We start from the raw sequence: 115,343 nt of genomic DNA, 5'->3' as shown, positions 1-115,343 counted from the left end.
GGCGTCGGGATCAATATTCAGGAAATTGGTTTCGTTCTCGATATCATCCAGCTGGTTATCAATCTGCTGCTTCATCGTGTCCGAGGCTTCCCGGACGCCGCCGATATCATTCAGCGTGGTCATTGTCTTATTCAGCGTCCCCTGGATCGCGTCGAGGCTCTTCTTCGTCCCGGCATTCAGGTCGTCGCCGGCGGCAATGCAGGTATCATTGATCTTGCTGAGCACGGCATGCGTTCCGCCGAGCGCGGTGGTCAGGCGGTTCATCAGCTCCTCGGTGTCGCTTAAGGAATCCAGCATCGAGGGCACATAATTGTCTACCGTGCTGATCATCATTTTCCCGTCGTCCAGCAGGTAGTTTACCTGATCCGTCGCGCCCTTGAGCTCATTGACCACATCCGCCGTGCGTCCGGCAACTGTAGCCGCATTGCCCAGGGCGGTGTTGATCTGGCTGATCGCGTCGTCCAGCTTCTCGTCCGCGTCACCCGCACTCTCCAGGATGCTGTCGACATCAGCGGTCATCTTCTGGATCTTCTGCGGATACGCAGAGTCGAGCTCCTTGAGCCGGTCCTCCGCCTGCTTCTTCGCAAGCTCCAACTCCTGCAGATCCCGCTGGGCATTTTCCGGGCCTACCAGCTCCGCGGCACTTGCCATGATCTTCTGCTGCGCCTGCTGCTTCGCGTTCTGGAACTGGAACGCTTTACTGTTCTGAAGCTGCTGGTTCAAGTCGGCGAGACGCTGCTTGACCGCTTTGTTCTGCTCCTTCCCCTTCTTGATATCCTCCTTGAGCTGTGCCTGGAGCTGGTTAATCTCATTGATGATCTCCCGGACTTCCTGGACACTCTTCTCCCGCTCGGCATCGCTCACGGTATTGGAGGAAATATTGCCGCTCGCCCGGCTCAGCGCATTGCCGAGCCTGCCCAGCTTCGGATAGAGGTCATCCAGCGAATCCTGGAGATCGCCCATCGTCGAGGACATCGTATCCGCGTCCGCGTTGATGTCCATCACGGCATCCCTTGCCGTCTCCAGGTAGGGAATCACGACATTCGTCTGATCGATCGCCGACTGCATCTCGTTGAGAGCCTCTGTCGAGAGCCCCTCGATCTCATGGCGGCTGCCATTGACCGTGTTCCGTGCGGACTGGAGATCTTGGGCACCGCTCTGGGCTACCTGGACATCACTCTTCATCGCCTCCATGGACTTCATGAGATCAGTCATGCTGTCAAAGAGGTCATCGCCGGCGTCGCGGAAACGATCCTTCGCCTCATTGAGGCTCTTGATCCGGTCCAGGTCGCTCAGCGTGCCGGGAACCATCGCGATGTAGATGCCCGAGCAGCTGAAATCATCGGTTCCCAGGCGGACGGTGAAGTTCCCGTCCTCACCGGGCAGCGCCATAAACATTACACCGGTTGTGCTTCCCATGTTCTGCGTCTGGGAACCGGGAGCGTCCACGCTGTAGCATTTGCCCATGTCAACCGGGACAATGACGGTCAGGATCATATTATTCTGATAATATTCCTTCGCCTGGGTGTTATGCACCGCGTTCACATCGATCTCAATAAGGCCGGAGGCGTGATTCAGCTTCGAGGCGTCCGCCGGCTGGCCGTTCAGCTTGTAGCTGACATCGACATTCCAGGGGAGCTGCACCGCGTTGTTGTCAATCGATCCTTCATAATAGAAGCGGTTTGTCCCCTCCGGGACATTCCAGGTGACGGTATCGCCGTTCACCTCCGGCTCCGTATTATCCGTCATGTTGGTGATCTTGGAATAATAGCCGTGATCCGTGAACTGCGTGAGGCCGTTCATGCCGACACTCTTGACGACACTTGTGCTCGTCGATACGCCATAGTAGTCCGCGTTGACATACATGGTCTCATCGACCTCCACCTGCGGCGCGTCTGCCCTGGCCGGGATGGCCATACTTCCCGCCGCAGTCACCAGCGCCATGGAAAATGCGGCCGCCCTCGCGGCCAGGCTGTGAACTCTGTTCATATCTTCTCCCTCCGATCAGCGGAATAATTCAACCATGATGTAATCCCTGCCGTCCACCGTTTTTTCGGCAATTCCGGCATAGCGGTAATAGGAAGCCCGCCTTCTGGCGTCCTTCTCATCTTCCCCGAACCGGGTCTCCAGCCTGTCCGCCGCCGAGCTTCCGTCCGAAAGCCCATGGAAATAAATTTCCAGGTGTCTCCGGCTCCTAAAGCTGCTCCCGATATTCTTCAGGTAATCCTCCACCTTTCCCTCCCCGGGAATGGCGGAAGCGGAATACCCGTTCCGGATCGCGAGATCCAGCCGGTGCTCCGCCACTTTCTGGAGCAGGCCGTCGAACTCGAAGGATTTTCTCCGATCGTAGCTATAGAGGGCATGTTCCCCGCGGTCATAGTCATTCTGGTCGCTGTCCTCGAGATCGACGTCATCGTTCGCCTCCTGGCGGAGGTTATTCAGCGCATCGGCGATCTCCTGCTGGTTATCGCTGAAAAAATCGATCCGGTAGGCGCCTCCGCCCTGGTTCTTGAGCTGCCGGACCCGGTTCAGGCTCCCGTCCGACCGGAAGCTGTAGACCGCCTCGTCCGTCGTGAGGTCAGCCCGCCGCATGGATCCGTCACCTTCCATATAATACCAGAACCCGTCCACCTCTGTCCATCCGGTGGCCATCGCCCCCGAATCCCGGAGGTAGTACCAGGTGGGATCCTGATACAGCCACCTGGTCCGCATAACGCCGTCGCTTCCAAGATAATACCAGCTGCCGTCCTTCTGCTGCCAGCCGGTGAGCCGCTCCCCGTTCTCCGTGAGAACCCAGTCATTCCCGGCTCTCTGCCACTCCGAAGCCGCCGCGGGAAATGCCATCATGAACGCGCAAGCCGCGCCGGCCAGAACCGCCCGACAAATCAGACGGTTGTGCGGATATTTTCCAGACTTCATTATCTTCCCCTCCCCGTGCGGCCGGAATTCTCCCGGATCTTGATCTGTTACCGTTCGGATCCCATATCGAACGAGCCTTTGCCTCGCTCGATGCCACAATCTGGAAACTCATCAAATAATTGACATCTGTCTATTTTTAAACTATAATGCATTATACTAATCGATGGCAATTTATTCAATAGATAATTGCCACCCGGTTGTATTAATTTTTTGAAACCCTGCCGTGCATGCCGGGAGCAGAATTGCCGCTGCGGCGTTTTTGCGCGCGATACCGGCTTTGCTCATGGCGCCGTCGGCGCTGGAAAATGGCGGGGAAGAAAGGAAGCCTTTATGCCGAACGCATCAGATTCCACCAATCGTGCGGGGCGCGCCCGCGCAAAAACGGCCAGTGTTGACCGTCGTGTCAGAAAAACGAAAAAGGCCCTGCAGGACTGTCTGATCCGGCTGCTAAAGACGAAAAAACTGCAGGATATCACCGTCCGGGAAATCTCCGAGATGGCTGACATCAACCGCGGCACCTTCTATCTTCATTATAAGGATGTCTACGACCTGGTCAGCCAGATTGAAAATGAATTTGCCGATAAATTTGATCAGATTCTCCAGCATTACAGCGCGGAGGAGCTGACCGAAAATCCCTCCCTCTTTTTCAATGAATTTTATCCCTTTATCATTGAGAACCGCGAGCTGATCACCGCGCTGTTCAGCGAGAACGGGAGCCTGAATTTTGAAAACCGGGTCAAGACCATGATCGGAAACCAGGCTCTCCACAAGTGGATGAATGCGCAGGGCAACCTGGACAATACTTTTCTCGCGCCGTTCTTCGCCTACATGGTGTCCGGCTGCGTCGGCCTTATCCATTACTGGCTGGACTCCGGCATGAAAGAAACCCCGCAGGAAATGTCCGCGATGACAAGCGCATTTATCTCCAAAGGTTTGCATGCGCTCCAGTAGAAGCGGGAAATCGAGGCCTGACGTTCCCGCAAAAGTGCATAATCTTTTTCTTCCTGTCTCCGCCTGCCTGCGCAGTTTTCTGCCCCGCTCCTGGGGGATATTGATCAAATTGCCGTATTCGCAGGCGGCTGCTCCCGGAGAAACGGTCAAAAGGCCGAATGCATGAATAATATCGATGATTTGTAAAAATCAATATATTTGCATTTCCTATAAATTGTGCTATTTTAAAGGTGTTCCAGGAAACAGAGATTTATGAATAAATCAAGAGGAATAAGGGAGGCATTTCTATGAGAAAAGATTTCAGATATAATCCGGATGCGGTAGATTACGGTGCGCTTCAGGCCCAGGCCATCGCGGAGATCGATGTCATGATCCAGAGCTTTGGCGATAAGTTCAGAAGAAACTTCCGCCGTAAAGACAGACAGGGGAAATAAAACAGGACAAGGAAACCGGATAAATTCTTCTCAAAGAGAGGGCCAGCGCCATGAGGCGCTGGCCCTTTCTTTCGCAGAGCACTTATACGATCTGATTGCCAATCGCCGCCACCCATTTCCTGGATAGCGGCGATTTTTCTCACAAAATCATCGATAACCCGATCCTGTTTTTCTCCCGGTCCACCTTGATCACCTTCACCTCGACGATATCCCCGACCTTCACGACATCGAGCGGGTGCTTCACAAACCTGCCTTTTGCCATCTGGGAAATGTGCACCAGCCCGTCATGGTGGACGCCGATATCGACAAAGGCGCCGAAATCCACGATGTTCCGGACTGTCCCGCGGAGAACCATCCCCTCCTTCAGGTCGCCGATCTCCAGGACATCGCTCCGGAGGATCGGCTCCGGCATATCCTTCCGGGGATCCCGCCCCGGCTCCTTGAGCTCGCGGAGAATATCCCGCAGCGTCGGCTCACCGATGCCCAGTTTTTCCGCGGTCTTCTTCGGGTCAGTGATCCGAAGGTCCGCTGGCGCCTGAAAAAATGCCCGCTCCGTCATCCCGGCCTCGCGGATCAATTCCTTCGCCGCGGCATAGCTCTCGGGATGAACACCGGTGCGGTCAAGCGGTTCCTTCCCGCCGGAGATCCGGAGGAAGCCTGCGCACTGTTCAAATGCCTTGGGACCAAGCTTCGGCACCTTGAGCAGCTGCCGGCGGGTGTCGAACCGGCCATTTTCCTCCCGGTAACGCACAATATTCTTCGCGATCACCGGGCTTATGCCGGAAACATAACGGAGCAGCGCCTCAGACGCGGTATTCAGGTCAACGCCGACCCGGTTCACGCAGTCCTCCACCACACTCGTTAAGGCTTCACCCAGCTTTTTCTGGTTCATGTCGTGCTGGTACTGGCCGACGCCGATGGCCTTCGGGTCAATCTTTACAAGCTCAGCCAGCGGATCCTGCACCCGCCTTGCCATGGAAGCCGCGCCCCTTCCCTCGACGTCAAGCTCCGGCAGCTCCTCCGCCGCAAGCTCACTCGCCGAGTAGACCGAGGCCCCGGCTTCATTAGTAATCACATAGGAAATCTTCTCCGGGACTTCCTTCAGGAGGTCAACAATGATCTTCTCCGATTCCCGGGAGGCAGTGCCGTTGCCGAGCGCAATCAGGGTGACGTGGTAGGTCCTGATCCAGCGCAGAACCAGCTTTTTCGCCGCCTCAAGCTTCGCCGGATTCGCTTTCCTTCCGGACGACGGGGCTGTCGGATAAACTACTGCCGTGTCCAGCACCCGGCCGGTGGGGTCAACCACCGCAAGCTTGCACCCGTTCGCGAATCCCGGATCCCAGCCGAGCACGGTATGCCCGGCAATCGGCGGCTGCATCAGGACCTGGGCAAGATTCTGCCGGAACACCCTGATCGCGCCGTCCTCCGCCTGCTCGGTCAGCGCATTCCGGATCTCCCGCTCAATCGACGGCAGAATCAGCCGTTTCAGGGCGTCCGCCGCTGCTGCCCGGAGGAAGGGCGCGCTCACCGGATTGTCCCGCCGGAGCACCCGCCGCTCCAGCCAGTCTTTCTCCTGTTCCTCATCCGCCTCGATCCGAACCGTGAGAAATTTCTCTTTCTCTCCCCGGTTGACGGCGAGAACTCGGTGGCCGGCGATCCTCTTCACCGGCTCCTGGAAATGGTAGTACATCTCATAGGCAGAGGACGCCACCGGATCCTTCGCCTCTGATTCCAGGATCCCGTGATTCCAGACAAAATCCCGGATGCCCTTGCGGTAATCCGCATTGTCCGAAATCTGCTCGGCGATAATATCCGACGCGCCGGCGAGCGCCTGCTCCGCATCGGCGACGCCTTTCTTCTCCGAGATATACGCCTTCGCGGATTCCGCGAGCGGGACATTTGTATGAGGCGCCAGGATCAGCTTCGCGAGCGGCAAAAGCCCCTTCTCCTCCGCGATCAACGCCCTCGTCCTGCGCTTCGGCCGGTAGGGCCGGTACAGATCCTCCAGTGCGACCATCGTCACCGCCCTGTCCAGATCCCGGGCAAGCTCCGGGGTCATTTTCCCCTGGGCTGTAACCGCCGCTCGGATCTGCTCCCTGCGCGCCTCCAGATTCCGGAGATAGTCCAGCCTCTCCGACAGGAGGCGCAGCTGCGTATCATCCAGCGAGCCGTGCTTTTCCTTACGGTAGCGTGCAATGAAAGGAATCGTGCATCCCTCATCGATCAGCTGGATCACCGCCTCCACCTGCCATGGCGCGATATTCATCTCCCCCGCGATTGTCTCTGCGATATTCATAGAAATAATCTCCAAAATTCTCACGATAAAAGTATGTTCCCGCTTATCTGTCTTCCCTTCTTCTCCGGAAACTGTGCCCCTTATCCTGATACATGTTGAAATCTGCCTTCGTGAGCAGCGCGTCGAAATCGGTCAGTTTTCCGCGGATGGACGCATATCCGATCGCCATGCTGATCCCGTTGTTGACCGCGCTCTCCCGCATGTGGCGGATCAGCAGGCGGATATCCCTGTCCTCCAGATCTTCGGTCACAACGACAAACTCATCCCCGCCGGTGCGGAAGACACAGTCCTTGCCCGCGCACTCCCCGAGGATCCTGGCTGTCTCGCTGATCAGCATATCACCGGCGTGATGGCCCTGGGTATCGTTCGTGTTTTTAAGCCCATTCAGGTCGATGGAAATTACCCCGAGCACGCCGTCCCCCTGCCATTCCCGGATCCGGTGCTCCAATGCCCGTCGGTTGCCGGCACCGGTCAGCTGGTCGATCATGCTCTGCCGCTCCAGTTCCCTGAGGCTGTTCCTGTTGCGGACCATCGCGGCGATAAAGTCCGTCAGGGTCAGATACAGTACGCTCAATGTCCGGAAGCTCTCCTCCGACGGATTGATAACCAGCGTAAAGCCCTCGGTCTGGTTCTGCAAAAGCAGCTGTCCGGAGACAAAGCTCCGAACCCCATGAATCCGAAGGGAAAAATACGGATATTCTTTCTGGAACGCTTCCATATCACTGACCATGACCAGCCGTTCGGCAGCAAACTTTGTATACAATACCCGGAGTTCTGTCCTCGGGATGCTCTGCAGTTCTTCTTTCAGTGGAATCACGCCAGGTGCGGTCCATTCGTAAGTCGCACTGACCGTATGGTCGTCGCGCTCCTCAAAAATCAGAAACCGCTCAGGCTTCATTTCCCTTGCAATACTCGCGACCGTCCTCTCTATCCCCTTCTCGGGATCAGCCTCAAGGATACCGCTGGATATGGCCTCATTTGCCCGCAGTTCCTGATAGAGCAGCCCATGATCCTCTGCTATAGTATCCAGATATTCATTCATATTAAAGGCAATGGTAATCTTCAGCGTGCGCTTCTCCCATACGGTCAGGAATGAGCGGACGATCTGGTTCTCCCCGGTTTTGTGGTTCATGTGCGTTCCTGAAAATGCACGATCCATCCTGAGCATCAGGTTCGGGCAGTCCCGGCAAGGCGCATCAAACCCTTCCAGATCCTGATAACAGCGACGTCCCTTAAGGCTAACGCCAGCGCCAATTCCGATATCCTTCCGTGCATGCTGGTTCAGGTAGACCAGCTCATACGTCTTCGGGTCGCTGATGATGACGCGCTCCGGGACAGAATCCAACACCTCGCGGCTGATATAAATGCGGTCTGCCGTGTAAGGCTTATCCCCATACGCCTCCTTTTCCGCGCTGCTCAGCCTCCGGATCAGAAGCTGCAGCATCTCGTCCAGGCTCATCACTTCCGAGCCGTACGCGATCGCGTGCGTCAGCACAGGGATGGTCTGGAGCCCCAGCTGCCTCCACAGAAGCGGAAGTATCCCCGCAACCGCCGCGATCTTCTCGCCGATCTTTCCCGCGTTCTCCCTCCGGCAGAAGCATAGGAAGCAGCAGAGTCCGATCCGCGCGGCCGCCCACCCGTAAGCCAGCGAAGACCTCAGCGCGGATGAAATCTTCATCAGGATTTCTTTCGCGTTCTCCTTGCTGTCCTGCAGCACCTCAGCATAAGCAGGAACATCAATCAGGAGCCCGACATAATCCACATGGTTCACGCGATACTGGTCTGCATAGAGCAAGCCTGCCTCAATCGCGCCCCGGAAGCTGAGGAAACCGGTCTCATGATCGGTAAGTCCCAGCCGGGATTCCTCATCCCTGCCTTCCGGATCATCTCTGCTCACCATGTTGAGGGTTCCCGCAATTTCCTTCTCCTGATACCAGGGGACGCGCGCAATCCGAATGTCCCGGATTCGTCCTTCCGAGAGCACCAGCTCCTCTGTCGCATCGCCAGGCTTCCCGCCGGGCACTGCTTTCGGATCAGGCGCACCTGCCTCCGCGATATTCAAGCGCCTGCCGATCTCCTCCTCCGTCTTTCCCAGGAGCTTTGTTTCCTCCTGGAATCCGCTATTCTCAAGGAACTTCCTGCTCACGCCCAGAATGCGGCCGTCCCTGTCCTTCCAGAAAAAAGAATACGGGGAATCGCTGCGGAGCGCCCGGAAGAGGCTGCTCTCCGCCAGCATTTCCGGCCGGACAGTATCTGGCCTGGATATGCCGAAAGACCGGCAAAACTCCGGAAGAAGAGTATCCCGGTCACTCTTTCGTTCCCAGAGATCTTCCTGCTCACAGAGCAGGATAGTCTTCGCTGCGCTCTTGTAGATCATGAGTGCTCTGAGCACCGTCCACCGGTAATTCCCGTCCGCTGCCCGGATGCGAATAACCTCCGTCGGCGCAGTGCCTTCACTTTTTCCTGTTCCGGTCTCCAGATGTTCAAAGCAGATAAATGAAGCAAACCGTTCCCTGTCTTCGGGGTAAACCAGCTGATCAGAGAAAAATCTGAGAAATGCCCCGGGCTCATGGGGAACCCTGTCCGGATTCAGTTCCGGATGGCTGGATCGGAGAACCCGGATTTCCTCATTTCTGCGGTCAATCAGGTAAAATCCCGCATATAACTGGTACATATTGCGCAGCGTCTGGTCGAGCATATTTGCCTGACGGATCGCCGCGTTATTGCTGATGTTATAGATATGCGCCTCTCCGACCCAGTATCGTTCATCCCCGGCAATCCAGCGGACACTCACCCGCATATATTGCCCATTATCCGTATAACCCAGGGTTTCTTCAACCTTTGACTTCAGCGCGCTCTGGAGAAGCTGCTGGAAACTTTCGCGGAACGGATAGCCTGTGTCCATCAGGTTAGCATTTGCCTCTGCCATATCCTGCGTCCCGGTACTCCTGAGCTCCCGCTTGTAGGCATCATTTTCCATAAGGAACGTGATATTCTTTCCGTCAAAGCTGAACAGCGCCGTCGGGGAATCCGAAATCACATTGACGCTTTCCGCGGCATTCATCAGATGGGCTTCCTCCGGCTGCTCCAGCTGCATATTCCTGCCAAGAATAAAGGAAAAGGTGTCTTCATACATCATCGGCTGCCCGTAATAGAATCCCTGGATCCGCCCGCAGCCGATCTTTTTCAGGAAGTCGACCTGCTCCCGCGTTTCCACTCCCTCCGCAAGCGTCTGCACGCCCAGCATCCTTGCCATCGTCACAACCGAGGTGATGATCTGCCGGCTTCGGTCATCAAAGTGGCTGAAAAATCCCATGTCAACCTTGATGACATCAAAATGATAGTTGTGAAGGGAATTCAGCGAAGAGTATTCGCTCCCGAAATCATCCATCCACACCTGGTAGCCCGCTTCCTGAAACTGCTGGACTGTCCTGGACATATTCAAGTGGTTCCGGAACATCACCCGCTCGGTGATCTCAAAGCAGAGCACGGTTCTCGGGATCCGGTAAGAGTTCACCGTCTTCTCGATCGTATCGATCGGATTCGCGACATCAAAATCATAGGCGGAAAGGTTCATGGAGACGGAGACCAGCGGCAGGCCGTTGTTCATCCGATCGCGGACAAGCCTTGCTACCTGTTCCAGGACATACCGGTCAAGACGGTTGATGAGCTGGGCATCCTCCAGCACCGGGATAAAGGTCTGCGGATAAATCATTCCGAGCACGGGATCTTCCCAGCGCGCAAGCGCTTCAAATCCGCAGATTTTCCCGGTCAGGGTCCGGATGAGGGGCTGGAAATACACTTTGATATAATGCTTTTCCAGTGCTTCATTAAAATGACGCAGGACATAGGCCTTCCGGGTAAAATTCTCACCCATCGAAGGCTGGTAGACCGCGATGCTCCGGTTTCCATCCGTCTTGATACTGTCACAGGCAATCTTCGCCCAGTCAAAGGCATGCAGCAGGTCGTCCAGGGTATCTTCTTCCCTTGGCATATAGATGCCGACCTTCAACCGGATCCCGTCATCATTGATAAAGGCGTTCACCTCGCTGCAGACATGCTCCAGCTTCGCCTCCAGATCATCCGGCGGCAGAAGCGCGTTGAAATGATCCGCCGTCAGATGGCCGATCAGGGCGCCGGGAAAATATCCGGTGAGAACATCAGCGATTTTCCTGAGGCACAGGTCTCCCTGGTGCACGCCGTAAAGCCGGTTGTATTCTTTAAAGCTGGTCAGGTCAAGGGAGACCGGGCAGAGGGCGCGCACCGAGGGAAGCGCCCTCTGCTCCGTTGCCTGTTTCCGCGCCTCCTCAAAGAAATCATGCGCGCCCAAAACGCCGGTTTTATCCAGACCTCTCCGATCACTTGCGATCTGCTCCGCCGAAAAAAGCAGGAGCACATACGCCCGCCCGAAGGGGGTATCCCTCAGGGAACCCACGCCTTCCGCCTTCCGGAAGTGCCCTTTCTTCGTCCGGTACTGGAACGAGAGCGGGAAATGTTCCGGATGACCATCCGCCATCTCCGCGAGAGGCCGGTAATCCTCCTCTTCCATGAGGCTCCGGAAGCCGGATGAGACAAAGGAGAGAAAATCCTCCGCATCCGCACATTCATAGAGGGACGCGGCCTTCCCGTTGGCGAAGACGACCTTCTCCGTCCCGTCGGCAAGGATGATGCAGACTCCTCCCTCGATCATGTCAAAATATTGATGGCACTGCTCCCGCAGGCGATCCTCTTCCGGTAAACCTCCGGCAATTTCAGACATATCTTTTACCCCTCGATGACGCAATCTGATTCAGGTAGAAATCCCACTTCCGGAGATCTCCTGATCTTCCAGAAGGCACGGCAGCATATACACAGGCAGATATTTGATTCCGTCTTTATCTCCCACGTCTTTCTGGGAAATAACATAAACCTCTTTACAATGCTGCCGGTACTGCTTTTTAAATGCAGATAGGGATTCATGCTTCCCGATTCCCGATGATTTGACTTCTATACCAGTTACCCTTGATCCTTGTGAGATAAGAAAATCCACCTCATAATAATGGGTGCTGCCTTTTTTCTCCCAAGTATGATAATACGGCACACGGCCTGCTGCCACAATGATCTGGGCAACCGCATTCTCATAGAAATATCCGAGATTTGCCGGCAGGTGGTCCGACAGCAATTTCGAGTAAATTTCGTTTTCCACCGCCAGGCGGTCCATGAACATCAGTGTGAAAAACAGTCCGGTGTCTCCGATATAAAGCTTGTAACTATCCAGATCCTCTGTCAGCAGAAGACTGACTCCTGGGTCGGTCACATGATAACAGATGTTGACCGTCTTTGAATCCAATAGTTCGCAGAGCAGTTCATCGGCTTTTTTCGAGCGGCGCTTCTCCTTTACCGCCCGGTTCACACGGTACTGTCTGAAATCCCTGGATAATTGTGCCGGAATTGCATGATACATCGCGGAAACCCTTCCCGACGGATCAAGCTTTCGAAAATCATCTTCATAAAGCCGGATGATATTTCGTTTGACGATATCGATCTGCGAGAAATTTTTTCCGTCAAGGTAAGCCTCAACTGCCTGCGGCATACCGCCGACTGCCATATAGAGCCGAAAAGTGCGCATGAGTTCTATATTGATCTTCTGGCCAACGGCTGCCCCTGTTTTGTACAGCCGCCGGATCAGATGATAGCCGCCCTTTCCTGTTGCGAGAAGGAACTCCTCATAATCCATGGGATAAACGGTGATCTTCATCTCCTCGGATGGGATCAGGATGTTCTGAACATTTTTCCTGATCGAGATCAACGAGCCGATCTCAATATAATGATACCGCCCATCTTTGACCAGAAATTTAATTGCCTGCCTGGCTCTGGGAAATAACTGTACCTCATCAAAAATGATCACGGACTCATGTTCATACAGGGTGATTCCTGTGACAGCCTGCAGCCTGAGAAAAAAAAGATCTATGTTCCCGATACTGTCGAAACAGCCCCGAATATCGTCGGAAACCGTTGCAAAGTCAATCAGGATGTACGAGCGATATTCCTTCCTGGCAAAATGCTCTGCAATTGTGGATTTTCCGACCCGCCTTGCTCCCTCCAGCAGAACGGCATATTGATCCGCATATTCCTTCTTCCATCGCACGAGTTCGTCATACGCTTTCCGCCTAAAAAATACACCCATCGATGTCCCCCTCTTATGCCGCTTGCGTATTCTTGTGTGAACGCCCCTTAAAAAAATGATACAGGCACGAAAAATACCCTTCTCCACTTATTGATCATGCCATGTGCTTTTGCTGTTTCGCAGCTTCCACAATATGTATTATATGGAATTCTCGTAATTAGTGAAGTCTCACACGACTAAAGTCGCGTGCTTCCATACCACCTTCCGGCAGTAATGGACTCGCTGACCACAGATACAGTTAAGATACCGATACCCTATGCCGCAGCATGGAGTTCTGCGTCTAAACGAATGAGTGTGGACAGTGTGCAGGTACTTCTCTTTGCACATCCGGGAACTTTTGCCTGGATGCGCTGCCCTTCCGTTACCGGAAGGGACTTTAAGATCTCACGCACAAAATATCGTGACCCGATATTGTAGCTGGCATTGAGATCGCAGTTGTATACCTTGCCTGTCTGAAACTCACACAGGCTGTAATTCCCATTTGTCTTGGAAGACTCCCTGCCGCGCAGGATCCTGCCGGAGCCGTCAAACGCAAGACGTGAGGTCCCCCAGGCATTGATCCTGCTGATCCGCATGGAAAGGGCGTGCGCCTTGTCGCTGACAACCGCCTGTACACGTCTTGCCTTCCATAAGTGCAGGCGCTGACGTTTTGAGCCGCGTTTCCTGCCGCTAAGGTCGAGGTGTTCGAAGACAATCGTGTCAGCGCTGTACAGGACAGCGGTATCAAGAATAAACTGCGCTGTCTTTACGGCAATATCATCATTCACACCATCAGCAAGCTTCCATAAGCGGCGCACGCTTCTCGAGCCATGCCGCTGCGCGTATTTTATGTGCGATACCTTGCGGGTAAGAGAGTCGTACTCTCTTGGAAGGCGGAGAAATCGTCTTCCAAGGATCGTGCCATCCGGCCGCATGACCGAACATACACAGCAGCTGTTCATGCCAAGATCGACCGCCACTATGGTCTGATTGAAAATCTCTGTATTGTGCAGCTTACCTTCCTGCTGAAATGGAAAATCCAGATACCAGCACTTGCCACGTTTCTGAAGCGTAGGTACACATTCCTTTCGAAACTGGCAGTGGCGCAGGATATAATCCACATCCGTTTTGCGGAGGCGGACTGTGATCCAATCCCATGTGTTGCGGACAAAAGCTTTGATCCGTGCGGTGTAATGATCCACGCGGACATAGCAGTTGCCTCTGTACAGGGCAGGGCACACAAAGCCTGCCTTCGGGAAACCGGGTCTTGCGCCCCTGGTACGGGGATCGGAAGATTCCCAGTTTGCAAGGTTTGATCTGTAGGAAGACACCTTTCCAAAGGCTTCCGCAATTCCCGCTCTTCGTAAGTAGCTGGGAAACTTGTAGAACCCGGTGCCAAAGTCGTATTTCACAGCAGGGCGCTTCTTCGTCGCAACAGACAATGCTTCCGCTGTATTAACCGCCGCTTTCTGCGTTGTGATCGTGCAAAAGGCAGCATCCCACTCACCGTTAATGACGGAAATGTAAAAATCCACAGCTTTCCTGTAGAGATCAACCGTATCTTTCAGGGCACGGGATATGCCGTTCTTATTTAGTTTCACGGAATACGTGGCAGTCAGCTTCATGATTTCGCTTTCTGAGAATGAATATAGTGCTCAACCATTTCCCTTGTTCGGTCACTTACCGTGACAATACAATAGGATGGATTCCATAAGTGCCCGCCCCAAAGGCTGGATTTCAGTTCCGGATGATGAATAAACATCCATCTTGCTGTATTGCCCTTCAGGATTTTGATCATATTCGACGGGCAGAATTGCGGCTTACAGGATATGAGCAGATGTACATGGTCCGGCATGACTTCCATAGCCTGAATACTGAAATCGTAATCTGCCGCAATCTGCATCAGATACGCTTTCAGGTCATCGTCGATGCCGTGCCGAAGGACAGCTTTACGATATTTTGTACACCATACAATGTGATACTGAATGCTGTACACATATCCACGACCATATGTAAGATCATTTTTTCTTGTATCATAAACACTTTTATCCATGTAATTATTATAGCATATGCAGTGGTAATTGGCACCTGCATGATCTAAAAAGTTTCTAAATTCTTCTACCGGCTAACTCATGACTGAAGTCACGAGAATGTGCCGGTAAATTTTCAAGATTTCCTCAACGCATATTCAACATTCCTTCAAAATCATATCTTCATAAATATGATATTTCTTCAAAATTTAATTTTCCAATTATGTACATTTCTTCCATATTTCATTATTGTATTTCCGCACTTTTTGGTTTCTGTGTCAATCTATTTTTAAGATTTTTCAAAAAATATGGGTTAGACCCCTTATGTAATCTAACCCTTTGAGCTTAACGAACTGACATTGGGGGGCTGAACAGTTACAAGATTTTTTCTTCGCATTTTTGCAGTTTCTTCAAGATTAACCAAAAGAGCTTCACTCCTTCCGCGCCCTCGCGAACGCCTGCTGGAAGTCAGCCACAAGATCTTCCCCATCCTCAATCCCGGGGGAGACACGGATCAGGTTATCCAGGATCCCCAGCTTCTGCCGCTGTTCTTCCGGAACACCTCGTTGGGATGTTGAGGCAGAGTGGCCGATCAGGGATTCCACGCCGCCTAAGCTCGCGCCGTCCGTGAAGATCTGGAGAGAATCCAGGAATGTGCCGACATCGTAACGCTGATTCAAGAGGAAGGAAAACATCGCCCCGCCATTTCTGGCCTGCTTCCGCTGAATCGCGTAGCCCGGATCTGCCGGCAGCCCGGGATAATGCACGAGATCAACCGCGTCATTCTCCTCAAGGAACCTGACGAGCTTCACCGCATTCTCTACCTGGCGGTCAAGGCGGACAGAAAGGGTCTTGATACTGCGCACCAGAAGATAAGAATCAAACGGCGGCAGGATTCCCCCGGCAAGGTGCTGGGCAGAGGAGATCTTCTGCGCAAGATCCTCCCGGTTTGTCACCGCGAAACCGGCGATCAGGTCACTGTGCCCTCCAAGGTATTTTGTCGCACTCTCAACCACAATGTCGATGCCGAAGTCGAGCGGCTTCTGGATGTACGGGGAGGAAAATGTGTTGTCCACGATCGTAACCAGCCCGTATTTCTTCGCAGTATCTACGATTTCTTCCATATCGAGCACAGCAAGGGTCGGATTGGAGGGCGTCTCAAAATAAATCCCCTTTACCTCCGTGGTGACCGCTGCCTTCACCGCTTCCAGAACTTTCTTCTGATAATCCCCGGAGATTCCGGTGTCCTCAACAATAATCTCCCTGCCATGAATGCCGAAATTTTCGTAGACCGCCCTGAACAGGCCGTCGGTGCCGCCATAAACATTACCCAGGACAAGAACCGTATCTCCGCTGGAAAATACATGAAGTGCCGCATCGATAGCCGCCATGCCGGAAGAAAAGCCAAAACCGTACGCAGCGTTCTCGAGATCCGCAACCAGCGTCTCCGCTGCCTCCCTCGTGGGGTTCTGCCCCCTGGCATAGCCATAGCCGCTGTGATCCGAGAAGCTCTTCTGCCGGAATGTCGATGTCGTATAAATCGGGGTGATCACCTCGCGCGCTTCGGAGACAAATGGCTTTCCCCCGTGAATCAGCCTGGTGTTGAACCTTTTTCCGAATGTCTGCGGCTGCTGTTTCCTGAAATTTTCCTGCTCCCTGTTCATGATTTTCCTCCTCGTATCATTTGTCGATCAGCGATTTTCCGTCTATAAATTCTGCCTGTACCCGGTACACATCAGCCATGCCCTGCGCTTCCCGGAAAAGTTCGTCCCGGAGATGCAGAAGAATCCTGTCCGCGGCCTGCCCGTCGTCCGCGGATGCGGTAATGGCCACCTTGGCCTCCGCAGTCTCCGGAATAACGTTACTCTTTGTTCCTGAACTGGCGCTGAGAAAATAAATCCTCCCCCTCTCGCCCGCTTCGAGTATCCGACGGGAGATGCCTTCGGCCACAGGTACGAGGGCGCATAGGGCAGATAGCGGATTCCCGGCAAAATGCGGCATGGAAGCATGTCCTCCAGGGCCATGAAAACAAAGAGTAATTATTTTTTCCGATTTCATGATTCTCCTCTCTTCCGGTATGCCCCCCGAGCCAAGTACTCGAGGGCAAACCCAGCCTCATAGCAGATACCGCTCCTGATTGCCCGGTCATCAAAACGAACCCGGCTGTTGTGAAGGGAAAAGCAGGGGAAATCGCCCGCGCCGCCCAGGAGGGCAAATACCTGGTTGTCCGTAATTTCGCGGTATCTCCGGAAATCTTCACCGAACATCACCGGCTGCCCGAACCGCACATGGTCTTTTCCGAGAACATCCCGGATGACCTCTGCGGCGAGGTCGGTGCAGGCTCGGTCATTGACCACCGTCCCGCTGATGGTTTTCCAGGCTGATTCCGTTGGGAGCCCGAAAATGGATTCAGCCGCCTTTGTGATCCGAAGGACAGCTTCCCTGATCACACTCCTGTCACGCTCATCGGTAAGCCGCCCATCAAAGGTGGCTGAAATTGCCCCATCATCCCCGGTTTCCAGCAAAGTCGGGGTAAATACCGCATTTCCCCGGAGGCGGTCTGCGGGAAATTCCGAACCTATTGTATTCACAAGAAATGCCATTTCCCGAACCGCAGCACCTGTATTGGCGGACGCCTTCCCCGGGATCTCCGCGCATGGATTGCCGTCTGCCCTCACGCGGATCTCCGCGCAGTATCCGGAAGATGTCCTGCTCCCGTAACCGACGGTGAAGAAACACAAAAAAGGCAGATGAGATTTTCCTCACCTGCCGAAAGAGTTCTGTGATTTGCGGCTTCTGGGCTGCAGATTCTATGTTGCCCAGCTTGCAAAAGCATGTCAATGGATACGATCTCCTCGAACGGATCCATCTCTCTATGCTCTTTCCCTACCGGGACATCGCCCCAAGACCCCGCCGAACTTCCAGGTGAGTATTTTCCTCTGACAGGAACAGTTCTTTCTACAGCAGCATGCCATTCCGGCAATACACATCCAACACATCATCTGTTCCTCCTGAAAGTTTTTGTACCATGCAGCGCATACGGTATCTGAACCGTTACTGATTTCCCCTCAGCCTCCGCTTCTCCGGAACTTGTGCTCCGGATCAGCGGAGAGATGCTCCCGCCCCGCCGGCTCCGACCATACCGCCTCATCCGGCCCCGCGGGAAGGATGCTGTCGGGATTGGTCGCCAGGCAGCAGAGATGGTAATGCTTCTTGATCCCGTCGAAATCCGTGTTGTCGGCGAAGGCCGGCTCGGCGAAGAGATCCCGGGCATATCCCCAGAGATTCGGGTAATCCCTGAGCATCCGGTAATTGACCCGGAAACCGTTGAAGTAGGCGAGGTCAAACCGGGCCAGCGTCACGTACAGGCGGACATCCGCCTCGGTGATATAATCGCCGAAAAGGAACCGCTGCCGGGACAGCCTCTCCTCCAGTCGGTCGAAGGCGGCAAAGACATCGCGGCAGGCCGCGGTGTACGCCTCCTGGCTCTGGGAAAATCCTGCCCGGTAGACCCCGTTGTTCACGTTGTGGAAGACATAGTCGTCCAGCTCGTCAATCTCTTTCCTGAGCTCCGCCGGATAGAGCTCCGGCGCGCCCTCGCGCTGGAATTTCTTCCACTCTGTCTCAAAATACAGGGTCAGGTGGAAATAGTCGTTATTGACCACTTTCCCGGTCGTGAGATCAACCACGGCAGGCACCGTCGGCCGCCCGGTATAGCTCCGGTCGGAATGGTAGTAAACCTCGGAAAGCAGGTGCACGTGGAGAACCGGGTCAATCCCGCCGGGATCGAGGGTAAATGCCCAGTCGCTCCAGGGGACATCCGGGCGGATCGGATCCGCCTTACCGACACTCAGGATCGGCATCCCGGTCTCCGGGTCTGTCCGGTCGAGGCCGAGAAGCTCGCGGACAATCATCGAGCGCGTTGCCCAGGGGCAGACCGGCGCCCAGATCAGGCGGTAGCGCCCCGCCTCCACCGGGAGAAGGCCTTTCTTTTCCGCATCCGGGTTTGCGGAAAATGGCGTGGTGAAACGGTTTCCCTGCCGCTCAAAACTTCCGTTTTTCCCGACCTCCGAAGTGATCACATGATCAACGACTGCCATACTTACACCTCCAGCGGGCCGAATTTCTCCGCCCGGTTATTCGGCTCCGTCCAGACCGACTCATCCGGCCCGTACGGGACAATGCGCCAGGGATTCGGCGCGGAATCTCCGAGGAAATATCCCCTCTTGATTGCCTCGAAATCCGTGGCTTCCCGGAATGCCGGGATCGAATAGAGCTCCTTCGCATAGTTCCAGAGATTGTCATAATCCCGAAGCCGCTGCTTATTGAGCCGGAACGCGAAATAGTACGCCGCGTCCAGCCGGGATAAGGTGACGTAGAGGCGGACATCCGCGTCAGTCAGGCGGTTCCCGAGAAGGAAACGGTGTCTGCCGAGATAATTTTCCAGCGCGTCCAGGCGTTTAAAGAAGATATCATAGCTGTGCTCATACTCCGCCTGTGTCGCCGCGTACCCGGCAAGGTACACGCGGTTCGTCACATCGTTAAAGAGAATCCGGTTCAGGCGGTCAATCTGCGTGCGGAGGCCGGCGGGATAGAGATCCGGCGCTCCGGGCCTCCAGAAGGGCTTCCAGACCGTCTCAAAGTAATTCGGGAGATGGTGGTAGTCGTTATTGATGACCCGCCCCTCACGGACATCCACGAGGACCGGAACCGTGTCGTTCCACCCTTCGCCCGGCGCGGTCTTCTCATAGATCTCGTGCAGAGAGGAAATGCCGAGCACCGGATCTTTTCCCCCGGGATCCAGGGTGAACTTCCAGCCGTCCGCTGTCTTCACCGGATCCGCCGTCCCGACACTGATGACGTCCCCGCCGATCCCCAGGAGGTTCAGCACGATTTTCAGCCTTGTCGCCCAGGGGCAGAGCGGTGTCCAGATCAGGCGGTAGCGCCCGGCTTCCACCGGAAGCTCCTGCTCTTCCACGGAGGAATCCGGAAGGCCGATCGGGATCGTGGCGCCGATGACTTCCCTTCCGCCGGCAAATGGCGTGTTGAACCAGGTATCCCCGGGGATCGCCCGCTCGCTGTCATGATAGCCGCCCACGCGGTTTCCGTGGCTCCAATCCTGCCCGTCATGCGCTTCCGGGACATGGGAATGTCCCTTCGCGTGCGTCTTCGGCGCAAAGCCGCAGGCGGACATCTCTTTCTCCTTCGGCACAAATGCACAAGCCGAAGTTTCTTTCTCTTTCGGCACAAAGCCGCAGGCAGAAGTCTCAGTTTTCTTCGTCATACAGGTCTCCGTTCAGATAGTGATCCCCGCCGTCCGGGACGATCACGACAATCGTTTTCCCCTGATTCTCCGGCCGTCTGGCCACCTCAGCCGCCGCCCAGAGCGCGGCGCCCGCGCTGATGCCGATCGTAAAGCCCTCCAGGCGCGGCACCTTCCGTGCAGTCGCGTATGCGTCCTCATCGGTGACATCGATCCCCTCGTGATCCGGGAATCTCGGTACTCATGCTCAGATATTGTATTCCGCAGCCTCCAGCATATTGATGTGAATGAGGAATTGGCGGAGCCGGTCGCTCGCTGGATGCTCGAAGATCTCCCTCGGCGTCCCGCAGGCAACGACCTTGCCTTTCTCCAGGAAAATGACCTTGTTCGCGACGCTCTTGACAAATGGCATCTCGTGGGTGACAAGGAGGATCGTATTGCCCTCATCCGCCGCCTTGCGGATCGTCACATTGACCTCCTGTACCAGCTCCGGGTCAAGTGCCGATGTCGGCTCGTCCATGAGCAGGAGCTGCGGCTTCATCGCCAGCGCTCTCGCGATCGCGACGCGCTGCTGCTGGCCGCCGGAGAGGTGGCGCGGATAGTGGTAGATCCGGTCCTGCATCCCGACGTTTTCCAGCGCGGCGAGCGCTGCCGTCCTCGCCTCCCCGCGGCTCATCTTTTTTACAACCCGGAGGCCTTCCATGACATTTTCCAGCGCGGTCTTCTGCCGGAACAAGTTGAACTGTTGGAAAACCATCTCCGTGTGCTGGCGGAGGGCGAAAATCTCCCTGGCGTTCCGCGTGGTCAGGTCATACGATTCCCCGTCAAAGCGGATCGTGCCGCTCTCCGGCTTCTCGAGAAGGTTCAGGCAGCGGAGAAGGGTGGATTTTCCGGTGCCCGAGGGGCCGATGATCGCGACAACCTCTCCCTTTTCAATGTCCAGGTCAACGCCGTCGAGGACGGTGTTATTGCCAAATTTCTTTTTCAGGTTGCGGATTTCTACGTAGCTCATCGTTCTGCCTCCCCTGCGCCGGTCGCGCCCTCCGTCTTCACTGCCGCCCTGGCCAATGCGGCTGCCCGCTTTCCGCGGATGATTTTTCCCTCTGCATCCCTCTCCGGCACCTCAGCAGGCACCTCGAAAGATTTCTCAAGCCGGGAGATCAGCTTCTCCAGGAAGAATGTGATGACCCAGTAGATCATGGCCAAGGAACAGTACACCTCAAAGTAGCGGTAATTTCGTCCGGCGATGATCTTGCCGGCGGCGGTCATCTCCACTACGGAGCAGGTAAATGCGAGCGATGTGCCCTTGATCAGGCCGATCAGGGAATTGCCCAGCGGAAGAAGGGCGACCGATGTGGCTTCCGGGATGGTGACCCGGGTGAGCACCTGGAGATTGTTCATGCCCAGGGAGCGGGCGGCTTCGATCTGGCCCCGGTCAACCGACTGCAGGGCGGAGCGGATAGTCTCCGAATCGAAGGCGGACTGGTTAAGCCCAAGGGCAACCATCGCGAAGACAATTCCCGGGATGGCGTTGATATTGTAATCCGTGCCCCGAGAGTAATTGATATACTGGAGGGCGATCGGGATACCGAAATACGCGATATACAGCTGGACAATGACCGGCGTCCCACGGATCAGGGAGACGAAGGCGGCGGAAAGCTGCCAGAGGCCCGGGATCTTCCGCATGCGGATGACGGCGATCAGAAGGCCGAGAAGCAGGCCGATCACCGCGGCAACCAGCGTCAGGATGAGAGTGGTCGGAAGATAGCGGACGATGTCCGGGATTTCCGTAAAGACAAGTTTCCAGTCAAAAAGTTTCGCCATTTTGCTCCTCCGGAAGATCAAGTTTTTTGCAGGTTTATCTTCTGCGATTTTGGGGTTCTTGTTAATACTTAGTATTCAGATATGTTTTATCTGTTGTTATAGATACTACTCGTTACGCCCGGAAAAAGCAAGCACTTTTTGTTCCCGGTCAATCCAGCTGCTTCCCGTGCTCCGGCGGAACCGCATAATCCTCGGATTCATCCCGCTCATAGCGGTATCCCTCCGGAAGAAGGAAGCCCTCTTTCTGCTCAAATTCACTGAACGATCCCCCCGCATGGATGACGAAGCCGGTCTTCATTCTCCGGAAACCGAGCGTCTCATAGAACTTGACCGTCTGCGGATGGGTGTAGAGGATTGTCTCGCATCCCTGAACCTCATCGAGAAGACGGCTGATGACGCCCCGTCCGAGGCCATACCCCTGATAATCCGGGTCTACAGCGATATTGTAGATCGCCGCCTGCTCAAGCCCGTCGGAGAGAACTCTCCCGCAGGCGATCAATTTGCTTCCGTCATAGGCATAGACCACGCCGTAGCTGTTCCCGAAGACCTTTTTCACCGACGCCGCAGAGCGCAGGTGGCCGTCCCGGTGTTCCCTGCCGGAACCTGCCGCATCGGCATTTTCCAGCCCTGCCGCGATCTTCCCGGTGCCCGGCTTTTCCGCGGCCTTCCCCTCAGCCCTGAGCCTTTCCGCGGCCTTCTCGGCCCTGCGTTTTTCCTCGGCATAGCCCGGCCTGTTGACCGGCTCATTCGTCTTCGCAAATGCCCGGTTGAGCAGGTCTGCCAGATCCTGCCAGTTCACCTGCTCACTCGTCTCCTTCCAGATAATCTCTTTCATCGGATAAACCTCCTTATGCTGTCCAATCCGCCAGATCAGCAAATCTCATCACGCACACCTGTTCGTGTCCTGCATAACCGAATTCCGCCGGAATGGTCATCCATCCCGGCGGAATTTCCCTGCGGCATCAGTTTCCGGAGGTCAGTGCCGAGAGATCCGGGGTGTAATCCTTGCCGTCAAAATATTTTTCATTGATTTCCTTGGAGGTGCCGTCCTCGATCACCTCACGGAGTGCGGAATTGATATCCTTGAGCAGCTGATCACTTCCCTTGCTCAAGAGATAATAGCTGTACATCCCGTCGGTTGTACCGAAGCCGGCAAGATTCTTGACCTGCAGGTCATAGCCGAACTCCGGCTCGTAATAACCATAGTACATCGGCGCGTCGATGGTGAGAAAATCATACTTGCCGTCCTGGACGTCCTTCAGCTGCACGGAGAGATCTTCCTCCGTATAGTTGATGTTGATCTTCTTGTCCGGATTGGCATCATTGTAATTCTCCACGTTGGTCGTCTGGAAAATACCGGACTGGCCGACAAAATTGAGGCCCGCAAGATCCGAATAATCGATGGTGTCGCTGTCCCCGAGCTGGACGTTCTTGCCGGCGACGACGATCAGCTGGTTCGCGAACATCGGGTCAGAGAAGAGGTACTTTTCCTTGCGCTCCTCGTTCATGGAGAAGTTATTTACCCCGAGCTGGTAGCGGTTGGAATCGAGCCCGGCGAAGATCGACGGGAAATCGGTAACCTCCCAGCGCAGGTCGTACTGCGGAAGCTTTGCAAAGATCGCGTTCGTCAGGTCTATATTCATGCCGGTCAGCTGGTTGCTCTCATCATAGTAGGTAAATGGCCTCGGGCTCGCGGCGGTCACCGCCGTGATGGTCGTCTTCTCCCCGGAAGCGCTGCTGTCCGCGCCGGCTGCCGCGCTGCCCTGCCCCTGCGTTCCCGCTGCTGCCGTTTTATTGGCCGCGCCGCTTCCGCCGCACGCCGCGAGAAGTCCCGCTGCGGTAACTGCTGCCACCAGTGCTGCTGTCTGTCTTGTCCATCTCTTTTTCATCAGTTTTCTCCTCGTCTCTCATCCGTTTATCTCTCCCAGACACTCCGATTGCGCGTCCGGGACACAAAAATCATCGTCCTGATTGTCCGGCTTCCGGTGAGCCGGCAATGATCGGTCACCGGTTGAACCGGCGATTGTCCGTCAAAAGGAATTCATGGGTCGGATCGCTGCTCAGGTACGCGCGCTCCGTCTCGGTCTTCCACAGCTCGTCAAGATCCGCCTTCGGAAGCACGACATCATAGAAGGTATTCGGGCTGTAATTTGCCCCCTCGGCATTCGGATCGACATTCGCGATGATCTTTTTCCAGTCTGTGCTGTGCCAGAATGCCGGAATCTGGTAGAGATCCCTCGCATAGCCCCAGAGATTCGGGTAATCCACCAGGCGGTGCTTCGTCGCGCCCATCTGGCGGGAATAGCCGGCGTCAAAGCGGACGAGGGAGGTAAAGAGCTCCACATCGGCCGTGGATACATAATCCCCGAGCAGGAATCTCCTCGCGGAGAGACGCTCCTCGAGCTGGTCGAAGGTGGCGTAGAGGACACTGTAGGCCTCGTCAAAGTCCGCAAGCTTCACACTCGTGAGCAGGGTTGTCAGGGTGTCGGTGACGCTGTCCCTGACATATTTCTCCGCCTCCGCAAGGCGCGCCTCCGCGTCAGTCTTTTCCTCCGCCGTCCGGATCCCCGAAAGAAGGGAGAGATCCGGTTTTTCGGGAACCCTCGCGATTTCCCGGAGAATCGCTTCTTTCTGTGCCTGACGGCCATCGGCAAAGGCCGGGAAATCCTCCGGCGACTTCACCGCCGGTGTCCCGGGGACAAGCGAGCTTGTCGATGGAATCGCGTGAATCCGCGCATAAGCCGCGGCATCTTTCTCCCAGGCTTCCTGCTCCCCGGCTGTCCGCGAAAAGCCGGCGAAGCCATTTTCCGTCCTCGCCGCGCCGCCGTCGGTCTCCGCCAGGAACTTGTGCGCCGGATCCTTCGAGAGCTTCGCCCGGTCGGATGGCTGGTTCCAGAGGGCGTCGAAATCGATCTGCTTGAGGAAGCGGTAGTTGTAGGACGCGCGGTAGGCCCCGCGGTCATTGACCTCCGGGTTGGCAAAATCCGCAAAATAGGTATTGTTCCGAAATGCCGGAATCTGCCACAGCTCACGGGCATAGCCCCAGAGGTTCGGGTAATCCACCAGGCGGTGCTGCGTCTCGCCGAGCTGGAAAGTGTACCGGATGTCCAGCCTTGCGAGGGTCACAAAGAGGCGGACATCAGAATCTGTCACATAATCGCCGAACAGGAACCGGTTTTTCGCGAGACGCTTTTCCAGGACATCCATCGCCGCGTAGAATGTCCGGTAGCCCTGCGCATAGCCTTCCTTGCTCTGGCCGAACCAGCAGCGATAGACGGCGTTGTTGATATTATCGAAAAGCCAGAGGTTCTCGCGGTCAATCTCGTCCCGGAGCGCTTCCGGATAGAGATCCGGCGCGCCCTTTTTGTGAAACGGGCGGAAGGACACTTCAAAATAGTTGGTCAGCCAGTTATAATCGTTGCTGACCACCTTGCCGGTCGTCACGTCGATCAGCGCCGGGACGGTCGTCCGCCCGCCGTAATCCTCCTCTGCCCGGTAGTATGCTTCCGAGAGGAACTGGTCGCCGAGAAGCGGATCCGTGTTGTTCTCGCTGTAGACATATTCCCACCCGAGATTCTTCTGGTGCCCCTCGCCGTGTCCTGCCAGGTTCACGGAAATCACATCGTCAAGCCCCTCGAGCTCCCGCACGATGGCGGCGCGGTTGCTCCAGTGGCAGCCTTTCGCCCAGACCAGGCGGTAGCGCCACGGTTCCACGGGAAGCTCCGGAAGCTTGCCCTGGGTCTTCCTTCCGTAGAGGTCGACACCGGCGATCTCGCCGACTGCCCCGGAGACACCGGGAAATGTCCTGGTGTACTGATTCCCCTGCCTGCGGAAATAACCGTTCTCATCGATCTCTGTCCCGCTCTCCTTCGGGCGGACGCGGATCTTTCTTCCGTTCACGATCTCATAATCATAGGGGTCTGCCGCCTGAAGGCGTACCTCGTCCGATCCGTTCTTCTCTATCCTCATCTTCTGCCTCGATTCTGTGCTCTGGACTATAGGTTCTGTACGTTCTTCCGGATCAACATCGGCGGCCTTTCGCGATCATGAGCACCCCTCCTATATATCATACTTAACTGATAGGTATTCTGTGTTTATGGTCGTAATTTACCGCAGATTCCGCGGTATGTCAAGAAGATTTTTTTAGACCGCACCGGTCCTTGTACTGCCTGAGACCCACGTGCCGGGAAGATGCCGGGCTCAGTCAGAAACAGCGGGCGGAAAACGAATCTCTCCGTTTTCCGCCCGCTGTTTTTGTTGCGCCTTGCTGAATTTTGTGTGCCCGGCGGAAAATTCCCTTTTTCGGGGAATCCCGCCACGCTTACGATACCGGCGCGTTCATCACAAGGTCAATCTTCTCATCGCCGTAGATCTTCCGGAGCTCCCGCTCCGCGGCGGGGCCGCCGATCCGCCGCATATCGCTGATCAGCTGCTCGTCCGCCGAAATTGTCCGAAGCCCCGCATTTTCCAGGATCCGCTGGCTGCGCACGATCTCCGCGCTGTAGACCTCCTCGGAAAAATCGCCGAGTTCCCGCGCGGCCCGGTCGAGAATCCCCTGCTGCTCGGGGGTAAGGCTCCGGTAGAAATTGCTGCTGACACAGAGCATGTCCTGATAGACCATGTGCTTCGTCTCAATGACGTAGCGCTGCTGGTTATAGATCTGCGTGCTGACAATCACCGGCAGGGTGTTCGCCTGCGCGGTGACCAGGTGCTGCTGCAGGGCAGAGTAGAGCTGATGGACATCGTAGACGGCTGTCGGGACGCCGAGTGCCCCCCAGTAGGCCGTCTCCCCGCTTTGCTCCGCGTAACAGCGCATTTTGAGCTTTCGGAGATCTTCCACCGTGCTGACCGGGATGTTGGCGGTCAGCACACGATACTGGAGGGGAAATGCCGCCATGATCCGGTACCCGCCATTTTCCGCCTCGGCGCTGTACGCCTCCTGCACCCGGCTGTCCGCGAGGACGGCCTTCACCTGCTCGAGGGAGAGCCCACGGATCGTGGGAAGCCAGGAGACCGCCTGCGCGATCTTCGTCCCGCTCCCGATCCAGGCGTCCACGGTGCCCTCGCGGAGCGCCTCGGGATAGTCATAGATGTAGCCCATGGAATCGTTGGCAAATACCTCGACCTTGATATTTCCCTGGGAGTATTCCTCGACGAGGTCGCGGAAGCGGTCCGCCGTCCGGTCAATAGCGCTGTTCTCCGACGAGGAGTGTACAAGATGCAGATAGACCGGCGATGCCGCCCCCGCGGAGGACGCCCCGCCGGCGGCGCCTGTCTTCCCGCCGGGATCCACTTCCCCGCTGCTTTCCGTCTGTTCAAGCACCGTGAAGATATTCTCTGTCCTGCCGACGCTGCCGCAGCCGGCGAGTACCACGGCAGCTCCCGCTAAGAGGAGAAGGAATTTTTTTGGTAAATTCATCATCTTCCCTCACCCCCTGACTCCTTCTGCTGCTTCCGGTACTGTCCCGGCGTGATCCCCTCATAGCGGCGGAAAACCCGGCTGAAGCTCTGGGCGGAGGTGAACCCCGTCCTGAGGCCAATCTCGCTCGCCGGGAGGTCGGTCGAGGCGAGCAGAGCCTTCGCCTGGGAAAGCCTGGTCTCGGCGACATAACCGATAAATCCGGCTTTCTCAAAGCGGTTGAACAGCCGTGAGAGGTACTGCGGCGTCACGCCGATCTCCTCCGCCAGCAGTTCCAGGGAGAGCGTCGGGTCGCTGTACCGCTCACGGATCAGCGACCTCGCGGATTCTACATAGCGCAGCTGGCTTCCCTGCCCCGTCTTCCGGATGTTCTCCAGGGCTTCCCGGAAAAATGCCTCCGCCCCGAAAATTCGTGAATCCTCACGGTTGATCGGGCTCCGGTTTTCCGAGAGCTCACGGCGCTGCCTCGCCGCCTCCGCGCTGACCGGGATCCGGTATTGCACCAGGCGCTCTGTCATCCGGTCCATGAGGGACAGCAGGATCGGCGCGCCGAAGACAGGATCGGCCGTCGTGACCTGCCCGATCAGGCCGTCCATGCGCGCGTCGAGTTCCTTCACCGGGACATGATCGGAAAGCGCGGCTTCCGCGATAGCATCGAGCGCCCGGAGTGCCTCGGCCAGATCCGCCTCCGCGTCCGGGGAGAGCGCGATTTTTCCCTCCTCCTCTGCCATCCCGGCGGAATCCTCGTCCGGCTCCTCATGCGATTCCTCCGCGGCACCGCCGTAGAGACGCCGGCGGAGATCCTCGAGCGCCGCGCGCCCTACGGCCGGGAGTGCCGCGATGCCCTCCGCCGTGCCGCTCACGCCGGCCGCAAAGCGGAAACGGTATTTTCCCGCGAGTTCCTGCACCTTTTGAAGATACGCGAGGATGTCGGCCTCCGGAACCACAACGCCGGAGGGAACCTGCGGGAAGCCGCCCGCCGGATTCCGGCTCAGGATGACCGGAGCCACCTGGCCGCTGGGACTTACGGAGAAGCTCAGGGCTTTCCCGTCAAAAAATCCTGCCGTGAGCTCCGCGCACTCCTCGCGGAACATGTGCTCTGTGACCTGGGAATCCCCGCCGCCCACCGGCTGCGCATGCCAGAGCGCAATGACCTGGTACATGCCGTCAGCGCGAAACGGGCTCTCCAGATGCCCGAGCTGTTCGCGGATCCAGTCAAGGTCGGCCTCCGGGACGATGTCCGAATTGAGCAGCTCCCGGAAAAGCCCCGACTGGACAGACTCCCTCGCGGTGAGCAGCATTTTCCGGAGCTTCTCCTGCTGCTCATGGTCGTCCTCCACCACATTCCGGATCAGCTCAATTTCATTCGCGGAGCCTGAGCGGATGCTCTCCCCGCGCAAAGGGCGGCTGCCCAGGATGTCGGAGAGGACCGCGCCGAAGGGGCGGAAAACTGTCCGCAGGAGAAATAGCGCCGCCGCGGCAGTGATCAACAGCGTGAGCAGGAGGATGGCCACGATTCCCGGCGTCTGCCCGAGCGGGTTAAGGCGCGGCATGTCCATAAACCGCAGGAACATGAGGCCGTACTTATCCCCGGTGAGCACCTGGATACAGGAGCCGCCCGCGGCCTCAAAGATCCGCCTGTCCTCCGCCGGCGTACCGCTTCCTGCCGTTCCGGAGCTGCCCAGGGCATGACGTTCTCCGTCGGAAGACATTTCCGCGCGCACATCCAGCTCCTTCTCCTTCGGATAAGGAAGCACCGCGGCGAAAACCGGCGTCCCCGATGCGTAGACGTAAATCCGCGAGTAATTCTCCTGCCAGCCCACCTCCGAAAAAGCCGCCTGGTACAGCGGCCTCTTCTCCAGGCGGAGGACCAGGATGCCCAGCGGCTTGTGCTCCGGGAAGCGCTCGATCAGGAAAATCCCGTCGTCCCGGACGACCAGGGAATCGGCCTCATTTTTCAGCACCGTCAGATACCGGCTCTCATCCGCAGACACAATGCGCTGGTCGGACATGAGGACACGTCCCGCCCGCGGCAGGTAGAGCATCGCCTCATAGGCATAGCTGTCCCCCGTCACCGCGCTGGAGAGCGCAAGCAGCATCGGGATCGTATTTTCCTCGGTCAGATGATTTCCCGCGGTGAGGATCGTCTTCGCCTCCGAGCGCTGGAAAATTCCGCGCATCCGGTTTCTTTCCTGGGAAATGATGCTGTCCAGGGAACTTCTGGAGCGGCTCATCGCCTCAAAGCCGCTCTCGTTCATCTGGTAAAAATATTTTTTCCGGAACTCACGGTTCAGCACTGCGGTATAGAGGCTGACCACCAGGGCCGTCACGGCGAGCAGGACGGCAAGAGTCCGGAAAAACATGGTGTAAAATCGAATGGGAATATGTTTTGCTTTCATGTGTGAAATTATACAGCAAAGCGCAAAATTATTCCACATATTTATACAAAATGGCTTTAGTATAAATTTACAGAGAACGCCGACAAGAACCATGCTGACCAGAATGCCGGACATCACATTTTCCAGCAGTATGCCATATCGTCTGGCAGCGTAGACACGCGGAACCCCGCGCCGGGCGGAGCATAAGCTTCACCCGGTGCGGGGTTTCCTGGCCATCCGGCTTTATGCCGTGCGGAATGTAAAGGTATACGTAGATTTCGTCGTGCCGTCGGGACCGGTAACTTCCACAACAGCCGGGGCGGAGGTATCCACCTTCACCGGGCAGCGGCTCGCCGCCGGCTTGCCGTTCACGGTCACCTGCGTGGCTTTGGTAGACATCGTCGTCGGGATCATCGTTACTTCCGCCTGCCCGGCGCCAATATTCACATCATAGTCATACTCGAACGGGACGAACTTATTCGGCACAACGAATTTCAGCCTGCCGTCCGGGAGAACCTCGTCCTGGCTGTCCTGCCCGGCCTTATACTTGAAATCGTGGCCGACGAGCTCCGCGTCCGTGAAGACGATATCGCTGAGGCTCGCGTTGGACCGGTAATCGAAATACAGGTTGCTCTCCACCTTCGGGGTCTTCCCGTCGGCGCCGCCGGTCTCATCGACCTCGATCCTGGTGAATTTCTTGCCGTCGTACTGGCCGGTATACTCCGCGACCACCTGCTTGCCGTTCTGCGCGATGGCCTGCCAGTTGGTTGTCGCATAGGGATCCCCGTTCCGGGCAACGAGCGCGCCGTCACCGCGGAGGTCGTCGGAGACACCGTCCGGGCCGTAATCCACAAGGTTCTGGAGCGCCTGCTCCCAGACCATCAGATAGTCCGCGCCGACGCCGGTACGGTTGTGGCCGGTGTAGAGCTCCTTCACCTCCGCGCCATCCTTGCGGTAGGCGTCCATCAGCTGCTGCTGGAGCGAGAGGACAAGGTCCTGCTTCACGCCCTTCGCGCCGAACTGGTCAGCCACCCAGTAGCGGTTTACGCCGTAGATATCCGAGGAGAACAGGAGGCCGTGCTTCCGGTCGTAAAGGATAATCATCGCGTCCTCATGTCCGGGAAGGCGGTAAACCTCGAAGGTGGCATTGCCGATGTCGAGCGTGTCGCCCTCGTCGATCAGGTGGACATTTCCCCCCGTGTACGTGCCGGTGACGGTGTCGTCAACCACAGGATTCGCGTCCGTCCAGTCCTTGTTGTAGGTCTCGATCTTCCACTCCGTCTCCTGCGGGCCGGTGCGGTCACACATGTAGCAGTCCAGGCCGGCGTGATAGGCATGCGCCAGAGCTCCCTTGTGATCCGGATGGTTATGCCCGAGCACGAAGATGTAGGGCTTTGTCGCGAGCTTGTTGACCGTGTCGATCAGGGAGGTCGTCGTGTGGGTAGGCATCAGCCCGTCATAGAGGATGCCGGACTTGGTTCCCTCAATATAGTAGGCGGCCGCCTGGAAATTGTCGAAGAACCGGTAGACGGTCGGATAGTCTGCCGTCCCCTCGTGGAGCTTGTCTGTCGCGAAATCGTGCCAGGCCGGCCGGTCGATCCGCCAGATGAAGTGCGTGTGCGGGCTCTCCGCGAGGCCGTCCTTCGTCGCGTAGCACTCGACCTCCACACAGAAATAGACATTGTCGTAGGGGAAGTCATAGCAGTTATTCAGGCCGAACATGGGAACCGTGGTAAATCCCGGTGTGTAGTCGTTCCACTGCCCCCAATCGCTGCTCAGCGTGACGCCGTTCCCGCGGTCGCCGATAAATAGGCCCTCCAGGCGCGAATCGGAGATATTAAAGCCGCGGCACCTCCAGTGCACGGTTGCTCCCTTCGTCGCGGTGAACCAGGTCGGGCGGCAGCGGACAAACTTCCGGTTGGACACCGGAAGGGACCATACCGGGCAGACATTTCTGCGGTCGATCGCCTCGATGATCAGCCGCTCCTCGGTATCCGTGATACCCTCCGTGGGGTTGATGGTCGTGCTGCTCCTCCCGCGCATGTAGCCGCCGGCAAAGAGGCTGTTCAGCGCGGCGTAGCAGTCCTTGTTCACCTGGGAGACATCGGAGAAATTGGCGAGCACATCGTTCTCACTCTCCGGGATGTGGAAGGCGCTGCAGAGAATCACGGCGGCGTCCTCGCGGGTCATATCGGACATCGGATAAAATTCCTCATCGGCGGAATCCGCGTGAAGAACCCCCATATCCAGGGCTTCCTCAATGGGCTTTACATAAACCGCGTCGCCGGTGACGTCCTTATAGCTCCGGACTCTCTCGTCGGTCATCAGGTTGCCGTCATCGTCGATATCCGTGCCGTCGTCCATAAAGTTGTTGTAATGATACCAGCCAAAGTAATCCGCAAGCCGCTTCATGAAATCGCCGCGCCGGATCGGGCTGTCAATCTCGATCGATTCCCCGCCCGCGGTCTGTCCGGTCAGGAAAGTCACCTTGTACTCGGTGTCATCCCGCGTCCAGAGCACATCCACCGAATGGCCGCCGACACCGTCCCTCATCCGGATCGTGCCGTCCGGGTCGACGGAAACCAGATGGCGGTTGGTGGACCGCCAGGTACCCTCCGGCTGTTTGCCGTCAACCATGGCGACCAGGTGAACCGGCTGGATGAACTCCAGCGTGTAGGTCTGGCCATCCATGTTGGTATTTCCGCCATCGATAAAGATCCCGCTGCCGCTGGAACTTCCGGAATCCGCCGCGCTGGCTTCTCCGGCTGCCGCCGTCGTCCCGGACGAAGCTCCTCCGCCGGAATTCCCGCAGCCCGGAAGGATCGTGGCAAGGCTCACCGCCGCGGTGCCAAAGGCCAGCCCCTTGAGAAATGACCTCCGGCTGAACTTCTCCTTCAGCAGTTCCTCACCCGGAAGCAGCGGATTCTGATGTTCGGTGTCTGTGTGCATTTTGTCCATAATTTACCCCTTAACTTCTCCTGCTTGATCAATAGTTTCTACAAATAAAATAATTTCATCCATTCCCAGTGTCATTCTCCCCGCTACCCCGCGTTTTTTGCTACTCCGGCAGCGAGCGCCCGGTCTGCCCGCCTACCGACAATATCGCTGAGCACGATACTGATCTCATAGAGTCCCAGCATGGGAAGCGCGAGAAGAACCTGGCTTGTGACATCCGGCGGGGTCAGGATGGCCGCCGCGGTAAAGATCACCAGGACCATGTATTTCCGGTATTTCCGGAGCGTCTTTGCCCGGACAAGCCCAAATTCCGTCAGCAGCACCACGGCGACGGGAAGTTCAAAGACCACGCCGAAGGAGAGCATCACCCCCGTCACGTAATTCACATAGTTCGCGATCGACATTAGCGGCGCCACACCCTGTCCCTCATTCAGCCCCCAGAAAAAATGGATGGAGAGCGGAAGGATGACACGAAACGCAAACACGGCGCCGGCGGCAAAGAGCAGGAGGCCGAAAATCATGACCAGCCCCGCCGCGATCCGCTCCCTCTGGAGGAGCCCCGGCCTGAGAAAGCGCCAGAGCTCATAGACTGCCGTGGGAATCGTAATCACCGCTCCCCCGATGAGCGCAAGCTTCATGTAGACGATGAACAGCTCCGCCGGCGAGGTATAGATAAAGGAAAATTCCGATGCCCCGCTGATCAGGATGTCACAGAAAAGCTTAGCCTTTGTGAGGCAGGCCAGCATGCTGGCGGTGAAGACTACCGCGCAGACGATAAGCCGGTTCCGAAATTCCGCAAGATGGGAGAACAGCGTCATTTCTCCGGGGGAGGTCATTCCCTCTCTCCTGTTCCGCATAGACGGTCACTCCTTCATGCCGGATTTTCCGGGTTCCCCCGTGATGGTGTCCTCACCGGCTGCCGCTTTCCGCTCGCTGTTCTTGAAGGCGCCGATCGTCTTGCCGATTGTCTTGCCGAGAAGCGGAAGCCGGCTCGGGCCGAAGATTAAAAGCGCAATCCCGGCGATGATCAAAAGTTCCTGTGTTCCGATTCTTCCCATAAGGATTCTCCTTCCTCTCTTGATTCCCGTTTAGCCCTGCTGTGCCATTCCGGTTACCGGCTGGGCTGCCTGTACGGTTTCTGCCGCCTGTGTCTGCACCGCGGCTGCCTCCTGCACCGTGCCCGCTGCCTGAACTCCTGCCGCCGGCTGGGCTGCCGCTGCCTGAACTCCTGCCGCCGGCTGAGCCGCCGCTGCCTGAACTCCTGCCGCCGGCTGGGCCGCCGCTGCCTGAGCTCCTGCTGCCGGCTGCGCCTTCATGGCCTCCTCCTTCGCGGCTTCCTCAGCCCAGGTATTGCTGTCCGCGTAATGCTTCACCGAACCGATGGCCTTGCCCAGCATTTTCCCGAGCTCCGGCAGCTGCTTCGGACCGAAAATCACCAGCGCGATCAGAAAAATGACCAGCAGCTCCGATGTTCCGATTCTTCCCATAAGTTTCTCCTCCTTCAATGCATAGATCTGCTTAATTCTCTCCAAACAGTTTCACGCGGTCATCGCTGGCAAATGCTGAAGCGCTGTAGTATCTGATTTCTTTTCCATCCGCTCCCGTCTCCTTGCTGAAGTGTTTCAGGAAATCCCACATCAGCCGCATTTCTCCAGGATAGCAGTTATGCGTACGCATAAGCGTCTGCCCCCAGGCAAATACCGGGATGCCGTCAGCGTTCTTCCAGGTGTAGGTCTGATACCGGCGGTCAATCAGCTCCGCGGTATCCGCGCCATAATTGCTGTCCTTCGTCCCGATCTGGCGTTTCAGGCCATTGACCCGGAGGAAATAGTTGCCCCAAACCGGAAGATTCGGCGCTCCGGCGAGATCCGGGAGAAGCATATCCAGATCGCTCTGCCCGGTGATCATGTACGTCGGGATCGGTTTTCCACTATCGATCTCCCCGAGGTTCTTCGTTCCGGAGGTCGAAGCCACCGCCGCGTAAAATTCCGGATTCTGTCTCGCAAATCCCTGCGTGGTCATGGAGCCGAGCGACTGTCCGGTACCATAAACTCTCGTGAAATCGAGCGATGCCAGATCGCCGTTAATCCGGTTCCGAAGAACTGTCATCAGTGCCGTCTGATAGAGGTTCGCGTCCTTGTGCGTGATGCTCACGGCGTCATTGTAAGTTTCGCAGACGAACGCCAGGGCAATTCCCTCGCTGTCCGCGAGCTGATACCACTGCGTGCAGTCGAAGAAAATGCTGTCGCTCTGGGTGTTGCCCGGATATACGCAGAGAATCGGGAGCTTCTTCCCATCCGCACCGTCCGGGATGTAAATCAGGTATTCTCTCGGGTCATTCACGCCGTCGCCATTGTTATCACTGAAGCGGAAGACACCGACTTCCACGGTGCCATGACCGGCAAGCTTCTCCCGCCCGGTGCCGGTGATTTCCACCAGCTGGGCATGTCCATTCGCGTCTTTCGTCGAATATGACGCAAGAACGGTATTCCGCTTTGCCTCCTGCTGCGCCTCAACGCGCGCGCCGGTGTAATCCAGGCGGAGGGCAAGAGCATTCGAGTAGGCATAGGTGTTGTCGTATCTTGTCCAACGGGAAAGGAAAGCGTAAATATCCGCGGCATTTGCATCCGCCGCATACGTCACTTTCACCTCGGAGATCCCGTAGGCCGTGGAAGCCGGAAGTTGGGAATTGGCGTACATCGTCTGGTAGGCATCTGAATCCCTCCTCTGATGGTAAACACCATTCTCCGCTGTTTTCAGGCAGTCATTTGTCTGCATCCAGTAGGAGCGGCTTCCGGAATAGCGGTTCATCCATGTCGGAACCGGGACATCGGCGGCCGTAATCCGGCTCATCCCAGTCACGTTGAGTGTCTGGTCAAAATCCGGGATGGCTTTGTAACCACCGGTATTCTCCGCACCGTAGCTCACGCTTCCGGCTTTTTCCCTGAGTGCCTCCACTCCTGCGGATTCTCCGCCCTGGTAAACCTGGCTGATGACGAGAAGTGGATTTTCCGCGGCCCAGAGTTCCAGCGGGGCAGAGCCCTTGCCATAACCGGCAAGATAATAGATTCCAAAGGTAGAAAATACTCCGTTCCCGCCGGCATTTTTCCCGGATCTCAGGAAGGATATCGCTGCACGGATGTAATCCTGTTCTTCTTTCGCGGTTCCCCAGCCATTTTCACCGGGTTCAAGGACGTAAAGGCCTTCTCCCTTTTGCTCAGCCAGGGCGAGCCATCCCTGCTCCTCGAGGAATTGCCAGGTATCCACCTTGTCCGGAACCGCGATCACCGTAAAATACGAACGGATGGAGGCGTTATCCGCAATGTACGCTTTGACTGTCCTCCCGTCATCCAGGCTGCCATCACCATTCATATCAATTTTCTTCGTGAACTTTCCGGTCAGCGGAAGCTGTGCCGCCTGCGAGTAATCCACAGGGAGCTGTCCGAAGTCATCAAAATCCCGCACATTTCCGCTATTCCCGGCAGGCTTGAGCGCCCAGGCGTGGAAAGAGTCCGCATAGACCGTGTATTCATAGCCTGTCTTATTGCTGCTGGCTGCCTTTCCGCGGCATTTCAGCGTATATTTCTCCCCGTCGCCCAGCCGGACTGCGTAGGTCAGTTTGCCGGTCTTCGGATTCACCGTGACATCCGGCCCATAGTAAGGATCATCGTGGAAATACCAGCCGTTGATCCTTGTCACCGAATGATCTGTCTCGCCCCAGTAAGAAAAAATTTCCGACGGATAACCGGTCAGGCGGACATTTTCCTCTGTCCAGCCCTTTCCCCGGAGGCCAGTCATCAGCTTCGTGTATTTGGCGATAGAATCGATATTGTTGGAATCCTGCTCGCCGTCGAACGCCCAGACACGAAGGCCGGTAGCCGCAACCGCATTCCAGTCCTCGTCGTCATAGCCGAAGCCGAAGCTGCCGTTCTGGCAGATATAGGAATCTACCGTGAAATCGTACTTTGTCTTATCCAGCTTTTCCGTCTCCGGATAGGACACGCCGAAATCCTGGTTCTTTGCGTTGTACGGCTGTCCGGCAAGTGCCTTAAGCAGGATCGCCGAGGCCATGGTACCGCGAGAATTGCCCTGGAGGGCAATATTGCCAGTTATGTGATACGTGTCAATGAAATACTTCATCACATTGGCGTCGTCGACGACGAAATCATAGTTCTCAAACCACTTTCCGAACTTTTTGGACGCGCTTGACCGGTCATGAATGTTCACGACGATGGCGCCCTGGTTCCGCCACGAATAGGTTGCCGTGTCAAACATGAAGCCGCAGCCCGCGTTGTCCGTGCCGTCCTCAAGCCTCCAATAGGAAATTCCCTGCCCCTGGAGGGTGAAAATGATCCCATTCTCCGGCTGATAATTTTCCGGCACATAATAATAACCGCGGACATAGGCATCTGCTGTCAGGTCACCGGCGCCCGCCGCTGTGCTTGGAATTTCCAGCGCGTAGAGATCGCGGAAGCCGCCCTCGGTAAGCTGCCGGTCAATCGTCGGCTGCCACTTTTCTTTATCGGAATACTGCCCTTTCTCATCCGCCAGGTGCAGGCCCGGATCTTCCGGATCGTCGGTATGCCTGAGGACAAGTTCGAGGGACTCCCTTGCCTGATAGCCCATCCCGGTGGTGTTCGCCTGATAGCCTTTTTCGGCATCCGCTTCTTTTCCATAATGGATATTGCCCGATGTATCCCGATACCAGGATCCGGTGACCACGGCGCCAAAGGTGTTGCGCTCACGCTTGCCGGTTGTGCCAGCGCTGCTGTAATCCAGCGTGTTATTCTCTGTCGCTGTGGTGCCGCTCGCAATCTCAAGCGTCACCTTATGCTGCTCCTGGTTCACCTTGACAGAGGAGATCGGGACCCTGCCGTAATCCGGATTCAGCGATCCGCGGTCGAGAAGCTCGTAGTCCTCTTTAGAAACCCCGCTGAGATCAACATTGTCTTCATAGGTAATTTCGACCTCGACGACAGCGGTTCCATAGAAGGTCTGATCCGTGTATGCCTGAATACTTTTTACTGTCTGTCTTCCCGGCTGCGCGGCGAAGTCATCACGCAACATTCCGCCGCCACTCTTATGGTCCGTCTCCTGTGCAGCCAGGGACACAGCTGGAACTGATGACAGCGCCATCGCGGCGGCAATCGCTGCCACCATGAGATGCCTTCCGGCCAGACGGAAGCGCTTTCCCGTGAACGTGTTTGGCTTTTGCTCCATTTTCTCCCCCTCCTCTTGTTTCTGGCCCCTCCGCAGATTTGTCCGTTCCGCGGAAAGACATTTCCCTGTAGCATCATCTGGTCATCTCCCGGCAAGGATTCCGGATCCCACCGCGGCAGCTCCCAAAATTTATTTTGATTATAAGATTCCAGGGAAATGTTTTAAATATTCAGATATTATTGTGTTTCTCATTTTTTTGTCCATATTTTAAAAATGATTAAACCTCGAAAAAGAGTTTAAGAATTGATAACCCGTTACCGCGCCGCGCGATGCTGCTCTTGTTCTATCCGGAAAATCGCGGTCATGTTACTGGAGGAGCGCGCCGTCCGCGCCCACCGCGTAGCCATCCGGCGTGGTCGTATTCTCCAGCATCTCCCCCCTGTCGTTAAAGTAGTACCATTTGCCGTCAATCAGGCGCCATCCGGTCACCATGTACCCTTCTCCGTCAATCCAAAACCAGTGGTGGTTATCTTCAACCCAGGTATCCTTCGGACAGCCGCCGGGCGTCAAGAATTTCCATCCGCTGCCGTCCTTCTTCCAGCCGTAGCAGTCCCGGCAGATATACCCGTACTGTGAGCGGTTCTCCGCCGCGGAACCCTCATCGACACGGTACTCATCGTCAACGGTATACCAGGCTCCGCGGGAATGTGTGTCCGCATTGTACTGGCGCGCCGAGAAGGTATAGTTCCCTGCATTCTTGATGTACGGCCGCATATCAATTGTATGATTGCCGCTCCCGCAGTCCGGAATAGTGATGGCTGAGCTGTACTTCTCTCCGTCCTTGTACAGCTGAATCTGGCAGCTGTTGCCGCCGTATGTCAGCACATCGAGCGTGCCGCTTCGATTCACATCCCAGCCGGCATATTCAATATCTCCCACATTTCCCTCGATATCGCTTAATACCGTCTCGACTTCAAGGATCGTCCCGTCCTTATTTTTTTCAAAACTCTTGTACACTGGTTTGGCGTTCCCGCTCAATTTCACATCCCGTTCACTGTCCACCTTAAACTTATAATCTTCCTCTGCTTCCAGCTTGATTTTCAGGGTCGGCGCCTGATGGGTGGAGAAATATTCCCGCGAAGAATTGTTGAAGGAGTACCCGGCGATATGATATTTCTTCCTGTCGCTGTTCGGAACGGTGACGTCCACCGCGCTGTCAGCCATATAGGCTCCCACCTGGAAGGTATCATGTTCATCATCTTCAACCGCGTTGACGCGGATCATGACTGAGGATACCGATTTGTCCTTTGCGAACGCGGGCAGTGCTGGAATCAGGGAAATCGTCAGGGCGGAGATCACCATGATCGTCCCCCGCTCCAAAGCAAAACTCACCTTTTTCATACCGTCAATGACCTCCTTTTTTGCTTTTGCTTGTTTTTGTTTGTTTTTGTTTGTTTTAGTTCCTTTTTGACATATTGTATATTCATTACAATATCATTCGTATATTGATCAGAAAATTGCTGATTTTTTTCATGTCAAAAACGAGCAATCGCTTTTCGAGGTTGTTTAAAATTTGCTAAGTTCGAACTGCGCTCACGCTTGTTCTCTCTAAGCAAATTTGCATAGCTCGCACTAAACTCGCACTTCGCCCGCTGGGCTCGCGCCCCGCTCCGCGGATAGCCACTCCACTAAACTCGGACTGCGCTTTCGCTTGTCCTCGTTAAGTGGCTGGTTATCATTGGATAGCCACTCCACTAAACTCGGACTGCGCTTTCGCTTGTCCTCGTTAAGTGGCTGGTTATCATTAAGTGCTCTGCATAAAAAAAGACGTTCAGCCGACCCCCGGTAAAGGAATCTTCTGAACGTCTTTATTTCTTTAGATGAATTTTTTTAGATGATTGGATCATCAGCCGCCCGAAGGCTGTCTTTCCAATGCTGCCTCAGGCTGATCACTGCCACTCCCGCAGCCTGCCTCCGCCCGGTCGCAGTCATCCCCTGCTCACTTCTTCCCCCACGGCAGTTCTCTCTCCGACTTCGCCGCCCGCACCGCCGGATAGCGGTGCCGCTTCAGGGCATCCAGGATCTCCTCCGCGTTTCCCCCGCCGAGCGGGATCCCCGCGGACCGCATTTTCCCATGATTATCCCGAACCATGACGAACAGGACATCGTCCAGGAGGAGCAGGCTGTCCTTTTTCTCCAGTTTCTCCCGATATACCGGAAAATTTCCCACCCGGAGCACCTGGTCATTGATCTGGACAGACTTATCGTCGAGTGCCCGGCGAAGCTCAGCCCTGCGCAGGGCATGGTAAATCACGGACCCGATCGCCGCCGCGGTGAGCACGGCGACAAAAATCAGGCCGATCGTCCCCACGACACGGTTCGGGTTTTCGATCAGGCCGCCGGAGGCCGCGCCGGGGGTCTCAAAGAGGCCGAAGGAAATGAATTCCAGGACGATCAGGACGGCAACGGTGATCACCATGGTTTTTACGGACATCGGCGGGCAGAGCCGCTTAAACAGGGCAGCTCTCCTCTCCGGGTCGAGATGAGTTTCAAAGGTCTCGGTCATACGCTATCCTTTCGTCACTGGCGTTCATCCGCGATCTCATCCATGATCTCCCGGAGGACGCGCTCATTTTCCGGCTCATGGGAGAGGTGTCCCGTCGCCTCGTTGATCTGGAAACGGCGCACGTTGCGGAGCTGCTCCCGGAGCGTCCACGCCTCGATCGGCGGGCAGTCCAGGTCGTACCGCCCCTGGACAATCCATGTCGGGATGTCCCGGATGCGGCCTACGTGCTGCAGGATGTAATTGTCATCATCCCAGCCCATGTTGTTGACCATAAAGTGGCATTCCAGGAGGGCGCTGGAGAGATCGTAGCTGGTCACCTCCTCCGGGATCGGGAACGGCCGGAGCGTGATCAGCGCATCCTCCCAGCTCGCCCAGATCTTGCACGCTTTTCGCTTTTTCTCCTCATCTCCGGAAAGGAAAATGCGGTAGTACGCCTCGATCAGGCTCCCCCGCTCCGCCTCGGGGATGAAATCCCGGTAGGGCGCGAAGCTGTCCGGGTGGAACAGGCTCGCCCCGCCTTCCTCGAAGGTCCAGTCCCGGTCGCACTTTCTCGCCAGCCAGACCCCGCGGAGAACCAGCCCCTCTGTCCGTTCCGGATGGGCAATCGCGTAGGACAGCGCAAGCGTCGAGCCGTAGCTCCCGCCGAACACGATCCAGCGGTCAATGCCGTAATGCCGGCGGATCAGCTCGATATCCGCGACGCCGTCCGGCACGAGGTTATGTTCCAGTGTCCCGAAGGGACGAGAATTCCCGCAGCCCCGCTGGTCGAACGCGATCACATGCCATTTGGCGAGGTCGAAGAAGTGAAAGTCCTCCTCATTCATTCCCGCGCCCGGTCCGCCGTGAAGGTAAATGACCGCCGGCAGGTCCCTGCCTCCGCGGTCGTAGATGGCGAGCTCCTGCCCGTCGCCTGTCTTCAGGTAAAAATCTGCATGGTCAATCATGATTACGCCTCCCTTTCCGCTCAGTCGATATCCTCCGGCTCATCCGCGCCGTCTTCCTCCAGCGCCGACGAGATCGGCATTTCCAGGTTAAAGAAGGTAAATGTCCCCACCGCGAGCTTTTTCCCGTCATCCCCGGTGATCGTCACGAAGTAGACATTGATCTGTTTTCCCTCCTTGATCACATCCGCCTCGGCAAACAGCTTCCGGCAGCCGATCGCCGGGAGCAGATAATGGAAATCCGAGGACACGGTCGTCATCAGGTTGCCGCCGGTCGCTGCTGCCGTTCCCGCCGCGCTGTCCGCGAGAGAATAGATGCACCCGCCATGCACGGATTTGATCGGGTTCATGAATTTCTCCGTGACGTCCATCTCCATCTTCGCATGCCCGGGGGTAATTTCCGTGATCCGCATGCCCAGCGCGCTGGCAAAATTATTCTTCACCACGCGGTATTCCTTGATTTTCTCAACATCCATGATTTTTCTTCTCTCCGTATTGCCTGTCTGCGGATTCCCTCAGCCGCTCTCCGCTATGCGCGCGGCCGCCGGTTCCGCGAAAAGCACGGAAACGGCGGCCGTCATCAAATCCCGCGTTTATTTTGTGAGCTGGGCAAGTCTCTCCTTGACCTGCTCCATCATCTGGGCATAATTCGCACGCTTGGCTTTCTCCTCCTCGATCTTGGCGGCCGGCGCCTTGGCGAGGAATTTCTCATTGCTCAGCATCCGGTCGGAGCGGGTGAGCTCACCGGAGAGACGCTTCTCCTCCGCCCTGAGTCTTGCGAGTTCCTTCTCGATATCCACCAGGTCACCGAAGGGCATGTACATCGTCGCGCTTCCGCTGACCGCCGATACCGCGTCATCGGCGATGCCTGTCCGATCCTGCTGGATCGAGACCTCGCTCGCCGAGGCCAGCGACTGGAAGAACGAGACGCCCCGCTCGAAGATATCGCGGGTCTCCCCGTTCTCCGAGACCACGTAGACCTTTGCCTTTCTGGACGGTGCTACGTTCATGGATGTGCGGACGTCGCGGATGGCCCGGACAGCTTCCTTTAAGATCTCCGTCTCCTTCTCCTCGGTCGCGAAGTGCCAGTCCTCCCGGTACTCCGGCCAGCGGGAGGTCATGATCGTCTCCTCCTGATCCTGCAGGTTGCAGAAGATCTCCTCGGTGATGAACGGCATGAACGGGTGAAGGAGCTTCAGCGCCTGGATGAGGACTGTCCTGAGCGTCCACATGGCGGCCGCCTTCGTCTGATCCTCGTCGTTATAAAGCCTGGGCTTCACCATCTCGATGTACCAGTCGCAGAACTCGTCCCACACAAAATCCACGATATTCTGCAGGGCAATGCCGAGCTCGAACTTGTCGAGATTCTCGGTTACATCCCGCGCAAGCGTATTGGCCTTCGACAGGATCCAGCGGTCTGCCGGCGTGAGATCCTCGAGGCGGACATCCGCGCCGTCCGACTTCTCCAGATTCATCATGATGAAGCGGGAAGCGTTCCAGATCTTGTTCGCGAAATTCCGGCTTGCCTCGACCTTCTTCCAGTAGAAGCGCATGTCGTTGCCGGGCGCATTTCCCGTCATCAGCATCATCCGGAGCGCATCGGCGCCGTACTTGTCAATCACCTCAATCGGGTCAATGCCGTTGCCGAGCGACTTGCTCATCTTCCGCCCCTGCTCGTCGCGGACAAGGCCGTGGATGAGCACCGTATTGAACGGGCATTTTCCGGTCTGCTCGATGCCCGAGAAGACCATCCGGATGACCCAGAAGAAAATGATGTCGTATCCGGTAACCAGGACGTCTGTCGGATAGAAATACTCCAGCTCCGGGGTCTTCTTCGGCCAGCCAAGGGTCGAGAACGGCCAGAGGGCGGAGGAGAACCAGGTATCCAGCGTCTCCTCATCCTGGGTGAAATGGGTGCCGCCGCACTTCGGGCACACCTTCGGCATTTCCCTGGCGACCACCATTTCCCCGCAGTCCTCGCAGTAGTAGGCCGGAATCCGATGTCCCCACCAGAGCTTCCGGGAAATGCACCAGTCCCTGATGTTCTCGAGCCAGTGCAGGTAGGTCTTGCCGTAGCTCTCCGGAACGAACTTCAGGTCGCCGTTCTTGAGGGCGGCGATCGCCGGCTGAGCCATCTCGTGCATGCGGACAAACCACTGCGGCTTCACCATCGGCTCAACGGTCGTGTGGCAGCGGTCGTGGGTGCCGACGCTGTGGCTGTGCGGGACAACCTTGACGAGAAGCCCCTGGGCCTTCAGGTCCTCCACCATGGCCTTCCTGGCCTCGTAGCGGTCCATGCCGTAATATTTTCCGGGGATGCAGATCTTCGCGTCGTCGGTCAGCATGTTGATCTGCTCGAGGTTATGGCGCAGGCCCACCTCAAAGTCGTTGGGGTCATGCGCCGGCGTAATCTTCACGCAGCCGGTCCCGAACTCCTTGTCGACGTAGGAATCGGCGATCACCGGGATCTCGCGGTCTGTCAGCGGGAGCTTTAACATCTTCCCGACGAGATCCTTGTAGCGCTCATCGTCCGGGTTCACGGCAACGGCGGTATCGCCGAGCATGGTCTCCGGGCGGGTTGTGGCGATCTCCACATATTTTCCCGGCTCCCCGACAATCGGATAATTGATATGCCAGAAGAAGCCGTCCTGATCCTCGTATTCCACCTCCGCGTCGGAGATGGAGGTCTGGCAGGTCGGGCACCAGTTGATGATCTTGGATCCCTTGTAAATATAGCCCTTCTCGTAGAGGCGGATGAAAACCTCCTTCACGGCCTCGGAGCAGCCCTCATCCATCGTGAACCGCTCGCGGTCCCAGTCCGCGGAGACGCCGAGCTTATGCAGCTGGCTTACAATCTCCGTGCCGTACTCGTCTCTCCACTCCCAGCACTTCTTGAGGAAGCCCTCGCGGCCGAGCTTGTTCTTGTCAATGCCCTCCTCCCTCAGCTTGTTGGTCACCTTGACCTCGGTCGCGATCGCGGCGTGGTCGGTGCCCGGCTGCCAGAGGGCGGAATACCCCTGCATGCGCTTATAGCGGATCAGGATGTCCTGCATCGTATTGTCGAGTGCGTGCCCCATGTGCAGTTTGCCGGTGATATTCGGCGGCGGCATCACGATGGTGAACGGTTTCTTCCGCTTATCCACCTCCGCATGGAAATACTTGCCTTTCAGCCACTTCTCGTACAGCCGGTCTTCAATCTCGGCAGGATTATATGTTTTCTCCAGTTCTTTCATAGATTGGTGTCTCCCTGTGCGCTTCATCGCGGTAATATGCAATTTATGATAGCACAATCAGGACATAAAAGCAAAAAGTAACCGCCCCGGGCAGAAGATTTCTGTCCGGGGCGGTTACTGTGCAGCACATACGGCGCAGGACATGATCCTGTCCTGCAAAAAGCCGGGACGATCAGCGGATAGCTGCTCAGGATTCCTCCCAGGCCCCGTTTCCGTCGACGCGGTAGCCATCCGGCGTGACCGTGTCCGTCAGCATGGCACCGTCAGCCCCGAGGTAATACCAGCGCTTTGCGCTCACCGCGCTGGGGATCCAGGCGCTTCTCCGCAATGCCCCGGTGGAAATGCTGAAATAGTACCATTTTCCACCAAGCTCCTGCCAGCCGGAAAGCATGTAGGTATCCGCGCCGAAGCCGTAGCACTCTCCCTTGATCTCGTAGATGCCGGAGGCGGCATAGGATCCGTCCTGCTTCTGAAAACGCCAGCGGCTTCCCACGGATACCCAGGTTCCGGTGAGCGCCGCCTGCGCCGGCGCAAGGGACGACGGGGACATCCCGCCCGGACTCTGGCTTCCCACCGATTGGCTGCTCCCCGGCCCCTCTGCGGAGGAATTGCCGGATGTGCTGCCCGGGCTGACCGTTCCCCGGGACGAGCCGGTGGAACCCGGGGCGGAACCCGCGCTCCCGGAGGCAGATGGGCCGGCGGAAGTCCCGGATTTTCCGGACGCGCTCCCGGAGGCGGTTGACGAGCCGAGGGTAGAATACGTCGTGCTTGCGAGACGGTATGCCCGTGAGCTGGACTTCACCGCAGCGAAGCCATAATCAAAGAGCGCTTTGGAGTCGCTGTAATGCTTCCAGTTGCTCTTCATGACGACCGCCACGAGACGGATGCCGTTCCGCTCTGCCACCGAAACCAGCGTATTCAGCGCCTTCGAGGTATAGCCGGTCTTTCCGCCGATAAAGCCCTGGTAATAATACTCGCTGGACGGGTTCAGCATCTTGTGTCCCATCGTCATGCTGTAAGCGCCTGAGCTCTGCCCTGCGGGGAACGTGTAGTGCAGGGTCTTCGCCACCGTCCGGACCGTCTCATTTTCAAAAGCCGCCGCTGTGATCAGCGCCATGTCGTGCGGCGTTGTCTTGTGGGCGGAATTGTTGAGCCCGTTCGGATTTGCGAAATTCGTGTGGGTCGCGCCGAGCTGCTTCGCCCTCGTGTTCATTTTCGTACAAAAGGCGGAAATACTCCCGGAGATCTTCTCGGCAAGGCCATTGGCCACCTCATTCGCCGAATGGAGCCAGAGGCCGTACATCAGGTCGCTGACCTTAAACGTGTCGCCCGCCGTGATGCCGAGTGTCGTTCCGCCGGATTCCACGCTGTCCACCGCGTTCGCCGAGAAGGTCACGGTATCGTCCATATCCAGGTTCTCCGCGGCGAGAAGCGCCGTCATCACCTTGGTGATGCTCGCCGGGTAGAACTGGGTGTCCGCGTTCTTCTCATAGAGAAAAATGCCGTCCGTCGCGTCATAGAGCACCGCCCCCTCCGACTCCACAGCGGGCTTGCTGACTGAGGTGTCCACCCTGGCCGTCCCCTTCGAGGTGACTGCGGCCTCCGCAGGGAAGGCCGTTCCCGTGAGGGTGGCTGAAAATACAGCAAGCGAGAGTGCCGCCGCAAAAGCCCGGCGCAGCCAGTTCCTGAATTTTTTCATCCTTCTCTCCATTTGCATCGATTCGTCCGTGAGCGGCCGGTTTGCGGATCCTGCGCCCGCTTGGCTCGCGCATGCTAAGTGCTCTGCTTAAGCGGAAAAGCGCCGCCCCGGCCGGAGGTTACCTCCAAAGTATAGCACAGGGCGGCGCCATTTAGATGAGATGTCGCAATATTGTAATTTTTTGTAACGGAATCGTCAAATTGTCCTCACGGAGCATCCCCGGAGGAATGTCCTTGTTTTTCCCGTGGTAATCGCTGCCCCCGCTGCGGCAGAGGCCGTGCCGGTCCGCCATCTCCTCGAGGAAGGCTTCCTCCTCCGCCGTATAGCGGGAATAGTAGCACTCGAGGCCGCGGATCCCGGCGGCGGTGAGCTCACGCAGGCACCCCTCAAATTCCGCGGAGGTGAGATGCTTCTCCCCCTCCCCGCCGAGCGGGTGCGCCCACACCGGGAGCCCGCCGGCATCCAGGATCGCCCGGATCGCCATCGCCACGGGAATTCTCGCGTCTGTCCCGTCCTTCCCGCCATGGTCGTCGAGATAGTCGCGGATCGCCCCGGAAATATCCGGAGCAAGTCCCCTCCTGACCAGAAGCCGGGCGAGGTGCGGCTTCCCGACGCTTTTCTGCGCCTTAAGGTACGCCATCTCCTCCGCGGTGAAGCGGATACCATGCCACTTTTCCAGATGGGCAAGGCGCCTTTCAAACTTGATTTCCCTGAGGCGACGCCCTTCGGCGACCGCCTCCGCCATCACCCGGCTTTCCGGGTCGAACTGGTAGCCGAGGATATGCACCTTCCCTGCGCCGGTGATGCAGGAAAATTCGATCCCGCGGAAAAAGCGCGGCGGATCTGCCATTCCGGCGAGCAGCTTTTCGACCGCGCCCACACCGTCGAATGTGTCATGGTCGGTCAGGGCAAAGATCCCGATGCCGGCTTTCCGGACAGCCCGGAGAAGCTCCTCCGGGCTGTCGCTCCCGTCCGAGCAGCTGCTGTGCATATGCAGGTCGCAGAACTTTGCATTTTCCATTTACATGTGCTCCGGCGCCTCGATGCCGATGAGGCTCATCGCCGCGTCGAGGACGTCCGCGGTCAGGCGGATCAGGGAAATGAATGCCTTCTGTCTCTCCGGATCCTTTTCCCCGAGGATATTGTTCTCCAGGTAGAACCCGTTGAACGCGTCGGCGAGCTCCGCCATGTACTGGCAGATCTTGTGGGGCGCTGTCTCGGCAAAGGCATTTTCCACAGTCTGCGCGAAGCGTGTCAGGACAAGCTGGAGGCCTTTCTCTGTCGCGCTCTCCGCCGGGCGGATCGCCGCCTCAGGCAGGCTTCCGAACTGCTCCCTGTACTTCGCGAGGATCGACCGGATGCGGACGACCATATACTGGATATGCGGACCGGTGTTGCCCTCAAAGGAGGTAAACCGGTCGACGTCGAAGACATAGTCCTTCGTCGCCTGGTTGGAGAGATCGCCGTACTTGATCGCCGCAAGGCCGACCTTCTTCGTGGTATCCTCGATCTCATTTTCCGGCACCTTGTTCTTCTCGCGGATCTTTTTCTCCACGGCATCGTCGATGTCGCGGATCAGGTACTCGAGGCGCATGACGCCGCCCTCGCGGGTCTTGAACGGGCCGCCGTCCTTTCCGTTCATCGTGCCGAACCCCAGGAAAATCATCTTCGTCTCCGGCTTCACAATGCCGGCCTTCTTCGATACACGGAAGACCTGGATGAAGTGCATCTCCTGGCGTTTGTCCACGACATAGATATAGCGGTCCGGATGGAATTCCCGCTCACGCTGGACGATCGTGGCGAGGTCTGAGGTGGCGTAAAGCGCCGCGCCGTCGGACTTTCTGACCAGGCACGGCGGGATCTTCCGGGTGTCTGTCTCCTCGGCGACATCGACGACCAGGGCGCCGTCGCTCTCATGGGCGAGCCCTTTCTTCTCCAGATCCTCGATCAGCGGCTCCATGTCCGGTGCCGCGTCGCTCTCCCCGCGCCAGAGGTCGAAGGAAACATTCAGGTTGTCATAATTTTTCCGGAGATCCGGGATCGAGACCGCCATAATGTGCTTCCAGATCGCCCGGTAAGGGGCATAGCCCTGCTGGAGCTTCAGTGTCGCCTCGTGCGCCCGCTCGGCGAACGCCTCGTCCTCCTTCGCCTTCTTGCTCGCCGTCGGATAGATATCTTCCAGCTCGCTGATGGTAAACGGTGCTTCCTTCGGATATTCCCCGCGGAAATCCGGATCAAAGTAAGGCAGGTCCGGCTTTCTCACCTGGAGCTCCGTGATGATGAGGCCCATCTGCAGGCCCCAGTCGCCCATGTGGATGTCACTGATCACATGGTGTCCCATATACCGGCAGATGCGCTTTACGCTCTCCCCGATGACCGCCGAGCGGAGATGGCCGACGTGGAGCGGCTTCGCGACATTCGCCCCGCCGAAATCCACAATGATTGTCTCCGGGTTCTCCGCGGTGTTCAGGCCGAATTTGTCCGCTCCGCGCAGCTCTTCCACATAATCCGCCAGGAAGCGCGCGCTCAGCCGGATATTGATAAATCCCGGCATCACTGCGCCGATCTCCCCGAACATCGCGTTTCCGGACGCCTCTGTGACGACCGCACTCGCGATATCGATCGGCTTTTTGTGATACTGCTTCGCCGCGGCCATGGCGCCGTTGCACTGGTACTCGGCAAGGTCCGGCCGGTTCGACAGTGTCACCATGGCAAATTTCCGGTCATATCCGGCTTTCTCAAAGGCGGCCGCCAGGGCGTCCGCGATCAGTTCAATTATGCTTTTCATGCTGTCCCCTCATTCGTTCAATGTTCTTTTCCTGTTCAGCGTTTCTATCCGCTTATTCGTTCAGGGCTTTTTTCACATCGTTCTTAAAGTCTTTCCAGGCGTCCTCGTGCTCGACAAAGTACTTCGGGCAGATTTTCCCGTTGACGTCATAATGGCGGATCAGATCCTTCTGGGTGAGATCCAGCTCCCCGCAGAGCCATGCCGAGAGCTTCACCAGGCTCGCGTAGGTGGCATCCGAGAACTTGCCGTCCTCCCCGGGATGGCAGCACTCGATCGCGATCGTGTCAGAATTGCGGTTGTTGGATGCGTAAGCCATCTCGTCGATCGGGATGATCTGCACGATCTCGCCGTCAAGGCCGATGATGAAATGGCAGCTCGCGTGGATCTTCGAGCTCCCGGTCTGGTTGGCAAGTCCCGCGAAATAGCTCCGGTTCTGCTCGGCGGTTGTCCCGGGGTTTGCCACATAGTGGACAACGATGTTGTTCACCTGGTTCAGCTTGATCCCCGGACGGGAATATTTGTTCACGTCGATAAATTCCTGGCTGATCCAGTCCGGCGCCTTAACCGCGCTGAGATCCACATATTTCCGGGTCTCCGGGACAAAGCTCGCCCCGCCGTCCCCCGCATTTTTCCCGGTCTCGTAGCCGATGCCGAAGAAAACCGCCGCAAGGATGAACGCCAGGACAAGACGCACCAGGCAGCCAGGCGCCCTGCGCTCCCCGCGGCTTTTCGATCCCCGGCTGCGTCCGGGGATACGTCCGCGGCTGAGGATATGGCTATGGCCGTTTTTCCCACGCCTCCTCCCGGCCTGTGGCAGAGCTCCTGCCTCCTGTCTGTCCTGCCCGGCCTCCGGATTCTTCGATTCCGTTTTTTCCTCCATCTCATCCTTTCCGGAACCCGGCCGCTTCCGCCCAGCCGGCGTCCCGTGTCCCGCAACGGAAAAGGGGAATGCCCTGTTTCGCGGCACTCCCCCTGCTCTCCATTATGTTCTTCCGTCAAGCCCTGGACAGATACTCGCCGGTACGTGTATCGATCTTTACCTTGTCCCCGATGTTGACAAACAGCGGAACCATGATCTGCGCGCCTGTCTCCACGGTTGCCGGCTTGGTCGCTCCGGTAGCGGTATCGCCCTTGAGGCCGGGCTCTGTCTCGGTAACTTCGAGCTCAACGAACAGCGGTGCCTCGACAGCGAATACCTTGCCGTTGTAGGAGAGAACCTTAACGGTCTCATTCTCCTTGACAAACTTCATGGCGTCGCCGCAGAGCTCCTCGCTCAGCGTGATCTGCTCATAGGTGTTGTTGTCCATGAAGTTATACAGGTCTCCGTCCTTGTAAAGGTACTGCATATCAATTTTATCGATTCTCGCCACCGGGAACTTCTCGGTCGGGCGGAAGGTTCTCTCAACAACGCCACCGTTGATGACGTCCTTGATCTTTGTTCTTACGAAAGCAGCGCCCTTTCCCGGCTTAACATGCTGGAACTCCAGAATTTGATAAACAACGCCGTCAATCTCCAATGTTACACCGTTTCTGAAATCGCCTGCTGAAACCATAAATCTAAATCCTCCTTGATATTGCTCACGTTTCCCGAAAAAAATTATTCAATTTATTCTAATCGAAACGCCGCCGATTTTCAACTGTTTTCTGCGCCATTTTCCCGGCGCTCCGCCCTTCTCCAGAAATACAGCACAATTTTTTCCAGCCTGCGCTTGAGGACGATCTGGATTTCCTCTTTTTTATCGATCTGCGGCACCAGGATGGAGCGGACACGCGCCCAGTTGGCACAGCAGATGTCGGTGAACAGCTGGTCTCCGATGAATACCGTCGATCCCGGGGATGTCCCCATCGCCGCCATCGCCTTCCGGCACGCGGACGGCTTCGGCTTTCCGGATTTCCAGACATAGTTTTCCGCCCCGACCCCGATGGCAAAGGATTCGACGCGCGGACGGCGGTTGTTGGAGAGAAGGCAGGTGTGGAAGCCCATCTCCCGGAGCTTTCGGAAGAGCTCTTTTGCCCTCTGGTCTGCCGGAGCCCCGTGCGGGACCAGCGTGTTGTCGATGTCAAAAATCAGCCCGCGCACGCCGGACCGGTAGAGGGCGGCATAATCGATGGCATAGGCGCTCTCGCAGAACGCATCCGGATAAAAGGATTTCAGCATGGCATTTCCCCGCAGTCTCACTTTTTCTTGTCGAGAATCTTCCCCAGCTCCTCCATAAAGGTCTGGACATCCTTAAACTGGCGGTAGACGGAGGCGAAGCGGACATAGGCCACCTCGTCGAGGTCCTTGAGCTTGCTCATGACCAGCTCGCCGATGACGGAGGACGGAATCTCCTTCTCCTCCCGATTGAAAATCTCCGCCTCGATGGAATCCACCATCTCGGAAATCTGCTTCGGGGAAACCGGCCGCTTATGGCAGGAACGCAGGATGCCCGCCTCGATCTTGCTCCGGTCATAGGGCTCGCGCGAGCTGTCCTTCTTGATGACCATCAGGGGGATGGTCTCCAGTTTCTCATAGGTGGTAAACCTTCTCTTACACTTATCGCACTGCCGTCTCCGGCGGATGCTGTTGTCTTCCGCGGGTCTCGAGTCGATGACCCTGGTGTCGGCTGCGCCGCAAAATGGACAATTCATCGTTGTTTTTATGCGCGGATCCCCGCCGCTGGCGGGCATGAGCGCATCCTGCCGTCAGGCAGTCCTCCTTTCGCCAGCTTTACGCTTCCCCGAGGCGGAATACCGCCTCGATATCCGAGAATCCGATTCGGTCGCCGTCCTTGAGCTTTTCCGGGGCTTCCGGCGAGATTCTGTTTCCGTTCAGGAAGGTTCCTTCTGCGGATTTCAGGTCCTTGAGGAAGAAATCCCCGTTGCAGAACTGGATCTCCGCGTGTTCCCGGGAAATATGCCGGTCTGTGATCCGGAGATTTCCGCGGTCATTTCCGATGATATAAGTCGGGCGGTCAACCCGGAAGGTGACATTGCCCATCTTCATGATGAGATGTGCTCCCGGGAACTTCTTTGCCTCCTCCGGCACACTCAGCTTACAGCCGCAGTTTGAGCAGAACTCGTGGCCGAAGGGGACGATTGCCCCGCAGACCGGGCAGACATCCGGCGCGCCGATAAATTCCGGCTCCGGGCGGTAATCATCCTTCCCCCCGACAATCTCCGGCTGGAAGTCCTCCTTCCCGACCGGTTCCGGGTGGAAATCCTCCCTTCCGACCGGCTCCGGGTGGATCTCGTCCTTAACCGCCTCAGGCTCCGGTGCTGCTGCCTCAGGCTCCGGTGCTGCCGCCTCAGGCTCCGGCACAGCGGGCTCTGTCTCCGGAGCTTCCGGCGCCGCAGGCTGCTCCCTGGTTTCTTCCGGCGTCACGGCCTGGGGGGTCCCATCCGCAGCCTCCTCCGGGGTCTCACCACCGCCGGACGCCATAGGTCGGACCTGATATCCGCAGTTAATGCAGAATTTGTCTCCCGGCTGGAGCGGTTTCCCGCAGCGGGGGCACACGGAGAGACCTTCCGCCGGGGGGAGCTTTGCGCCGCAGACCGAACAGAACTGGGAATTCAGGGGAACACTTGCCCCGCACCTGGGGCAGGTCCTCCGTCCGTCCAGCAGGCTCAGCTGCTCCTCCAGGGAGCCCATCCGCCTTTCCGCCTCCTCGATGGTGCCGACGAGAAGATCGATCTCCGGATCGCCGCTGGATTTCCCACGGTATTTCTTAACGACCGCCTCACCGAGCTTCCCGACCTGCAGGCTTCTCACCCGCTCCGCGTCGGCAATCTCCCCGCGGATCCGGCCGCGCGCGGTCAGGGAACCGGCTTCTTCCTCCTCCGGCGCAATGTAGGTTCTGTCTTTGTCCATGCTTTCCTTCTCCTTTCCCGGTTTCCCGGGAAATCCTCTTATTTACAGAGCTCGGCAATCGCCACAGCGTAGATTTTCGCCGCCTGCGTGAGATCGCTGATCTCGGCGAACTCATCCGCGGCATGCATCCGGTTGTCGGTCTTCGGCATGGATGCGCCGAAGGCGACGCCATTTTTCAGGTCATGCACATAGGTGCCGCCGCCGGTGGAACGGCAGTAGCCCTCCTCGCCGGTCACGGTCCTGTACGCATCCAGCAGCGTGCGGACAAAGCGGGAATCCGGGCTCACCACATGCGCCTGCACCATATCCTCCGAGGATAAGGCAAATCCGTACTTCCCGGCAGCCGCCTTCACCGGCTCCACGACGTTCTGCTTGTTCCCGCAGGCGGGAACCCGGCAGTCGATCCCGAACGTCAGCTCATCCTCGTCCATCTCGAGGACGGAGAGCACCGCCGTGGTCCGGCCGGAAACTTCATCCTCAAGGTCGATGCCGAGCGCCTTTCCGGTCATATCCTCATAGGGGAAGAGCTTTGCTAGATCCCTGACGGTCCGCACCCGCGCCGAATCCGCAAAGGGAAGCTCCGCGAGAAGCGCGATCAGCGCGGTCAGCGCGTTTTTCCCCTCGGCGGGCGCCGAGGCATGGCAGGTCTCCCCCTCGGCGGTCACTTCAAGGCCGCCCTCAGCGCCGGTCACCGTGAAGCGGACGCCAATCTTTTTCGTCAGCTTCTTCCCGGCGTCCCGCACAAGGTTGTCATCGAGGCCGCTGATCACGGCGGATGCCCTGCCGGGGACGACATTCTGGCGGATTCCCGCCTTGATCCCGAGAATTCCGGGCATCGGGTTTCTCGCCTCAAAGTTCCGGTGGAAAACCGGCTGATAGCGCCCCTTCTCGACATTGATGACCGGGAAATCCGCGTCCGGGGACACGGTCATCGGCGCCTCGTCCTCCACCTCATAATAATGGCGGATGTCCACGCTCGCTGTCTCCTCGTCGGTTCCGAGGATCAGGCGGACATTGCCGCTCACCGGAATGGCGAGATCCTTCACGCAGCGCATCGCGAGCAGCGCCGCCATGGCAGGCCCCTTGTCGTCGGCGGTTCCCCTGCCGTAGAGCCTCCCGTCCTTCTCAACAGGGGAAAATGGCTTTGTGACGGTCCATCCCTCCCCCGCGGGAACGACGTCCAGATGGGCCAGGATGTCCAGCCGCTTCTCCTTGTCCGGGGCGAGATCCGCGGTCCCCACATAATTGTCGTAATTATTGATCGTAAAGCCGTACCCCTCGGCGATATTTAACGCCGTGGAAAGCGCCTGCGTGATGCCGACACCGAAGGGCGATCCCATCTGGTAGGGCATTTTCTCGCTGTCAATACGGCAGAGGGTGAGAATATCACTGATCATCTCAGCCTTGTGTTTTTCCACATAGTCGTCGATCTGCCGATAGATGAGTTTTGATACTGCCATGTTCTCCCCCTCAGCCCATCATCGTTCCGAGCACCTGGTTAACCAGCTTGCCGTCCGCTTTCCCCTTCACGCGCGGCATCAGGTTCTTCATGATCTTCCCCTTGTCCTTCGCCGTCGGCTGGCTGATGCCGAGCTCCCCCAGGACCTCAGTGATGACGGCGCGGATCTGCTCCTCGTTCATCTCCGCCGGAACAAATTCCTGGTACACACGGATGCGGGCAGCCGCCTCCTCCCGGATGTCCGTGCGGTCCGCGGGAGCCATATCGATGGTCTCCTGGGTCTGGCGGATCTCCTTGCGGATCACCGCGTTCGCCTCATCCTCGGTAAGCTCGTGGCCGCCGTCAATCTGGGCGTTCTTGAGAACGGTGAGCAGCACGGACAGGGCGTCCTTGCGCGGCTTGTCCTTTGCCTTCATCGCGGCAAACATTTCCGAACGAACTGTATCAATCTTGCTCATTTTTCTGCCTCCTTACCGGCAATCAGACCTCAAAGTTCCCGAACTCCGAAAGCTTAAGCTTCGGATTCCGCTCCTCGACCATGCCGACACTCCACTCATGGGCGAACAGGAGAAGCGGATTTCCCTTCATGTCCTGGATCATCTTCATGTCGCTGGTTCCCTGGATGGCATCAAGGTCAATCTCCTCCCAGTTGGTGATCCAGCGGATATATTCATACGGCAGCTGGTCCAGGGCTACCTCGACATTATACTCATTTTTCAGGCGGAACGTCAGGACATCGAACTGCAGGACACCGACAGCGCCGACGATAATCTCCTCCATGCCGCCCGAGGTCTCGCGGAAGATCTGGATCGCGCCTTCCTGGGCGATCTGCTCGATGCCCTTCACAAACTGCTTGCGCTTCATCGTATCGATCTGCCGCACTCTGGCGAAATGCTCCGGCGCGAAGGTCGGGATGCCGACAAATTCGATCTTCTCGTCGGACTCGCAGAGCGTATCCCCGATCGAGAAAATGCCCGGGTCAAAGATCCCGATGATGTCTCCGGCATAGGCCTCATCCACAATCTTCCGCTCATCCGCCATCATCTGCTGCGGCTGTGTCAGGCGGACCTTACGCCCGCCCTGGACATGGGTGACCTCCATCCCCGCCGTGAACTTGCCGGACACAATGCGCATGAACGCCACGCGGTCACGGTGAGCCTTATTCATATTGGCCTGGATCTTGAAAACAAAGGCGCTGAACTTCTCGTCAAACGGATCCACCACCCCGGTCGTCGTCTTTCTCGGCAGCGGCGGTATGGTCATCCGGAGAAAATGCTCAAGGAAGGTCTGTACCCCGAAATTGGTCAGGGCGGAGCCGAAGAATACCGGCGTGAGCTTCCCCTCGCTGACGAGCTGCTGGTCAAATTCCGCGCCGGCACCGTCAAGAAGTTCCAGATCCTCGTTCAGCTTGTCGCGGTTCTGGAAGCCGATCGCCTCCTCGAGGTCAGGATCATCCAGCGAGTAATCCTTCTCCGCCACCGCCTTCTGGCCGCTCATATTGGCCTTGAAGGTCTCGATTTTCCTGGTCTCCCGGTCATAGACACCCTTGAAATTCTTGCCGCAGCCGATCGGCCAGTTGACCGGGCAGGTCCGGATGCCCAGGATATCCTCGATCTCATCGGTCAGCTCAAAGGGATCCCGGCATTCGCGGTCCAGCTTGTTGATAAAGGTAAAGATCGGGATGTGGCGCATCACGCAGACCTTGAAGAGCTTGATGGTCTGCGCCTCGACACCCTTCGACCCGTCGATGACCATGACCGCGGAATCCGCCGCCATCAGGGTCCGGTAGGTATCCTCGGAGAAATCCTGGTGTCCCGGGGTATCCAGAATGTTGATGCAGTAGCCGTCGTAATTGAACTGCAGCACGGAGGAGGTGACGGAGATGCCTCGCTTTTTCTCGATCTCCATCCAGTCGGAGACGGCGTGCTTCGTCGCCTTCCTTCCCTTGACGGTTCCCGCCAGGTTGATTGCTCCGCCGTAGAGAAGGAACTTCTCGGTCAGCGTCGTCTTGCCGGCATCCGGGTGGGAAATAATGGCAAATGTTCGTCTTTTCCTGATTTCTTCCGCTAATGTACTCAAAAAAACCTCCACCGTTCCGGGCTGGCGCGGCAGCCCCCAAAAATGTCTGTCAAATCCGTAACATATTTTATAGTTCCCCAGGAATGAAGTCAAGAACCCATTCCTGTTCTTGCCGTTATCTGCGCCTTCCGCTATACTGGTAGCGGGAGGTAAGCGGAATGATCTTAGCTGTTGATATCGCGAACACTTACATCACGGTAGGCTGCATCGACCGGAGGAAAATCTACTTCTGGGAGAGGATCACCACGGTGATCGGAAAGCCGAACCTGGAGTACGCGATCACTCTGAAAAGTATTCTGGAGATCTATCACATCAACCTGTCCTCGATCGAGGGCGCCATCGTCTCCTCTGTCGTCCCGCCCCTGAACCGGACGATCAGCGAGGCAATCCGGAAAATCACCGGCATCCGCGCCCAGTTTGTGGGCTCCGGGATGAAGACGGGGCTGAACATCCGGATGGACAATCCCCGCGGCGTGGGCAGCGACATGATCGCCACCGCTGTCGGGGCTCTCGAGATGCACAGGCCGCCGCTCATCATCATCGATATGAGCACGGCGGTCTCCTTCTCCGTCATCGACGCGGAGAGCAGCTATATCGGCGGCTGCCTGATGCCCGGCATCCGCATTTCCCTGGAGGCCCTGAGCGCAAACACCGCGCAGCTCCCGAAAATCAGCCTTGAGGCACCGCGGCAGGTCATCGGGAAGAATACCGTGGTCTCGATGCAGAGCGGCATCGTCTACGGCTACGCCTCCATGTTCGACGGCATGATCGAGCGGATTGAGGCGGAGCTCGGCGAGAGCGCTTCCATCATCGCCACCGGCGGGCTGATGAAGCTCGTCCTCCCGCACCTGCGCCATGAGGTCGCCTTCGACGAGACGTTGATCCTCAAAGGCCTGCTCACCCTCTATGAGAGAAACCGCCCCCTGCCGGGGAAAATGCACCGTTCCTGATCCCCGCGCCGGCGGATGTTCAAAAGCAGGGCTGTACCCCGTTCTCTTCCGGAGAACAGGATGCAGCCCTGCCGCTTATTATGCAGAGCACTTAACAAGCGCGAGCCCAGCGGGCGAAGTGCGAGTTTAGTGCGAGCTATGCGAATTTGCTTAGTGAGGACAAGCGAAAGCGCAGTCCGAACTTAGCAAATTTGCTTCTTCCCCGGCTTCACGGTCACGCCTGCGCATTTTCCCGGGTGCCGTTCTCACTGATGATTCTCTCCACCTTGTCGCGGCTCAGCGACAGGTTGAATCCGAAAGGATTGACGACCACGCCATCGCACTTCTTCGCCAGCTTTTTCAGCGCCTCGATGTCGAGCTCCTGGGCGGAAAACTGGTGCTTCCGGTCAAATTTGGAAAATTCCACGATATCCGTGAATACCGGATAAAACTTCTCCCCGTCGTTGTTGCCGATCATCGGATGATCGGTACCCCACTCGTCGGTGCAGGGGACAAGATACTCCGCGTCGTAGAGCTCCCGTGTGAGCACGGTCTGCATGCTCTTGACCGCGCTGCGCTGGGCGACCGCCTGGTAGAAGGTGTTCGCCGCGAGAAGAAGGCCGGGGTTGAGCACGGCGCCGTTCTCATTCTTCGGCCGGCTGATGATTGCGAAGAGCGAGAGGGTCATCGTCTCATGGTTCCGGTCGATGGAGACCGCCCGGAATCCGCTGCGGTAGAGGTCGTCGAAAAACGCATGGCGGACCTTCGGGATGATCTGGCGTACCCGGCTGGTCAGCCCGGTATTGCGGACGGTGAGCGCGAACTCCCTCGCGTAGCTCTCGTTAGTGAAAATATAGGCAGCCGGCTCCTCGTTCTCACTGCCAAGATAATAATTGCCGGTAATGCGGACCTCGACGGTATACATGCCGTCCTCCGTCTTCAGAAGCCGGATGATTTCTGCGGCAGTCTTCGGATCGTCCTTGCCCTGCGCGCCGGCAATCAGCTGATGTACTTTTTCCATGCGGAATGTCCTCCGTCAGTGTAACGATAATCCCGGCAGACTGGTGCCGGGATCTCGTCAGATTTTGGTTCAGTTCAGAATCACTTCTTATTTTTCAGAAAATCCGGAATATTCAGGCTGGTCTGCGCCGCTCTCGGGTGTACCGGTGCCGGATTGTTCAGCATCGGGGACTCATAGCGCGGCTGCTGGGCCGCCTCCGGCCTGCGCACGCCTGCGGACGGCTGTGCCTGCGCGGCGGCAAATGTACCGGCCGGCTGCTCCTGGCGGGGCTCGGCCGCTCTCGCGAACTTATTCGTCGAGGGCTGCTCCTGGGCGGCATTGTCGTCCAGTCCGGTCGCGATGACGGTGATGCTGCACTCATCCTGCGCATCGTCGTCCACCGTCGTGCCGAGGATAATGTTGGCGTCCTCTCCGACAAGCTCCTGGACGTAGGACAGGGCATCATTTGCCTCTGCCAGGGTCATATCACCGGAGATATTGATCAACACCTGGGAGGCGCCGTCGATCGTCGTCTCAAGGAGCGGGCTGGATACAGCGGCCTTGACTGCCTCGATGGCCTTGTCGTCGCCCTTTGCGTGGCCGATGCCGATGTGCGCGACGCCCTTGTCCTTCATGACGGTCTGGATATCCGCGAAATCCAGGTTGATCAGTCCCGGCTCATTGATCAGGTCGGTAATGCCCTGGACCGACTGCTGGAGAACCTCATCTGCCTTCTTGAACGCATCCGGGATGGATGTCCTGCGGTCAACGATGTCCAGAAGTCGGTCGTTCGGGATGACAATCAGGGTATCCACTGCGGTTTTCAGCTTCTCGATGCCGGCGAGGGCGTTGTTCATGCGCACTCTTCCCTCGAAACGGAAAGGCTTCGTCACGACGCCGACGGTCAGGATGCCCATATCCTTGGAAATCTTCGCGATGACAGGTGCCGCGCCGGTTCCGGTGCCGCCGCCCATGCCGCAGGTGACAAACACCATGTCGGCACCCTTGAGGGCGGACTGGATGTCTTCCTGATTCTCCTCGGCAGCCTTCTCACCGATCTCCGGCTTTGCGCCGGCGCCCAGGCCCTTGGTCAGTTTCTCGCCGATCTGCATCGTGGTCGTCGCCTTGCTCATTGATAGCGCCTGTTTATCTGTATTGATGCCGATGAACTCAACACCGGCAATATTCTCATCGATCATCCTGTTGACGGCGTTATTTCCGGCCCCGCCGACGCCTACCACGATAATTCTCGCCGAGTTCTCCGACTCGTTCATCTTAACCTCTAACAAGATGCATCCTCCTATCCCGATATCCTGAATATCTGGTTCTGTTTTATCCTGAAAATCTGATGCTCAACTTTGAACGGCCCCACACGATTCATCCTGTGAGGCCGGACCATTGCAAGCTATCTTATAATATATTTGATTTCTGTTTAAAAATCAACTGCTAAATGTGTTATAAAAAATGAAGATTCCGATATTTTTTTATGTGTAAACAGGCGGCTGCGCCTCAGGAATTTTTTTCAAACCGGTAAATCGGGCTGGAATTCGACTCATCGTAGCTGTCCAGATAGAGCGTCCCGTTGAGGTCCGGATAAGACGCGAGGATGTCCTTGAGCTCCATCAGCTTGCCGCTCATGCTGTCCTGCCCGCCGAGCACAACCTTAAGATTCTTGATATAAAGCGTGGAATTCAGATTTTTGTCGTAATTGATCTTGTCTGGCGATATCCCGCTCGTCGCGAGAATCTGCGTCTGGTTCAGGATCTGGGAAAACACCTCGCTGTTATCCACCGGAAGCGCCTGGTTGAGGACGATGTGGCCAAAATGCAGCCCGGTGATCAGCGGGACGCCCCCGATCACCTCGGACGTGCTCTCCACCACGATGCCGTCCTTGTCGAAATACATGTTGCTGCCCATATAGGAGACATACCCGATGACGTTCTTCTCATAGACGATCACCTCCACATGGGTCGGATCCTTGTAGACCAGCTTGTAGTCCGACACAAACGGGATGCCGACGTGATCCTGGAAGCGGTACTTCATATAAGTAAGCAGGGCGCTCCGGGAAAATGGCCCCGTGAAGATTCTGTCCTTGATCTCCTCCTCAGAATAATGCCGGTTGCCGCTGACCGTGATGCTCTCGAGCGGGATGGCAAATACACAGGCAGCTGCGATCAGCAGAATCATCAGGGCGGTGAGAAGGCCGATTCCTCTCCTGTGCCTCCGGAATCCGCGGCGGAATTTCGTGGCGAAGGACTCCTCGCCCCGGAAAGCCGGGTTCCTGCTATCATTTTCCATCATGATCACTCCTCACGGTTCTCTGACGGCGGGCTGATCTGGTTGGACACACTGAGCGCGATGCCCATCTCAAAGAGGAGCAGTGCGACGGATGTACCGCCATAGCTGATAAACGGCAGGGTGACACCGGTGTTGGGGATGACATTCGCAACCACCGCGATATTCAGGATCACCTGGATCGCGATTTGCGCCATGATGCCGATGACCAGCATGGAACCGAAAAGGTCTGGCGCATTCTGCGCAATTTTCACAAACCGGAAGATCAGGAACAGGAACATGGCGATCATGCAGAAAGCGCCGAACAGCCCGAGCTCCTCACAGAGGATCGAGAAAATCATATCATTCTGCGCCTCCGGGACGAACCCCAGCTTCTGCAGGCTCTGGCCGAGGCCCTTGCCGAAGAAGCCGCCGGAACCCACAGCGTAGAGCCCCTGAAGGACCTGGTAGCCGCCGGATTTTGCGTACTTCACCGGATCTACCCAGACAAGAATTCTCCCCAGCTGATATTCCTTGAGAAGCCCGATGCGCACAAGCAGCGTACTGAGCTTCGGCGCGAGAAAGAGCATCGCGAGCATCAGCCCGAACAGGAGATAAAACCAGCGGGATTTCTCCACCACAACGAAGAGCATGATAAAAATGATGCCCGCGATGATGATGCCCGAGCTCAGGTTATTCTTGGTGACCAGGAGGATCAGCGGCATACAATAGAGAATCAGGCGCAGAGCCCTTCTCCAGTCGTTGATCTTCGTCCCAAGGTTGTCAAGAATGGTGGCGGTCAGCAGGATCAGGGCAATTTTGATCAGCTCCGTCGGCTGAAACTGCACGCCGACCCTCAGCCACCGCTTTTTCCCATGAGAGCTCACGCCCAACGGGGTGAACAGCAAAAGGAACATCAGGACATAGCAGAGGAAATAGAGCGGGACGGCCCATTTCCGCAGCCGGTGATAATCGAGCTTGGAGACGACCAGCATCGCGGCAAAGCCGACCAGCTCAAAGACCGCCTGGCGCTGGACATAGTACCAGGATTTCTCGTAGGTGAGCTGCGCGGTATAGGAACTCGCGCTGTAGATCATGATCAGCCCGAAGAGGCACAGGAAGATCACGGAAATCATCAGCTCATAATCATAGTACAGATGCGCTCTCTTTTTTCTCTTTTTGTGCCGCACCGCGGCAGAGGCAGTAGCCATATCGCGTCAGCTCCCCTCACAGCGTCACAGTTCATGAACGTACTGCTTGAATTTCTCTCCGCGCTCCTCAAAATTCTTGAACTGACCCCAGCTCGCACAGGCGGGGGAGAGAAGGACGTAATCGCCCGGATTTGCGTAGGAGGCGCACACCTGGACAGCCTCCTGGAGATCCTCGGCGTACATGATATCGTTGAAGCCGTGGCGCTTCGCACACTCGGCGATCTTGTCCCTGGTCTGGCCGATCAGCACCAGGTAGCGCACCTTCCCGTCGAAGGCCTCGATGAATTCGTCAAATTCATTGTGCTTGTCGTAGCCTCCGGCGATGAGCAGCGTGGGGCCGGGCATTGCCTTCACAGCCTGGATCGAAGCATCCGGATTGGTTCCCTTGGAGTCATTGTAGTACTTCACGCCGAAGCGCTCGGTGACGAACTCGATCCGGTGCTCAACCGCCTTGAATTTCTTTACCGCCTCCACGATCTTGTCCATGGGGACATCCAGTGCGCGGGCGATCGCGATCGCGGTCATGATATTTTCATAATTGTGCCTGCCGAGGAGCTGGACATCATGAACATTCACAATCTCCTCCTGCTTCTCCCCGTCACTGTACATGATCCGGTCTTCATCCAGGTAATAGCCCTGGTCAAGCTTTCTCCGGCTGGAGAACCAGACAACCTTCGTCTTCAGGTTCTCGCCGTAATCCCGGAGGTTTTCATCCTCATAATTGAGAACCATCGTGTCCTCCGCGGTCATGTTCTTGGAGATGCTCTCCTTGACGGCGATATAATTTTCCATCGTCTTGTGGCGGTCCAGATGATCCGGGGTGATGTTCGTGATCGCGGCAACATTCGGGTGGAAGTCGAGCACCGTCTCCAGCATGAAGCTGGACACCTCAGCCACCGTCACTGACTCGTCCGTGGTATCCAGGGCGTGCGCGGTATAGGGATCCCCGATATTGCCCACGACGAAAACGCTGTCATAGAAGGTTTTCATGATCTCGCCGGTGAGCGCGGTCGTCGTGGTCTTACCGTTCGTGCCGGTGATCGCCGCGAGCTTGCCCTTCGCGCAGTGGTAGCCGAGCTGGAGTTCTCCCCAGATCGGGATCCCCGCCTCCTCGATCATCTTGACAAAGGGAACATCCAGGGGAATGCCGGGGCTGACCACGGCGAGTTCGATGCCGATCAGGTCTGTCCTCGTGAGATCGCCGATGACCACCGTCACCTTGGCATCCTCCGGAAACTTGGCCCGGATCTTCGCCGCGTCGAGCTTCTTATTCCCGTCATACAGCACAACCTCTCCCCCTTTGGCGATAAGGAGGTTCGTCGCGGCGACGCCGCTCTTGCCGCTTCCGGCTACCAACACTTTCTGACTCATTTGTCTCTTCCTTCCTTTTCTATTTCAATTCGCTTTCTTCCGGCTGATCAGAGGAGCAGCCAGGACAGCATGCACAGGAGCGCGGTGACCACGCTGAAAGCCGCCACAATCTGGGGCTCCCGGGCGCCGCATTTTTCAAAATGATGATGGATAGGTGCCATCCGGAAAAAACGCTTTCCGTGGGTTGCCCGGAAATAGGACACCTGGATGATCACCGAGACCACCTCAATCAGGTAGATAAATCCGAAGACCGGGATGAACAGCGGAATCTGCATCATATAGGCCGCGCCGGCAACAAAGCCGCCGATCGCGAGCGATCCGGTATCCCCCATGAATACGCGCGCCGGATAGGCGTTGAACAGGAGGAACGCCATGAGGCTCCCGAGAACAGCCCCGCAGACCGGGGAGATTTCCCAGCCGCGGTAGACGGAGACCGCTGCCAGGAAAATGGCCACCGGAATCGTCACGCTGGCAAGCAGGCCGTCCAGCCCGTCGGTAAAATTCGTGCCGTTGTCCGTGCCGAGAACAATAAAGAACAGCAGCGGGATAAAGAGAACCGCCGGCAGTGTCACCGGGATGTGGACAAAGGGAATCAGCATCGTGGTTCCCGCGTCCGACGTCATCATCATCCAGACACAGAAAATGGCGGTAATCACGAACTGAAGCGCCAGCTTCTGCTTCGGGTTCAGCCCTTCGGACTGTTTTTTCCTGATTTTCAGAAAATCATCGAGAAAGCCGACGATTCCAAATCCCAAAGTGAGGAAAAGTACCTTCAGCGCCTCAGGATAACGGAAGCTGAACACCAGGGTGGAAACCACGATGCCGGCGAGAATCATTATCCCGCCCATCGTCGGCGTCCCCTGCTTTTTGAGATGCGTCTCCGGCCCGTCGCTCCGTACCTGCTGGCCGAACTTCATCCGGTGAAGGATCGGGATCGCAGCCGGACAAAGGACGGCGGTCACCGCAAATGCCACAAATACAGCCAGAATGGTATCTCGGATTACCATAACTCTCCCCCTGAAAGCTCAGTGCTTTCCGCTGACGTTGCTTTTTCCGACTGTCCGGCAGGCGGACGTCTTCTCCGTGAGCTCGCGCTCATAATATTTCTGCTGCTCCTTCGGGCTCATCTCCTTCGACGGGCAGTCCTGCCGGCAGGACCCGCAGGGGGTCAGCTGCATCGGCTTATCGCGGTAGAGCCACGCGACAAGCACAGCAAGCCCGGCGACAATCAGCGCGCCGATCACAACCGCAAGAATCTGTGCAGATGTCATAGAAACTCCTTTCAGTTTCCGAGGACATTCCGGATCGCCGCCGGCGTCCGGTAATTCCAGCTGGAAATCTTAATTCCGCTCTTCGGGTTCGAGGCGTGGACAACCTGGCCGTTGCCGATATAGATTGCCACGTGGTTGATGCCGCTCCCGTTGCTGTAGAACACGAGGTCGCCAGGCTTCATGCTGCCCGCGCTGACCGATGACCCGCAGCCGGCCTGGGATGCCGCGTGGTGCGGCAGGCTGACGCCGAAATGCGACATGACGGACATCGTGAAACCGGAACAGTCCGTCCCGTTCGTCAGGCTCGTCCCGCCCCAGACATAGGGGTTGCCGAGGAACTGGACAGCGTAGCTGACCACTGAGCTCCTCTTTCCTCCCCCGGAACCGCCGGAAGGCGCGCTGCCGTTCTTGGAACTGCTCTTGCCGGAGCTGCTCTTTCCGGAACCATTCTTGCCGGAACTGCTCTTTCCCGTGCTGCTCTTCCCGGACGAAGAGTTTCCTCCGTTCCCAGAGGCGGCGGGAGCCTGGGTCTCCGGCTCGGGCTCAGGAGCCGGCGGCGTGTACTGGATCGCCTCATTGAGCGCATAGCGGACATCGACATAGTCCGTCATGACATAAGCCGTATCATCATCCAGCTGGATCTGCACCCAGCCGTCGACATCCTGGCTGACGACGTCATAGCGCTCGGAATTGGAGATCTGCGTCCAGATCTGGGAGTCCGTGTTCGGCTCCTTCCGGACATTCAGGCGGTCCGTGTTGACGATCGCCATCAGTTTCGCATTTTCCAGGGCAAACTGGTTCGCCGCGTCACCGGTCAGGATATATTCCGCCTTCACGTAGCCGGTTACCGGGCCGGACTGGATCTTGTACCACTGGTGATCCGTCGTCATCTCGATCAGCTCGCCGGCGGCCTTGCCCGGGAACTTGCCGATGATCGGCTGATCCTCGCCGGGGAAGGAACGGATATTCAGGTAAGTATCCACATCGGAAATGCCGAGGTTGTCATACATATTGAGGACAGCCGTCCGAAGATCCAGCTCCCTGGCTTCGTTCAGCGCATATTTCACATCCACGAAATCCGCGGAGATATATCCGTCGGGGATCTCGATCCAGCCGTCCTTCTCGCCCTTGATGGTGTAGCGCTCATTCTTAAGCACCTGCTCGACGATCTGGGCGTCCCCGCTGGGCTCTGTGCGGACATTGAGCTTCTCCGTGTTGATGACGGCCATCTTCTGGCAGGCCTCCATGGCCTTCTTCTTCGCCTCATCGCCGGTCAGGACAAATTCCGAGCTGATGTAGCCGTTTAATCCGCCGCTTGTGACCTTGTACCATCCCTGGTTGGACTGATCGTCGAGAATCTCGCAGGCACTGTCCCCGTAGAGCTTGCCGACGATCTTGGACGTCTTGTCCGGTTTTTCCCGGAGATTCAGGAATCCGCTCACATTGACGATGCCGAGATTTTTGTAGGAATCGACGACGGCCTCTTTCTCCTCCTCCGCCTCGGCGGACTCACTCTCCGCCGCCGCCTCCGGGGACAGGGTCGGCGCATCCGTAAGCGCAATCTTCTCCGGGGATCCTCCCCCCGCGGAGGAACCCCCGCCGAACCTCAGCCGGCTTCCGCCCGCGACCTTAACCACAATCACGGCGAGCAGCACCAGGATAACCGCCCCGCCGACAAGGGAAAAATATCGCATCGGGTCTTTCCCGCTCTTCTTCTGCCGTATTTTTCCCAGTATTTTATTGATATCCCTTTTCTGCATGAATGTTCACCTCCGGGTTCAGCCGCCGAGATAGCTCACGATACGGTACGGGGTACGGTAATTCCAGGTGGAAATCTTGATTCCGCTCCTCCGGCTCGCCGCGTGGACAATCTGCCCGTTGCCGATATACATGGCGACATGGTGGACGACCCCGCTCTTATTCGCGTAGAAAATCAGGTCGCCGGGCTGCATCTGTGACGAGCTCACCCTCGTGCCGTGCCGCGCCTGGTCGCGGGAGACTCTCTCCAGCGTGACGCTGGCGACATGCTGGTAGCAGTATTTCACAAAGCCAGAGCAGTCGGCACCGGTGTGCGGGTCATCACCGCCCCAGACATACCGCCCGCCGACGAACTGGAGGGCATAGTTCACCAGCTGTGTCCGGAGCGAGGGCAGCGCAGGCGTGCTCTCCGTCACCGGGGTAAATTTGATCGCCTCGGGGAGCGCGTAGCGCACATCAACGTACTCACTGCGGACATAGGCGGTCTCGTCCTCATCGAGGGCAATCTGCACCCAGCCGTCCTGCTGGCTGACCACGTCGTAACGCTCGGCGTTGGAAATCTGCGTCCAGATCTTCGCGTCCATGCTGGGCTCCGTGCGGGCATTCAGCATGTCCGTCGAGACAATCGCCATGAGCTTCGCGTTGTCGATGGCGAGCTGTTTGGCCTCATCGCCGGTCGCGATGTACTCCGCCTTCACGTATCCGGTCACCGGGCCGGACTGGATCTTGTACCATTCGTGGTCGGTGGTCATCTCGATGATCTCGCAGCCGCATTTGCTGGTCAGCTTGCCGATGATCTTCGTGTCATTCCCCGGGGTCTCCCGGATATTCAGATAATTATCGACCTTGGATACGCCCAGATTGTCATAGAGGTTGAGCACCATGGCCTTCATATCGAGCTTCCGCGCTTCGTTTAAGCAGGGCTTTACCTCCGCATAATCCGCGGAAATATAACCGCCGTCGATCCCGATCCAGCCGTCCTCTGCCGGCGTTTTGACGAGATAGCGCTCGCCCTTCAAGGCCTGCCCCACCACCTCCGCGTCGGTCGACGGCTCCTTCCGGATATTGACCGCGTCCGCGGTGACGACCGCGCGCTCCGCGATCTCCTCCTCCGCGCGCTCCGCCGCCTCACTCCCGGTCAGCATATAGGAGGCGTTCACATACCCGGTAATGTCATTGGAAGAAATCTGATACCATCCGTCGGTGGAATCATCGGTGACCGTGCACGCGGCACCGCCCTGAAGCTTGCCGATGATGTCGGCATTTTCCGTCGGCTCCTTCCGGATATTGAGGTATCCGTCGACATTGGCGATGCCGAGCTTTCCGTAGGACGCAATAATATCCTGCTTCTCCTCCGCTTCGCGGGATGCGTCCGCGACGCTCGCCGACGCAGCTTCCCCCGCGCTGGGAAGGTCAGCCGCTGTCGCCCCGGTTCCGCTCTTTTCTCCCCCGAAGCGCCTTGCCGCTGTCGCCAGCAGAACAATGACCAGAATGCCGATGACCGCGGTCAGCATCCGGTTCAGCATCCGGATTCCGCCGGAGCTCTGCTTTCCGGTGTTTTTTTCCTCTTTATTGGTATTTTCCTGCATATCATCCTTCTTTAAATCGGCCAAGCCCCTGGCGGAAATGCCGTAAATAGACCGCCGCGGGCTGTGGATCTGTATTCCCGGCCTTAAAGCGAAGCGCCCTGGGCGCCCGGAACCCGCGCAGCGAATGAAGCGTGGCTTCCCCAAACCATGGATTCTGAATAGTCACACTAGAATATATCACAGATCATGGCTGAACGGAAGAAGGAAATACAGCACCTCCGGAGCCGTCACCCCTCAGCAAGCCGCAGGAAGACAGCAGGCGCTGTCTCGAGAATCCTGTCATTAAAATCGTATTCCGGCTCGTGGGGAGCCGGCCAGTTTTCTCCATTTCCCACATAGAAGATCGCACCGGGACAGGACTTCAGATACCAGCCGAAATCTTCCGAGGGGCGCCAGGGATTTTCCATCGGAACCACCCGGAATCCCAGTGAGGAAGCCGCCCTGCGGACTTTTTCCGCACACTCCGGATCATTCACCGTCGCCGGAAAGGGATCCGACACGCTGCAGCTGGATGTGAGGCCGTATCGACAGGAAAGCTTCTCCGCCTCCCCGCGGAGTAAGGATTCCATCTCCGCCATCTCGTCCTCCCGCCCTGCTCGAAGAGTGAAAGAGATCTCCCCCTCGCCCGGGGAAATTCCGAAGTCCTTCCCACCCTCATTCATGCCGACTAACGTGACCAGTCGGAGATCTCCGGCTTGCGCCTTCCCCGCACCGGCAGATTCCTCCCCATTCCCGACGGACCGCTCATTCCCGCCGGGAAGCCTGCTTCCGGCGGGCACCCTGCCCCCGGCGGCAAGCTCCTCCGCGAACAGCTCCATCCGCGCGAGTGCAGGGCCGGGATTTCGCCCGTCCTCCGGTTCCCCCGCGTGACATTTTTTTCCGAAAAAGTGGAACGTCAGGCCGCGAGAAGCGCACTGGGACAATGTGTCCCGGACCATGACCGCATTCTCCGGATAGCCGCTCAGATTATGGAAGGCGTACACTTCTCCGATGCCTGCCTCCCGAAGAAAATCCGCGCACGCCTTTCCTCCCCTTCCCGTCTCCTCCGCCGCCTGGAAGACCAGGTAGACGGTTCTCCGGATGCGCGGATCTCCTTCCAGCATAAGCCCGAGTGCCGCGAGACATGCGGAATGCCCGTCGTGGCCGCATTTGTGCGCCGTCCCCGCGACAGTTGATCCGTAGGGAAGATCAATCGTCTCCGGAACTGGCAGCGCATCCATGTCCGCGCGGAAGGCGATGGGCGGGCGCCGGTCCTTATTTTCCCGCGTAAGGACGGCATAAAACCAGCTTTCCCGCTCCACCAGGCGGAGGGAGGTATTCTCCCGGAGAAATTCCATAAGGCGCCGCTTTGTCTCCCGCTCCTCCCCGGAGCGCTCCGGGTGGGCGTGCAGGGTATGGCGGAGAACCAGGAGCTTTCTGCGCTCTTCCTCCGTTAAAAAATGCATCGCCATGCTTATCTCCTCCAGATAAATGCCGCATGGATGTCCACGTCCTGCTGCCGCTGCCGGAATTGCGGCTTTACGGCAGCTTCCGGATTACTGGCAGACGTCCACCCAGCCCTTTGCCCCTGAGAGCCTGTACAGCTCCTCCGGGGTCAGCTTTACGCCGGAATGGTCATTTCCGGCAGCCGGATAGATGTAGGCAAATTTTTTCAGATCCTCGTCCAGGTAGACGGCGACACCGTCCCGGATCCCGAAGGGGCACACGCCGCCCGGCTCGTGCCCGATCAGCTCCTCCACCTGCTCCGGCGGGATCATTTTCGCCTTGGTGTGGAAGGTCTCCTTATATTTATGATTCTGGATTCGGGCGTCGCCCTCCATGAGGATCATCACCGGCTTTCCGTCCACGAGGAACGACAGCGATTTCGCGATCTCCGCCTCCGTGGTTCCGAGAGCCTTCGCCGCGAGCGGAACCGTCGCCGTGGACGCCTCCGGCTCGATGATCCGGTCCGCATATCCCGCCTTTTCCAGGTATTTTCTTGCAATCTCGATAGACATTTCGTTATCTTCCCGATGCATAGAATGTTCAGAACCTCACATGCCGTCTGCACGATTCTCCCCATGTGCCGGACACACAGGAATTCCGCACATCGGCGAAGCATAGCCTCGCCCGATGTGCGGAATCCATCACAGCAGGTCAAACAGCGAGAGCTGGTTGGACTCCGGAAGCCCAGAAAGGAGGCCCAGCCGGTCCAGCTGGTCGCAGATGCTCCGGCCGACCTTCGTCCGGTTCATAAAATCTTCCTTGGAGAGGAACTTCCCCTCCTCGGCGGCGAACATGATCGCGTCGGCCGCCTTCTCGCCGAGGCCGTCGATGCTGCCGAGCGACGGCATGAGTTTCCCGTCGATGATCTGGAAATGCCGGGAATCTGCCCGGTAGATGTCGATCGGCATAAAGGAGAATCCCCGGGCGTACATCTCCTGGACAACCCGCATATCGCGGATGCTGTCCTCATCCTTGGAGGTCAGCTTCTCGCCGGCATCCTTTCTCGCCCGGAGACGGGCAAGATTTTCCTCCAGGCGCTCTCTGCCCTGGCACATTTTCTCATAGTCGAAGGCATTCGCGCGGATCGAGAAGAACGCCGCGTAGTAGGCGAGCGGATAATATATCTTGCAGTACGCGATCCGCCACGCCATCATGACGTAGGCCGCGGCGTGCGCCTTCGGGAACATATACTTGATCTTCTTGCACGACCAGATGTACCAGTCCGGCACATCGTGCTTCTTCATCTCGTCGATCCACTCCTGCTTTAACCCCTTGCCCTTGCGGACCTTCTCCATGATATTGAACGCGAGCGCCGGGTCGAGGCCCTTGCCCATCAGGTAGATCATGATATCGTCACGGCAGCAGATCGCCGTGCTGATCGTGCAGGTGCCTTCCTTGATCAGGGTCTCCGCATTGCCCAGCCAGACGTCCGTGCCGTGGGCAAGTCCCGCGATGCGAACCAGGTCGGACAGGTACTTCGGCTTCGTGTCCAGAAGCATCTGCATGGCAAAATCGGTGCCAAACTCCGGAATGCCGAGGCATCCCAGCGGGCAGCCGCCGATATCCTCGGGCTTTATGCCGAGGGCATCGGTGTTCTGGAACAGGCTCATGACCCTGCGGTCGTCGAGCGGGAACGTCGTCGGATCCTTCCCGGTCAGGTCCTGGAGCATGCGGATCATCGTCGGATCATCGTGCCCGAGAATGTCGAGCTTCAGCAGGTTCTTATCGATCTTGTGGTAATCAAAGTGCGTCGTGATTGTCCGCGATTCGGGATCATCCGCCGGGTGCTGCACAGGGGTGAAGGAGTTGATGTCCTCCCCCACGGGAAGGACGATAATCCCGCCGGGGTGCTGACCGGTTGTGCGCCTGACGCCAACCATGCCCGAGGCGATCCGGTCCATCTCGCAGGGCCTCTTGAAAATGCCCTTGTCCTCGCAGTACCTGAGCACATAACCGAACGCCGTCTTGTCCGCCACGGTGCCGACGGTGCCGGCGCGGAACGTCTGCCCCTTGCCGAAGATGACCTCCGTGTAGGCGTGCGCCCGGGACTGGTACTCCCCGGAGAAGTTCAGGTCGATATCCGGCTCCTTGTTCCCGGTAAAGCCGAGGAAGGTCTCGAACGGGATGTCAAACCCGTCCTTCTTGAGCGGTTTTCCGCATTTCGGGCAGACCTTATCCGGCATGTCGCAGCCGGCCATGCCCGCGTATTTCTTCACATCCTCCGAATCAAAATCGTAGTAATGGCAGTTCGGGCAGTAATAGTGCGGGCTCAGCGGGTTCACCTCGGTGATCCCCGCCATCGTCGCGACAAACGACGAGCCGACAGACCCTCTTGAGCCGACCAGGTACCCATCCTCATTCGCCTTCCAGACGAGCTTCTGGGCGATGATGTACATGACGGCATACCCGTTGCTGATGATCGAGTTGAGCTCAACCTCCAGGCGGTCGGTGACGATCTTCGGCAGATTCTCGCCATAAATCTCATGCGCCCGGTTGTAGCAGATCGTCCGGAGCGTCTTGTCGGAATCCGGAATGATCGGCGGCCGCTTGTCCGGCCGGGTGGGCTGGATCGGCTCGATCATCGCCGCGATCTTCCTGGTGTTCGTGATCACGACCTCCCGCGCCTTGTCGCTGCCGAGATAGGAAAATTCCTCGAGCATCTCCTCCGTCGTCCTGAGGTACAGCGGCGGCTGGTGGTCGGCATCCTCAAACCCCTTGGAATACATGATGATCCGCCGGTAAATCTCATCCTCCGGATCCAGGAAGTGCACGTCGCAGGTCGCGCACACCGGCTTGTTGAACTTTTCGCCGAGGCGCACAATCTTCCGGTTGAGGTTCCGCAGGTCTTCCTCATCATGATACCCGCTGGACTCATTCCGCAGGAGAAATTCGTTGTTCCCCGTCGGCTGGATTTCCAGATAATCGTAAAATTCCACGATTTTCCCGAGACGGCTCTCCGGCACATCGCGCTCGATCGCCTGGAACAGCTCGCCGGCCTCGCAGGCGGAGCCGAGAATCAGCCCCTCGCGGTACTTTTTGAGAATACTCCGCGGAATCCTCGGCTTCCGGGCAAAGTAATTGATGCAGGATTCCGAGACGAGCCGGTAAAGGTTGATCCGGCCGAGGTCATTTTTCGCCAGAAGAATAATATGGTAGGTCGGCATCTTCCGGATCATGTCCGGCGTCATCCGGTCCTTCTCCGCGAGCTCTCCGAGCGTCCGGATCCCGCGGTTTTTCAGCATCTCGACGAAACGGCAGAAAATCTCCGCGGTGCAGCCCGCGTCGTCGACCGCCCGGTGATGGTTCTCCAGGGAAATGTGCAGCTCCTTCGCGACCGTATCCAGCTTGAACCGGTGAAGGTTCGGAAGAAGCATCCGTGCCAGGGAAACCGTGTCCAGGATCGTCGGGTCGTAGGGAAGGCCGAGCCGGCGGGCATTCTCCCGCATGAAGCCGGTGTCGAAGGAGGCATTGTGCGCCACAATGACGGCGTCCCCGCAGAACCTGAAAAACTCCGGGAGCACCTCCTCGATCGGCGGCGCATTGACAACCATGCTGTCATTGATGCTGGTCAGTTCCTCGATCCGGAAGGGAATCGGCACCTTCGGGTTCACAAAGGTGCTGAATTTGTCTGTGATCCGGCCATGTTCCACCTTCACGGCGCCGATCTCGATCACCCGGTCCCGGACCGCGCTGAAGCCGGTCGTCTCAATATCGAAGACGACACAGGGATCGTCGAGGCTCTGTCCCTTCCCGTTGACCACGAGCTCCAGGGTGTCATCGACAAGATACCCCTCCATGCCGTAGAGGATCTTGATGTCCTTCCCCGCAGCGCCCGCGGCGTCGGGAAATGCCTGCACCGAGCCGTGATCGGTCACGGCGATGGCGTCCATTCCCCAGGACTTCGCGCGGCTCACGATGTCCGCGACATCCGAGACGCCGTCCATATCGGACATCTTGGTGTGGCAGTGGAGCTCCACCCGCTTGATCTCGCTGTGATCCTCGCGCTTTGTCCGGAAATCCGCGCATTTCTTGATACCGGAGACCGATCCCAGCGTCAGCTCGCCGTCGAACTTGTCGTGGGTCAGCACGCCGCGGATCACGACAAAAGTTCCCGGCCTCGTCGCGTTTTTCAGATCGTCAAGGCTTTCCTCGGAGGAAAAGATCTTGACGCTGATGGTGTCGGTAAAATCGGAAATGTTGAAAATAAAGAGTTTATTCCCGGTTCGAAGTTCGCGCTCCTCCTCCTTGAGGATCTGTCCGCGGACGGCGGTGATGCCGCTCCTCTCCTCGAGCTCGCTGATCGGAATCGGCTCATCGGTAAAATCCCTGCCGTAGAGGACGTCCTCGTTCTCCGAACGGGAATACGGCCTGCGGGCGCCTCTGCCGAATTTCTTTCCCCGGCCGCGATCCGCAAACCTGTCCTTCTGGCCGTCCCTTTGGCCGCGGAAGGTGCTCTTCTCCTGTCCGTGGGCATCCCCGGCCGCTGCCTTCTTCCGGGCATTCTCCCCGGGGACGGCCTTCCCCGCGGGTGTGCCCGTCTTCCCGGCATTCTCCGGGGAAGCCCCTCCGGCCCCGGAAGCCTCTCGGGCTCCGGAAGCGTCCCCTGCCATGCCGTCCTCGCCGGAGGATGCCGGGAATCCCCTCTCCGGCTCGGCGATCGCCTGTACGCCCTTTTCCGGCACCTGGAGAACGTAAGCCTCGCTCGCCTCCTCCTGCTTGGTCGCCGGCTCATGCCAGGCCAGGGTAATCTCCAGCGGAACCTGGCAGCGCTCATTGAAGATCTTCTCCAGGACACGCTTCAGTTCCGGCGCCTTCTCGCGGGCTATCCGGCTGTCCTCCAGATCGAGGGTCATCCCGTCCTTTCCCGCGTAGGAGATCCGCGCCCGGCGGAACATCGTGAACAGCAGGATGCTGTAGCGCCGGAGCTCCTGGGAAATGCTGTCGCGGTAGACCTCCATCAGGGATTCCGGCGTATACTGCTCCGAGAGATGATATTTTTCCTGGATATGGACATCGACATTTCGCCCGGGGAAAAGCTGGCGGGAGATCGTCCGCTCCAGCCGGTCAACTGTCCCCCGGAAGAGCAGCCGGGGGCTCTCGGTGTAGACGCGCAGCTTCGTCCGGCTGCGGTTCACCGTGACCCTGTCCACGCGGATCAGCTCCGCAAGCCCTAGGAGATCCTGATCCACCTGAATCCCGGCAAATACCTCCAGAAACGCCTTCATGCTATCCCTCCAGTTCAGGAAGTGCTGATTTCCTTCTGATTCTTCTCCATGACCATGCGGTCAAGCTCTGCCCGGAGCGCCGGGAGCAGCTGATCCTCCGGGAGCTTCCGGACAATCTCGCCGTGTCTAAGGAGCAGCCCCTCCCCGACGCCGCCGGCGATCCCGAGAGCAGCCTCCCTGCCCTCGCCGGGACCGTTGACCACACAGCCCATGACGGCTACCTTGATATCCAGCGGATAGTCCCTGACCATCTCCGTCACCTGGTTTGCCAGGCTGATCAGGTCAATCTGCGTCCGGCCGCAGGTCGGGCAGGAGACAACCTCCACACCGCCCTTCCGGAGGCCGAGCGTCCGGAGGATCTCCTTCCCCGCCCGGACCTCCTCAAGCGGGTCCCCGGTCAGGGATACCCGGATCGTGTCGCCGATCCCCTGGTAGAGGATGAGGCCGAGGCCGACCGCGGACTTGATGCTGCCCTCCAGGATGGTTCCGGCCTCGGTGATCCCGACATGGAGCGGGTGGTCCGTCCTCCCGGCGATCAGCTCATGCGCGCGGACACACATCAGGACATCCGAGGACTTGATGCTGATGACGAGATTGTCATAGCCCATGTCCTCGATCAGGTGCACCTTGTCGAGAGCGCTCTCCACGAGCCCCTCCGCCGTGACGCCGTGATATTTTTCCAGAATGTCCTTCTCCAGGGAACCGGAATTGACCCCGACACGGATCGGGATATGCCTGTCCCGGGCCTCGTTCACCACGGCGCGCACCCGTTCATCGGAGCCGATGTTGCCCGGATTGATGCGGATCTTGTCCGCGCCGTTCTCCATCGCCGCGAGCGCGAGTCGATAATCAAAATGAATATCCGCGACGAGCGGGATGTGGATCTGTTTCCGGATCTCCCGGATCGCGAGAGCCGCCTCCATCGTGGGAACAGCACAGCGGATAATATCGCAGCCGGCCTTCTCCAGGCGGAGGATCTGCCGGACCGTTCCCTCTACATCCTCGGTCTTCGTGTTGCACATCGACTGGATCAGCACCGGCCGGCCGCCGCCGATCACCCGGTTTCCGATCCTCACTGCTCTTGTGTGATCCCTGAATGCCATATTTTCCTCTTTTCCTGTGCATCGCCTGCCCGTCAGGACGGCTTACATTCCGCTCCGAAGCCCCGTCACTTTAAGAGCATCCGGATATCATTATAGAAGACAAAGACCATGAGCGCCATCAGCAGGCCAAACCCGGCGATGTGCACCTTCGCCTCCAGCTCCGGATCCACCCGCCTGCCGCGGATCATCTCGACGATGATAAACAGGAGCCTGCCCCCGTCGAGCGCGGGCAGCGGCAGAAGGTTCATGACCGCGAGGTTCACGGAAAGAAGCACGGTCATATTGAGAAGGTTCACGATAACCGTCCCGATCCCGTACTGCCGGGTCTCCTGGACGGTTGTGCCGATCATCGACACGATACGCACAGGGCCGCTCAGCTCATCCGGGGATACCTGCCGCCGGACAAGCATGAACAGGCTCTCATAGGTGATGTACACCCAGTAGCGCAGCTCATAGACGCTGTACTTCGCCGCGGTGAGGACATTGGCCTGTTCATAGGCGCCGCCGCGGATTCCGATCAGGTAGCGCCCGTCCGCCGCCGAGTACGCCGGGGTGAGGGTCACCGTCCGCTTTTCCCCGCCGCGGAGGACCGTCACCTCCAACTCCGCCCCGGTATGCGTCTGGGTGTAGGCGGTCATATCCCGGTATATCCGGATCGCGTGCCCGTTGATGTCTGTGACCGTATCTCCTGCCTGGAGCCCGGCCTCCTCAGCGGGGTACCCTTCCATGACACTCTGGATCACCGGCCGGTCATAGCCCGACATCAGGATCATGACGAACGCGCAGAGGAACGCCATGAGGAAATTAAACAGCGGCCCGCCGAAAATGACAAGGAACCGAGCAAATGCCGGGGCCTGTCCGAACGGGATGCCGGTGACGCCGTCCGGAATCTCCTCCTCCGGCACATCATCCATGTCCTCCCCAAGCATCATGCAGGAGCCGCCGAGCGGAAGGATTTTCCACGAGTAGCGGGTGCCGCCGCAGACAAAGCTCAGGATCCGCGGCCCCATGCCCAGGGAAAATTCCACGACGCCGATGCCGGCGCGCTTTGCCATGAGAAAATGTCCCAGCTCATGAAACAGCACGATAACGCTGAAGACGAGAACAGCGCAGAGAATGTTGATCACCATGTTCTTCCCTCAATATATTCGTCCGTCTCCCGCTCCGCCCGGAGAATCTCCTCCACGGACGGATTGTCCCGGACCGTATGGTGTTCCATCGCCGCCTGGATGATCTCGGGGATCGCGAGGTAGCGGATCTTCCGGTCAAGGAACAGGGCGACCGCCTTCTCGTTCGCCGCATTGAAGACCACCGGCAGCGTCCCGCCCCGGCGGCCGGCCCGGAAGGCAAGCCCAAGTCCCGGGAAATTCACCGGATCCGGATCCTCAAAGGTGATGGACTTAAGCGCCGCAAAGTCCAGCCGCTTCCCCGGAAGAAACCGGCGGTACGGATAGTACAGCGCGTACTGGATCGGCAGCTTCATGTCCGGCGTCCCGAGCTGGGCAATGACCGCGCCGTCCTCATACTCGACCATCGAGTGGATGACGCTCTGCGGCTGGACGACCACCTGGACATCATCCACGGAGACGCCGAACAGCCAGTGGGCCTCCATGACCTCCAGCCCCTTGTTAACCATCGTGGAGCTGTCGATCGTGATTTTCCTTCCCATCGACCAGTTGGGATGCTTCAGGGCGTCCTCAACCCGGACATCCGCGAGCTCCGCTCTGGTTTTCCCCCGGAAAGGGCCGCCGCTTGCCGTCAGCAGGATCTTATGAATCTTATTCATCGATTCCCCCTGGAGGCTCTGGAAGATGGCCGAATGCTCGCTGTCGACCGGAAGGATCCTGACCCCCGTCTTCTCCGCGAGAGGCATGATGATGTGCCCCGCCGTAACCAGCGTCTCCTTGTTCGCCAGGGCGATATCCCGTCCTGCCTCCATGGCGGCGATCGTCGGCCGGATTCCGATCATCCCGACGACCGCCGTGACGACGATGTCCGCCGGTGCCTCGGCAGCCGCCGCGAGAAGCCCGTCCATGCCGGAAAGAACCCGGACCGGGAGATCCCGGACACGCTCCTTAAGCTCCGCCGCCGCGTCCTCGTCATAGAGAACTGCCATTTCCGGGGAAAACTCCCGGACCTGCTCTTCCATCCGGCGGACATTTTTCCCCGCGGCGAGCGCCGTCACCCGGAGATCGCCGTTATTCCGGACAATCTCAAGGGTCTGTGTCCCGATGGATCCCGTCGAACCGAGAATACTGATTTTCTTCTGCTCTGCCATGATTCCTCCCTATCACTTTGCCAGGAACATCAGCGCGAGATAGATCGCCGGCGCTGTGAAGATCACACTGTCAAACCGGTCCATGATGCCGCCATGCCCGGGAATCAGGTGCCCGTAATCCTTGATGCCGTGATTCCGCTTGATCCCCGAGGCGGTGAGATCGCCGATCTGCGAGATGAGGGCGCCGATGCCACACGAGAGCGTGCATGCGATTGCCGGATTCGCGAGCGTGAGCCTGTCCGCGAAAACCATGCCGAACAGGAACCCGAGAAGAGCCGCTCCGAGCGTCCCGCCGACAGCCCCTTCCACCGTCTTGTGCGGACTGAGAACCGGCGTCATCTTATGCCGCCCGAACAGCCGCCCCGAGCAGTAGGCCAGCGTGTCGCAGCCCCAGGCACTCAGGAAGATCAGCCAGACAAGGTACAGGCCGTCCGGCATCATACGCACCCGGTATACATACGACATCATAACGCCTGGATACACAACGCCGAGAAATGCCTCCGCGGCCTGCTCGATCGTGAATTTCGGGAACTGAAGGACATAGCAGGCCATAACCGCCATCAGGGAAATCACGATGAAGAGCTGCGCGAGGCTCTCCGCCCGATGGGCGGTGAGAATGTAAAAGGCGGCACAGCAGGCATAGCCGGCGATGCCGGGAGCCGCCTTCTCGATGCCGACCGCACGGTAATATTCAAACATGCCGATCATGGCGACAAGAAATGTCGCAAGAAAGACCACAGATCCCCCGGCAAGCATGACCGCGATGAGAACCGCCACCAAGGCGATTCCGCTGATGAGTCGGGTGACAAACATATAACCGCCTCCTGTTTATGCCTTAACGCCTCCGAAGCGCCGGTCGCGCCGATTGTACGCGCGGATCGCCCGGATCAGCTCCTCCCGGTTGAAATCGGGCCAGAGGACATCGGTAATGTAAAATTCCGCGTAGGCGAGCTGCCAGAGCAGGAAATTGGACAGCCTAAGCTCCCCGCTTGTGCGGATGAGCAGGTCCGGATCGGGGATTCCCGCCGTATCCAGATAGGCAGCGACCTTCTGTTCCGTAATCTCCCCCGGGTCCAGGATTCCGGACCTCACCTCCTCCGCAATCCGGCGGACGGCACGGGTAATCTCATCCCTTCCGCCGTAATTCACGGCGATGACGAAGGTCAGCCCGGTGTTCTCCTTCGTCCGCTCCTCCAGCTGGCGGATCCCCTCCTGGAGATCCGGGGCAAACCTTGTCCGCTCGCCGATCATTTTCACCCGAACATTGTTGGCTGTGGCGATCTTGAGCAGGCGCTTCGTATAAAACCGGAACAGGTTCATGAGGGTGCTCACCTCATCCTCCGGCCGCTTCCAGTTCTCCGTAGAGAATCCGTATACCGTAAGATACCGGATCCCGAGGCGCGCCGCGTCCTCCACGGTCTGCTCCACGGCGGCGCAGCCCTGCTTGTGGCCCGCGGTCCGCGGGAGTCCCCGCTTCTTTGCCCAGCGGCCGTTGCCGTCGAGAATAATGGCGACATGCCTGGGGATGACAAGACCTTCCAGTTCCTCTGCCATAAAAACCCATCCTTTCACAGAAAAGGGGGCAGAAAACCTGCCCCCTCTTTCGGCTTTCTCCGCGAATCAGACCGTCATAATCTCCTTCGTCTTGTCCTCGACGGCCTTGTCCACTTTCTTCATCATCTTGTCCGTCGCCTTCTGGATATCATCCTCAAGATTTGCCTGGTCATCCTCGGAAATATCGCCGTTCTTCTGCATCTTCTTGACCTGCTCGTTGGCATCGCGGCGGATATTGCGGACAGCCACCTTGGCCGCCTCGCCCTTCTTGCGGACGTCCTTCGAGAGTTCCTTTCTGCGCTCCTCGGTGAGCTCCGGGAACACCAGGCGGATCGTCGAGCCGTCAGTGTTGGGATTGATGCCGAGATCCGAGGTCTGGATCGCCTTCATAATGGCATTCACCATCTTCTTGTCCCAGGGCGTGATCTGGATGATCCTCGCCTCCGGAACGGTCACATTGGCCACCTGCTGGATCGGGGTCGGCGAGCCGTAGTAGTCTACCCGGATGTGGTCCAGCACATGGGGATTGGCGCGCCCGGCGCGGATGGCGGTGAACTCCTCGATCATCGCGTTGTAGGACTTCGTCATCTTCTCGTCGTATACCTTGAGTCTCTCATCCATAAATTCCTTCTCCTTATTCTGGCAGGCTTTCCTGCCCGCCGGATAATTTTCCTTCGTCAGTCCGCGGTCACGATCGTTCCGTTGACCTTGCCCCTGAGGGCGTTCTCGATGCCGTCCTTCTCATTCAGGCTGAACACCGCAAGCGGGATGTGATTCTCCATACAGATCACGGAGGCAGTCAGATCCACAACCTCAAGCTTCCGGTCAAGAACCTCCTGGATGGAAATCCGGTCGAATCGCTTCGCATCCGGATTCTTCTTGGGATCGCTGTCATAGACACCGTCCACAGACTTCGCCAGGAGGATCATGTCCGCGTCAATCTCCGCCGCGCGGAGCGCGACCCCGGTGTCTGTGGAGAAGAACGGATGTCCCGTACCGCCGGCAAAGAACACCACCGTGCCCTTCTCCAGGGCCCGGACCGCCTTATCCTTGGAGAAGAGCTCCGTCATGGCACCGACAGCAAACGGCGTCATGATCTTCGTCTTCATCCCCTCCGAGCGGAAAATCTCCGAGACATAGATGCAGTTCATCACGGTCGCCAGCATGCCGATCTGGTCCGCCTTCGTGCGGTCGATCGCCTTGCTCGAGCGGCCTCTCCAGAAATTGCCCCCGCCGGTGACAATGCCAACCTCTATCCCGGCATCCACAGCCTTCTTCACCTGCACAGCGACAGCGCGCACAGTATCCTCGTCGTAGCCGGTCTTCTTCTCGCCGGCAAGCGCCTCGCCGGAAAGCTTGAGCATTACCCTCTTGTTTTTCATGGACCGAATCCCCTTTCACAGAGTTCCTTCATTTCTTCTGATTATAGCATACCTTGCCCAAAGATGCGACGAAAACTAGCAGGCTCAGTTCTCCCCCTTCTTATGCTCTCTTTTTGCCTTCCACCGCTGCAGATAAGCGGAAAATGTGATGTTCCGCATTTTCCTGTTGATCCGTACCGCCTTGGTCTTGCCAAAGTCTGCGCTCTGGGAGGAATACAGGCTGAAATAGCCGGAGAAGGTGAAGCTCACGGCGATGACGATAACAAAATAGGGCATCGCGCTGTAGCCGAACATCTCAAACCCGATCAGCAGGGCGGTCAGCGGGCAGTTGGTCACGCCGGCGAAGACCGCCAGCATCCCGCAGGCCGCACAGAGCCCCGCCGGAAGCCCGAGGACGTTCGCGAAGACGCAGCCGAAACAGGCGCCCACGGAGAAAGCCGGAACGATTTCTCCGCCCTTGAAGCCGGCCTCCAGGGTCAGCGCGGTAAAAATGGACTTCAGGAAGAAATCCCAGGGGAGCGCTTCCCCCTTGAGCGCGCTGACAATCAGGTTCGCCCCGGTGTTGTTGTAACGGTAGGACCCGTCCAGGAGCGTCAGGACGATGACCAGAATCGCACCGGTAAGAATGCGGACGGTCTTATTTTTCAGCGTCCGGTCATAGAATCCCGCCGTCTCCGTGAGGAGCATGCAGAACAGGATCGCGACCACGGCCGAGGAGAGCCCGAGCGCCACGGTCAATACCGCGTTCGGCTCGGAAAATGCGGGAACCTCCCCCATGGTAAATACCGTCGGGGCAAGATGCATCCGGATGGAGATGTACCTCGCGAAAAACGCTGAGAACACGCAGGGTACGAGCGCGGAATAGTAGATCATGCCGACGCTCACAATCTCCATCGCGAAGAGGGCCGCCGCCATCGGCGTCCCGAAGAGTGCGGAAAATACACCAGCCATCCCGCACATGACCGCGATTTTCATGTCCCCCTCATTCAGGCGGAAGATCCGGCCGAACATCGTGCCAAGGCCGCCGCCCATCTGGAGTGCTGCCCCCTCGCGGCCGGCGGAGCCGCCTGCGATGTGGGTGAGCAGGGAGCCGAAATAGATGGCCGGCACAATCCCCGGCCGGACATTATTCTCCCCCGCGACCGCCTCCAGCATGGCGTTCGTTCCCCGGTTGTTGTCCTCCCCGAGCACATGGTAGAGAAGCAGGATCAGAAGGCCGCTGGCCGGAAGAAGGAAGAGCAGGCCATGGTGCGCCTGAAAGATGCCGCTGGTCCAGGCCACGCCCAGGCCGAAGGAACCGCCCACAAAACCTGACGCAGCGCCGATCACGAGGGACAGGAGGGTCCACCTGGCCAGATAGATCATATTTTTTATTAAAGTCCCTTCACCCTCAGGCTGCATAGCTCCTCCTCACGCCTTCTCCGCTTCGCCTGCGGTAAACAATGCGTTCACAAAGTCATTCGCGTCAAATTTCTGCAGGTCGTCAATCTTCTCTCCGACGCCGACATACTTCACCGGGATGCCGAGCTCAGACTGGATCGCCACCGCGATTCCCCCCTTTGCCGTGCCGTCGAGCTTGGTCAGGATGATGCCGGTGATCTTCGCCGCATCCATAAACTGCTTCGCCTGCGCCAGGGCGTTCTGCCCGGTTGTGCCGTCGAGGACGCAGAGTGTCTCCCGGTAAGCGTCCGGGTATTCCCGGTCAATCACCCGGTTGATCTTTTTGAGTTCCTCCATCAGGTTCTTCTTATTGTGAAGCCGCCCCGCCGTGTCGCAGATCAGCACATCCGCGTTTCTCGCCTTTGCCGCCTGGATGGCGTCATAGATCACCGCCGCCGGGTCGGAGCCCTCCTGCTGGGAGATCAGCTCCACGCCGGCGCGGTTCGCCCACTCGGACAGCTGCTCGATCGCCCCTGCCCGGAAGGTATCCGCCGCCGCGAGGATGACTTTTTTCCCCTCATGCCGGATCATGTCCGCGAGCTTGCCGACCGAGGTAGTCTTGCCGACACCATTGACACCGACCACAAGGACGACCGATTTCCGGTTTTCGAATTCGTAGGCATTCTCATTCGGAACCATCTGCTCCTTGATCGAGCTGATCAGGAGATCCCGGCATTCCGCCGGATCCTTGATGTGGTTCTCCGCAACCTTTTTCCGGAGATCCTCGACGATGGCCGTCGTGGTTTTTATGCCGATGTCCGCCATGATCAGCGTCTCCTCGATCTCCTCATAAAAATCCTCATCGATCGCGGAATATCCGCCGAAAATACTGTCGATCCCCTGCGCGATCGATTTCCTGGTCTTGGTCAGGCCTTCCACCAGGCGGCCGAAAAATCCTTTTTTAGTCTCTGCCATGTTTTTCTTCTCCTTCCAGGTCCGCCGCGATCAAGTTCACGGAAACCATAGTCGACACGCCCTTCTCCTGCATGGTGATCCCGTAGAGCCTGTCGCAGCCGAGCATGGTGCCGCGGCGGTGGGTGATGACAATAAACTGCGTGTGGCTGGTCAGCTTGTGCAGATAGCCGGCGAAGCGGTCCACGTTGGAATCGTCGAGCGCCGCCTCGATCTCATCAAGGAGGCAGAACGGCGACGGTTTCAGGTTCTGGATGGCGAACAGGAGCGCGATCGCCGTCAGCGCTTTCTCCCCTCCGGACAGCTGCATCATGTTCTGCAGTTTCTTGCCCGGCGGCTGGGAGATAATCCCGATGCCGGCCTCGAGGACATCCACGCCCTCCTCGAGCTTTAAGGACGCCGTCCCGCCGCCGAAGAGTTCCTTGAATACCTGGTCGAACTCTTCGCTGATCCGCCGGAATTTTTCGGTGAACTGCTTCCGCATGCCCTCATCGAGCTCGGTGATGATCCTGGTGAGCGCCGCCTCCGCGGCAACCAGATCGGCATGCTGCTTCTCCATGAACGTGCACCGCTCGGAGACTTCCTTGTACTCCTCGATGGCGTTCACATTCACATTGCCGAGCGCACGGATCTCCCCCTTCCGGGCCGAGATTTCCCTGCGCATCGCCGCGGCGGAGCCCAGGTCCTCATCGCGGAGCTTCTCGGCATCGTCATGCTCCATGCCGTATTCGGTGCGGATATAATCCGACTGCTGGGAAATGCGGTCGGCGTATTTTTCCAGCTGGTTCTGGATCCGGAGAAGGTCGCGGTCAAGAAGGCGCATTTCCTCGTCGAGCTTTTCTTTCTCCTCAAAGAATGCCCTCTGCTGCCCGGCCTTCCCGGCTTTCTCCTCCCGGAGCCCGTCCGTCTTCTGCTTGAGGCCGGCAAGCTCCCGTGTCCTCTCCTCCATCCGGGCACCAATCTCCTGAAGTTCCCGGGAAAATCCGGCAACGCGGTCCCCGCGGCCGGAATTCTTCTCCCGGAGGCTTTTCTCCTCCGCCTCAAGGCTTCGGATCTCCTCCGCGAGGCGCGCGGCGTTCTGGCGGAGGAATTCGCCCTTCTGCCTGAGACGGGAATCCTCAACGCGCTTTTCCGAGAGGCTCTGTTCCGCTTCCTCACGGCTTTCCCTCAGGCGGGAAAGTTCCATCCCGAGGCTTTCCGCCTTCTCGGAGAGGCTGCCATTTTGCTCATCAATCTCCTGCTCTGCCCTCTCCGCGTCCGCCTTCATTTCACGAAGTTTGCCGATCTCCGCCTGGAGATCCGCGGAATCGGCTTTGAGCCCGGCAAATGTCTTTTTCAGTTCCTCCCGCTTCTCCTCCGCCTGCTTAAGCTGCATGGCGAGCTCCCGGTTCTCAATTGTGAGTTTCTGGCTGTCTTTTCCGGCCTCATCCGCCTCCTCGGCGGTGCGCTCGTGCTGTTCCTCCGTATTCACAAGAGACTGCTGAAGCTTTTCCACCTTCTCGAGCGCTTTCGCGCAGGCATTTTCCAGATCCTCAAGTTCCCGCTTACGGCCAAGGAGGTTGCTGCTGTTCCGGAACGCGCCGCCGGTCATGGAGCCGCCGGGGTTCAAAAGCTCCCCGTCCAGCGTGACAATCCGGAGGCTGTAGTGGTTCGCCCGGTTTAAGGCGATTGCGCTGTCGATATTGTCGGCCACCACGGTTCTCCCGAGCAGCTGGGAAATCACCCCGCGGTATCTCGGCTCAGTCCGGACCAGCGTGTCCGCCATGCCGATGACGCCCTGCCCGGTGACCGGACGGCCGCCTTCCCGCTCGCGCATGCTGGTCAACGGAAGGAAGGTTGCCCTGCCGAACCGGTTCTGCTTGAGAAAGCCGATCATCCGCTTTGCGGTCAGCTCGCTGTCGGTGACGATATTCTGGATCTGGCCGCCGAGCGCGGTCTCGATGGCAGTCTCATAGCGGCGGTCGGTGCTGATGAGGTCAGCCACCACCCCCAGGATGCCGGGAACCCTGCCGCGCTGCTCCATGACCCGGCGGATCGAGCTGCCGTAGCCGTCGTAGCGCTCGGCCATGTTCCTTAAGCTCTCCCTGCGGGTGTCTGCGATGTGGTATTCCTGCTGGGCGCCCGAGAGGGCACGGTTCAGCCGGCGGATCTCCTCCTCCTCGGCGGCGGATTGATTGCGAAGTGTCCGGATCTTCTCCGCAGCACCGGCGAGGGCGCGCTCGTTCTCCGCGAGGCGCCTTCGGCAGTCCGCAAGCTCTTCCGAACCCGCGGTCTCGTCGCTCCGGTAGCGCTCGATGCGGGTGGCATTTTCCTCCTGCCGGGAGGACATCTCTTCCAGCCTGGTCGCAAAACGCTGCTTTTCCGCGGAGATCTGCGCCTTTTTCCCCAGGGAGCTGATGATGGCTTCCCTGGCTTTCTCAATCTCCGCCTCTTTTTCCGCGGCTGCCCGGGAAGCTTCCGCGAGCGCCTGCTCCGCCCCTGCAATAGCCTCCGCTGATCCGGCTGCCTCATGGGCATAAGCTTCCTGCTGCTTCTTCGCCGTCTCGGCCTCGTCCCTGTGCTTTCTGAGGTCGTCCGTGACGGTGTGCAGGCGCTCGTCCACCTGGCTCTCCGCCTGCTTCTCGCCGGCAATCTGCTGGGTGAGGACATCCCGCCGGCCTTCCAGGGACCGGATCTCGAGCTCGGCGTTCTTCGACGCCTCATCGCCCTCGGCGATCTCCCGGTCCAGCGCCTCCGCCTCGTCGGCAAGCTTCTGGTGCTCTGCCCGCTTTTCCTCCGCCGCGGCCTTCACCTCGGCAAGGCGCTCCTCCACGGTATTTTCCCGCTTCTCCGCCTCGGTGTACTGCTCTCGGAGAGACTTGGTCTCCGTGAGAAAGAGGTTGACATCATACACTTTGAGCTGTTCCCGGAGTTCCAGGTACTTTTTCGCCTTCTCCGCCTGTCCTTTCAGCGGGTCAACCCGCTTTTCAAGCTCGGAGAGGATGTCGTTGATCCGGACGAGGTTCGCCTGCTCATCGTCCAGCTTCTTCTGGGCTTCCGCCTTCCTTCGGCGGAATTTCACGATGCCCGCCGCCTCATCCAGAAGGGCTCTGCGCTCCTCCGGTTTCCCGGAGAGAATCTGGTCAATCTGCCCCTGGCCGATGATGGAATAGCCCTCCTTGCCGATGCCGGTGTCATAGAACAGCTCGTTGATATCCTTCAGGCGGCAGGAGGTGCCGTTGATCTTGTATTCACTCTCCCCGCTCCGGTAGAGCCTGCGGGAGACGGTCACCTCATCGTAGCTGACCGCGAGGACATGGTCGGAATTGTCCAGCGTGATGGCCACAAAGGCAAATCCCTGCGGCTTTCGCTGTTCTGTGCCGGAGAAAATGACATCCTGCATGGATCCGCCCCGGAGCTGCTTTGCGCTCTGCTCGCCGAGCACCCAGCGGACCGCGTCCGCGACATTGCTCTTGCCGCTCCCGTTCGGGCCGACAATGCCGGTAACGCCGTTGTGGAACTCGAAGACGATCCGGTTCGCAAAGGATTTAAAGCCCTGGATCTCGATGCTTTTTAGATACATTCGCCTCTCCCGCTGCCGTCTGATCCGGCCTCCGCCTTATCCTTCCCGCTGCCGTCCGGCCCGGCCTCCGCCTTATCTTTCCCGCTGCCGTCCGGCCCGGCCTCCGCCTTGCCTTCCGTGCCCCTTCTGAGCTTCATCAGCCCGCGGAAGGCCGCGCTCTGTTCTGCCGCCTTCTTGGTGTGCCCGGTTCCCCTGCCGATCTCCTCGTCGCCGACGAGGGCGGCAACCTCAAAGGTCTTGTTGTGATCCGGCCCGGACTCCCCGACCAGCACATAGGTGAGTTCTCCCCTGTCCGCGCCCTGCACAGCCTCCTGGAGGATGGTCTTGCTATCATAAAAGAGTTTCTTGTGCTCCATGTCATTCATGACAAACCGGAGGACAAATTCTTTTGCGCTGGCAAAACCACCATCCAGGTAAATCGCGCCGATCAGCGCCTCAAAGGCATCGCTGACGATGGAATTTCTCTTTCTTCCCCCGCTCGCGTCCTCGCCCTTGCCGAGAAGCAGGTAATCGCCGAGGGCAAATTCCTCCGCGCAGTAGGCGAGCGTCGGCTCGCAGACCAGGCTGGCCCGGATCTTGGAGAGATCCCCCTCCGGCATTTCCGGATAGTGCCGGAAAAGATATTCGCTGCTCGTCAGCTCCAGCACCGCGTCGCCGAGAAATTCCAGACGTTCATTACTCCCGGTATGGCCGAGGTGCTTCTCATTGGCATAGGACGTGTGGGTGAGCGCATGGCTGAGCAGCGCCGTGTCCTTGAAAGAATAGCCGATCTTTTTCTGTAATTCAGTCAGGTTGAGATTCATGGAAGTCCCTTCTTAAGAAAAAGCCCTGCGCGGTTAAGCGGCAGGGCCAGAACAACATCACTGCTTCACATTGGCAAGCATATCTGCCGCGTCGCCAACGGTCACGATCTTCTCGATTTCCTCTGTGGGGATCTCGACATCAAACTCGTCCTCGATCGCCATGACAATCTGCACCACATCCAGGGAATCCGCGCCGAGATCGTCGGCAAATTTCGTGTCCGGTGTGACATCCTCGCGGTCCACATTCATGACTTCCGCGACAATTTCCTGCAGCTTCTCAAATTCCATCGTTTTTCTCCTCCTCCGGGAACAGGCGCTGTTTGATTTTTTCATTGATCTGTTCCTCGTTAAATGTTACACACTGGAATATTGTGTTGCGCACGATCTCCGCATCGGCGGTTCCGTGGGTCTTGACGACGAGCCCCTTGAGGCCCAGAAGCGGTGCGCCGCCGTAGTGGTTCACATCAAAAGTTTTCAGTGTTTTCTTTAGTGCCGGCTTAATCAGCAGCCCGCCGATCTTCGCGCGCGTGCTGGAATAGATTCCCCTCTTGATATTGGACAGCAGGGTCATCGCAAGGCCCTCGTAGAGCTTGAGAATGACATTGCCGGTAAATGCCTCCGTGACATACACATCCGCGGCACCGTGGGGGATCTCCCTGGACTCAACATTGCCCACAAAATTGATCCCGGGGCAGGCCTTGAGAAGCGGGAAGGTTTCCTTCGCCAGGGCATTGCCCTTCTCCTCCTCGACGCCGATATTGACCAGCCCGACGCGCGGATTCTTGATGCCGACAATATTTTCCATATAGACGGAGCCCATCTGCGCAAACTGCACCAGATGGGACGGGCGCGCATCCACATTTGCCCCGCAGTCGATCAGGAGCGCCGGCCCCTTCTCGGTCGGAATCAGCGGAGCGAGCGGCGGCCGCTCGACGCCCTTGATCCTGCCGACGATCAGCTGGCCGCCGACCAGGACCGCGCCGGAACTGCCGGCGGAGCAGAAAGCATCCGCGCCCCCGTCCTTCACCAGCTTCATGCCGACTACGATCGAGGAATCCTTTTTCTTCCGGATGGCAAGGACGGGCGGCTCCCCGGTCTCGATCACCTCGCCGGCGTTCACAATATCAACCAGGTTCTCATCCTTCCCCTGTTCCCGGATGATCTTCCGGATGACCTCCTCCTTACCGACAAGGATCACCCGGATATCCTTCCGTTCTTCCGCGGCCAGAAGGCCGCCCTTTACAATCTCCAGGGGCGCATTGTCCCCGCCCATGGCATCCACCGCAACACGAATCATCTTTTTCTTCCTGTCCTGTTTCTTATTGTTCTGCCTGCCCTCTCCCCTCGGAGAAAAACATCGGTTTCATGATAGCAAAAAGCATGGTCAAAATCAACGGCCGGATCATTTTCCCCGTAGACAGCAAAAGTCCCCGGTGCGCACCGGGGACTTCCATCGATAATCTTCGCGAAGAAAAAACGTCATCAGTCAGCGACCTTGACGATCTCCTTTTTATTGTATGTACCACAGTTCTTGCAGACTCTGTGAGGCATCATGAGGGCACCGCACTTCGGGCACTTAACCAGATTCATTGCACTCATCTTCCAGTTCGCTCTGCGACGGTCTCTCTTACCCTTCGAAGATTTGTTCTTGGGACAAATAGACATGTTTCCACCTCCTTGTCAAAAAGCACTGCTCATTATTATACCCAGGTCAAAAACAGATGTCAACAGAAATTTAGGTGCACTCAATCACCTGCCGTGCCGCCGGGCGCGCCCTTAAACGCAGATAAAGCGGGCCGGAAAACCGGCCCGCCCCAAAGGCAGCCCGCGGGGACTTCACGTCAGGCTCTCTCTTTTCTCTAATCCGCAGCGCTTCAGGCTTCCTTGCCGCTGACAATTGCCAGGGTGTCTCTCGCGATCGCGAGCTCCTCGTTGGTCGGGATCATAAGCAGCTTCACCTTGGAATCCGGTGTGGAGATCACTCTCTCCTGTCCGTGCATCTCGTTGGCCTGCGGGTCAAGATAAGCGCCCAGATAGGTCAGGCGGGAGCACACGGAGGTTCTCATGTTCTCGGAATTCTCGCCGATGCCCGCGGTGAACGCGATGGCATCCACGCCGTTCATCGCCGCCGCGTACGCGCCGATGTAGCAGGCAACCCTGTAGCGGAAGATGTCGAGGGCAAGCTGGGCTCTCTCGTTGCCCTTCTCCGCCGCCTCGGCAAGGTCGCGGCCGTCGCTGGAAAGACCGGAAATGCCGAGAAGGCCGGACTTCTTGTTCAGGATCTCATTGACCCCGTCAAAATCCAGGTTCTCTTTCTTGCCGATGAAATCGATGATCGCCGGGTCGATGGAACCGGAGCGGGTTCCCATAACAAGGCCGTCGAGCGGGGTGAAGCCCATCGAGGTATCGACAGACTTGCCGCGGTTAACCGCGCACACGGAAGCGCCGTTGCCGAGGTGGCAGACAATGACCCGGAGATCCTCCGGCTTCTTGCCAAGCATCGCGGCAGCTCTCAGGGAGACATAGCGGTGGGAGGTTCCGTGGAAGCCGTACTTTCTGATCTTGTACTTCTCATAGTACTCATACGGAAGGCCGTAAATATAGGCAACCGGCGGCATCGTCTGATGGAAGGCGGTGTCGAATACGGCAACGTTCGGAACGCCGGGCATGAGCTTCTGGCAGGTGCGGATGCCGATCAGGTTTGCCGGATTGTGCAGCGGGGCAAGTTCATTGCAGTCCTCGATCGCCTTGATCGTCTCGTCGGTGATCAGGCAGGAAGCGGAGAACTTCTCGCCGCCGTGTACGACACGGTGTCCAACCGCGCCGATCTCCGCGAGCGAGCTGATCACGCCCTTCTTCGCGTCGGTCAGGGCATCGATGACTGCCTGCAGGGCTTCCTTGTGGGTCGGCATCGGGATGGAGCTCTTCTCCTTCTCCCCGCCGGCCGGCTGGTAGGTCAGCGCGCCGTCGATGCCGATTCTCTCACAGAGGCCCTTTGCAAGAACCTTCTCGGTCTCGGAATCGATCAGCTGGTACTTGAGGGATGAGCTTCCGCAGTTGATGACTAAGATATTCATGTTATCCTCCTGATTTTGCAATTACTTATTCGCTTCCTGCGCCTGAACAGCGGTCATGGCAACGACGCCGACAATATCATCCGCATAGCAGCCGCGGGAGAGGTCGTTGACCGGCATGGAGAGACCCTGGAGAACCGGGCCGTACGCATTGGCCTTGGCCAGCCTCTGCACCAGCTTGTAGCCGATATTTCCTGCCTCGAGGCTCGGGAAAACGAGGGTGTTGGCCTGGCCGGCAACCGGGCTGCCCGGAGCCTTGAGCTTCGCGACGGTGGAATCCAGGGCTGCGTCAACCTGCATTTCCCCGTCAACCTTGATGTCCGGCCTCTGCTCCTTCACCAGCTTGACCGCCTCAGCGACCTTGGTCACATCGTCATGCTTCGCGCTGCCCATCGTGGAGTAAGAAAGCATCGCAACCTTCGGCTCAGCACCGATGAACTGGCGGAAGGAATCCGCGGACAGCTCGGCGATCTCAGCCAGCTTCGGGGAATCGAAATCGGTGTTTACCGCGCAGTCCGCGAAGACGAATCTGCCCTGCTCGCCGTACTCGCAGTTCGGCACCTCAACAACGAAGAAGCCGGAAACGCTGTGGATGCCCGGCTTGGTCTTCAGCAGCTGCAGCGCCGGACGGATGGTGTTGCCCGTGGAATGGCAGGCACCGGAGACAACGCCGTCGGCATCGCCGCACTTGCACATCAGGCAGGCATAATACATATAATCCTTCTCCATCTGCTCCTTCGCAGCTTCCGGAGTCATGCCCTTCTTCGCTCTCAGCTCCACGAACTTGTCGATATATTTCTGCTTATTCGGGTCATTGAACGGATCAACGATCGTCGCGCCTGAGATATCATAGTTCTTGCCGTTCTTCTCCACATCCTCCGGCTTGCCGATGATAATCAGGTTCGCAATCCCCTGCTTGAGGATCTTCTCTGCCGCCGCGAATGTCCTCTCATCCATGGACTCCGGCAGAACGATCGTCTTCTTATCCTGCTTGGCCTTTGCCATCATTTCATCAATAAATGCCATTGTTCAATACCCCTTTCGTGAATGGTACGAGTAAGATATAAATTCCAATAATTTTATACCACACTGAAAAATTGTATACAACCCCGAAAGCTTTAATTAAATTTTTAACGACCAGATAGCGGAAAATCCGCCGGCAGTGCCATTTATCCAAAACAGCTGCCGGCGGATCAGATCCGCAAAACACTATGCTCTTAAGTTCTGTCAGAAACCGGAGGAAGCCCCGGAGGGTTACGCTGCCGCGCTGTCTTTCTTCGCCATCGCGTGTTCAAAGATGAACATCGCCACAACGAGGGCGATGCCGACGAGATCGGTCACCGTTCCCGGATACAGCATCATCAGGCCTGCCGCCGCGAGGATGATCCGGGTAACCGGCAGAAGATTGCGGAACATATAGCCCTCGATTGCCGAGGCGATGGCAAACATGCCGATAAAGCTGGTCACAATAACCTGGATGACCTGAATTGCCGTCGTATCGATGAACAGCATCGCCGGATTCAGGCAGAAAATGTACGGAATCAGGAATGCGGCAATCGCGAGGCGGGTAGCCTGGAAGGCCGTCTTCATCGGATCGGATTTCGCGATCGCCGACCCCGCGTAAGCCGCGAGGGCTACCGGCGGGGTGATATCCGCGACGATACCGAAATAGAAAACGAACATGTTGGCGCACATCGCGTTGAGTCCCATGCCGGTGGTCAGGATCGGCGCGCAGGTGGTTGCCATGATGATGTAGTTCGCGGTGGTCGGAACACCCATGCCCAGGATCACGCAGCAGACCATAGTCAGGAGCAGGGCGATCATGAGCTTCCCGTGGGAAACGCCGACGATTGCGGAGATGAACACCTGCCCGAGGCCGGTCATCGTCACGACACCGGCGATGATGCCGGCGATACCGCAGGCGACAGCGATACTCAGCGTGTTCTTTGTTCCGGTGGCCAGGGTATTCAGGAACTTCTCCGGCGTCATCCGGTGTTCCTTGTCAAACAGGGAAACCACGATGCACAGGATCGTCGCAAAAATAGCCGACCGGCTCATCGTGTATCCCTTGATGATCATGTAGACCAGGACAGCCAGCGGGATCAGCAGGTAAAACTTGGGAAGCAGCCTCTTTGCCTTCGGGAGTTCTTCCCTCGGGATGCCCTTCAGGCCAAGGCGCTTCGCGCGGAGGTGCACCTCCAGGAAAATGCCGGTGAAATAAAGGATCGCCGGGAGGATTGCCCGCACAACGATGTCGGCGTACGGAACGCCGATCATCTCGGCCATCAGGAAGGCTGCCGCACCCATGATCGGCGGCATGATCTGGCCGCCTGTAGAGGAAGCCGCCTCAACAGCGCCGGCAAATTCCGGCGGATAGCCGGTCTTCTTCATCATCGGGATGGTGACGGAACCGGTGGTTACCGTGTTGCCGACAGAGGATCCGGAAACCATGCCGCAGAGTGCGGAGGAAATGACGGAAACCTTCGCCGGGCCGCCCGTCGCCCAACCGGCAATGCAGTTCGCGCAGGCGATGAAGAAATCGGCGATTCCGGTCGCCTCAAGGAACGCGCCGAAGATAATGAAGAGGACAATATAGGTCGAGCAGACGCCGACCGGAGTCCCGATGACGCCGGTGGTCGTGTAGAACAGGTTATAGACCACCTTGCGCACAACCTTGGCGAGATCCTGGTTTTTCACCGCGATGAAGAAATAGAACGAATAAATAATGAAGCAGGAGGCAACCACAAGGATCGGGATACCGGTGACGCGGCGGCAGCACTCGGCGAGAATCAGGATGCCGATAATGCCGAGCGCGATCTCCAGGCTGGTGATCCTGGTGCCATGGTCGATGATCTTGCTGCTGTTGAATACAAAATAGAAAAAGCTTCCGCTTCCCGCGAGAGCGAGAATCACGTCATAGACCGGAATGCGGTTCGCTTTCTGGTTCTTCATGCCCTTCCGGATCGGGAACAGGATGAAGACGAACAGGATCACAAAGCCGAGGAATGTGCAGCGGCGCACGCGCTCATCCCAGGTGGCAAACAGGTTCATGTAGATCACAAACACAGCGAATGCCGCCAGAAGGATCTGGATCACCTTTCCCGGTACCCCGGTCCATGGCCGGGTGTTGGACTCCCGGTCATATTTTTTCATAATCTCATTGACATCTTCCATCGTCCCGACCGCCGTGTCCGGCGTTTCCGCGGATGATATCGGAACCTTCTTCTCTTTCTCTTCCAAAGCCATTTCCCTCCTGTCAATTTTTGGCCCTGTTCAGCGCAAGCGGGGTAAGCAAAATTTCTCGAGATGCGGGATCCTGAACAGTTACCCTCTTTTCTGATCTTCCGGAATTCTCCCCTTTTTCCGGGCTTAATCTCCGGTAAGCTTCCTGCTGGTAAATAAAACCTTGGCATTCCGCCCGCAGAGGCCACGGAGACTGATCTCCCTCCTGCCCCCGATCGTGAGCGTGTGATCGGATACCGTTCCCACGATGTAAATCAGCCTGTCCATCCTCCGGTTAAATCCGGACACAATCATGCTTCCGTCCGACGCATCATAGGACAGGGACTCCCCCTCATCGAGCTCTGTCTGGACGCCTGCCCCGAAGTTCGCGTATTTTGTCTTCGTCACATAGATGCCGTCGCGCCGGATCTCATAATAGTCGGTCAGCGGATATTTGTTGACCGAATGGATGAAGGTGACGCTGAAGCTGCTTCCCACCCTCACCGGGAAGCGCCCGTACTCGGCGCCGGTGTCCGGATTCGTGAGAATGAGCCACCGGAAATTCCCGAGCACAATCATGATGAAAATGGCGGCAGCCGCCGCTGTGACCAGCAGTCCGGCCGCCGCCCTCTTTTTGTTCCGTGAAGCCATGGATTACTCTACAGTGACGCCCTGCTCCTTGAAATACTTCTTGGCACCCGGATGGAACGGAACGCTGATCCCCTTGGTCGCATCGTCCAGGCTGAGGCTCTTGAACTTGTCATGTCCTGCCGCAAGGTCATCCTTGTTGTCGAACATCGCCTTGGTAAATTCATAGATCGCGTCCTCGCTGACATCGGTGGAAGCGATGATGGTCGCGCGGACGGAAACCGTGGTCGCGTCGCCGGAAAGCCCCTTGTAGGTGTCTGCCGGGATGACGGTCTCGGTGTAGAAATCATACTTATCCTGAAGCTTCTTGATGTGCTCGTCATCAAGCTGGACAAGGTTGACATCCTTCGTGGTCGCGAGGTCGACAACCGCGGTTGTCGGCGCGCCGGCAACGACGAATGCCGCGTCGATCTTGCCGTCCTTCAGGGAATCCGCGGAATCGCCGAAGGAGAGGTTCTGCTTCTGGATATCATCAAAGGTCAGGTCATAAGCCCCGAGGATCTGCTTCGCGTTAAACTCCACGCCGGATCCCGCGTCGCCGACGGAAACCTTCTTGCCCTTAAGATCTGCCACCGACTTGATCGAGGGATCGCAGGTAACAATCTGGACAGTCTCATCATACAGGCCGGCAACCGCGTTGAAGGTATCGATCTTGCCCTCAGACTCGAAGAGGTCAGTCCCGGTGTACGCATAGTACATAACATCGTTCTGCACGATGCCCAGCTGGGCGTCGCCGTCATCGATCATCTGGATATTCGCCTTGGAGGCGCCGGTCGATGCCACAGTGATGTTGGACTTGGTCAGAATCGGATTCAGCACGGTGGAAAGTACGCCGCCAACCGCGTAGTAGGTGCCTGTCGTGCCGCCGGACGCGAACGTCAGGCTCTCCTTGTCACCGGAAGCCGCCGGTGCTGCTGCCGCCGACTCTGCTGCCGCTTTTGTGGTCTCGCCGCCTGCCGCCGCTGCTGTCGTGCTGCTGCTGGACGAAGAACCGCCGCACGCTGCCAGAGATGCTGCCATAATTCCGGCCAGGCTGAGTGCAATAAATTTTTTCATAACTTTACCCTCCTTTTACGTTTCCTTCTGCCGCATTGAATAGTAAATTATTCGATTTGGCATATTCATAATATATGGTGATTATAACATAAAAACCTTTCCCTGTATAACTTCTTTTAACTATTGTGATATTTTTGTGAATTATTTGAAATAATCACGATTTTAGGCAGATAATTTTCCATGGATTTGTGCATATTGCAGTTAGGTTCAGGATATATCCGGAATATGGGGCTGCCCAGCACGTGCAGGGCTCCGAGCACCTGCCGCGCCTGGCCGCCTGCCAGGCAGTTCCCGGAGTTTCAGGCAGACCCCTGAACCGCCGCACGGTGGAATGCCGGGCATTTTCCTGATAAAATAAACCTGCCGGCAGGATGACCGGCAGGGAGGAAATTATGCGGATCGTCGGGATTATCGCGGAGTATAACCCGTTTCACGCGGGTCATGCCTATCAGATCAGAAAAGCAAAAGAGCTTGCCGGGGCTGATGCCTGCGTCATCATCATGAGCGGCCCCTTCGTACAGCGCGGGGAGCCGGCGGTCTTCTCCCGGGAGGCCCGGGCAAAAGCCGCCCTTCTCGGCGGCGCGGATCTCATCGTCTCGCTCCCCGCGGCCTTTGCCTCCGCTGCCGCGCCGGATTTCGCGAGGGCCGGCGTCGCCCTGGCTGACGCGCTCGGCCTCGACGCCCTCTGCTTCGGGAGCGAGAGCGGGGATCTCAGCGCTCTCTCCATGACCGCAGACATTCTCGCAAGGGAACCGGAAGCCTATGGCACAGCCCTCCGGGAAAATATGCGCCTCGGGATGACCTTCCCCGCCGCAAGGGAGAAGGCGCTCGCGGGGATTTACCCGGAGCTTGCCGGCGAGCTTCACGAGCTCCTCTCCTCCCCCAACAACCTTCTGGGGATCGAGTATCTGGCCGCGGCCAAAAGGATCGGGAGCCATGTAAGCTTCTGCACGGTCCGGCGGGAGGACGGCGGCTATCACGGCCCCGCCTCCGCAGAGGAAATCCGACGCATCCTCCGGAAAAATGGCGGAAATCCCTCTGCCATTCCCGGGGCGGTTCTATCCCGCGAAAACATGGCTCCCGAGGAAATCCGCATGGCGGGAAGCGCCGCCTGTCCGGGCAGCCTCGTCCCGGAGGCCACCCTACCCGCCTACGAAGGGGAAGTCCCGCTCTTTCCGGAGGATTTCTCCCCGCTTCTCCAGTACGCGGTCATCCGGGAGAGTCATCCGGAAGCCATCGACGGCTTGGGGCACGGCCTGGGGCTCCGCCTCAAAAACCTCCCGGTTGACCCCCGCACCTTCGGGGAGACCGTGGATGCCCTAAAGACGCGGAACATCACAAGGACCGCGGTCTCCCGCGGCCTGGCCCGCCTGCTGCTCGGCATCCGGAAAACTGAGGCAGACCGGTTCCGGAAGGGGCTTGTCCGCCCCGGCGGCCGGATGAGCTGCCTCTATGCCGAGATCCTCGGCTTCCGCCGGGAGAGAAGCGGCGTCATCCGCGAGCTGAAATCCCGTTCAGGCCTCCCGTTCCTCACAAAAAAGGCGGAGGCCGCGGACATTCTCAATCCGCTGGCCTTCGCCCTGTTCCAGAAAGAAATGGATGCGTGCCGCATCTACGGCATCTGCGCCGCCGAAAAGGGCGGGCAGTGCCGGAATCTGTGGCGAACCGGTCCCATAATCGTCTCCCGGGAGATCAGTTCTTGAATGAGTGGACCGGTGCGGGAATCCGCCCGGTGCGGTTCACGAAATTGTCGCTGGCAAATGTGTTCACCGGCATGATCGGCGCATGGCCGAGCAGGCCGCCGAATTCCACGGTATCGCCCACGCTCTTGCCGATGACCGGGATCACGCGTACCGCGGTGGTCTTCTGGTTGACCATGCCGATCGCCGCCTCGTCCGCGATGATGCCTGCGATCGTCGTAGCCTTCGTGTCCCCGGGGATCGCGATCATGTCCAGGCCGACCGAGCAGACGCAGGTCATGGCTTCCAGCTTCTCGATGGAGAGCGAGCCGCGCTCCACGGCATTGATCATGCCCTGATCCTCGCTGACCGGGATGAAGGCGCCAGAGAGGCCACCGACATACGAGCACGCCATGATCCCGCCCTTCTTCACCTGGTCATTCAGGAGGGCAAGGGCTGCCGTGGTTCCCGGAGCGCCGGTGCTCTCCACACCGATCTCCTCAAGGATATCCGCGACACTGTCGCCGATCGCCGGCGTCGGGGCAAGCGAAAGGTCGATGATCCCGAAGGGAACGCCAAGGCGCTTAGACGCCTCCTGGGCCACCAACTGGCCGACGCGGGTGATCTTGAACGCAGTCTTCTTGATGGTCTCACAGAGAACCTCAAAATCCGCGCCGCGGACATTTGCCAGGGCGGCCTTCATCACGCCCGGGCCGGAGACACCGACATTGATGATCGCGTCCGCCTCGGTGACGCCGTGAAACGCGCCGGCCATGAACGGGTTGTCATCCGGCGCGTTACAGAACACGACAAGCTTCGCGCAGCCGAGCGAATCCTTCTCCTTCGTCGCCTCCGCGGTCTCCCGGACCACCTGCCCCATGAGGCGCACCGCATCCATGTTAATGCCGGTCTTCGTGCTGCCGACATTGACCGAGCTGCAGACGAGCTCAGTCTCGGCGAGCGCCTTCGGGATGGAACGGAGAAGGTTCTCCTCCGCAGGGGTCATGCCCTTGTTGACCAGGGCGGAATATCCGCCGATAAAGTTGATGCCGATCGTGTGGGCCGCCCGGTCCAGCGTCTTCGCGATCTCCACGAAGTCGTCCGGCGTCTTGCACGCCGCCGCGCCGATGAGGCCGATCGGCGTCACCGAAACTCTCTTGTTAACGATCGGGATGCCGAACTCGCGGCCGATCTCCTCGCCGGTCTCGACGAGCTTCTCCGCATAGCGGACAATTTTCTCGTAAATCTTCTGATTCATTTTCCCGAGATCGGTATCGATACAGTCCAGAAGGCTGATCCCCATCGTGATGGTACGGACATCCAGACACTCGGCGGAGATCATCTGATTGGTTTCCAGAACCTCTTGCATATTGACCATGGCGAACTCCTTTCCCCGCGGAAATCAAAGACGATGCATGCTCTCGAAGATTTCCTCGCGCTGGCACTGGATGCGCAGCCCCATGGAATTGCCGAGATCCGCCATCTCCTGCTGCATCGCGTCGAAGGAGCCGGTCATGCCGGAGACATCGACGATCATCATCATATTGAAATATCCCTGCAGGATCGTCTGCGTGATATCGAGAATATTGATGTTTTTGTCCGCAAGATAGTTGCAGACCTTTGCCACGATGCCGACCTGATCCTTGCCGACGATGGTCACGATAATTTTGCTCATGTCATTCCTCCTGGATGTTCACACTGTGATAAGTTCCGAGATCCGGTCCCTGCGGGCGACAGAGATGGAAAAATTATCTGCCCGGTATGGGGTATCGCTCTCATCAATCTCCAGACGCACCGTCTCATAGGCGAGCTCCGGATAATTGTTCTGGGCGCTCAGGTGGCCCAGAAAAATATGCCGGATCCGGTCATTCAAAATCCGGCTGATCAGGCGCCCGCTGTTCTCATTGGAGAGATGGCCGCGGTCGCCGAGGATCCGCTTCTTCAAAGGATAGGGATAAGGCCCCGCCTCCAGCATCCGGACATCGTGGTTTGCCTCAATAAGCGCCGCATCCAGATCCAGCAGATGGGAAATGATGTATTCATCATAATGCCCCATGTCCGTAGCAACCGCCACCTGGCGGTTCCCGCATTTCACCCGGTAGGCCACCGGGTCGGCAGCATCGTGGTCAATGGAAAATGGCTGGACCAGAAGGTCTCCGATGCCGAAATCCCGATCCGGGGCAATCTCCCGGAAGATGCCCTCCGGAAATGCGCCCAGCTGGCGGATCCGCCCGATTTCCCGGATCGTCCCCGCCGTCCCGTAGATGGGAAGACCGTACTTTCGCGCGAGCACCCCGAGGCCGCGGATATGGTCGTTGTGCTCATGGGTTACCAGGACGCCCGCGAGATCCCTGCCGGTGAGGCCGGCCTCGTTGAGCCCCTGCTCGATCCGCTTCCCGCTGATCCCGGCGTCCACCAGGATATGGGTGCTCTCGCTCCCGATATAGATACAGTTGCCGCTGCTTCCGCTGGCAAGTGACATCATCCTCATGTTTCCAAAATCTCCTCAAGCTGCCGGCGGACATCATCCAGCGTGGTGGAATTGTCGATGACATGGTCGGCAACCCTGCGGAAATCCGCGTCCGACCGCTGGTTGGACATGATCTCGTGGCATTTCTCATCGCTGTATCCCCGCGACTCCATCAGGCGGTGAAGCCTTGTGGAAATGTCCGCGTACACATACCAGACCTCGTCAAACCACGGCCTGTGGGGCGCGTCATAGATGGCCGCCTCAACCACTGTGAGTTCACGGTCCGAGTGATCCATCATAAACCGGATGCGGTCCCAGACAAGCGGGTGGATGATCGCGTTCATCATGCCAATCGCGTCACGGTTGGAAAATACTTCCTCCGCCATTTTCTGCCGGTCGATACTGCCGTCCGGCCTAAGAAAGGTCGTCCCCATGGCGGCAACCACCTGCCGGTGGCCGATCTTGCCCGGCTGCATCAGCTCCCTGGCCACCTCGTCCGCCTGGATGATCCCGGCACCGTAGTCCTTCTTCAGGATATCCAACACGGTACTCTTGCCGGCGCCCACGCCGCCAATCAGATAAACTGACTTCATACGCCCCTCACTTTGTCTCAAACCAGGAAAGTCCGGTCTTCATGCCGATCTCCAGCTCAACCCTGAGCTTTGCAGCCCCCTTCATCTCCTCGGTGAGAATCCTCGCGACTTCCTCTTTTTCCTCCGCCTGCGTCTCCACCAGAAGCTCATCGTGGATCTGCAGGACAAGCCGGGATTTCAGCCCCTCCTGTCGCAGCCTCCGGTCCACGCGGATCATGGCGATCTTGATGATATCCGCCGCCGTCCCCTGGATCGGGGAGTTCATGGCGACGCGCTCACCGAACTGGCGGATGGCAAAATTCCGGTTCTTGAGCTCCGGGATCGGCCGCCTCCTGCCGAACATTGTCTCGGAATAGCCGAGTGCCTTCGCCTTCTCCACAAGCCCGTCGAGGAAATGCTTGACGCCGGGGTACGTCTCGAAGTACCGGTCAATATATTCCATCGCTTCCTTCCGGGAAATGCTCAGGTTGTCGGAAAGGCCGAAGGCGCTGATGCCATATACAATGCCGAAATTGACAGCCTTCGCGTTCCGGCGCATTTCCGGGGTTACCATATCGAGTGGCACATGGAAGACCTGGGACGCCGTGATCGCGTGGATGTCTTCCGCGTCCCGGTAGGCGGCGATCAGGTGCTCGTCCCCGGACATGTGGGCGAGCACGCGGAGCTCGATCTGTGAATAATCCGCGTCGGTGAAGAGACAGCCCTCCGCCGGCACAAAGACCTTCCGGATCTCTCTCCCGAGCTCCATGCGGACCGGGATGTTCTGGAGGTTCGGCTCCGTGCTGCTGATCCGGCCGGTCGCCGTGATCGTCTGGTTGAACGTGCCGTGGATTCGGCCATCCTCCCGGATGTAGCTGTCCAGGCCGTCCGCATACGTCGATTTCAGCTTCGTGACCTGGCGGTAATCGAGGATCTTCCGTACAAACGGGTATTCCGGCGCGAGCTTCTCGAGGACGCCAGCCGCCGTCGAGTAGCCCGTCTTCGTCTTCTTGCCGCCGGGCAGGTGCATTTCCCCAAAGAGAATCTCGCCGAGCTGCTTCGGGGAATTGATATTAAACTCCCTGCCGGTCTCGGCGTAAATCTCCTCCTCGAGCTCACGGATGCTGACCGCGAGCTTCGCGCCGTAGTCCCGGAGTTCCTCCCGGCGCACCCGGATGCCGGCCTGCTCCATATGGTAGAGGGCGCTGACAACCGGCATTTCCATATCGACAAAGAGAGCCGTCATCCCGGATTTTTCGAGTTCCCGGAGAAGCACCGGACCCGCAGCCCAGGCGGTGTACGCCATATATCCCAGGCAGCTGCCCGCCTTCTCCGGCATGTCCCGGATTGCTTCTGCCCAGGTTCTCTTTCCTATAAGCTCCTCCCTGGTGGGAAATGTGCTCCCGAGAAATTCTCTCGCGATATCGTCATAGCCGTAGCTGTCCCGCAGCGGGTTCAGCAGATAGGCGGCAACGCCCTCGTCGGCCACAACGCGCTGTCCCGGGATGCCAGGGCAGGGCGCGGCGGCTTTTCCCCCGGCCTCCAGGGGATTTGCGGCATCTTCCTCAGCTTCCAGGGGCGTTGCGGCCTCTCCCTTGGCCTCCTCAAGCTTCCGGTCAATCCCCGGGAGATCCGGCAGCATGGACTTGAGATCCAGGACAAATACGCGGAACAGAGTATCCTTCCCGCCATCACCGCCCTCTGCGCCGAGCGCTTGAAGAAGCAGGCTCTCCGCTGCCGTTTTCAGAACTTCCGGGCGAATACCCTTCCCCGGTTCCTCTGCCGCCGACCCGAAAGCATAGACGACATCCTCCCCGCTCCAGGAGATGGCGATGCCGGCGCCTCCGGGAAGAAGCACAAGGCCGGCGTGATCCGCCCCGGCCGCCTTCCCGGCTGCCTGTTCCAGCTCCTGCTCGGTCGAAATTCTCCGGAATTTCTTCTCCAGCGGAAGTTCTGCTGTCCCCTGCTCCCCGAAGCGGGCAAGCAGGGAGCGGAATCCGAGCTCCTTCATCTTCTCAAAGGCCTCCGGCGTGTAGAGATTGCCCACCTCGGCGCTCTCCAGCGTAAAGGGCAGGTCAACGTCGGTGCAGATCGTCACCAGCTTCTTACTGAATACGGCATCCTCATAGTGGTCGCGCAGCGCCTTCTGCGCGCGCGGCGGCTTCACCTCGTCGATATGCTCATGAGCATTCTCGATCGAATGGAAATTCACGATGATCGATGTCGCCGTCTTCTCCCCGATCGAGGGCACCCCCGGGACATTATCCGAAGTATCTCCCATGAGCGCCTTGACGTCGATAAACTCCGCCGGCGTTACCTGGTATTCTCGCCGGACATCCTCCGGAAAATAATTGTGCACCTCGGTCTGCCCCTTCACGGTCTTCGGCAGGCAGATCCGGATATGTTCATCCGCCAGCTGGAGGAGGTCACGGTCTCCCGAGAGGATGGTGACCTCCATCCCTTCCGCCTGGCTTTTCTTCGCGACTGTACCCAGGATGTCGTCCGCCTCAAATCCCGGCTTAGTCAGGATCGGTACCCCCATCGCCGTGAGCACATCCTTCATGACTGGAACCTGCTCATGTAACTCCTCCGGCATCGGCTTCCGGGTTCCCTTATATTCCGGGTACATCCGGTGGCGGAACGTGGGCTCACTCAGATCGAAGGCCACCGCCAGATGATCCGCCGCCTCGCTGTCCAAAACCTTGAACATAATATTCAGAAAGCCGTACACCGCATTGGTGTGAAGCCCCTGCGGATTGGTCAGCTCCGGCACGCCATAGAACGCCCGGTTCAAAATGCTGTGTCCGTCGATGAGCAGAAGTTTTCCCATTTTTCCTCCCTGCCAGATGTTCATGCCGCTCTCCTCCGGGGCGTATCCATACTGTCGATACCGGTTCACGCCCCGGGGAATGCAGATGCCGTCAATGCCGGTTCACGCCCCCTTTCCTTTCCCGGGATTTCAGAATCACGGAAAAAGCCAGATCCGGATCTGGAGCGCCGTGGCGGCGATCAGCGCCATGGCGGCGACTGTCTCGACCGCGTAGGTCACGGTCTCCATGCGGCGCAGGCGCCGGATATGCGCGTGCGATTCCGCGAGCCGCTTTTTCAGCCTGCCCACGATGTTGAACGTTCCGAAGCTGTCATCATCACGGTCCAGCTGTTCCAGGCCAACATTGACCATATAGTAGATTTCCAGTTCCTCCCGGCAGTCCGGACAGGAGTCCACATGCTTAAGGAAGTCCTCCAGCACACTGCCGTCAAGCTGCCCCTTGATGTAAGGTGTCACCAGGTGCTCAGCCTCCTCGCAGGTCATGCGGACCGCCTCCTTTCCGCCTGTCTTCACCGGAAAATTTATTCCGGACAGCTCTCCGCAAATATTCTCCGCAGATAATCCCGAACCTCAAAGAGATCATCGACGATGACCTCCGCGAGGCCGGCCATCTCACTGTCCGGCGGCAGCAGATCCGGCACCATGATGGTGTGCGCGCCGGACGCCGCGGCGGAACGGACACCGTTGTAGGAATCCTCAACCGCGTAAGCATGCTCCGGGAGAAATCCCACCTCCCGGCATGCCGTCAGATAAATGTCCGGATCCGGCTTACTTTTTTTCACCATATCCCCGCCGATCACCGTGTCAAAATAACCGAGAAGTCCGGCATGATCCAGCTGCCATAGGACGCGGTCCCGGTCCGTTGAGGAGGCAAGGGCGATCTTCTTCCCCATGCCGCGGAGAAAGGAAAGCAGTTCCCGCGCGCCCTTCTTGACCGCGAGCTCACCATTCTCCGTCTTCTCCCGAAACATCGTGAGCACTTCGTCCCGCCGTTCCTCATAAGGAAAATCCGGCCCATAGAACTCCTTAAAGATCCGCCGGCCTTCCGCGGAATTTCTGCCGATTACCGCCCGGCATGGCGTATCGATATCCCGGATTCCGTACCTGGCCGCGATCTCGTGCCAGCAGCAAAGGTTCAGGTTCTCAGAATCAAAGATGACGCCATCCATATCAAAAACCACGCCGTCCACCCGGCGCGGATGCATTTTCCTGGTATTCACTGCCATCATCAGCCTCCCCGGCGTGTGCTGAACAGCTGCAAATTTTCTCACTGCCGCGTTGAAAAGCGGCAAAAGACTACACCTATGCTACACGACATCAAATCAAATTGCAACAAAAATTACGACAGCTGTCCGGAACACTACAGTGGCAAGAAAACTTTTGAAATGGCTAAGCTCCGCCTGAAAGATCATCTCATCCCCATGCAAGATTGTGTCAAGTATTTTGTGTAAACTGGGTCAGACTTCCTGATCTGTGTCAATAGGTTATGCGGCTGATTCCTGAGCTTGCTGCTCAAACATCTCCAGTATCTCGGCGGATACCTTCATGAATCCTCGTTGTACTCTTTCCGCCTCTCCGGCAGAGCCCGATGGATACACCTTCTTCAGGTCGCACATGACGGTCTTGCGGTCCTTATTGCGGATGTATCTGGCGACGGTGTCGCAGCGTATGCTCAGATAGGTGGCATCCAAAAAAATGACGACATATTTATCTGACAGGGGACGCGAGTGGAACTTCTTTACCTGTTCGGCGACTGCCTTTGAGATGTTTGACATTGTTGACGGGCTGTAGTGATGCCCGTAGAGCTTCTCGATGAGATCGGAAATCTTCCTTGTCGTGATGCCCTTCCTGTAGAGGGTGATCATCGTTGTTTCCAGATCATCCGTTCTTCTGGCGTACTCCGGGATCAGCTACTGGTCAAAACGCCCCTGACGATCTCTTGTAATGAGAAGGTGAAGCTTTCCATACCGGGTATCGAGCTCCCGCTGATAGTAACCGTTCCGGCTATTCCCGGATCCATACCCCTGAGCGCTGTGCTTTTCATAACCCAGGAAGTCCGTCAATTCGGATTTGAGGAGATTGTTCATGGCCTCCTCAAGATGAGCCCGGAAGAACTCATCCAGAGATTCATGATTCAACATCGCTGTAGCCAGTTCTGTGTTAAGATGTGACATAGAGGAACCCCTTTCTCTGTGCGTGTTTTGTGTGGTGCTTAACACTTTACGGGGAATCAGTTCCTTTTTCTATATCTGAGGAGCTACCGTTTACACAGGATATTTTACACTATCTGCTGGAAAATCAGCAGGATAAATGATATCCATGAAATATCCGAAACCACGGGCTTTTCTAAAGACGATATAAAACAATCAAACGCCACGTATTCTTTGAAAAGCATAAGCTGTATGACGGGTATGGATTGCTGGCGCCTGATTATGATATGGCCGTAGCCTGGAACAGGCTGCGGGAAGGGCATCCGGAAGACAGGGATATTCTCTTGCTTAAACATGAGCTTCTTGAAAGCCAGCTTGAAAAAAAGTATAAGTTAAGTATGGCGGAAGCACATGAAAGAGCATCCCAAATCTTTGATTGGAGTAAAAAATTAGTTGAAGATCTTGGGGAAAAGGGGGAGCCTGATGGTTTATTGTAATCTGATCGAGCATAATGAAAGTACGGTAACGTATGCTTACGGTGAAAATATTTCAGACATTACTGGTGAAATTGTCTATGATTTCAAAAACAATGAAATTAACATCATCACAAGACCAAAAAAACATCCTGTGTTAATCAGACAGGCACAAAGCTTATTTGGCGGACACCGCAAGGAATTTCTGAACGGGGTCTTCAAGGAAAAGATCGCTTATGAAGCGTGAAAAGCACACGTTTTGTCGCAAGCTTTGTGAAAGGGCTGATAAATATGGGCGCATATAATGTGCAGGTCAAAGCAGTGAAAGCTGATTCCGGCATGTTTGATGAAGCCTATACAGAGTTCCGGACATGGAGAAAGCAGGTGAAATAATGGCTTGGGCATCGTTGGAACAGATGAAATTATACGATGAGGTGATCGCTTGGAGAAACGCTAATTCCGGGGTTCCAGAGAGCAAAATGCCTATGGATGTTAAACATAAGCTTGATAGAGTGAGAGAGCTGGCTAAAGCAGAGCAAAAGCGTTTGTATGATAACAATGAGCAATAAGCTTTGTGAAAATTAGCCGAGGATGTCGGAGAAAAAGGAGAGCCAGATGGTTTATTGCATTCTGATTAGCCATGATGAGCATTCGGTTTCATATGCCTATGGTCAAACGACTGCGGATATGACTGGAAAGCTTGTATATGATTTTATGAAGAATGAGATTCACATTGTTAATAAGCCTAAAGTTCATGCAGTATTGTTTGATCAGATGCAGAGCTTATTTGGCGGACACCGCAAGGAATTTCTGAACGGGGTCTTCAAGGAAAAGATCGCTTATGAAGCGTGAAAAGCATACGCTTCGCCGTAATCTTTGTGAAAGGACTGATAAATATGGGCGCATATAATGTGCTGGTGAAAGCAGTGAAACTAGTATGTATAACTCCAAGGACGAATTAGGCATATACAGAACTAAGGACGCTTAGCAGGAGGAAAAAGTAATGGGCTGGGCTTCGCGTGAGCATTTCGAATTATCTACAGAACTTCTAGAATGGGAACAAGCGCACAAAGGATTTCCGAAGATAAGGAGCCAGAGTACATTAAGAAAAAACGTCGTAGATATAAAGAAATTATAGAACAGGAAAAAAAGGTAAATTGCAATAACAAGTTGGACACCCTCCGCTAGGCAGTAGCCTGGTAGATTCGGTCGATTTCCTCCTCGAAGATTTCATCCGGGGTTCTGTAACCCAGGATCTTCCGTGGGAGGCAGTTACACCAGGTCTCCACATCGGAGATCTGCTGACCGGTAAAGTCATCAATCCGCTTACCCTTTGGTATGAACCTTCTGATCAGGCCGTTATGCCGCTCTACGGTTCCCTTATCGCAGGATGTGTAGGGATGGGCATAGTAGACAAGCGTATCAGCCATCTTCTCAAGTTCTGAAAGGTCGGCGAATTCCGAACCGTTATCGGTCGTAATCGTTTTGAACACTTCACCGAAGTGTTCGCTGTAAGTCTCCTGAAGCTGTTTAATTGCCTTCATGACACACGCTGATGTCTTGTTTGCAATAGGAAGCATCAGGAACTCACGGCTTTTGCGTTCAGCAAGAGTGAGCAGGACCTGATCATCCCGGGTTTTGGCACCCAATACGAGGTCACATTCCCAGTGCCCGAATTCCTCACGGGACTCGATCTCTCTGGGACGTTCCTCAATGCTGCGACCCAGCTTTTTCTTGTTGATCCGAACTCTATGTTTCTTGGACTTACGCTTCAGCTTTTCAGGAAGGTTATGGTTCCTGATGCCAAAGAGGCCAAGATCAACATAGCGGTAAAGCGTTTTTGTGCAGACGATCTGCTCTCTGGTAAATTCACCATCGAGAACAGCGCGTCCAGTGCAGGCGTCCAATGACCAGCCATCTTCTGTAAAGTGTTTCAGCACATACTCCAGAAACGCTGATCTGCTCAGGAAGTCATAATGCCGGCAACTGTGCTTTCGGTTGTCCTCATAGGCTTTCTGACCGGCAGACGCCTTATAACGGGTCACATGGCCGTTATACAAGGCAACGGAGCCACGTGCTATTTCGTTCGAGACAGTGTTCGGTGAGCAGCCGATCTCACGGGCAATTGCCCGGATGGAGTAGTGGTCTTTAAGACGAATCTGAATAAGAACCCGTTCCTCATACGAAAGATGTTTGCCTTTTATATGGGAAGATATGGTAGAATGAGAGTAGTCCATGGTGGCGATTCTCCTGTAGAAAGTTTGTTGTGGTGACTTACATTCTACCAAAGATCCTGCCATGGATCTTTATTTTATTCAGATGTCCAACTTCATTTTACAATCGGCGAACAGGAAAAAAAGCAAAAGCTTGAAGATTGTGAAGTGTAATATTTTATCTACGAATTTAGTTCTTTAAAAACGGTTGGCTTGTTGGATGCAGAGTTGAATGCTGTGCCATCTGGAGCCCGCCGTTTTTTGTTTATCTGGAGAGTGAGTCCATAAAGGAGGGGCTTCTATGGCAAAGAATGATTATTTTGTAGTCATTTACCGGATTTTAATCTATCTGTACGGGTGCATGAAGGCGGGGGAATAGCCAAGCCTTGAGTACCTGCACTATGACAACGACCAGTTTCCAGTAAATGAGGCGTACTGGAATACAATCCTCACTGACCTGGTGGAACAGGGGTACATCCGGAATGTTCCGCTTGTCCCGGTTGTCGGGAATACCCATAAGCTTGCAAGACTTACGGAGGACGTCATGATCACTCCGGCCGGGATTGAATTTCTTAATGACAACAGCACGATCGAGAAAGCAAAGCAGTTCCTCAAGGACATCAAGGCGATCGTTCCGGGGATGTGAGGTTTTAAAAAATTGATCAAAGAACAGGGCATCGGCTAAATGGCCGGTGCCTTTTTCATGCCCGGCTGGACGAATGGTAAAGCCGCTGCCCTTTCACGGCAGGGATGCAGGTTCAATTCCTGCGCCGGGTGCTGTCCTGCTGGAGGACGTAAAAAGCCAGAAACCAGCTAATCATGGGAGGCGCAACCTCGTAAAAAAGCGTGAATGAAAGGATGGAGGCACATGAAACGAGATTTTCTGAAGAACCTTGGGCTTGCAGATGACGTGATCGATAAGATCATGGACGAGAACGGGAAGGACATCAATACTTCCCGCGCAGAGATGGATGCGGTCACGAAGGAACGTGACACGTATAAGGGCACGGTTGGCGACTACGAGAAGCAGCTGGCCGAGCTGAAGAAGTCTGCCGGGGACAACGAGGCGCTGACCACCAAGATAGCGGAACTCCATGCGGCTAACAAGAAGGCTGCCCAGGACATTATCCAGCTCAAGCTAGACAGCACAGTAGAGCTTGGCCTCGCCAACGCGAAGGCAAAGGATCCCAAAGCGGGGCGCGACTGATCTGGCTCTTTCCGTGAACCTGAATTCCGGATTTCTACTCACACGCCCCTCGGGGGCGCGACATCGCCAAAATGTCGTTGTCCCGTCATGACGGCGATTTCTACTCACACGCCTCTCGCGGGGCGCGACGCACCCGAAGTAGAAACATTCAGGGATCCATCTTTATTTCTACTCACACGCCCCTCGCGGGGCGCGACGGGGGAAGTTGTAGAACCGATCAGATCGAGACGGAGGCGCACCGCGGGAAATAATAATTACGTAATTTGTGCATTTCTCTCTTTACATTACGTAATTTGCGTACTACAATATATTTGTAAGGAGGGCGGGGGAATGAAATACAGAGACCTGGTAAGGCAGCTAAAGCAAGCCGGATATAAAAAAGTCCGGGACGGGGATCACGAGATTTACGAAAAACCAGGAAGCAGGCCGGTAATGGTTCCCAAGCACCGGGAGATCAATGAGAATACAGCAAGACAAATTCTCCGGGATGCGGGGCTGAAATAAGCCCCATCCCCCCTTAATATATAAAATTGAAGGAGGCACCTATGAAAAGCGAATACATTTATCCCGCAGTCTTCCACCTGAACCGCGACGACGGTTCCTACACGATTACTTTCCCTGACCTCCCCGGATGCATAAGCGAGGGTAAATCCCTCGGCAATGCGATCACCATGGCGGCATCGGCGCTTGCCGAATGGATCAGCTATTTGCTGGACAAGGGCGAGGATATCCCTGAACCGGGCGATCTGTCTGGCATCAGCATTAACCCGGATGAATTTGTTAATTTCGTGAGGGCAGACATCAAGGACAACCGGGCAGTGCGGAGGACAGTCAGCATCCCGAAATGGATGGACGAAGAAGTAAGTAAGCAGGGGCTGAGCCTTTCGAAGGTATTGCAGGACACATTGAAAGAAAAATTTACGGCATAAGCGTTTACAGGAGGGTGGAGTATGTTGACCGAAGAATTAAAGCAGTTCGTTGATAAATATAATATCACTGTTGTAAATCCGATCGAGAGCTACCGCAAGGAACACAACCTTCCAGATGACAAATGGCTGCTGAAAGTGATCTATGGCGATAAGGCCATGAAAGATGGAGTTTGGGAAACAATTAATTTCTACTCACACGCCCCTCGCGGGGCGCGACATGCCGGTCTATATGTCCAGCCCGCGCCCCGATATTTCTACTCACACGCCCCTCGCGGGGCGCGACGAGAAAGATCATGGACGGCTATCGCGAAACGGTAATTTCTACTCACACGCCCCTCGCGGGGCGCGACGGGTCATCGACGTTCGCCGTGATTACAATCGAATTTCTACTCACACGCCCCTCGCGGGGCGCGACGCGGGAGACCCCAGATCCCGGCGAGAGCGGCGTAATTTCTACTCACACGCCCCTCGCGGGGCGCGACTGCTTCCCAGTGCCGTCTCAGCAGCATCCCCATAATTTCTACTCACACGCCCCTCGCGGGGCGCGACTTGTCCAGTCACCGTCTCCTGCCTGCACCTTAGTATTTCTACTCACACGCCCCTCGCGGGGCGCGACACGCATCCCGGAAGGTTAAGCCGGAGGATATAATTTCTACTCACACGCCCCTCGCGGGGCGCGACACAACGACGATCCGGAAACCTACAAGGCGATGACATTTCTACTCACACGCCCCTCGCGGGGCGCGACACGTGGAGACTGGCAAGGCAAGGCCGCAGGTTGATTTCTACTCACACGCCCCTCGCGGGGCGCGACTGCCTTTAGCGTGGCGCTGTCGATCCAGGTGACAATTTCTACTCACACGCCCCTCGCGGGGCGCGACATACTCGGACACGCTCCACCAGTATCCGGATAATATTTCTACTCACACGCCCCTCGCGGGGCGCGACGCGGACTCGAAATGGCTGCTGAAATCCCGGACGATGATTTCTACTCACACGCCCCTCGCGGGGCGCGACAGGATGAACTTCCGCGAGTAGAAAAGGCCATCATTTCTACTCACACGCCCCTCGCGGGGCGCGACAAATTATGCATCGCCATACTACGACCCGGATAATTTCTACTCACACGCCCCTCGCGGGGCGCGACACATCACCGCATATTGCTGGCATCGTACAGCATATTTCTACTCACACGCCCCTCGCGGGGCGCGACCAGGGCGTGTATTTTTGGACGCGCACGGCGTGAAAGATTTCTACTCACACGCCCCTCGCGGGGCGCGACCCATGGCTTGGCCGGCAGTGTGAGCGCGGCAGATTTCTACTCACACGCCCCTCGCGGGGCGCGACCGCAATATGTTGTAAATTTCTTTCGGCCGCGCCAGAATTTGTGGTGAGAGGCGGAAAATACATCAAATTAGTTGCATTTTGGGTCCATTATTCTTTCTTTATCATTGCGAACTTAACCGATTTTTCCAATCACCATAGGTTCGCCGACAAATCACCTCCATCAAATAATAATCGTTCCCTCCGGGTCATATCCGCTCTTCACGCCAATATGTTCAATCCTCCGTTTCCAATGATTTCCCAAATAATAGAAGCGCATACTGTCAGAATCCTTATCCATGATCTTCAGGAGCTCCTCTTTTAATTTGAGAAAAGTCGAATAATCCAGATTCGCCTCGAACACCGAATTTTGCACTCTCTGGGCATGCGCTTCGCACGCCTTCGCTACTTTTCTTAAACGTCTTTTCCCATCTGTTGTTTCTGTGGATACATCATAGCTGATTACCACCATCATATCATTTTTCTTCTTTCGGATAAAATACTGCTCATTTTAAAAACTGCTTTAACAGGACCGGGATATACTCCTCCATTTCTCCACGCACATATTTTGCCAGAAGATTGCTCTGCACATAGGGTAAAAGGCCATACGGTATTTTCTCCCTGATGATGGGATGATAAACCATCGTCCTTTTCTTCTCCTGCCACTTTTGAATAAATTTCTTTCGGCCATTCTCATTGAGCAATACAGCGCCGGTTACCTGATGATCAAAATCCTTCTCCCCGATGATTTTAAGATTCAATAATGTTAGAACAAATCGCTCTCCGATACTGCGAAATTCTTCAACCATATCACATGCCAGAGAAGGCCGGCCACTCCGCAGCGTGTGGTAAAACCCGATATAGCTGTCAAGTCCCACTGTCTCAAGCGCCGCGGAGCAATCCATTGTTTCCAGCGTATAGGCAAAAGAAAGCAGTGCATTGACCGGATCGAGAGGCGGTCGCATATTACGGAATTGAAATGTATCCCCGAGACTATTTCCTATAATCAATTTGGGAAATATGCTGAAGTATGAACTCGCGCAATTACCCTCTATTCCCAGTAAAGATTTCAATGAACTGCACGCTTCCGCCTTCGTTATACCGTCCTCCAACGTCTGAACAACATGATTGATTTTCTCATCCGCTTTTAATTCCGGATGATCGTGCAGAGTACGTTTTATTGTTGCGATACAATTACTGAACTTCGCCGCTGTTTCATTTTTCGCAAGTTGAAGCCCCTGTTCCCGAAACCGATCAATCTGCTGAACGCGCAGAAACACATTTCCCTTTGTCTCACCATATACTTTTGCAAGAAACTTCCCACCCGGCGACACATAATTGATTGGCACCCGTTTCTTGACGCATTCTCCCATCAGTGATGGCGAACACCCGAGATAGCTGAAACAGACAATGCCTTCGATATTGTCCAGAGGAACTTTCAGTTTTGTCTCATCTTTAATGGAACAGACGAGATTATTGTTTTCCAGCGTTAAATACGCCTGCTCATTTGTCACATAGATTGTATTCAATAGTTTTCGCATGACCAGCCTCTGCCTGATGGGATCATTGATCCGCCTGGCACAAGAATTGATGAAAATCGTATGACGTTTTCTTCTGCAGCACCTCGGGGATACATAGATCATGGAACGAACATCCGCTGCACTTCTGCTTTCGCCGTATGGGCGGTATTTCGCCACGCACAGTATACTGCCGGATATCTGAAAGAATCCGCTTTAATTTTCCCAGATAATCATCATATCTTTCTTTAAGCGGTAAGCTGACACGCTTCTTGACGTCTGCATAGTAAATTACTCCCCGGGAATCGCAGTGGAAAATATGGTCCACGCATAGCTTCTGTGCAAACACCTGCAGAGCGTCATCCTCATGAAAATCCTGACCTTCCGGTTTTCTAGGCTTGTATTCCACAATCATCAGCTGATAGTTGCCTTGATAACCCGGTACCTCAATCCCCCCTGCGGATTTTCTCAGCTCGATGCAGTCTGTCACTCCATAGATCCCGATCTCATCATGATAAACCGGAACCGATGTCAACACCCGCTTGCCTCTTTCAAAATAGGACTGGTCCGGATCATGTACACGACTGTGAAGCAGATTTCCCTTTGTGACAAAATAGTTTTCCGCCCATGAGCAGTCGATGTTGATCAGTCCCCAGCGATGCGGGCAATACATATAATGCTGCAGGTTACGAATACTTACGCTGATTTCTTCCATTTTCGGTCCTGTCTTCTGCAATTACGGATCCTTGCCGGCCGGATGTCATCGCCTCCTGATTGGGTACATGATTCCGGTCAGCAGCCTTAAGATCAATACGCAATCAGTGTCACACCGTCCGGAAGATCCCTGTTCACTGTAACTTCGTAGTCCTCAAACCTGCGGGGGACGACAATGCCATCTTTCAGATTTACCGCGATTTTTCTGTCCAATTCCGGGAACCTTGCATTGCCGAGGATATTGTCATGTTTGAACACATAAAGGCCGCGCACTTCCATATCACCTCTGGCCGCGCTGCGATCTTCATCAAACATATTGAGAAGTGCCTGCCAAAGCAGCTCCACATCATCTTCGGAAAGCCCGGTAACCTTATTGGCAAGGGCCGCAGAGATATGCCCGCTCATTCGGTACAACGCATAGGGCACGATGTTCTTTGTTCCCATCTCCGTATCTCCCTTGGCCGCGCGCGCTTCATCTGTCTTTGCCTGCCGGGTAATCGTCACGTTGTTGATCGCGATCGGGGAGATACTATCCGCAAAGCTGAACTGCACCGGTCCACGGACGATGCCGCAGGAATTCTTACCGGTCGACATAACCGCCCCGAATGTCCTGACATCATAATAATTCCGGCACATAAACTTCTGCGCCTTGAGTTCAACAGGAAGATTTGTCCCTTTCTTGGTAACATCCGTCTCCAACCCTTCAGCTTCATATGCCGCCTTAAACTTGTCATTTAACGGCTTGTCATTCTTAATCAGGATGTTATATCCCTCCGCGCCGTCCTTAACCAGATCGACATAATTTCTGACCTTGCGTTTAAGGCAGACATCCGTGACATACCCGATTCCGGTCTCCGCGTCTACTCTCGGCTCGTTCCCGGCATCCGGATCACCATTGGGATTGCCGTTGGTGACGTCAAACAGGTACACAAAATCATACTTATTCTGTAACATTTTTGATCTCCCTTCCGTCAATTCTTACTTTATTCGTTATTGTTGTTTTTCTTGAAAAATGCACTGTATCTGTGCGAATATCCCAGAATAAACCGTCCCTGGTCATATAGATTTAACGTTCCCGGGAATTCTCCGCTAAGCTTATCCAGTGTTTCCGTCAGGATCTTCTCATCATTCGCTGCCCAGCCGGGATGTTCCCGCTGCAATTTCTTCATGTGATGCGTAGACAATTTGATCAGTTTCGGCATCACTGCCGCCGGATTGGACACCGCCATGCTGAAATAGGCATCCTTGATGGTTCGATTCAGCCGCTCCGGTTTTTCATGATCTAAACCGGTTCCATTGTCCTCCAAGGGAACGGCCTTAGTTGATCCCTGCCGCAGCGAATCTTCCTGAATCTTCTGAAGCACAGCAAACAGCGCCCCGCATACATAAGCAGGATTGGTATTGTTACCATCATAAGCCATAGAAATCTTCTCCTTTGCATTTCGAATCAGGCAGGCCTTAATGAATCCCGGCCTGATATATCTTGATCGGTACGACAGCTGCTGTTCGGAATCCTTTTTCATCCGGGTGATCATGCGCTGCAAACACCATACCGGATACGGTGTCCCTTCGATAACAGCACGAAATAAAGTGTCAAAAGACGTATCATCATCCTCCGGATGCGTCGATGACGGCGAGACAAGTTCCTGCTTGACCGCGCTGAGCGCGACCGGTCTCTGCCTGGAAAATATCTGCAGTTCCTGCTGAAACCTGGCGATATTCTCCAGAAG

96 protein-coding genes, 1 tRNA gene, 3 pseudogenes and 1 CRISPR repeat array (2 of these 101 cut by a window edge) are annotated in these 115,343 nt (G+C 57.1%); of the genes and pseudogenes, 13 read left to right on the top strand and 87 right to left on the bottom strand.

Annotation, left to right across the window (positions count from 1 at the left end; translation table 11 throughout):
* Nucleotides 1-1,989 carry the 5' portion of a coiled-coil domain-containing protein gene (locus ISF27_RS02835; protein ID WP_235985995.1) on the bottom strand. Its footprint begins 201 nt before the window's first position, so the window shows 1,989 of its 2,190 coding nt (coding positions 1-1,989); its start codon is at nucleotides 1,987-1,989; its stop codon lies beyond the left edge, outside the window.
* 15 nt (nucleotides 1,990-2,004) lie between these two features.
* Complete coding sequence (locus ISF27_RS02830; protein WP_194608903.1) at nucleotides 2,005-2,919, bottom strand: hypothetical protein; 915 nt, start codon at nucleotides 2,917-2,919, stop codon at nucleotides 2,005-2,007.
* 330 nt (nucleotides 2,920-3,249) lie between these two features.
* Here ISF27_RS02830 and ISF27_RS02825 point away from each other — a divergent pair, with 330 nt between their 5' ends.
* A complete protein-coding gene (locus tag ISF27_RS02825; protein WP_194608901.1) occupies nucleotides 3,250-3,870 on the top strand; it encodes a TetR/AcrR family transcriptional regulator in 621 nt (206 codons plus the stop codon).
* A gap of 287 nt (nucleotides 3,871-4,157) precedes the next feature.
* On the top strand, nucleotides 4,158-4,304 hold the full coding sequence (locus ISF27_RS02820; RefSeq protein ID WP_194608899.1) for a hypothetical protein: 147 nt from the start codon (nucleotides 4,158-4,160) through the stop codon (nucleotides 4,302-4,304).
* A 139-nt stretch (nucleotides 4,305-4,443) separates the two neighbouring features.
* Here the strand turns inward: ISF27_RS02820 and ISF27_RS02815 are convergent, their stop codons facing one another.
* The 40 genes and pseudogenes from ISF27_RS02815 to ISF27_RS02625 form a co-directional block, all read right to left on the bottom strand.
* A complete protein-coding gene (locus ISF27_RS02815) occupies nucleotides 4,444-6,600 on the bottom strand; it encodes a Tex family protein (RefSeq protein ID WP_194608897.1) in 2,157 nt (718 codons plus the stop codon).
* Between the two features lie 43 nt (nucleotides 6,601-6,643).
* A complete protein-coding gene (locus ISF27_RS02810; protein ID WP_194608894.1) occupies nucleotides 6,644-11,290 on the bottom strand; it encodes an EAL domain-containing protein in 4,647 nt (1,548 codons plus the stop codon).
* A gap of 99 nt (nucleotides 11,291-11,389) precedes the next feature.
* Nucleotides 11,390-12,187, bottom strand: a complete 798-nt coding sequence (locus ISF27_RS13500) for a DUF4143 domain-containing protein (protein ID WP_328701508.1) — start codon at nucleotides 12,185-12,187, stop codon at nucleotides 11,390-11,392.
* A gap of 120 nt (nucleotides 12,188-12,307) precedes the next feature.
* Nucleotides 12,308-12,766: pseudogene (locus ISF27_RS13495) on the bottom strand (AAA family ATPase); the annotation flags it as partial.
* Between the two features lie 254 nt (nucleotides 12,767-13,020).
* On the bottom strand, nucleotides 13,021-14,370 hold the full coding sequence (locus tag ISF27_RS02800) for a transposase (RefSeq protein ID WP_194608890.1): 1,350 nt from the start codon (nucleotides 14,368-14,370) through the stop codon (nucleotides 13,021-13,023).
* The gene (gene tnpA / locus ISF27_RS02795; RefSeq protein WP_194608888.1) at nucleotides 14,367-14,798 is read right to left on the bottom strand and encodes an IS200/IS605 family transposase; all 432 of its coding nucleotides are present in this window, start codon (nucleotides 14,796-14,798) and stop codon (nucleotides 14,367-14,369) included. Before tnpA ends, ISF27_RS02800 begins: the two co-directional genes overlap by 4 nt.
* Before the next feature lie 408 nt (nucleotides 14,799-15,206).
* Nucleotides 15,207-16,439 carry a trans-sulfuration enzyme family protein gene (locus tag ISF27_RS02790; protein ID WP_194608886.1) on the bottom strand — a complete coding sequence of 411 codons (1,233 nt, stop codon included), beginning with the start codon at nucleotides 16,437-16,439 and terminating at the stop codon, nucleotides 15,207-15,209.
* Nucleotides 16,440-16,455: 16 nt separating this feature from the next.
* Entirely contained in the window at nucleotides 16,456-16,833 is a 378-nt protein-coding gene (locus tag ISF27_RS02785; protein WP_194608884.1) for a peptidase dimerization domain-containing protein, read from the bottom strand.
* A complete protein-coding gene (locus ISF27_RS02780; protein WP_194608882.1) occupies nucleotides 16,830-17,516 on the bottom strand; it encodes a M20/M25/M40 family metallo-hydrolase in 687 nt (228 codons plus the stop codon). Before ISF27_RS02780 ends, ISF27_RS02785 begins: the two co-directional genes overlap by 4 nt.
* Before the next feature lie 327 nt (nucleotides 17,517-17,843).
* Nucleotides 17,844-18,875: a glutathione S-transferase C-terminal domain-containing protein gene (locus ISF27_RS02775; RefSeq protein WP_194608880.1), complete on the bottom strand. Its 1,032-nt coding sequence runs from the start codon at nucleotides 18,873-18,875 to the stop codon at nucleotides 17,844-17,846.
* A 2-nt stretch (nucleotides 18,876-18,877) separates the two neighbouring features.
* Nucleotides 18,878-20,059 carry a glutathione S-transferase C-terminal domain-containing protein gene (locus ISF27_RS02770; RefSeq protein WP_194608878.1) on the bottom strand — a complete coding sequence of 394 codons (1,182 nt, stop codon included), beginning with the start codon at nucleotides 20,057-20,059 and terminating at the stop codon, nucleotides 18,878-18,880.
* Nucleotides 20,043-20,210, bottom strand: a complete 168-nt coding sequence (locus ISF27_RS02765; RefSeq protein WP_194608876.1) for a hypothetical protein — start codon at nucleotides 20,208-20,210, stop codon at nucleotides 20,043-20,045. The genes ISF27_RS02770 and ISF27_RS02765 overlap by 17 nt, the downstream gene beginning before the upstream one ends.
* A 75-nt stretch (nucleotides 20,211-20,285) precedes the next feature.
* Nucleotides 20,286-21,050 carry an amino acid ABC transporter ATP-binding protein gene (locus tag ISF27_RS02760; RefSeq protein ID WP_194608874.1) on the bottom strand — a complete coding sequence of 255 codons (765 nt, stop codon included), beginning with the start codon at nucleotides 21,048-21,050 and terminating at the stop codon, nucleotides 20,286-20,288.
* Nucleotides 21,047-21,862 (bottom strand): amino acid ABC transporter permease, encoded by an 816-nt coding sequence (locus tag ISF27_RS02755; RefSeq protein WP_194608872.1) that lies wholly within the window; start codon nucleotides 21,860-21,862, stop codon nucleotides 21,047-21,049. Before ISF27_RS02755 ends, ISF27_RS02760 begins: the two co-directional genes overlap by 4 nt.
* A gap of 148 nt (nucleotides 21,863-22,010) precedes the next feature.
* Nucleotides 22,011-22,697: a GNAT family N-acetyltransferase gene (locus tag ISF27_RS02750; protein WP_194608869.1), complete on the bottom strand. Its 687-nt coding sequence runs from the start codon at nucleotides 22,695-22,697 to the stop codon at nucleotides 22,011-22,013.
* Nucleotides 22,698-22,824: 127 nt separating this feature from the next.
* Nucleotides 22,825-23,751 (bottom strand): transporter substrate-binding domain-containing protein, encoded by a 927-nt coding sequence (locus tag ISF27_RS02745; RefSeq protein ID WP_194608867.1) that lies wholly within the window; start codon nucleotides 23,749-23,751, stop codon nucleotides 22,825-22,827.
* 115 nt (nucleotides 23,752-23,866) lie between these two features.
* Complete coding sequence (locus tag ISF27_RS13490) at nucleotides 23,867-25,831, bottom strand: glutathione S-transferase C-terminal domain-containing protein (RefSeq protein ID WP_194608866.1); 1,965 nt, start codon at nucleotides 25,829-25,831, stop codon at nucleotides 23,867-23,869.
* A gap of 352 nt (nucleotides 25,832-26,183) precedes the next feature.
* Nucleotides 26,184-27,284: a TRAP transporter substrate-binding protein gene (locus ISF27_RS02735; RefSeq protein WP_194608864.1), complete on the bottom strand. Its 1,101-nt coding sequence runs from the start codon at nucleotides 27,282-27,284 to the stop codon at nucleotides 26,184-26,186.
* Complete coding sequence (locus ISF27_RS02730; protein WP_194608862.1) at nucleotides 27,281-29,680, bottom strand: helix-turn-helix transcriptional regulator; 2,400 nt, start codon at nucleotides 29,678-29,680, stop codon at nucleotides 27,281-27,283. The genes ISF27_RS02735 and ISF27_RS02730 overlap by 4 nt, the downstream gene beginning before the upstream one ends.
* A gap of 222 nt (nucleotides 29,681-29,902) precedes the next feature.
* Entirely contained in the window at nucleotides 29,903-32,617 is a 2,715-nt protein-coding gene (locus ISF27_RS02725; protein WP_235985994.1) for a cadherin-like beta sandwich domain-containing protein, read from the bottom strand.
* Between the two features lie 83 nt (nucleotides 32,618-32,700).
* On the bottom strand, nucleotides 32,701-33,471 hold the full coding sequence (gene tatC / locus ISF27_RS02720) for a twin-arginine translocase subunit TatC (RefSeq protein WP_194608860.1): 771 nt from the start codon (nucleotides 33,469-33,471) through the stop codon (nucleotides 32,701-32,703).
* 6 nt (nucleotides 33,472-33,477) lie between these two features.
* Nucleotides 33,478-33,672 (bottom strand): twin-arginine translocase TatA/TatE family subunit, encoded by a 195-nt coding sequence (locus tag ISF27_RS02715; RefSeq protein ID WP_194608858.1) that lies wholly within the window; start codon nucleotides 33,670-33,672, stop codon nucleotides 33,478-33,480.
* Nucleotides 33,673-33,702: 30 nt separating this feature from the next.
* On the bottom strand, nucleotides 33,703-34,101 hold the full coding sequence (locus tag ISF27_RS13485) for a Sec-independent protein translocase subunit TatA/TatB (protein ID WP_194608856.1): 399 nt from the start codon (nucleotides 34,099-34,101) through the stop codon (nucleotides 33,703-33,705).
* Nucleotides 34,102-34,132: 31 nt separating this feature from the next.
* Nucleotides 34,133-37,834 carry a hypothetical protein gene (locus ISF27_RS02705; protein ID WP_235985993.1) on the bottom strand — a complete coding sequence of 1,234 codons (3,702 nt, stop codon included), beginning with the start codon at nucleotides 37,832-37,834 and terminating at the stop codon, nucleotides 34,133-34,135.
* A 306-nt stretch (nucleotides 37,835-38,140) separates the two neighbouring features.
* Entirely contained in the window at nucleotides 38,141-39,175 is a 1,035-nt protein-coding gene (locus tag ISF27_RS02700; protein WP_194608854.1) for an N-acetylmuramoyl-L-alanine amidase family protein, read from the bottom strand.
* 598 nt (nucleotides 39,176-39,773) lie between these two features.
* The gene (locus ISF27_RS02695; protein ID WP_194608852.1) at nucleotides 39,774-40,340 is read right to left on the bottom strand and encodes a hypothetical protein; all 567 of its coding nucleotides are present in this window, start codon (nucleotides 40,338-40,340) and stop codon (nucleotides 39,774-39,776) included.
* Nucleotides 40,341-40,354: 14 nt separating this feature from the next.
* Nucleotides 40,355-41,284: a prolyl aminopeptidase gene (gene pip / locus ISF27_RS02690; RefSeq protein WP_194608850.1), complete on the bottom strand. Its 930-nt coding sequence runs from the start codon at nucleotides 41,282-41,284 to the stop codon at nucleotides 40,355-40,357.
* Between the two features lie 20 nt (nucleotides 41,285-41,304).
* Nucleotides 41,305-41,757 carry a PaaI family thioesterase gene (locus ISF27_RS02685; protein WP_194608848.1) on the bottom strand — a complete coding sequence of 151 codons (453 nt, stop codon included), beginning with the start codon at nucleotides 41,755-41,757 and terminating at the stop codon, nucleotides 41,305-41,307.
* Between the two features lie 117 nt (nucleotides 41,758-41,874).
* The gene (locus tag ISF27_RS02680) at nucleotides 41,875-44,514 is read right to left on the bottom strand and encodes a valine--tRNA ligase (RefSeq protein ID WP_194608846.1); all 2,640 of its coding nucleotides are present in this window, start codon (nucleotides 44,512-44,514) and stop codon (nucleotides 41,875-41,877) included.
* A gap of 187 nt (nucleotides 44,515-44,701) precedes the next feature.
* Nucleotides 44,702-46,213 carry a D-alanyl-D-alanine carboxypeptidase family protein gene (locus ISF27_RS13420; RefSeq protein ID WP_268904223.1) on the bottom strand — a complete coding sequence of 504 codons (1,512 nt, stop codon included), beginning with the start codon at nucleotides 46,211-46,213 and terminating at the stop codon, nucleotides 44,702-44,704.
* Between the two features lie 151 nt (nucleotides 46,214-46,364).
* Nucleotides 46,365-47,234, bottom strand: a complete 870-nt coding sequence (locus tag ISF27_RS02670) for a PHP domain-containing protein (RefSeq protein WP_194608844.1) — start codon at nucleotides 47,232-47,234, stop codon at nucleotides 46,365-46,367.
* Nucleotides 47,235-49,001 carry an arginine--tRNA ligase gene (argS, locus tag ISF27_RS02665; RefSeq protein WP_194608843.1) on the bottom strand — a complete coding sequence of 589 codons (1,767 nt, stop codon included), beginning with the start codon at nucleotides 48,999-49,001 and terminating at the stop codon, nucleotides 47,235-47,237.
* Between the two features lie 52 nt (nucleotides 49,002-49,053).
* Nucleotides 49,054-49,881: a peptidoglycan recognition protein family protein gene (locus ISF27_RS02660; protein WP_194608842.1), complete on the bottom strand. Its 828-nt coding sequence runs from the start codon at nucleotides 49,879-49,881 to the stop codon at nucleotides 49,054-49,056.
* A gap of 115 nt (nucleotides 49,882-49,996) precedes the next feature.
* Entirely contained in the window at nucleotides 49,997-50,554 is a 558-nt protein-coding gene (gene efp / locus ISF27_RS02655; protein ID WP_194608841.1) for an elongation factor P, read from the bottom strand.
* An 80-nt stretch (nucleotides 50,555-50,634) separates the two neighbouring features.
* Nucleotides 50,635-51,180: a YqeG family HAD IIIA-type phosphatase gene (locus ISF27_RS02650; protein WP_407926038.1), complete on the bottom strand. Its 546-nt coding sequence runs from the start codon at nucleotides 51,178-51,180 to the stop codon at nucleotides 50,635-50,637.
* Nucleotides 51,177-51,632 carry a transcriptional regulator NrdR gene (gene nrdR / locus ISF27_RS02645; RefSeq protein WP_194608840.1) on the bottom strand — a complete coding sequence of 152 codons (456 nt, stop codon included), beginning with the start codon at nucleotides 51,630-51,632 and terminating at the stop codon, nucleotides 51,177-51,179. Before nrdR ends, ISF27_RS02650 begins: the two co-directional genes overlap by 4 nt.
* 79 nt (nucleotides 51,633-51,711) lie before the next feature.
* Nucleotides 51,712-52,851: a zinc-ribbon domain-containing protein gene (locus ISF27_RS02640; protein ID WP_194608839.1), complete on the bottom strand. Its 1,140-nt coding sequence runs from the start codon at nucleotides 52,849-52,851 to the stop codon at nucleotides 51,712-51,714.
* 38 nt (nucleotides 52,852-52,889) lie between these two features.
* Nucleotides 52,890-54,311, bottom strand: coding sequence for a Sapep family Mn(2+)-dependent dipeptidase (locus tag ISF27_RS02635; RefSeq protein WP_207727366.1), 1,422 nt, complete (start codon nucleotides 54,309-54,311; stop codon nucleotides 52,890-52,892).
* 10 nt (nucleotides 54,312-54,321) lie between these two features.
* Nucleotides 54,322-54,768, bottom strand: a complete 447-nt coding sequence (locus tag ISF27_RS02630) for a GatB/YqeY domain-containing protein (RefSeq protein WP_194608837.1) — start codon at nucleotides 54,766-54,768, stop codon at nucleotides 54,322-54,324.
* Nucleotides 54,769-54,790: 22 nt separating this feature from the next.
* Nucleotides 54,791-56,389 carry a peptide chain release factor 3 gene (locus ISF27_RS02625; RefSeq protein WP_194608835.1) on the bottom strand — a complete coding sequence of 533 codons (1,599 nt, stop codon included), beginning with the start codon at nucleotides 56,387-56,389 and terminating at the stop codon, nucleotides 54,791-54,793.
* Nucleotides 56,390-56,547: 158 nt separating this feature from the next.
* Between ISF27_RS02625 and ISF27_RS02620 the strand changes: the two genes are divergently transcribed.
* On the top strand, nucleotides 56,548-57,339 hold the full coding sequence (locus ISF27_RS02620) for a type III pantothenate kinase (protein ID WP_194608834.1): 792 nt from the start codon (nucleotides 56,548-56,550) through the stop codon (nucleotides 57,337-57,339).
* A gap of 214 nt (nucleotides 57,340-57,553) precedes the next feature.
* On the opposite strand, the gene ISF27_RS02615 is transcribed toward ISF27_RS02620, so the two are convergent.
* The 31 genes and pseudogenes from ISF27_RS02615 to ISF27_RS02465 all read right to left on the bottom strand — a co-directional run bounded on the left by ISF27_RS02615 (nucleotide 57,554) and on the right by ISF27_RS02465 (nucleotide 95,536).
* Complete coding sequence (locus tag ISF27_RS02615) at nucleotides 57,554-58,339, bottom strand: SseB family protein (protein ID WP_194608832.1); 786 nt, start codon at nucleotides 58,337-58,339, stop codon at nucleotides 57,554-57,556.
* Between the two features lie 80 nt (nucleotides 58,340-58,419).
* Entirely contained in the window at nucleotides 58,420-59,592 is a 1,173-nt protein-coding gene (gene ftsZ / locus ISF27_RS02610; protein WP_456236834.1) for a cell division protein FtsZ, read from the bottom strand.
* A gap of 235 nt (nucleotides 59,593-59,827) precedes the next feature.
* Nucleotides 59,828-60,619, bottom strand: coding sequence for a cell division protein FtsQ/DivIB (locus tag ISF27_RS02605; protein ID WP_235985992.1), 792 nt, complete (start codon nucleotides 60,617-60,619; stop codon nucleotides 59,828-59,830).
* Between the two features lie 2 nt (nucleotides 60,620-60,621).
* On the bottom strand, nucleotides 60,622-61,803 hold the full coding sequence (locus ISF27_RS02600; protein ID WP_194608828.1) for an FtsW/RodA/SpoVE family cell cycle protein: 1,182 nt from the start codon (nucleotides 61,801-61,803) through the stop codon (nucleotides 60,622-60,624).
* A 24-nt stretch (nucleotides 61,804-61,827) separates the two neighbouring features.
* Complete coding sequence (murD, locus tag ISF27_RS02595) at nucleotides 61,828-63,174, bottom strand: UDP-N-acetylmuramoyl-L-alanine--D-glutamate ligase (RefSeq protein WP_194608826.1); 1,347 nt, start codon at nucleotides 63,172-63,174, stop codon at nucleotides 61,828-61,830.
* A gap of 47 nt (nucleotides 63,175-63,221) precedes the next feature.
* Nucleotides 63,222-64,181 carry a phospho-N-acetylmuramoyl-pentapeptide-transferase gene (gene mraY, locus ISF27_RS02590; RefSeq protein WP_194608825.1) on the bottom strand — a complete coding sequence of 320 codons (960 nt, stop codon included), beginning with the start codon at nucleotides 64,179-64,181 and terminating at the stop codon, nucleotides 63,222-63,224.
* An 18-nt stretch (nucleotides 64,182-64,199) separates the two neighbouring features.
* Nucleotides 64,200-64,445 (bottom strand): cytidine/deoxycytidylate deaminase family protein, encoded by a 246-nt coding sequence (locus ISF27_RS02585; RefSeq protein ID WP_194608824.1) that lies wholly within the window; start codon nucleotides 64,443-64,445, stop codon nucleotides 64,200-64,202.
* Nucleotides 64,446-64,456: 11 nt separating this feature from the next.
* Nucleotides 64,457-66,205 (bottom strand): C40 family peptidase, encoded by a 1,749-nt coding sequence (locus tag ISF27_RS02580; RefSeq protein ID WP_235985991.1) that lies wholly within the window; start codon nucleotides 66,203-66,205, stop codon nucleotides 64,457-64,459.
* An 18-nt stretch (nucleotides 66,206-66,223) separates the two neighbouring features.
* The gene (locus ISF27_RS02575; protein WP_194609650.1) at nucleotides 66,224-67,792 is read right to left on the bottom strand and encodes a C40 family peptidase; all 1,569 of its coding nucleotides are present in this window, start codon (nucleotides 67,790-67,792) and stop codon (nucleotides 66,224-66,226) included.
* Nucleotides 67,793-68,019: 227 nt separating this feature from the next.
* Nucleotides 68,020-69,243 (bottom strand): M20 metallopeptidase family protein, encoded by a 1,224-nt coding sequence (locus ISF27_RS02570; RefSeq protein ID WP_235985990.1) that lies wholly within the window; start codon nucleotides 69,241-69,243, stop codon nucleotides 68,020-68,022.
* Nucleotides 69,244-69,327: 84 nt separating this feature from the next.
* On the bottom strand, nucleotides 69,328-69,789 hold the full coding sequence (locus ISF27_RS02565; protein ID WP_194608823.1) for a YbaK/EbsC family protein: 462 nt from the start codon (nucleotides 69,787-69,789) through the stop codon (nucleotides 69,328-69,330).
* 129 nt (nucleotides 69,790-69,918) lie between these two features.
* Nucleotides 69,919-74,502 (bottom strand): PolC-type DNA polymerase III, encoded by a 4,584-nt coding sequence (locus ISF27_RS02560; RefSeq protein WP_194608822.1) that lies wholly within the window; start codon nucleotides 74,500-74,502, stop codon nucleotides 69,919-69,921.
* 14 nt (nucleotides 74,503-74,516) lie between these two features.
* Nucleotides 74,517-75,605: a flavodoxin-dependent (E)-4-hydroxy-3-methylbut-2-enyl-diphosphate synthase gene (gene ispG / locus ISF27_RS02555; RefSeq protein ID WP_194608821.1), complete on the bottom strand. Its 1,089-nt coding sequence runs from the start codon at nucleotides 75,603-75,605 to the stop codon at nucleotides 74,517-74,519.
* Between the two features lie 65 nt (nucleotides 75,606-75,670).
* Nucleotides 75,671-76,735 carry an RIP metalloprotease RseP gene (gene rseP / locus ISF27_RS02550; protein WP_207727365.1) on the bottom strand — a complete coding sequence of 355 codons (1,065 nt, stop codon included), beginning with the start codon at nucleotides 76,733-76,735 and terminating at the stop codon, nucleotides 75,671-75,673.
* Complete coding sequence (gene dxr / locus ISF27_RS02545) at nucleotides 76,729-77,883, bottom strand: 1-deoxy-D-xylulose-5-phosphate reductoisomerase (RefSeq protein ID WP_194608820.1); 1,155 nt, start codon at nucleotides 77,881-77,883, stop codon at nucleotides 76,729-76,731. The genes rseP and dxr overlap by 7 nt, the downstream gene beginning before the upstream one ends.
* Before the next feature lie 12 nt (nucleotides 77,884-77,895).
* Nucleotides 77,896-78,696 (bottom strand): phosphatidate cytidylyltransferase, encoded by an 801-nt coding sequence (locus tag ISF27_RS02540; protein WP_194608819.1) that lies wholly within the window; start codon nucleotides 78,694-78,696, stop codon nucleotides 77,896-77,898.
* Between the two features lie 15 nt (nucleotides 78,697-78,711).
* Nucleotides 78,712-79,437, bottom strand: a complete 726-nt coding sequence (locus tag ISF27_RS02535; protein WP_194608818.1) for an isoprenyl transferase — start codon at nucleotides 79,435-79,437, stop codon at nucleotides 78,712-78,714.
* A gap of 66 nt (nucleotides 79,438-79,503) precedes the next feature.
* Entirely contained in the window at nucleotides 79,504-80,058 is a 555-nt protein-coding gene (gene frr / locus ISF27_RS02530; RefSeq protein ID WP_194608815.1) for a ribosome recycling factor, read from the bottom strand.
* Between the two features lie 56 nt (nucleotides 80,059-80,114).
* A complete protein-coding gene (pyrH, locus tag ISF27_RS02525) occupies nucleotides 80,115-80,819 on the bottom strand; it encodes a UMP kinase (protein ID WP_194608813.1) in 705 nt (234 codons plus the stop codon).
* An 84-nt stretch (nucleotides 80,820-80,903) separates the two neighbouring features.
* Nucleotides 80,904-82,220: a chloride channel protein gene (locus ISF27_RS02520; protein ID WP_194608811.1), complete on the bottom strand. Its 1,317-nt coding sequence runs from the start codon at nucleotides 82,218-82,220 to the stop codon at nucleotides 80,904-80,906.
* A 9-nt stretch (nucleotides 82,221-82,229) separates the two neighbouring features.
* Nucleotides 82,230-83,174 (bottom strand): signal recognition particle-docking protein FtsY, encoded by a 945-nt coding sequence (ftsY, locus tag ISF27_RS02515; protein ID WP_194608809.1) that lies wholly within the window; start codon nucleotides 83,172-83,174, stop codon nucleotides 82,230-82,232.
* Complete coding sequence (gene smc, locus ISF27_RS02510) at nucleotides 83,161-86,733, bottom strand: chromosome segregation protein SMC (protein ID WP_194608807.1); 3,573 nt, start codon at nucleotides 86,731-86,733, stop codon at nucleotides 83,161-83,163. Before smc ends, ftsY begins: the two co-directional genes overlap by 14 nt.
* Before the next feature lie 125 nt (nucleotides 86,734-86,858).
* Nucleotides 86,859-87,536: pseudogene (gene rnc, locus ISF27_RS02505) on the bottom strand (ribonuclease III); the annotation flags it as partial.
* A 57-nt stretch (nucleotides 87,537-87,593) separates the two neighbouring features.
* A complete protein-coding gene (gene acpP, locus ISF27_RS02500; protein WP_194608802.1) occupies nucleotides 87,594-87,824 on the bottom strand; it encodes an acyl carrier protein in 231 nt (76 codons plus the stop codon).
* Nucleotides 87,814-88,833, bottom strand: a complete 1,020-nt coding sequence (plsX, locus tag ISF27_RS02495; protein WP_194608800.1) for a phosphate acyltransferase PlsX — start codon at nucleotides 88,831-88,833, stop codon at nucleotides 87,814-87,816. The genes acpP and plsX overlap by 11 nt, the downstream gene beginning before the upstream one ends.
* 185 nt (nucleotides 88,834-89,018) lie before the next feature.
* Entirely contained in the window at nucleotides 89,019-89,201 is a 183-nt protein-coding gene (rpmF, locus tag ISF27_RS02490; protein ID WP_194608798.1) for a 50S ribosomal protein L32, read from the bottom strand.
* Between the two features lie 209 nt (nucleotides 89,202-89,410).
* Nucleotides 89,411-90,613, bottom strand: a complete 1,203-nt coding sequence (locus ISF27_RS02485) for an acetate/propionate family kinase (RefSeq protein ID WP_194608796.1) — start codon at nucleotides 90,611-90,613, stop codon at nucleotides 89,411-89,413.
* Nucleotides 90,614-90,634: 21 nt separating this feature from the next.
* A complete protein-coding gene (gene pta, locus ISF27_RS02480; protein ID WP_194608794.1) occupies nucleotides 90,635-91,636 on the bottom strand; it encodes a phosphate acetyltransferase in 1,002 nt (333 codons plus the stop codon).
* 228 nt (nucleotides 91,637-91,864) lie between these two features.
* Nucleotides 91,865-93,856: a TRAP transporter permease gene (locus tag ISF27_RS02475; RefSeq protein ID WP_194608792.1), complete on the bottom strand. Its 1,992-nt coding sequence runs from the start codon at nucleotides 93,854-93,856 to the stop codon at nucleotides 91,865-91,867.
* A 123-nt stretch (nucleotides 93,857-93,979) separates the two neighbouring features.
* Nucleotides 93,980-94,483, bottom strand: a complete 504-nt coding sequence (locus tag ISF27_RS02470) for a DUF1850 domain-containing protein (RefSeq protein WP_194608790.1) — start codon at nucleotides 94,481-94,483, stop codon at nucleotides 93,980-93,982.
* 3 nt (nucleotides 94,484-94,486) lie between these two features.
* Nucleotides 94,487-95,536: a TAXI family TRAP transporter solute-binding subunit gene (locus tag ISF27_RS02465; protein ID WP_194608786.1), complete on the bottom strand. Its 1,050-nt coding sequence runs from the start codon at nucleotides 95,534-95,536 to the stop codon at nucleotides 94,487-94,489.
* A gap of 392 nt (nucleotides 95,537-95,928) precedes the next feature.
* On the opposite strand from ISF27_RS02465, the gene ISF27_RS02460 reads away from it, so the two are divergent.
* Complete coding sequence (locus ISF27_RS02460; protein ID WP_194608783.1) at nucleotides 95,929-97,239, top strand: nucleotidyltransferase family protein; 1,311 nt, start codon at nucleotides 95,929-95,931, stop codon at nucleotides 97,237-97,239.
* Here the strand turns inward: ISF27_RS02460 and ISF27_RS02455 are convergent.
* The 8 genes and pseudogenes from ISF27_RS02455 to ISF27_RS13215 all read right to left on the bottom strand — a co-directional run bounded on the left by ISF27_RS02455 (nucleotide 97,229) and on the right by ISF27_RS13215 (nucleotide 105,261).
* Nucleotides 97,229-98,593 carry a PFL family protein gene (locus tag ISF27_RS02455; RefSeq protein WP_194608779.1) on the bottom strand — a complete coding sequence of 455 codons (1,365 nt, stop codon included), beginning with the start codon at nucleotides 98,591-98,593 and terminating at the stop codon, nucleotides 97,229-97,231. The genes ISF27_RS02460 and ISF27_RS02455 overlap by 11 nt on opposite strands.
* A 24-nt stretch (nucleotides 98,594-98,617) precedes the next feature.
* Nucleotides 98,618-98,890, bottom strand: coding sequence for an ACT domain-containing protein (locus tag ISF27_RS02450; protein WP_194608777.1), 273 nt, complete (start codon nucleotides 98,888-98,890; stop codon nucleotides 98,618-98,620).
* 18 nt (nucleotides 98,891-98,908) lie between these two features.
* Complete coding sequence (locus ISF27_RS02445; protein WP_194608776.1) at nucleotides 98,909-99,706, bottom strand: MBL fold metallo-hydrolase; 798 nt, start codon at nucleotides 99,704-99,706, stop codon at nucleotides 98,909-98,911.
* Nucleotides 99,703-100,278: a dephospho-CoA kinase gene (gene coaE / locus ISF27_RS02440; protein ID WP_194608775.1), complete on the bottom strand. Its 576-nt coding sequence runs from the start codon at nucleotides 100,276-100,278 to the stop codon at nucleotides 99,703-99,705. Before coaE ends, ISF27_RS02445 begins: the two co-directional genes overlap by 4 nt.
* A gap of 7 nt (nucleotides 100,279-100,285) precedes the next feature.
* Nucleotides 100,286-103,087 carry a DNA polymerase I gene (gene polA, locus ISF27_RS02435; RefSeq protein ID WP_194609643.1) on the bottom strand — a complete coding sequence of 934 codons (2,802 nt, stop codon included), beginning with the start codon at nucleotides 103,085-103,087 and terminating at the stop codon, nucleotides 100,286-100,288.
* A gap of 135 nt (nucleotides 103,088-103,222) precedes the next feature.
* On the bottom strand, nucleotides 103,223-103,600 hold the full coding sequence (locus ISF27_RS02430) for an anti-sigma factor family protein (protein ID WP_328701481.1): 378 nt from the start codon (nucleotides 103,598-103,600) through the stop codon (nucleotides 103,223-103,225).
* A gap of 8 nt (nucleotides 103,601-103,608) precedes the next feature.
* Nucleotides 103,609-104,358: an HAD family hydrolase gene (locus tag ISF27_RS02425; protein ID WP_328701480.1), complete on the bottom strand. Its 750-nt coding sequence runs from the start codon at nucleotides 104,356-104,358 to the stop codon at nucleotides 103,609-103,611.
* 213 nt (nucleotides 104,359-104,571) lie between these two features.
* A pseudogene (locus ISF27_RS13215) lies at nucleotides 104,572-105,261 on the bottom strand (transposase).
* 263 nt (nucleotides 105,262-105,524) lie between these two features.
* Here ISF27_RS13215 and ISF27_RS02410 point away from each other — a divergent pair.
* From ISF27_RS02410 to ISF27_RS02395, 4 genes are all read left to right on the top strand, one after another.
* Nucleotides 105,525-105,734 (top strand): hypothetical protein, encoded by a 210-nt coding sequence (locus tag ISF27_RS02410; RefSeq protein WP_194608773.1) that lies wholly within the window; start codon nucleotides 105,525-105,527, stop codon nucleotides 105,732-105,734.
* Nucleotides 105,721-105,957, top strand: coding sequence for a hypothetical protein (locus ISF27_RS02405; RefSeq protein WP_194608772.1), 237 nt, complete (start codon nucleotides 105,721-105,723; stop codon nucleotides 105,955-105,957). Before ISF27_RS02410 ends, ISF27_RS02405 begins: the two co-directional genes overlap by 14 nt.
* A gap of 124 nt (nucleotides 105,958-106,081) precedes the next feature.
* Entirely contained in the window at nucleotides 106,082-106,279 is a 198-nt protein-coding gene (locus ISF27_RS02400; RefSeq protein WP_194608771.1) for a hypothetical protein, read from the top strand.
* Between the two features lie 22 nt (nucleotides 106,280-106,301).
* The gene (locus ISF27_RS02395) at nucleotides 106,302-106,562 is read left to right on the top strand and encodes a hypothetical protein (RefSeq protein ID WP_194608770.1); all 261 of its coding nucleotides are present in this window, start codon (nucleotides 106,302-106,304) and stop codon (nucleotides 106,560-106,562) included.
* 332 nt (nucleotides 106,563-106,894) lie between these two features.
* On the opposite strand, the gene ISF27_RS02390 is transcribed toward ISF27_RS02395, so the two are convergent.
* Nucleotides 106,895-107,947 (bottom strand): IS30 family transposase, encoded by a 1,053-nt coding sequence (locus ISF27_RS02390; RefSeq protein WP_194609583.1) that lies wholly within the window; start codon nucleotides 107,945-107,947, stop codon nucleotides 106,895-106,897.
* 370 nt (nucleotides 107,948-108,317) lie between these two features.
* Between ISF27_RS02390 and ISF27_RS02385 the strand changes: the two genes are divergently transcribed.
* The 5 genes from ISF27_RS02385 to ISF27_RS02365 all read left to right on the top strand — a co-directional run bounded on the left by ISF27_RS02385 (nucleotide 108,318) and on the right by ISF27_RS02365 (nucleotide 110,059).
* Nucleotides 108,318-108,569, top strand: a complete 252-nt coding sequence (locus tag ISF27_RS02385) for a YjcQ family protein (RefSeq protein WP_194609635.1) — start codon at nucleotides 108,318-108,320, stop codon at nucleotides 108,567-108,569.
* A gap of 59 nt (nucleotides 108,570-108,628) precedes the next feature.
* Nucleotides 108,629-108,700 (top strand) — tRNA-Glu (locus ISF27_RS02380).
* A 91-nt stretch (nucleotides 108,701-108,791) separates the two neighbouring features.
* Nucleotides 108,792-109,130, top strand: a complete 339-nt coding sequence (locus tag ISF27_RS02375; RefSeq protein WP_194608768.1) for a phage scaffolding protein — start codon at nucleotides 108,792-108,794, stop codon at nucleotides 109,128-109,130.
* Nucleotides 109,131-109,460: 330 nt separating this feature from the next.
* A complete protein-coding gene (locus ISF27_RS02370) occupies nucleotides 109,461-109,634 on the top strand; it encodes a type II toxin-antitoxin system HicA family toxin (protein ID WP_194608766.1) in 174 nt (57 codons plus the stop codon).
* A 41-nt stretch (nucleotides 109,635-109,675) separates the two neighbouring features.
* Nucleotides 109,676-110,059 (top strand): type II toxin-antitoxin system HicB family antitoxin, encoded by a 384-nt coding sequence (locus ISF27_RS02365; protein ID WP_194608765.1) that lies wholly within the window; start codon nucleotides 109,676-109,678, stop codon nucleotides 110,057-110,059.
* Between the two features lie 184 nt (nucleotides 110,060-110,243).
* Nucleotides 110,244-111,406: direct repeats of the CRISPR family, unit length 33 nt; unit sequence ATTTCTACTCACACGCCCCTCGCGGGGCGCGAC.
* A gap of 160 nt (nucleotides 111,407-111,566) precedes the next feature.
* Here ISF27_RS02365 and cas2 read toward each other — a convergent pair.
* From cas2 to cas8c, 5 genes are all read right to left on the bottom strand, one after another.
* On the bottom strand, nucleotides 111,567-111,857 hold the full coding sequence (gene cas2, locus ISF27_RS02360) for a CRISPR-associated endonuclease Cas2 (RefSeq protein WP_194608764.1): 291 nt from the start codon (nucleotides 111,855-111,857) through the stop codon (nucleotides 111,567-111,569).
* Nucleotides 111,858-111,888: 31 nt separating this feature from the next.
* Nucleotides 111,889-112,911, bottom strand: a complete 1,023-nt coding sequence (gene cas1, locus ISF27_RS02355) for a CRISPR-associated endonuclease Cas1 (protein ID WP_235985989.1) — start codon at nucleotides 112,909-112,911, stop codon at nucleotides 111,889-111,891.
* Nucleotides 112,912-112,945: 34 nt separating this feature from the next.
* Nucleotides 112,946-113,614: a CRISPR-associated protein Cas4 gene (cas4, locus tag ISF27_RS02350; RefSeq protein ID WP_194608762.1), complete on the bottom strand. Its 669-nt coding sequence runs from the start codon at nucleotides 113,612-113,614 to the stop codon at nucleotides 112,946-112,948.
* Between the two features lie 92 nt (nucleotides 113,615-113,706).
* Nucleotides 113,707-114,567, bottom strand: coding sequence for a type I-C CRISPR-associated protein Cas7/Csd2 (gene cas7c, locus ISF27_RS02345; RefSeq protein ID WP_194608761.1), 861 nt, complete (start codon nucleotides 114,565-114,567; stop codon nucleotides 113,707-113,709).
* Between the two features lie 29 nt (nucleotides 114,568-114,596).
* Nucleotides 114,597-115,343, bottom strand: partial view of a type I-C CRISPR-associated protein Cas8c/Csd1 gene (cas8c, locus tag ISF27_RS02340; RefSeq protein ID WP_194608760.1) — the 3' portion only. It continues 1,179 nt past the right edge of the window; the window shows 747 of its 1,926 coding nt (coding positions 1,180-1,926); its start codon lies off the right edge, out of view; it ends in the stop codon at nucleotides 114,597-114,599.

Source organism: Clostridium vitabionis, assembly GCF_015351765.1.
GTDB classification, from domain to species: Bacteria; Bacillota; Clostridia; order Lachnospirales; family Lachnospiraceae; genus Clostridium_R; species Clostridium_R vitabionis.
This window is presented reverse-complemented; position numbering and strand designations above follow the sequence as displayed.

Excerpts from the sequence above, each read along its gene's own strand:
- rseP (WP_207727365.1), bottom strand. The coding sequence starts at position 76,735 with ATGGTGATCAACATTCTCTGCGCTGTTCTCGTCTTCAGCGTTATCGTG.
- nrdR (WP_194608840.1), bottom strand. The coding sequence starts at position 51,632 with ATGAATTGTCCATTTTGCGGCGCAGCCGACACCAGGGTCATCGACTCG.
- ISF27_RS02760 (WP_194608874.1), bottom strand. The coding sequence starts at position 21,050 with ATGAGCTACGTAGAAATCCGCAACCTGAAAAAGAAATTTGGCAATAAC.
- ISF27_RS02660 (WP_194608842.1), bottom strand. The coding sequence starts at position 49,881 with ATGGAGGAAAAAACGGAATCGAAGAATCCGGAGGCCGGGCAGGACAGA.
- ISF27_RS02570 (WP_235985990.1), bottom strand. The coding sequence starts at position 69,243 with ATGGCGATGCATTTTTTAACGGAGGAAGAGCGCAGAAAGCTCCTGGTT.
- ISF27_RS02830 (WP_194608903.1), bottom strand. The coding sequence starts at position 2,919 with ATGAAGTCTGGAAAATATCCGCACAACCGTCTGATTTGTCGGGCGGTT.
- ISF27_RS02445 (WP_194608776.1), bottom strand. The coding sequence starts at position 99,706 with ATGAGGATGATGTCACTTGCCAGCGGAAGCAGCGGCAACTGTATCTAT.
- ftsY (WP_194608809.1), bottom strand. The coding sequence starts at position 83,174 with ATGGCAGAGACTAAAAAAGGATTTTTCGGCCGCCTGGTGGAAGGCCTG.
- ISF27_RS02770 (WP_194608878.1), bottom strand. The coding sequence starts at position 20,059 with ATGACGAAGAAAACTGAGACTTCTGCCTGCGGCTTTGTGCCGAAAGAG.
- tnpA (WP_194608888.1), bottom strand. The coding sequence starts at position 14,798 with ATGGATAAAAGTGTTTATGATACAAGAAAAAATGATCTTACATATGGT.
- tatC (WP_194608860.1), bottom strand. The coding sequence starts at position 33,471 with ATGCGGAACAGGAGAGAGGGAATGACCTCCCCCGGAGAAATGACGCTG.
- ISF27_RS02605 (WP_235985992.1), bottom strand. The coding sequence starts at position 60,619 with ATGATGGAAAATGATAGCAGGAACCCGGCTTTCCGGGGCGAGGAGTCC.
- ISF27_RS02640 (WP_194608839.1), bottom strand. The coding sequence starts at position 52,851 with ATGGACAAAGACAGAACCTACATTGCGCCGGAGGAGGAAGAAGCCGGT.
- pyrH (WP_194608813.1), bottom strand. The coding sequence starts at position 80,819 with ATGAAAAACAAGAGGGTAATGCTCAAGCTTTCCGGCGAGGCGCTTGCC.
- ISF27_RS02620 (WP_194608834.1), top strand. The coding sequence starts at position 56,548 with ATGATCTTAGCTGTTGATATCGCGAACACTTACATCACGGTAGGCTGC.
- ISF27_RS02585 (WP_194608824.1), bottom strand. The coding sequence starts at position 64,445 with ATGACATCTGCACAGATTCTTGCGGTTGTGATCGGCGCGCTGATTGTC.
- ISF27_RS02465 (WP_194608786.1), bottom strand. The coding sequence starts at position 95,536 with ATGAAAAAATTTATTGCACTCAGCCTGGCCGGAATTATGGCAGCATCT.
- ISF27_RS02395 (WP_194608770.1), top strand. The coding sequence starts at position 106,302 with ATGTCGGAGAAAAAGGAGAGCCAGATGGTTTATTGCATTCTGATTAGC.
- ISF27_RS02475 (WP_194608792.1), bottom strand. The coding sequence starts at position 93,856 with ATGGCTTTGGAAGAGAAAGAGAAGAAGGTTCCGATATCATCCGCGGAA.
- ISF27_RS02695 (WP_194608852.1), bottom strand. The coding sequence starts at position 40,340 with ATGACCGAGACCTTTGAAACTCATCTCGACCCGGAGAGGAGAGCTGCC.
- ISF27_RS02400 (WP_194608771.1), top strand. The coding sequence starts at position 106,082 with ATGGAGAAAGCAGGTGAAATAATGGCTTGGGCATCGTTGGAACAGATG.
- ISF27_RS13420 (WP_268904223.1), bottom strand. The coding sequence starts at position 46,213 with ATGAAAAAATTCAGGAACTGGCTGCGCCGGGCTTTTGCGGCGGCACTC.
- ISF27_RS02615 (WP_194608832.1), bottom strand. The coding sequence starts at position 58,339 with ATGGAAAAAGTACATCAGCTGATTGCCGGCGCGCAGGGCAAGGACGAT.
- ISF27_RS02810 (WP_194608894.1), bottom strand. The coding sequence starts at position 11,290 with ATGATCGAGGGAGGAGTCTGCATCATCCTTGCCGACGGGACGGAGAAG.
- plsX (WP_194608800.1), bottom strand. The coding sequence starts at position 88,833 with ATGATTCGTGTTGCGGTGGATGCCATGGGCGGGGACAATGCGCCCCTG.
- ISF27_RS02450 (WP_194608777.1), bottom strand. The coding sequence starts at position 98,890 with ATGAGCAAAATTATCGTGACCATCGTCGGCAAGGATCAGGTCGGCATC.
- ISF27_RS02670 (WP_194608844.1), bottom strand. The coding sequence starts at position 47,234 with ATGGAAAATGCAAAGTTCTGCGACCTGCATATGCACAGCAGCTGCTCG.
- rpmF (WP_194608798.1), bottom strand. The coding sequence starts at position 89,201 with ATGTCTATTTGTCCCAAGAACAAATCTTCGAAGGGTAAGAGAGACCGT.
- ISF27_RS02790 (WP_194608886.1), bottom strand. The coding sequence starts at position 16,439 with ATGAACAGGGAGCAGGAAAATTTCAGGAAACAGCAGCCGCAGACATTC.
- coaE (WP_194608775.1), bottom strand. The coding sequence starts at position 100,278 with ATGAAGTCAGTTTATCTGATTGGCGGCGTGGGCGCCGGCAAGAGTACC.
- murD (WP_194608826.1), bottom strand. The coding sequence starts at position 63,174 with ATGAGTCAGAAAGTGTTGGTAGCCGGAAGCGGCAAGAGCGGCGTCGCC.
- frr (WP_194608815.1), bottom strand. The coding sequence starts at position 80,058 with ATGGATGAGAGACTCAAGGTATACGACGAGAAGATGACGAAGTCCTAC.
- ISF27_RS02375 (WP_194608768.1), top strand. The coding sequence starts at position 108,792 with ATGAAACGAGATTTTCTGAAGAACCTTGGGCTTGCAGATGACGTGATC.
- cas7c (WP_194608761.1), bottom strand. The coding sequence starts at position 114,567 with ATGTTACAGAATAAGTATGATTTTGTGTACCTGTTTGACGTCACCAAC.
- ISF27_RS02820 (WP_194608899.1), top strand. The coding sequence starts at position 4,158 with ATGAGAAAAGATTTCAGATATAATCCGGATGCGGTAGATTACGGTGCG.
- ISF27_RS02685 (WP_194608848.1), bottom strand. The coding sequence starts at position 41,757 with ATGGATGTTGAGAAAATCAAGGAATACCGCGTGGTGAAGAATAATTTT.
- ftsZ (WP_456236834.1), bottom strand. The coding sequence starts at position 59,592 with ATGAACGAGTCGGAGAACTCGGCGAGAATTATCGTGGTAGGCGTCGGC.
- ISF27_RS13490 (WP_194608866.1), bottom strand. The coding sequence starts at position 25,831 with ATGAGGATAGAGAAGAACGGATCGGACGAGGTACGCCTTCAGGCGGCA.
- ISF27_RS02455 (WP_194608779.1), bottom strand. The coding sequence starts at position 98,593 with ATGGTCAATATGCAAGAGGTTCTGGAAACCAATCAGATGATCTCCGCC.
- ISF27_RS02600 (WP_194608828.1), bottom strand. The coding sequence starts at position 61,803 with ATGGCTACTGCCTCTGCCGCGGTGCGGCACAAAAAGAGAAAAAAGAGA.
- mraY (WP_194608825.1), bottom strand. The coding sequence starts at position 64,181 with ATGGTAATCCGAGATACCATTCTGGCTGTATTTGTGGCATTTGCGGTG.
- ISF27_RS02535 (WP_194608818.1), bottom strand. The coding sequence starts at position 79,437 with ATGGCAGAGGAACTGGAAGGTCTTGTCATCCCCAGGCATGTCGCCATT.
- ISF27_RS02575 (WP_194609650.1), bottom strand. The coding sequence starts at position 67,792 with ATGCAGGAAAATACCAATAAAGAGGAAAAAAACACCGGAAAGCAGAGC.
- acpP (WP_194608802.1), bottom strand. The coding sequence starts at position 87,824 with ATGGAATTTGAGAAGCTGCAGGAAATTGTCGCGGAAGTCATGAATGTG.
- ISF27_RS02540 (WP_194608819.1), bottom strand. The coding sequence starts at position 78,696 with ATGTTTGTCACCCGACTCATCAGCGGAATCGCCTTGGTGGCGGTTCTC.
- ISF27_RS13500 (WP_328701508.1), bottom strand. The coding sequence starts at position 12,187 with ATGGCAGTCGGCGGTATGCCGCAGGCAGTTGAGGCTTACCTTGACGGA.
- smc (WP_194608807.1), bottom strand. The coding sequence starts at position 86,733 with ATGTATCTAAAAAGCATCGAGATCCAGGGCTTTAAATCCTTTGCGAAC.
- ISF27_RS02565 (WP_194608823.1), bottom strand. The coding sequence starts at position 69,789 with ATGTCTATCGAGATTGCAAGAAAATACCTGGAAAAGGCGGGATATGCG.
- ISF27_RS02630 (WP_194608837.1), bottom strand. The coding sequence starts at position 54,768 with ATGAGCAAGATTGATACAGTTCGTTCGGAAATGTTTGCCGCGATGAAG.
- ISF27_RS02390 (WP_194609583.1), bottom strand. The coding sequence starts at position 107,947 with ATGGACTACTCTCATTCTACCATATCTTCCCATATAAAAGGCAAACAT.
- ISF27_RS02750 (WP_194608869.1), bottom strand. The coding sequence starts at position 22,697 with ATGAAAGAGATTATCTGGAAGGAGACGAGTGAGCAGGTGAACTGGCAG.
- cas2 (WP_194608764.1), bottom strand. The coding sequence starts at position 111,857 with ATGATGGTGGTAATCAGCTATGATGTATCCACAGAAACAACAGATGGG.
- ISF27_RS02730 (WP_194608862.1), bottom strand. The coding sequence starts at position 29,680 with ATGAAAGCAAAACATATTCCCATTCGATTTTACACCATGTTTTTCCGG.
- efp (WP_194608841.1), bottom strand. The coding sequence starts at position 50,554 with ATGGTTTCAGCAGGCGATTTCAGAAACGGTGTAACATTGGAGATTGAC.
- ISF27_RS02725 (WP_235985994.1), bottom strand. The coding sequence starts at position 32,617 with ATGGACAAAATGCACACAGACACCGAACATCAGAATCCGCTGCTTCCG.
- ISF27_RS02580 (WP_235985991.1), bottom strand. The coding sequence starts at position 66,205 with ATGCAGAAAAGGGATATCAATAAAATACTGGGAAAAATACGGCAGAAG.
- ISF27_RS02825 (WP_194608901.1), top strand. The coding sequence starts at position 3,250 with ATGCCGAACGCATCAGATTCCACCAATCGTGCGGGGCGCGCCCGCGCA.
- cas4 (WP_194608762.1), bottom strand. The coding sequence starts at position 113,614 with ATGGAAGAAATCAGCGTAAGTATTCGTAACCTGCAGCATTATATGTAT.
- ISF27_RS02755 (WP_194608872.1), bottom strand. The coding sequence starts at position 21,862 with ATGGCGAAACTTTTTGACTGGAAACTTGTCTTTACGGAAATCCCGGAC.
- ISF27_RS02370 (WP_194608766.1), top strand. The coding sequence starts at position 109,461 with ATGAAATACAGAGACCTGGTAAGGCAGCTAAAGCAAGCCGGATATAAA.
- ISF27_RS02560 (WP_194608822.1), bottom strand. The coding sequence starts at position 74,502 with ATGAAGGCGTTTCTGGAGGTATTTGCCGGGATTCAGGTGGATCAGGAT.
- ISF27_RS02785 (WP_194608884.1), bottom strand. The coding sequence starts at position 16,833 with ATGAAATCGGAAAAAATAATTACTCTTTGTTTTCATGGCCCTGGAGGA.
- ISF27_RS02635 (WP_207727366.1), bottom strand. The coding sequence starts at position 54,311 with ATGGCAGTATCAAAACTCATCTATCGGCAGATCGACGACTATGTGGAA.
- ISF27_RS02815 (WP_194608897.1), bottom strand. The coding sequence starts at position 6,600 with ATGAATATCGCAGAGACAATCGCGGGGGAGATGAATATCGCGCCATGG.
- ISF27_RS02705 (WP_235985993.1), bottom strand. The coding sequence starts at position 37,834 with ATGGAGCAAAAGCCAAACACGTTCACGGGAAAGCGCTTCCGTCTGGCC.
- ISF27_RS02800 (WP_194608890.1), bottom strand. The coding sequence starts at position 14,370 with ATGAAGCTGACTGCCACGTATTCCGTGAAACTAAATAAGAACGGCATA.
- ISF27_RS02680 (WP_194608846.1), bottom strand. The coding sequence starts at position 44,514 with ATGAAAGAACTGGAGAAAACATATAATCCTGCCGAGATTGAAGACCGG.
- ISF27_RS02485 (WP_194608796.1), bottom strand. The coding sequence starts at position 90,613 with ATGAATATCTTAGTCATCAACTGCGGAAGCTCATCCCTCAAGTACCAG.
- dxr (WP_194608820.1), bottom strand. The coding sequence starts at position 77,883 with ATGGCAGAGCAGAAGAAAATCAGTATTCTCGGTTCGACGGGATCCATC.
- ISF27_RS02745 (WP_194608867.1), bottom strand. The coding sequence starts at position 23,751 with ATGAAAAAGAGATGGACAAGACAGACAGCAGCACTGGTGGCAGCAGTT.
- ISF27_RS02410 (WP_194608773.1), top strand. The coding sequence starts at position 105,525 with ATGGCCGTAGCCTGGAACAGGCTGCGGGAAGGGCATCCGGAAGACAGG.
- ISF27_RS02735 (WP_194608864.1), bottom strand. The coding sequence starts at position 27,284 with ATGATGAATTTACCAAAAAAATTCCTTCTCCTCTTAGCGGGAGCTGCC.
- ISF27_RS02715 (WP_194608858.1), bottom strand. The coding sequence starts at position 33,672 with ATGGGAAGAATCGGAACACAGGAACTTTTGATCATCGCCGGGATTGCG.
- ISF27_RS02775 (WP_194608880.1), bottom strand. The coding sequence starts at position 18,875 with ATGGCAGTCGTTGATCATGTGATCACTTCGGAGGTCGGGAAAAACGGA.
- ISF27_RS02700 (WP_194608854.1), bottom strand. The coding sequence starts at position 39,175 with ATGAAAAAGGTGAGTTTTGCTTTGGAGCGGGGGACGATCATGGTGATC.
- ISF27_RS02520 (WP_194608811.1), bottom strand. The coding sequence starts at position 82,220 with ATGCAGCCTGAGGGTGAAGGGACTTTAATAAAAAATATGATCTATCTG.
- pip (WP_194608850.1), bottom strand. The coding sequence starts at position 41,284 with ATGATTGACCATGCAGATTTTTACCTGAAGACAGGCGACGGGCAGGAG.
- argS (WP_194608843.1), bottom strand. The coding sequence starts at position 49,001 with ATGAAAAGCATAATTGAACTGATCGCGGACGCCCTGGCGGCCGCCTTT.
- ISF27_RS02405 (WP_194608772.1), top strand. The coding sequence starts at position 105,721 with ATGGTTTATTGTAATCTGATCGAGCATAATGAAAGTACGGTAACGTAT.
- ISF27_RS02460 (WP_194608783.1), top strand. The coding sequence starts at position 95,929 with ATGCGGATCGTCGGGATTATCGCGGAGTATAACCCGTTTCACGCGGGT.
- ispG (WP_194608821.1), bottom strand. The coding sequence starts at position 75,605 with ATGGCATTCAGGGATCACACAAGAGCAGTGAGGATCGGAAACCGGGTG.
- pta (WP_194608794.1), bottom strand. The coding sequence starts at position 91,636 with ATGGCATTTATTGATGAAATGATGGCAAAGGCCAAGCAGGATAAGAAG.
- ISF27_RS02365 (WP_194608765.1), top strand. The coding sequence starts at position 109,676 with ATGAAAAGCGAATACATTTATCCCGCAGTCTTCCACCTGAACCGCGAC.
- ISF27_RS13485 (WP_194608856.1), bottom strand. The coding sequence starts at position 34,101 with ATGGGAAGAATCGGAACATCGGAGCTGCTGGTCATTTTTCTGATCGCG.
- polA (WP_194609643.1), bottom strand. The coding sequence starts at position 103,087 with ATGGGAAAACTTCTGCTCATCGACGGACACAGCATTTTGAACCGGGCG.
- ISF27_RS02470 (WP_194608790.1), bottom strand. The coding sequence starts at position 94,483 with ATGGCTTCACGGAACAAAAAGAGGGCGGCGGCCGGACTGCTGGTCACA.